Genomic DNA, 113,642 nt, shown 5'->3' on the forward strand with positions numbered 1-113,642 from the left:
GGTCAGGCCCTCGCGCACGACCCAGCCGAACAGTTCCTGGTGGGCGGCGCCGACCATGTCGGCGGCCAGGGGCAGGTCGGCGACGACGCCCGAGGCCCGCAGCAGCTCCCTGCCGCGCGCGAGCTCCCCGGCGAGGGTCACCTCGCGGTAGCCCGACACCGCGGCGCGCACGTCGGCGAGCGCCTGCCGGGACAGGGCCTCGACCTCGGTGATCTCTTCGAGGGACCGGCGGGAGTCGGTCGCGGCGAGGCGGCGGGCGAGATTGCTCTTGACCGTGACGACGGTGAGCGAATGGCCGAGCAGGTCGTGCAGGTCGCGCGCGATCCGGGCCCGCTCGGCCTCCGACGCCAGCCGGGCGACCTCGGCGCGCGCCTCCAGCAGCGCCCGATTGGCGTCCGCGAGTTCGGCGTACGAGAACAGCATCAGGGCGGTGAAGACGATCGCGATCGCCTGGATCCAGCCGAGCCCGGCGTGCCACGGGCGCACCGCACAGGGCACGAGCAGGGCGGAGACCGCCCCGGCCGCCACGATCGGCACGGCCTGGCGCCTCAGCCTGATGGCCGCGAGCGAGACGACGACGGCGCACAGGAAGAACGCCTGCGTCCTGGCGAAGGGGAGCGCGGCCAGGAACAGCACGGTCATGGCCCCGAGCAGTGGCCGGACGGGGGGCCAGGAGCGGTAGCGCGTGACGATGGTGAGCAGGTAGCAGACACAGAAGGCGGCCACGATCAGCAGCCCGGCGACGGTTCCGGCGCCGGACGAGTACTGCGCCACGCCGGCCGCGGTCACGAACGGGTACGCGAGCATCCCGGTGGCCATGAGCGCGTGGCGCCAGCCCTGAGTCCACCGCTGCGGATCGGTGCCCGATCCGCCGTCCACCGGCCCCTCGTGCATGGCAGGCACGCTAACACCGTCTCCCTGATCAGAGCGGCCGGGACGGCGCGGCGAACAGCGCGCGCAGCCGCCCGCCGTTGACGATCACGGCGACGCCGGCCAGGAGCAGCGCGCAGACGCCCTGTTCGATCTTCATCCAGAGCGGGATCAGGCCGGGCAGCGAGACGATGACGATGATGGCCACGACCATGACGGCCGAGATGATCCGCAGTCGGCGGAACGCCCTGCGGGAGCCGCGGGCGGCGCGGGCGGCGAAGGCGAAGGTCGGCAGCGCGCTGATGACGACGATGGTCCCCCGCACCCAGACGGTGTCGTTCACTTCGTCCGCGTTGCCGCGGAGGAGGAAGGCCGCCACGAGGGTGAGCACGCTGATGGCGAGGTAGGCGCCGATGAGCAGCTTCACCGTGCGAAATGCTCGATGGGTGCGCGGATGGTCCAGGTCTTCGTCGCGAACTGCGAGGTCGTTCTTGCCGGTTGCCTTCATACTGCTCATGCTGATCGGCGGCCCCGGTGCCCATGCAGTGAGATCGCCCATCAATCGTCCATGACATTTGTCATGGCCGGCGGGCCATCGGAGGCCGCGAGGTGGTCAGGCACCCGGCTCGCGGCCGGGGGCGCCCGTTCGGCGGAGGGCCCGCTCGTAGCGCGTCCGGGAGAACGTGAAAGGGCCCACGCCGGAGAGGTCCCAGTCGCGGTACGGGTTGTGGAATTCCGACCAGCGGACGAGCGAGCCCGTCACCTGAACCCGGGCCATCAGCGGCCAGCATTCGTCGATGCCGCAGGTACAGGTGAGGAGCATGGTCTCCGGCGAGTCGGTCAGCAGGTGCCGGTCAGGCCAGCCGTAGCCGCGGGACAGGCACGTGTAGTCGCCGGCCAGCAACGGTGCGGGATCGGGCGCGAACTCGGCCGCCCGCTCCCGCTGTTCTTGCCGCGCGTGGGGGAGCTCGGCCTCGCGCACCAGGTCGAGCAGGTGGGCGCCGTCCACGACGATGTCGATGACGTCCACGCCCTGATGAGGAACCACCCGGAACTCGATCGTGTTCACCCGCGCATGCTACGGCCCGACGATCTTCATGCTCATGGGCTGATGGGACGCCGAAGCCCGGGCGCCGCTGAGCGCCGCCCCGGAGGCGGGTGCGGGGACGGCGCTCAGCGGGTGGGGGTCAGTTGCCGGACGAGGGGTTCTTCGAGCGGTTGAGGAGGGAGTGGCGGCGGCTGTAGGCGAAGTACACCAGCGTGCCCAGGAGGAACCAGAGCGCGAAGCGGAGCCAGGTCTGCCACTGGAGGAAGGTGATCAGCCAGACCGAGAAGACGACGCCGATGATCGGGACGACCGGCATGCCGGGGGTGCGGAACTCGCGCGGCAGGTCGGGCTGCTTGTAGCGCAGGACGATCACGGCGACGCAGACCACGATGAACGCCAGGAGGATGCCGATGTTGGTCAGCTCGGCGGCCTCGGCGATGGGGAGGAAGCCGGCGATCAGGGCGGAGCCGGCGCCGAGGATCCAGGTGATCCGGGTGGGGACGTGGCGGGTGGCGTGGGTCTTGGCGAACCAGCCGGGCAGCAGGCCGTCGCGGCTCATCGAGAACCACACCCGGGTGGCGCCCATCATGAAGGTGAACAGCACGGTGAGCACGCCGAGGATCGCGCCCACGGCGATGATGGCGCCGATGGTCTTCAGGCCGACGTCGGCGAACGCGGAGGAGAAGGCGGCCTCGGGGTTGATGTCCTTGTAGTCGACCATGCCGGTGAGCACCAGGCAGGCGAGCACGTAGAGGACCATCGAGATGGCCAGCGAGTAGATGATGGCCTTCGGCATGTGCTTGCGCGCGTCCTTGGACTCCTCGGCGGCGGTGCTCATCGCGTCGTAGCCGAAGACCGCGAAGAAGACCGTCGCGGCCCCGGTGAAGGCGCCGGAGAGGCCGAACGGGAGGAACGGCGAGTAGTTGCCCGCGTTGATCTTGAAGACGCCGACCACGATGACCAGCAGGACGATGCCGACCTTGAGGTAGACCAGTGCGGTCTCGAACCGGGCGGCGTTCTTCATGCCGAGGTTGAGCACGTAGGCAATGAGCAGGCAGAGCAGGGCGGCGAACAGGTTGACCTTGTAGCTGCCGTCGGCGAGGCCGGAGCCCTTGGGCTCGGTGCCGGGCGCGCCCATCATCCAGACCGGCAGGTCGACGTTCATGAAGCCGAGCAGATCGTTGAAGTAGCCCGAGATGCCGATGGCGACCACCGCCACGATCGCGGTGTACTCCAGCAGCAGGTCCCAGCCGATCGCCCAGCCGGTGAACTCGCCGAGGACCGCGTATCCGTAGGTGTAGGCCGAGCCGGCGCGCGGGATGAGGCCGGCGAACTCGGCGTAGGAGAACGCGGCGGCGGCGCTGGCGATGCCGGCGATCAGGAACGAGATCAGGACGCCGGGACCGGCCTTCTCGTTGGCGACCGCGCCGGCCAGCGAGAAGATCCCGGCGCCGATGATGCCGCCGACACCGATCGCGGTGAGCTGCCACAGGCCGAGGGTGCGGGCCAGCTTGCCGGACTCGGGGGCGTCCTCGATCTGGTCGATGGGCTTGCGGCGGATCATCTGTTGCAGCGTTCGGTTCGCCATGGTGGCCTTACCTCCTTCAGCGGCCCGCTCCGCGGGGCCGTCGGGCCAGTTGTGCCCAAACGGGGCGGCCGGACGAGGCATCGGTGATCACGATTTCAGCAAGATCGTTTCAGCTCTGGATGTGCTCGGTGAGGAGCCGTTCGAATCCGCTCTCGAAACGCTCGTAGTGGTCGCGCAGGGCCGGGCCGGGCCAGCCGGACGGCAGCAGCTCCGGGGGCAGCAGCGGGTCGTCCAGGAGATGGCGCAGGACGGCGGCGGACACGGTGAACTGCTCGGCGAGCGTGCCCGCGCGGTCGAGCGCGGCGCGCAGGGCGAGTGCGTCGGCGGCCCAGCCCGTCAGGTTCCAGAGGGTCGCGGCCAGGGCGACGGGGTCGTCCTCGGGACCGCCCTCCAGGAACGTGCACTGCCGGACGAGGATGTCGGGCCGGGGGCGGCTGAGGTTGGCCGGACGGAGCCAGGTGCCCTCGCGGAGTTCGGCGAGGCGGAGCTCGGACATCGCCTGGCGCAGCGCGGCCCGATCGGCGGCGGAGCGGCGTTCGGCGGTGATGACGGCGATCTCCCAGACGCCGTTCCAGGGCCGGGCCCGGGGGGAGCGGCTCTCGTCCTGCCGGGCCTGCCGGCTCAGCAGCCGCTCGGTCAGTTCGTACTCGCCGCCCGCCTGGGCCAGGTCGCCGGAGGCGACCATCCGCGACAGGGCCACCCGGATCGTGCCCTCGGCGATGCCGAACAGCTCGCCGACACGGACGAGGTAGCGCGCGGGGAGGCGGGGCGGGTGCAGCCCGAGGAGCGTGCTCAGCACGACCGAGCGCGCGGTGAGCGGCCGGATTCCGAGGGTGTTGGTCGCCATGTCTCCGCAGGACCCTACCCGGTCCGGCATCGCCCCAGCGCACGGGCGATTTATCCCGAATCAAGATCATTAATCCCGGACAGCCGGTAATCTCTCGCGCGGCAAAAGAGCGCCACAAGCGTTTGCCTGACCGTCCGCCATCGCCGCTTAGCACGGCGGGGGCGGTGGCCGGTCCGGCAGCACAACACGATCGGAGCTGCCCGTGCGAACGGGATCCACCACGGAGACGAGCCCGTCCGGCGACCCGCGCGCTTCCCGCGCGTCCTGGCGGCGCGGGCTGACCCGCGTCGCGCTGGCCGCGGGCGTGACCGCCGGCGCGCTGACCGGCCTCGGCACGGCGGCGCAGGCCGACGACCCGACCCCGAAGATCATCGGCGGCCAGCCCGCGGACCAGACCTACTCGTTCATGGCCTCGTTGCAGTACCTGCGCAACGGCAACCCCGACTCGCACCGCTGCGGCGGCGCGCTGATCAAGAAGGACTGGATCGTCCTGGCCGCGCACTGCGTGACCACGGCGGGCACCGGCGGCGCGCCCTACACGATCATGGACCCGGCGCTGTTCCACGTCCGGGTGGGGTCCAAGGACCGCACCACCGGCGGCAGCGTCGCCCAGGTCAAGGACATCAAGGTGCACCCCGACTACCAGGCGCTGGACGAGCGGGCCTCCGGGTACGACGTCGCGCTGCTGCACCTGGACACCGCGCTGAAGCAGGCCCCGGCGCCGATCCCCAACAAGATCACCGCACCGGGCACCAAGGTCCGCGCGACCGGCTGGGGCTACACCTCCACCACCGACAACGACCCGAGCCAGCTTCCGAAGGAGCTGCGCCAGCTCGACACCACGATCATCCCGCCGAGCACCGAGAAGTGCCGGGTGGACGCCGACGGGGACGACGCCTGGGGCATCCGCCGGGGCGACGTCTGCACCGACAACCCCGAGGGCGTCCGCGGCCCGTGCAACGGCGACTCCGGTTCGCCGCTGCTGACCAAGGTCGCGGGCCGCTGGCAGGTCGTCGGCGTGGACAGCCGCGGCGTCGGCAGCGTCTGCGGTGAGACGCCCGACATCTACACCAGCCTCGGCTACTACCACGGCTGGCTGGCCGGCGCCACCGCCTGAGTCAACCGTGAGCCGCTTCTGAGTCCCGGGCGGCGGGCCCGCGCGGACGTCCCGTCCAGGTGGCTCGCCGCCCGGATTACAGCATTCCATCACGCGACCATGAAGTGTAACGTCCGGGTGATGGGCAACTATCTCATCGAGCCGGCCGACCGGCTGCCGTTCGGCGGTCCCGAGAAGGCGCGCCGCTACGCGACCGAGCGCTACCAAGGGGCCGCCGGCCTGAACTGGTACGACAGCGATCCCGGCCTGCGGTTCCTGATGCGCCGGCACCTCGGCGCGGCCGGGCTCGACTGGGCCGAGCCCCGGCTCCGCGAACTGGGCGCGCTGATGGGCGGGCCGATCGCCGAACGCGCCGAGCAGAGCGACCGCAACCCGCCGCGGCTGGAGAAGTACGACCGGTGGGGACGCGACGTCAGCCGGGTCGTCCAGTCGCCGTCCTTCGAGGACGCCCGCCGCGACCTGGTGGCCACCTCCTTTACCCGTCCCGAGTTCCGCGCCGAGGCGAAGGCGGCCGGGGTGGACGCGGCGCCGCTGGAGGTCGCCTGGAGCTACCTGCTCGACCAGGCCGACATCGGGATGGCGTGCGCGCTCGGCACCGGCGGCGACATGGTGGTCGGGCTCGCCGAGGCGTTCGCCCCCGCCGACGTCCGGGACCGGGTCCGGGAGATCTTCGCCGCCGGGGAGTTCTCCGGCGAGGCCGCGCAGATGCTCACCGAGCGGTCCGGCGGGTCCGACCTCGGCGCGCTGGAGGCCACCGCCACCCCGGACGGCGGCGACGCCTGGCGGCTGGACGGGCTCAAGTGGTTCGCCTCCAACGCGGGCGGCTCGGCGTTCGTCGTGCTGGCCAAGCCCGAGGGCGCGGTCGACGGCGTGCGCGGCATCGCGCCGTTCCTGGTGCTGACCGAGCGCCGCGACGGCGGGCGCAACGGCGTCCGGATCCGCCGGCTGAAGGACAAGCTCGGCACCCGCTCGGTCGCGTCCGGCGAGATCGAGTTCACCGGCGCCGAGGCGTTCCTGCTGGCCCCCGCGTCCAGCGCGCCGGTGGAGGGGCAGGCGGGCGACGGCAAGGGCCTGGCCCGGATGATGGAGCTGACCAACGGCGCCCGGCTCGGCATCTCGATGATGGGCGTCGGCATCGCGCGCCGCGCGCTGGTCGAGTCGCTCTGCTACGCCCGCGCCCGTGAGGCGTTCGGCGCGCCGCTGGCCGAGCAGCCGCTGATGCGGCGCAAGCTCGCCGAGCTGATCGTGGAGACCGAGGCGGCGCAGGCCCTGGTCTTCGACGGCTATCTGGGCCGCCCGCGGCTGCGCCTCGGCGCCACGCTGATCAAGCTCCGCACCGCCCGGCTCGGCGTGACCGCCGCCAGCGACGCGATCGAGATCCACGGCGGCAACGGCTACATCGAGCAGTGGCCGGTCGCCCGCCTCCTGCGGGACGCGCAGGTGAACCCGATCTGGGAGGGCGGCGACAACGTGCTCTGCCTGGACGTCCGCCGCGCGATGGTGCGGGAGTCGGCGCACGAGCCGTTCCTGGACCGGCTGTCGGAGGCGGTCGCGCAGGCCCCGTCCGGCGACGACGCCACCGCCGGCCTGGTGACCGAGCGCATCGGGCACCTGCGCCAGGCCGTCACCCGCTGGCGGGACCTGGACGGCGCGGTCGCCGAGGCGCGGCTGTACCCGCTCGCGCAGTACATGGCGGACGTGTACGCCGCGGCGCTGCTGCTGGAGCAGGCCGGGTGGGAGCGCGCCGAGACCGGCGGGGACCGCAAGGCCCTGGTCGCCCGCCTCTACGCCCGCAGCCACCTCGCCGACCCCGGCCCGCTCCGCGGCCTCGACGCCCCCGCCGAGGACCTGGACCGCTTCAAGGACCTCGCCGACGGCGCCCTCCTCGACCCCCGCTGATCCGCCCCGGTTCCGTCGACCCCGCTTCTGCCTTCCGCTGATCCGCGCCGGGATTCTGATTGTTTCCGGCCGTTTCGATGGCGCACCATCGGGAATCTTCCAGGCTCTTCCGGCTGCTTCCGGGCCCATCCTGGCTGTTCCGGGCCTCTCCGGCCTCTTGCGGCGTGCCGTTCTTTCCGCTCCCCTGGAAGGGCGGCACGCCGCGCGTCCGTCAGGGCCGAGGGGAACGCCGGTTGACCGAATGGAATTCGGAGTCCTAGGTTCCCTAGCGGGCGGCCGGGAGCGAAGGAGCTTGAATGACCCTCACGGTGGACGAGGCGGGCCGTGCGCTCGCCGATCCGCGCGCGTACGCCGACGACCGGAGGCTGCACGAGTCGCTCGCTCTGCTGCGCCGCGAGTCGCCGGTGCACTGGGTCGAGCGGGACGGCTACAACCCGTTCTGGGGGATCACCCGGCACGCCGACGTGATGGAGATCGAGCGCGACCACGCCAAGTTCCGCAACGTGCCGCGCCCGATGCTCGGCACCGCCGAGTTCGACGCGTTCAACCGGGATCGGCAGGAGCAGGGCATCGCGCTGCGCACCCTGATCCACATGGACGACCCCGACCACCGGGTGATCCGCGCAGTCGGCGCCGACTGGTTCCGGCCGAAGGCGATGCGCGCCCTGGAGCCGCGGATCCGCGAGCTGGCCCGCCGGTATGTCGACCGGATGGTCGAGCACGGCGGCGAGTGCGACTTCGCGCAGCAGGTCGCGGTGCACTTCCCGCTGTATGTGATCCTCTCGCTGCTCGGGCTGCCCGAGAGCGACTTCGACCGGATGCTCAAGCTCACCCAGGAGCTGTTCGGCGGCGACGACTCCGAGCTTCAGCGCGGCGCGACCAACGAGGAGAAGCTCGCCGTCCTGCTCGACTTCTTCAGCTACTTCCAGAAGCTCACCGAGGCCCGCCGGGCGCAGCCGACCGACGACCTGGCGTCGGCGATCGCCAATGCGAAGATCGACGGGACCCCGTTGAACGACTTCGACACGGCCTCGTACTATGTGATCATCGCGACCGCGGGGCACGACACCACCAGCTCCACCATCGCGGGCGGGCTCCATGCGCTGATGGAGCACCCGGACCAGCTCGACCGGCTGCGCGGCGATCCCGCGCTGATGCCGCTCGCGGTGGACGAGATGATCCGCTGGGTGACTCCGGTCAAGGAGTTCATGCGCACCGCGGCCGAGGACCACGACCTGAACGGCACCCGGATCCGCGCGGGCGACTCGGTGCTGCTGTCCTACCCGTCGGCCAACCGCGACGAGGCGGTCTTCGACGACCCGTTCCGCTTCGACGTGGGCCGCGATCCGAACAGGCACCTGGCGTTCGGGTTCGGCGTGCACTACTGCCTCGGTGCCGCGCTCGCCCGGATCGAGGTCCGCGCGTTCTTCGAGGAGCTGCTGCCGCGGCTGGAATCGATCGAGCTCGCCGGGACGCCGGAGAGCATCGCCACCACGTTCGTCGGCGGGCTCAAGCGGCTGCCCGTGCGATACACCTTGACCTCCTAGCCGCCCGTTTCACCCGAAGGGACCTGTTTCATGCGGATCGAGGCCGCCGTACTGCGCGCCGCCGACGCCCCCTACACCATCGAGCGGCTGGAGCTGGCCGATCCCGGACCCGGCGAGGTGGTCGTCCGGATCGCCGGGGTCGGCATGTGCCACACCGACCTGCTCGGCCGGTCGCCCGGCGACCCGGTGGCCAAACCGGTGATCCTCGGGCACGAGGGCGCCGGCGTGGTGGAGGCGGTCGGGCCCGGTGTCACCGGGTTCGGGGTCGGCGCGCACGTGGTCCTGTCCATCGACTCGTGCGGCGAGTGCGGCGAGTGTCACGCGGCGCGGCCCGGGAACTGCGTGCAGATGGCCTCGCTCAACATGGTCTCGGTGCCCCTGGACGGCCGGCCGCGGGTCACCACGGCCGAGGACGAGGTGGTGCACAACCGCTGGTTCGGGCAGTCGTCGTTCGCGACGCACGCGCTCGCCACCGTCCGCAACGTGGTGCCGGTCGACCAGGACCTCCCGCTCGAGCTGCTCGGGCCGCTCGGGTGCAGCATGCAGACCGGCGCGGGCTCGGTGCTGATCTCGCTCGGCGTCAGCGCCGGGGACAGCATCGCGATCTTCGGGACCGGCGCGGTCGGGCTGGCCGCGGTGCTGGCCGCCCAGGTCGCCGGCGCCACCACGATCATCGCGGTGGACCTGCACGACTCGCGGCTGGAGCTGGCCCGCGAGCTCGGCGCCACGCACACGCTGAACGGCGGGGACGAGGACCTGGCCGGGCAGATCCGGGCCATCGGCGGCGAGGGCGTCCAGTTCTCGCTCGACACGACCGCCGAGCCGGAGGTGGTCTCGACGGCGCTCGCCTGCCTGCGCACCACCGGCGTCTGCGGGCTGGTCGGCGTCGGCGGCGAGGAGTACCGGCTCGACCCGACGCTGCTGCTGATGGGCCGCACGGTCAAGGGCATCATCGAGGGCGACGCGGTCCCCCAGCTGTTCATCCCCAGGCTGATCGAGCTGTGGCGGCAGGACCGGTTCCCGTTCGACCGGCTGATCAAGACCTACCCGCTCAGCGAGATCAACCAGGCCGAGGCGGACGCGGCGTCCGGGGCGGTGGTCAAGCCCGTCCTGCTGCCCAAGGCGCTGCCGTGGTGACCGGCGCGTCCCCGGCCGGAGCGGCGCGGGTGCTCGAACTCGTCCGGGGCGCGGCGCCCGCGGGCCCCGGCGAGCTGGACAAGCTCTTCGGGGAGCTGGAGCCGGTCCCGGCGGAGTTCATGCTCGGCACCTGGGCGGGCGGCGTGTTCGACCAGGCCGACGCGATGGCCGCCATGCTGGTCCGGATGCGCTGGTACGGCAAGCGGTTCCACGACGCCGAGCACGTCGAGCCGCTGCTGTGCCGGGGCGAGGACGGCGCGCTCACCTCGTTCACCGGCATGGGCCTGGCCCGGCTCCGCGAGATGGCGCACCGCGGCGTGGTGTCGGCGGCCATGGTGTACGACACCCAGCCGATCATCGACCACTTCCGCCGGGTCTCCGGCGACGTGGTGCTCGGCGCGATGGACGCCAAGGACGCGCCGGACGTCCTCTACTTCCACCTCACCCGGGCGGCGGAGGGGTGAACGCCGGGCCCGCGCCGGAGTGGGCGCCCGCGATCCCCGTCGTCCAGGCGCCGATGGCGGGCGGGGCGTCCACGCCGGAGCTGGCCGCGGCGGTCTCGGAGGCCGGCGGGCTCGGATTCCTCGCCGCCGGCTACCGGACGGCCGGGCGGATGCGCGCGGACATCGAACGGACGCGTGAGCTGACGTCCAGGCCGTTCGGCGTGAACCTGTTCATGCCGTCCTCCGACGCCGTCGACGACGCCGCGGTGGCCGCCTACCGGGCGCGGCTCGGGGCCGAGGGCGGCCGGCTCGGCGTCGAACCGGGCACGCCGCAGGCCCGCGACGACGGCTGGGACGCCAAGGCCGCGGATCTGCTCGCCGACCCGCCGGCGTTCGTCAGCGTCACGTTCGGGTGCCCGGGGGCCGGGCTGGTCCGGGCGTTCCGGCGCGCGGGCGCGGTCGTGATCGTCACGGTGACCACGGCGGACGAGGCGCGCGAGGCGGCCGGCGCCGGCGCCGACGCGCTCTGCGTGCAGGGCATGGAGGCCGGCGCGCATCGCGGGTCGTTCACCAATACGGGCGAGGGCGCGCTGCCGCTGCGCGCGCTCCTGGCCGCCGTCCGGGAGGTCGTGGGCGGCCTGCCGCTGATCGCCGCCGGTGGGCTCGGCACGGCCGCGCAGGTCGCGGACGTGCTGGCGCTCGGCGCGGTCGCGGCCCAGTGCGGCACCGCGTTCCTGCGGTGTCCGGAGAGCGGCGCGAGCGCCGTGCACAAGGCGGCGCTGGCCGATCCCCGCTTCACCGAGACGGCGATGACGCGGGCGTTCAGCGGACGTCCGGCGCGGGGACTGGTCAACCGGTTCCTCGTCGAGCACTCGCCGCATGCGCCCGCCGCCTATCCGGACGTCCACTACGTGACCTCGCCGCTCCGCAAGGCCGCTGCCGCGCAGGGCGATCCCGACGCGGTGAACCTGTGGGCGGGCGAGGCGTTCCGCTCGGCCGCCGACGCCCCCGCCGCCGAGATCGTCGCGGCTCTGGCGGCGGGGACGGCCTGACCGGCGCCACCGGCACGCCGGCGGCGACGGGTCAGTGGGGCCGATGTGGGTAAAGAAAAGGGATGATCGAGCTGTCTCCCGGCCAAGGGCTGGTACAGATCGGGGAACTCCTGCTGGCCCTGGTCCTGTCGGCCTGCATCGGCCTGGAGCGCGGGCTCCGCAACAAGAGCGCCGGGTTGCGCACGCACACCCTCGTCGGGGTCGGCGCCGCACTGTTCATGCTGGTCAGCAAGTACGGCTTCGCGCATGTGCCGGGTGACAACGTCGCCTTCGACCCGTCCCGGGTGGCCGCGCAGATCGTGACCGGCATCGGCTTCATCGGCGGCGGACTGATCTTCGTGCGGCGGGACGCCGTGCGCGGCCTCACCACCGCCGCGGTCGTCTGGCTCACCGCTGCCGTCGGCATGGCCGCCGCCGGCGGGCTGTGGGTGCTCGCGGTGGCCGTGACCGCGGGCCACTTCCTGGTGGTGTACGGGCTGAGCGGGCTCGCCGCGCGGCTGCCGCTCGACCGGTTCCGGCGCCCCGACCAGTCCCGGGTCCGGCTGGTCTACCACGACGGCAAGGGCGCGCTGCGCCGCGCGCTGATGGAGTGCACCGGACGCGGGTTCGTGGTCTCGGAGGTCGCGGTCGAACGGCAGTACCTGCCCGACGACTCCGATCTCGGCCGCGACGAGCGCCGGGCCCGCGAGAAGGAGGACGACCAGGGGCCGCGCGGGAACGCGGTGGTGTCGCTGGTGCTGGAGGGCACCGGCTCGGTGCCCGACCTGACCGCGGCGCTCAGTGAACTGCCCGACCTCGTCGGCGTCACGGTCGGCGCCGCCCCCGAGGACGACCAGGCCTGACGCCCGTCCGCGGCACCGAGATCCCTTGACCGGCGCCCCGTTCGCGGCGCCGGTCAAGGGATCTCGGTGACCAGCTCGTCCAGCGATAGGCGGCCGGACGGGAGCGCGGACCGTCCGGGGAGGGGCGCCGGGGCGGTGGCCGGGTGGCCGAGGGAGATCGCGGTCCGGATCCGCCACGGCTCGTCCAGGCCCACGAGCGGGGCGACCCGGTCGGCGTTGGCGGCCGGGAAGAACGAGGCGGGGCAGGATCCGAGACCTTGCGCGGCGGCGGCCAGCATGATGTTCTGAGCGCAGCGTCCCGCGTCGAACTCGGCGTCGTCCCGGCTGAGGGTCGCGTCCACCGCGAGCAGGATCGCGACGGGCGCCCCGGCCAGGTGGCCGGCATAGCCGCCGAGGCGGGACAGCCGGCCCAGCAGGTCGCGGTCGTGGACGACCACGAACCGCCAGGGTTGCCGGTTGCGCGCCGACCCGGTCCAGCGGGCGGCCTCCAGCACGTGCCGGATCTCGGCGCGTCCCACCGGCTCGGGGGCGAACCGCCGCGTCGCGCGGAGCCCCTTCACGGCACACGCCAATTCATGATCGTCAACGGGGTCCGGCATCGGGCCTCCCTGCGGTCGTGTCCGGAAACGAAGGACGGAGATGCGGATCCATGGTGACGGAACGGTTCGTGGTGGTGACCGGCGGACCGGGATCGGGCAAGAGCACGCTGGTCGGCGTGCTCGAACGGGCCGGGTTCGCGCGGGCGGCAGAGTCCGGGCGCGAGATCATCCAGGACCAGGTGGCGATCGGCGGACGGGCGCTGCCGTGGCGCGACCGGGGCCTGTTCGCCGAGCTGATGCTGAGCTGGGATCTGCGCGCCCACCGGCTGGCCCGATCCGCGGCCGGGACCGTCTTCTTCGATCGCGGCATCACCGACACCGTCGGCTACCTGCGGCTCGAGGGCCTGCCCGTGCCCGGCCACCTGGACGAGGCGGCGCGGCGGTTCCGCTACCACCGCCGCGTGTTCATCGCGCCGCCCTGGCCGGAGATCTACGAGCACGACACCGAGCGCAAGCAGTCGCCGGACGAGGCCGAACGCACCTACGAGGCGATGGTGGCGGCCTACGGCGACTACGGCTACGAGCTGGTGACCCTGCCCCGGTCGCCGGTGGAGGACCGCGCCAGGTTCGTCCTGGAACGTCTCGGCTGACCCTCCGACCGGTCGGATGACAGATGCCCCCTGGACCCCTCCCCGATGGGGCCGCCCGCTTCACCTCGGCGGCCTCAGGAGGCGTGGCCGGTCACGCCGCTTTCCCCGGATGGTTCCTGAGGGCGAAGTCGAGGGTGTCCAGAGCCCAGGCCCAGGAGGCGTCGGCCTCGCGCGGGGTGTGGCGGAAGCCGCCCGCCATCTCCAGGCTCACGTACCCGTGGAAGGTGCCGCCCAGGAAGCGCACCGCGTCGGTCTCGTCGGGCTCCGGCAGGTGGTAGCCGCGCAGGATCGCCCGCATCATCTCCGTGTGCCGGGGCGCCGCGCTCTTGGTCGCGGTGTCCAGGTCGAGCTCGAACCGGGACGCGGCGTACCGGCCCGGGTGCTCCTTGGCGTAGTCGCGGTAGACGTTGGCGAACGCCACCAGCGCGTCCCTGCCCGCGCGTCCGGCCAGCGCGGCGGCGGCCCTGTCGGCCATCTCCTCCAGGGCCAGCAGCGCCACCCGGACCTTCAGCTCTCGCGCGTTCTCGATGTGCGCGTACAGGCTCGGGTCCTTGACGCCGAGCCTGCGCGCGACCGCCGAGACGGTCACCTTGGCGAAGCCGATCTCGTCGGCCAGCTCCGCCGCCGTCTGGGCGAGGCGTTCGCCGGTGATGCCCGCGCGTGCCATCGGACCTCCCTCGGTTAGACGAATAAAGCATTTGCCTAATGGTATTAGGAAAGCTAGCCTCGTCGAACATGAGACCCCTCTCCGAGAGCGACATCCGCAGGTCGTTCGTCAACTGCTCCAAGGGCGAGGCCAAGCGCGTCAACGTCCCCAGGGACCTCGAAGAGCGGCCGTGGGACGACCTCGACTTCCTCGGATGGCGAGATCCCGGCGCGCCCGAACGCGGCTACCTGGTCGCCGAGCGCGACGACGGCGGCCTCGTCGGGGTCGTCCTCCGCGCGGCCCCCGGGACCTCCCGAGGCTTCACCGCGCGCAGCATGTGCTCGCTGTGCCTGACCACCCACTCCGGCGGCGGCGTCGCGCTGATGACCGCGCGCCGCACCGGCGAGGCCGGCCGCCAGGGCAACACGGTCGGACGGTACCTGTGCACCGAGCTGGCCTGCTCCCTCTACACCCGGGGCAAGAAGCAGACCGCCGTCGGCGGCGACCTCGAGGAGACCCTCACGGTGGACGAGAAGATCGTCCGCACCCGGGCCAACCTGGCCGCCTTCATCGGCACACTGTCCGAGTAGCCGACCCGCCTACACCCGGGCGCCACCCGGTCCGGCGGTGCGGACCAGCCGGAAGAACGCGCGGACATCGGCGACCAGCACGTCCGGTGCCTCCATCGCGGCGAAGTGGCCGCCCCGGTCGAACTCCGACCAGTGGACCACGTTGTGCTCGCGTTCGGCGATGCGGCGGACGCCGGGGTCGCCCGGGAAGACCGCCACCCCGGTCGGGACATCGGACTTCTCGACGGCCTGGCCCCAGTCGCTCGCGCCCTCCTTGTAGAGGCGGGCGGACGACCCCGCGGTGCCGGTGAACCAGTAGATGGCGATATCGGTGAGCATCTGGTCGCGGTCCACGGCCTCTTCGGGAAGGTCGTGGGCGGGGTCGGTCCACTCCTTGAACTTCTCCACGATCCAGGCGAGCTGACCGGCGGGGGAGTCGTGCAGGCCGAAGGCGAGCGTCTGCGGGCGGGTGGACTGGATCATGGCGTAGCCCGCGCGGTCCTGGTCCGAGTAGACGGCCAGCCGGGCCAGCTCGGCCTCGGTGAGCCCCGCCATCTCGTCGGGCTGGAAGGTCGGGAAGCCCAGAGCGCCGTTGACGTGGACGCCGATGACGTTGTCCGGGGCGACGCGGCCGAGCTCGGGAGAGACCACCGAACCGGTGTCGCCTCCCTGGGCGCCGTACCGGTCGTAGCCGAGGCGGCTCATCAGCTCGGCCCACGCGCGGGCCACCCGGCGCAGGTTCCAGCCGGTCTCGCGGGTGGGGCCGGAGAACCCGAAGCCGGGCAGGGACGGCGCCACCACATGGAAGGCGTCGGCCGGGTCGCCGCCGTGGGCGCGGGGGTCGGTGAGCGGGCCGATGACCTTCATGAACTCGGCGATCGAACCGGGCCAGCCGTGCGTGAGGATCAGCGGGAGCGCGTCCGGCTCGGGGGAGCGGACGTGCAGGAAGTGGATGTTCTGGCCGTCGATCTCGGTGGTGAACTGCGGGTACTCGTTGAGCGCCGCCTCCTGCGCCCGCCAGTCGTACGCCGTCCGCCAGTACTCGGCCAGCTCCCTCGCGTACGAGGACGGGACGCCGTACGACCAGCCGGTGCCGGGTAGCTCGTCCGGCCAGCGGGTGCCGGCCAGACGGTCGCGGAGGTCGTCCAGGTCGGCCTGCGGGATGTCGATGCGGAACGGCTTGATCTTCGTCATGTCCACAACACTATGTGCCGGTTAGGACGAGTTAGGTCCTAGGTGGCGGGCAAGATGGAACGCATGTTGGAGACCTCGGCTCGACTCCTCAGAATGCTGTCCCTCCTCCAGGCCCACCGGGACTGGTCCGGCGCTGAGCTGGCGGAACGGCTCGGCGTCACGATGCGGACCGTCCGGCGGGACGTGGACCGGCTGCGGGAGCTGGGCTATCCCGTGCACGCCACGGCGGGCTCACCCGGCTACCGGCTGGGCGCCGGGTCCGACCTGCCCCCGCTGCTGCTCGACGACGACGAGGCGGTCGCGGTCGCGGTGGGGCTGAGGACGGCCGCCGGGGGCACGGTCGCCGGGATCGAGGAGACGTCCGTACGGGCGCTCGCGAAGCTCGAACGGGTGCTGCCCGCACGGCTGCGGCATCGCGTGCACGCGCTCCAGTCGATGACCGTGCCCATGACGGGGGCCGGGACGCCGGTGGATCCCGACGTGCTGACCGCCATCGCCGCGGCCTGCCGAGACCATGAGGGACTGCGGTTCGACTACCGGTCGCACGGGGGTGAGCAGAGTAGTCGTTCGGCCGAGCCCCACCGGCTCGTGCATTCGGGGCGCCGGTGGTATCTCGTGGGCTGGGACGTCGACAGGGAGGACTGGCGGACGTACCGGGTCGACCGGCTGAGCCTGCGGAGGCCGAACGGGCCGCGCTTCGTCCCCCGGGACCCGCCCGCCGAGGACCTCGCCGCCTACACGTCCCGGGCGATCTCCAGTGCCCCGTACCGCTACCAGGCGCGCTTGACCATGCACGCCCCGGCGGAGGTCGTGACCGGGCACATGCCGCCGACGGTGGGGGCGGTGGAACCCGTCGACGCGGAGACCTGCGTCCTCCTGTGCGGCGCGAACAACCTCGACGAGATCGTCGTGTGGGTCGCCCTGATGGACATCGGGTTCGAGGTGCACGACCCGCCGGAGCTGGTCGAGCGGATAGCCGCCATGGCGAGCCGCCTCCACACGGCATCGAGAACCACGGACCGCTGATCACCACCGGAGGCCGCCACCTTCAGCACTGCCGGGTGCGTTATTCGCCGTGGTCATGCACGGTCTCGTTCACGCCGTCAAACGGTGCCGAGGCCCGGGATCGGCCTGCCGCCGTTCCATAGCTCGGCGACGTGGAAGGCGAACCGGTCGAAGAGACCGTCCTCCTGGCAGCGCCGCAGGTGCAGCATCGGGGAGTCATGACCGACGAGGTTGGCCAGGTGCGGGGTCACCAGCATCTCGTCGTCGAAGACGAAGACGCTCATCGCGACGTGGTCGTCTCCGTAGCGGGCGTCGATCCCGGAGGTCGCGGCGATCTTGGACAGCTCGTCCAAGGTGATCCGGATGCGCGTGCTCACGGTCAGCGGAACCGACTCCAGCTCCTCGCGGTGCCGCGTGACCTCGCTCTCGGGATCGCCGACGAGGAACCGCACGCTGCACCCGCGTTCCGCCTTGCGCCGGAGCGCGGCGCGCAGGTTCGGGATCTCCAGCCACAGGAAGTAGTTCGTATAGCCGGCGAAGGTCAGCTCCTTGTGGGCCCCGCTGATGAGGCGGCGCCACACGGACTTGGGACACGCCGACCGGTACGGGTACACCGCTATGACCTCACGGTCCGGCCCGGTCTTGACGTTCTTCCGGATGGCATCGGGCCACAACACGGCCTCATCAACTCCCAAGACATCCGACGCGGCCCAGCGGTGCCGAGGGTGCGGTACACGACCTTCATCGGCCACCCATCGGGCCACTGTCTTAACGTCCACGCGACACGCTTCCGCGAGTCCCTGCTCCGTCAGTCTCGCACCGTCCCGACGAACAGAGTGAACGTCGTATGTTTTATGGCACGTACCTATGAGTGGAGGGCTTTGGACATTCGGGTGAGCTGATCTGAGCCGATCCGGTGACCGATCACGCCGATCTCGTCAGCGCCGATGCCGAGCACCAGGGTCCGAATGTCTGCGCGAGCTGGGCTTTGACCGGCGCCAAGAGAGGGCTTCGGATCCGATCATGTCCGCCAAACGCCGTTGCCCGGCCAGGACGGACGCCAGCGTTTCCAACACGGCGCTATCGAGCCGTGCGGGCCGTTTGAGGGTGAAGTTGAGTCTGTCCGCATCGTCCGGCGAAAGCACGCCGTTCGCGCCGGCCGGGTGTGCGGGCGGGTTCTCGCCGAACAAGTCGTCCTCCGATATGCAGGGGGTGATGACGGGCGTGTTCGCGACGATGCCGGGATCAGACGCCAGTGGTCAGCGCCTGCAATTCCCGGGCGGCTGGGAGCTTGCGAGCCTGCTCGGGGACGGCGTTGAGGACGTGGCGGGCGGTGAGCACCACGCGCTTGATCCGCCGGTCCGGTGGGACGGTGCCGATGATGTCCAATGCCCGCCTACTGGCCTCGTCCGGATCTGAGCGTGCGTGGAGGGCGGCGCCGTAGAGGCTCAGTTGGGCTGACGAGTAGAGGTGGGTGTCCGGACCATAAAAGCTGTGGGCGGCCCGTTGCGCTTCGTCGGCATCGCGATGACGTCCAGCGAGGGAGTACACGCAGCTTTGATCGAAACGGAGTAGTTCCTCGCGGCTGGGTTCACTGGACGGAAGGCGGTCGAAGGTCTCTTCGGCGCGACGGATGGTGCCCACTGCCGCGTCATGGCGGCCCATGAACGCCAATACCTCCGCCTCCACGGTGGTCGCGTACATGAGCGTGGTACTCGGCCGCCGCCCCGCGCGCCGACGTGCGTCGCGGGCGAGTGTCAACAACTCGGTGAGGTTCTCGCGGGGCTCCGCGATGCGGTTGGTCACTTCCCAGCTACGGGTGTAGGCGGAGAGGAGACCGTCTCCGGACCTGTCGGCCAGATCACGCGCAGTAAGCCACCAACGGCCGGCCAGACGCTGATCGCCGAGTTGAACCGCGGTGCCCGCGATGAGGTAGGCGTGCTTGGCGGCGGCATGGGCGAGGTCGCGTTCCACATCCTGTGGTTGGCCCTTGGACAGGTGGGGGGCCATTTCCGCCCAGTCGCGGGTCAGTCCGGCCAGGACGATCTGCGGGGCGTCGATGACATAGCTGCGCATGTGGACGGCATAGCCGGCCGTCCAGTCGTCGATCATGGCCTGCGACACGCTCGCACCCGGTAGCCGCGGTTGGCTCTCCTGCCATGCCCGCGTCAACGTTGTGAGGATCGGGGCCACGGTCGCGCCGGCAGCCAGAGCAGCACCGTCGTGAAGTAGGTCTCTGCGTCGCACGGGGCCTTCCTCCTGACCGGAGGGTCGCGGATCTTTCTCCAGAGTAGGCGGCGGGACGCTCTGCGCGTCGAGTGCGGCCGTCCCGAACAATTCGTCCGCGGGGATACCGAACGCGGTGGCATAGACCAAGCGGTATCGCTCGCTGATGCCGACCTTGTCCGCTTCCCAGCGCTTGACGTAGGAGATCAGTGTGTCAATCTCTGGACGCTGTCGATCGATCATGGCGTCGTGAAGATGTCGGGCCATTTCGGGCTTTAACCAACCGCGTCGCTTGCGTTCGGAGCGGAGTCGTGCGCCATGTGTACGGCGTTGCGTCGCGCTCGCGCGGAGATCCTCGGCCTCTGTGGTCATCGCTACCTCTTGGCCCGGAGGGTCGTGTGCTCCGGATTGCTCCCTGTGGCTTTCGGGTGCTCCCCATTGTGCCCCTGCCGGTGCGATGCGTGACGCGGTTTCACTGTCGGTAGGCAGGATGCTCGTCGGCCATCGGGGTTCCGTGTGGTTCGAGCGAAACAGGCGGCCCCGGGCCGGTGCGGTAACACCGGCGGTTCCGGGGCCTTGATCCGACAATGGAGGTCGGACCCATGGCAGATCGTAGGACTCGGGACGCCCGGCTTGCGGCTTTGGGCGCGCATTTGGGTGCGAGGCGGTTCGAGGTGGAGTTGGTCGAGGCTGGGCTTCGGGTGGTCGATCCTCAGGCGGAGGGGTGCTGCGAGAAGGTCCGGATGGCTGGGGACGTGATCATGTGTGCGCCGCGGTCGAGTGATGGTGGGCGGTGGTGGTTCTTCACGTCGTGGCGGGAGCCGATCGCGCCTGCGGACGAGATCATCAACGCGGCCGTGTTCATCCTGGGCTACCTGGGCAAGCGGTCCGAGGCGGGACGGTGACCGTCGCGGCGCCCTGGGCGGTACTGGAGTTGGACCCCGACCAGGTGATGGCGGAGCTGCACCGCCGTTTCCCGCGAGTGCGTGCGGCGTGGCTGGGGGAGTTCACCGGACGCTGGTGGGCGGTGACACGCGACCAGGCAGGACGTGACCTCCTGGTGGAGGCGGCGAACCCCGTCGCGCTGGCGCGGAGCCTGGACGAGCTGGGTGCCGGGCGGTCCGTCCCTCACCGCGCGCGAGCCGTACAGACCGGCGCGGCGGTGCGGCGCACACCTCCCCGGCGCCGCACCGCCGCGCCTCCAGGGTGGTGGCGGCTGCTCGGGCGCCTGGTGCGGTGAGATCCGCGCGGGCGTGCCGGAGCTGCTGGCCGAGATCGAGCGCTTGGCCGCTCTGCGGCAATCTCCGCCCGCGTCCCGGGGTCATAGCCAACACTGGAGATGAGAGCACGGGGAGGCGTTGGCAGTGACGGTTGTCGCGGACGCCTTTCGGGTCGTTGATCGGCGCGCTTTCATCCCGGACGTGGTCTGGGTCAGGCGGGACGATGGGTGCGCCGTCCCGCTTCGCCGGCAGGACGACCCCGACGCCTGGGAGGCCCTGTGCGCCTCTGGCGAATCGATCACCACGCAGGTGGACGACGGGGCCGCCGAAAAGGGGACCTGGTCGACCAGTTCCAGCAGCGCGGTCCACATCATGACCACGATGCTGGAGGCGCTCGATCTGGCGGCGGGCATGCGCGTCCTGGAGGTCGGGACGGGGACCGGGTACAACGCCGCGCTGCTCGCCGAGATCGTGGGCGCTGAGAACGTCGTCAGCGTCGAGATCGATCCGGGCCTCGCCGAGCAGGCACGCGGCTCGCTACGGCGGAGCGGCCATGCGGAGGCGGTCGTCACTGCGGACGGCGGGTCCGGCTACCCGGCAGGCGCTCCGTACGACCGGGTCGTCGCCACCGCCGCGGCCACCGAGGTCCCCTATGCCTGGGTGGCGCAGACGCGTCCCGGGGGGAGACTCCTCGTTCCTTGGGGGCCTGGGGTCCATCCCGACAATCCGCTGGCGCTGCTGACGGTGCAGGACGATGGCACCGCGGTGGGACGGTTCATCGCCCCGGCCTGGTTCATGCCGCTGCGCGGCCAGCGGTGCTCGGCGCGGGTCACTGCGGAGGCCGAAGAGCGATGGGCACGGGCGGGGCGGCCCGACCGCTCCCGGTACGGGATCAGCGTGTCCGCGGGGGGACAGCGGGTTTGGCTTGATTCTCCAGACACGCCGATCAGCCCTTGACGGCGGTGTGCGTGACGATCGCGCTGGCGAGTTTCTCGTGCGCCCGCGGGTGGCGGGAGCGCCACAGGTGGACTCGCCTTGCCCGCCGCTCCGCCGGGGTGGGAGCCTGAGTGAGAGCCACGGCCGACCCCGCATCGCTCCCCGGCCACTGCCGCTGACTCCCATTACAGGACAAGCAGATCGATGACGTCACAAAACACCGAGGGCTGGTCCACCGCCGCCTCGAACGTCCGTCCGCTCGAACCCGACGACCCCACGTCCGTCGGAGAGCAGCGGCTCTTGGGCCGGCTCGGCGAGGGCGGCATGGGCGTGGTCTATCTGGGCCTGGGCCTCTCCGGGCGGAAGGTCGCCGTCAAGGTGATCCACCGCGAGCTGGCCCGCGACCGGGAGTTCCGCGCGAGGTTCGACACCGAGGTGGCCAGCGCTCAGAGCGTCGCGTCCTTCTGCACGGCGCAGGTGCTCGACCACGGCGAGGAGGACGGGCTTCCCTACCTGGTCACCGAGTACATCGACGGGCCGTCCCTCAACGAGTACGTCGAGGCGCACGGCGGCTTCCCGCCCGGCGCGCTGCGCAGCCTCGCGGTGGGGGTGGCGACCGCCCTGACCGCGATCCACGCCCTCCGGCTGGTGCACCGCGATCTCAAGCCGCACAACGTGCTGCTCGCGGCCGACGGGCCCCGCGTGATCGACTTCGGCATCGCGCGCGCTCTGGACTCCGAGAATCCGCACACCCGGACCGGCGTCGTCATGGGCAGTCCCGGCTACATCGCTCCGGAGATGGCGTTCGAGGGACAGGTCGGCACCGCCGCCGACGTCTTCGCCTGGGGGACCCTCGTCGCGTACGCGGCGACCGGACGCCACCCGTTCGGCACCGGGACGCTGCCCGTCCTGGCCAACCGCGCGCAGCAGGCCGAGTACGACCTGTCGGGCGTGCCGCAGGACCTCCTACCGATGATCCAGGTCGCCCTTGACCCCGACCCGGCGCGGCGGCCGGCCGCCGAGGCCCTGCTCGTCCGGCTCGTGGGCGATAAGGATCAGGAGGGGGCGGCCAGCGACCTCATTCACAACGAGTGGCGCCCAGGACCGGTCACACCAGCGGCCGAGTCGCGGACGATTCCGCGTCCGTCGAAGCGCCGGACGTGGGGTGTGGCGGGTGCCGCGGCCGGAGTGACCGCGCTGGTCATGCTGGGGGCGGCGAGCGCGGTGGTCTACACCCTCGGCCGCGGATCGGACGGCGACCGGTCCCAGGAGCCGCTCGCGGCGGTCTCCTCCCCGACCGCCACGCCGACTCCCCGGCCCAGTTTGCCGACACCGAGCACGACGCCCAGGACGTCCAAGAAGAGCGGCAAAGCCAGCGCGAAGCCCGCCAGGAAGCCCAGTGCGAAGCCCAGCGCGACGCCCACGATCACGGTCACGCGCCCCACCAAGCGCTGGCGCGAGCTCGGCGGTCTGCACCGCATGGCGACCTACTGCAAGGGACTCGGGTACAAGGAGACGGTCACCTTCTCCGAAGGAGGCCGCAACTGGTGGTGCACAGACTCCGGGGGCGGTCCGCACCGCATCGATATGCAGGCGAACTGCCGGTGGCACTACCAGCGCTTCAGCAAGGTCCGCGCCGGACAGCGTCCCACCTCCGGCCGCTACGAGGTCGACTGGTTCTGCGAGGCCCTGGTCTGAAACCGGACGGCGGTGTGCGTGAGGATCGCGGTGGCGAGTTCCTCGTGCACCTGCGGGGGCAGCGTGTGGCCCATCCCCTCGATCATCAGCAGCTCCGCGCCCGGGACGGCGGCGGCGATGAGGGCGCCGTGGCCGGGCTTGACGGGCTCGCGCGTCCCCTCGACGACCAGTGTGGGCGCGGTGATCCGTTCGAGCAGGCCCGCCGGTTCCCAGTCGGGTGCGGCGGCGAACGCCCTCGGGTGGTTGGCCACCGTCGCGGGGTCGCGGTCCCGGTCGTGGATCCGCTCCTCCTGCCGGCGCTGCTCGTCCTCGTCGAACGGGAGGCCCGGGCCGTGCAGCATCCGGGCCAGCTCGATCTGGAACGCGACCTGCGACCGCCGGTCCGCGCCCGGCGGGTTCGCCGCCGCGTCCGCGAAGAAGCGGGTGAAGGAGGGCAGCGGGTAGGGCAGGTCGTCCGGACGCGGCGGCTCGCCCGTCAGCGCCCGGGTGACCGTGCGTCCCTCGCCGCCGCCGAGGGGGGACGAGCCGATGGTCGTCAGTGTCAGGACCCGGTCCGGGTGCTCGGCCGCGATCCACTGGGAGAGGATCCCGCCGGCCGAATGCCCCACCAGGTGTGCGGCGCCGATCCCGTACGCGTCGAGCACGCCGAGTACGTCGTCCTTGATGTCGGCCCACGTGTAGGGGCGGGCGGCGAAGTCGATCGCGCTGGACCGCCCCGTGTCGCGGTGGTCATAGCGGATGACCCGCCTGCCCGCGGCGGCGAGCCGTCCGACGAACGCGTCCGGCCAGACCACGCCCTGCGACATCGACCCCATCACCAGCAGTACCGGTGGGTGCGCCGGGTCCCCGAACTCCTCGGTCCACAGCTCGATGTCCCCGACGGTCACCATGCGTCCAGCGGCCATGTGCACTCTCCCTTGTCTCGGTGGCATCAGCCTCGCCGACGCGGGCGCGCGCGCCATCCGTAGGACTACTGGGCGTGGACCGTCCAGTAGCGGGACAACTCGGTGCGGGAGGTCACGCCGAGCTTCGGATAGACCTTGTACAGGTGGTATTCGACCGTCCGGGGGCTGAGGAACAGTCGTGCGGCGACCTCGCGGTTGGTGGCGCCTTCGGCGACCAGCCGGACGATGCGCAGCTCCTGAGGGGTCAGTCCGTTCAGCGCACCGGACGCGGGGGCGGCGCCCGCTTCACCGGCCGCCCGCAGCTCGCTCAGCGCCCGCTCCGTCCAGGGGGCGGCACCGGCTCGCTGGAACGACTCGGCCGCAGTACGCAGCGGTGTCCGTGCGTCTGCGGGACGGTGCGCCCTCCGGAGCCGTTCGCCATAGAGCAACGCAGTACGGGCTTCCTCGAACGGGGCGCCGCTGTGCAGCGGCAGCGCCTCCTCGTAGAGGCGGAGGGACTTGTCACCGTCCTCCAGCAGAGCGCGGCAGCGCAGGAGCAGAGCACGCGCCTGCGCGGTCTCCGCGTTCACCGCCCACCGTTCGTACGCCGCGACGGCCTCGCGTGCCGCGTCCAGCTCCCCACAGCCGACGGCGGCTTCCACGCGGTCCGGCGTCGAGCGCCATACGGTCGCGGGGTGCCCTAGTCCCGGTCCGGCGGTCACCATGCCTGCGAATCGTGCGTGCGCGGTGGCGAACCGGCCCTTCCCTAGGGCGAGAAGCCCCAGGGCGTACGTCGCGACGCTCACCCGTAGACCGGCCCTGTGCGGGATCGCGATGGCGAGGGCCTCGTGCGCGTGGCGTTCGCAGTCGGCCTCTTCTCCCTGTATGGCCGCCACTGCGGCGAGGTTGGCCAGGTGTGCCGCGGCGGAGTTCGCGTACCCGGCCTCCTGAGCGAGCGACAGTCCCTCCTCAGAGAGCGCGGCGCTCAGCGCGAACCGGCCCTTGACGCGCTCGGCGGTGGCGACGTACTCCAGGACGACCGGCAACTGCCCGACCATCCCGGAGACCCGTGCCACCTGCCCTGCCCGGATGATGAACTCACTACTGGCGTCCGCCTCGCCCAGATAGGTCGCCGCCGCTGCCGACCACAGCAGCTCGGCCGCCTGCTTCGGCTCGTCCGCCCGGCGCAGCCACGTGCGCAGCAGCGGCGCGCCCCGTTCGGGGTCGCCGCCGAGCAGCGCACCGGTGCCGACCAGCATTCCTTGCAGGAAGGACTCGGGCAGCGCCTCGGCCTGGCGGCCGATGTCGACGATCGCGGCGACATCGCCGACATAGCTCGCGGCCTCGGCGGCGTCGGACAGCATCTCCAGCGTCCGGGCGGGATCGACGCCGGCGTTCTCCAGGAAGATCCGCTGTGCCTCGGACGCGTCGCCCGAGCACAGCTCGAACCGTCCGCGAAGCTGGGCCAGCTCCGCGCGCCGCCGCGGGTCGCCGGTCAGCTCCCGCGCCTCCGCCAGGCAGGTCTCGGCCAGCCCCGGCCGCCCTCCGAGCCACGCGGCCGTGGTGGCGTCGATCAACCGGCGCGCCCGCAGCTCCCGGCCGGGGGTCAGCTCGGCCGACTTCACCAGTGCGGACGCGGCGTCGGCGTACCCGCCCCGCGCGCTCGCCCGCGCCGCCGACTCGGCCAGCTCGTCCGCGACCCCGGCCTGCCGTCCCACCGCGGCCTCCGCCCGGTGCCAGGCCCGCCGCTCCGGGTCGTCGACCGTCTCGGCGAGGGCCGCGTGCGCCCGCCGCCGGTCCGGTGCCCGGTAGGCCGCCGAGCGGATCAGCGGGTGCCGGAAGCGCAGCACCGGGCCGTCCACCGTGATCAGTCCGCTCGCCTCGGCCGGCTGGAGCGCCTCCGCCCCGGCCTCCAGCCGCCCGGCCGCCCGCAGCACCACGTCGAGGTCTCCCTGGCCCTCGGCCGCCGCGACGAGCAGCAGCAGCCGGGTCGCGGCGGGCAGCCGTCCGACCTGGTGGGCGAAGAGGTCCGCGCCGGCGGGCAGCGGATCGGGGAGCGGGCTCCGGCCGCCGAGCTGCCCGGGGGTCAGGATCCGGGCGGCCTCCTGGAGCGCCAGCGGGTTGCCGCCGGTGAGCGCGACGAGCCGTTCGGCGATCGGCCGGATCGCGCCGTCCCCCAGCAGCGGAACCGCCTCCTCCACCGCCAGACCGGTGATCTTCGCGACGGGGAGGTCCCGGATGTCGCCGCCCTCGCGGGCGGCGATCAGCATCCCCACCCGCTCGCCGCCGAGGCGCCGCGCCGCGAAGAGCAGCGCGTCGGCGGACGCCTGGTCGAACCACTGGAAGTCGTCCACGAGGCAGAGCAGCCCGCCGTCGCCCGCCGCCTCGACCAGCAGGGACAGCACCCCGGCCGACACCAGGAACCGGGCGTCGCCGCCGGCGGACGCGGCCAGTCCGAGCGCTCCGCGCAGCGCGTCGCGCTGGGGCTCGGGCAGCGCGCCGGCCAGGCCCGACACCGGACGCAGGAGCTGGTGCAGCGCGGCGAACGCCAGCCCCTGATCGGGCTCGGCCCCGGTCGCCCGCAGGACCGGTGTCCCCGCCCCGGCGGCGTACTCCAGCAGCGCGGACTTCCCGATCCCCGCCTGCCCGCGCAGCACCAGCGCCCGGCCCCGCCCGGCGCGCACATCGTCCACGAGGGCGTCGATCGCCGCCCGTTCCGTCCCCCGGCCATGCAACATGCGTCAATTGTGCGGGATGCGGCGGAGTGGTCTCCGGTCGTCGGGGGCGGCTACAGGTGGAGCTTCATCCCCATGTGGGACGGGCGGAAGCCGATCTTCTGGTAGAAGCGCACCGATTCGGGACGCTGGCGGTCGGTGGTGAGCTGGATCAGGCGGCAGCCGCGCTCGCGGGCCCGTTCGATGGCCCAGCCGATCATGGACTGGCCGATGCCCCGGCCGCGCTGCTCGGCGGCCACCCGGACGCCCTCGATCTGGGCGCGCAGGCCGCCGGTGTAGGTGAGTCCGGGGATGTAGGTGAGCTGCATCGTGCCGGCGAGGGCGCCGCCGACCTCGGCCACGACGAGGATGTTGTCGGCGCTCTGGGTGATCGCGGCGAAGGCGGCGAGGTAGGTCTCGGGGACGGTCCCGGCGGGGGTCTCGCGGGTGGCGCCGAGCGGATCGTCGGCCAGGAGTCGGACGATTCCGGGCAGATCGTCCGGCGTTGCCTCGCGAAAGGTCACTTCTTGATCACGCTGCACGTCAACAGGCTATCCGGACGCTACGTTGCATTGCTCACCATGACTTGTAGTACTACCGCTCGTAGTACTACGTTGAGTGGAAACCACACCGATCCGTGAACTGCCGGTGTCCGGCACCCCGGAGCGCCGCAGGGAGAAGCCATGTCGAAGACGACTCACGAGGAACACTGGACCGACCACGCCATCTGCCGCGGCGCCGATCCCGACCTCTTCTTCCCGATCGGCTACGCCGCCGAGGTGCTCCAGGAACAGCAGCGTGCGGCCAAGGCCATCTGCGCCAACTGCCCGGTATCGGCCGCCTGCCTCACCTGGGCGCTGCGCGTGGGCGAGCCCGACGGGATCTGGGGCGGGACGACCCCCGAGGAGCGGCGGCACCTGCGCCGCGCCGCCGAGGCCCCGATCCGGCACCGGCTGCCCGTCATCGCCGTCCGCGGCGACGTCGAAGAGGCCGAGCAGGCCGCCTGACCGTAGTGCCGGGCCGCATGGCCCGAGGCCGGGCGGGACGTCACGGGATCAGCGCCACCTTGCCGACCACCCGGCGGCCCAGCAGGTCGTCCAGCACCGTCCCGGCCGCTTCCAGGGGCTCGGTGCGGGGCGCGACCGGGACGAGCCGTCCGCCCGCGACCAGCGTGAGCAGCTCGCCGAGCAGGGCCTGCTGGTCGAGCGGACGCGACATCGCCCACGCGCCCCAGTCGACCCCGACCACGGTGTTGTTGCGGAGCAGCACCTGATTGAGCGGCAGCGCCGGGATCCCGCCCGACGCGAACCCGATCACCGCGTACCGGCCGCCCTCGCGCAGCGCGCGCAGCGCGGGGTCCGCCAGCGCCCCGCCGACCGGGTCGTACACCACGTCGACCCCGCCGTCCGACCAGGTCCGGACAGCGGCCTTGACATCCTCGGCCGTGTCGATCGCCGCCTCCGCGCCCGCGGCGAGCGCCGCCTCCCGCTTCGCGGCGGACGAGGCGCCGGCCAGGACCCGGGCGCCGAGCGCGGTGGCCACCTGGACGGCCGCCAGCCCGACCCCGCCGCCCGCGCCGAGCACGAACACGGTCTCCCCGGCGCGCAGCCCGGCCCGGTCGCGCAGCCCGAACAGCGCCGTGCAGTGGCTCTGCGTAAACGTGGCCGCCCGCGCCGCGTCCAGCATGGCCGGAATCGGCACCGCGGCGGCGGCCGGCACCGCGACCCGCTCGGCGAACCCGCCGAGGCCGCACATCGCCAGGACCCGCGTCCCGGCGGCGGGCGGGCACCATCGGGGGACCGGGATCGTTGGGCACGATGACGGCACGGTCATCCAGATCTACGGTGGCGTACATGAGCTATCCCCCGGTCCCCGAACAGCAGCGCTCAGCAGGACTGGCCACGCAAGGCGCCCGCGCGGTGTCGGCGGTGGTCCTGATCGGCCTGGTCACGGCCGTGATGTGGGTCCTGGAGGCGATCGACTGGGCGGTGGACGGCCGGCTCGACCAGTTCGGCATCCAGCCGCGCGACGTGAACGACCTCCCCGACATCTTCACCGCGCCCTTCATGCACGCCGGCTTCGGGCACCTCATCGGCAACACCGTGCCGTTCGTGATCCTGGGCTTCCTCGCGGCGGTGCGCGGCATCGCCAAGTTCCTCGGCGCCAGCCTGATCGTCATCGTGGTCGGCGGGATGGGCGTCTGGTTCACCAGCTCGGCCAACACGCTCGGGTCCAGCATCCTGATCTTCGGATTCTTCGGCTACCTGCTCGGCCGGGGCGTGTTCGAACGCCGCCTGCTCGACATCGCGATCGCCGTCGGCGTCGTCGCGGTGTACGGCACGATGCTGGTCGGCGTGCTCCCGAGTGACCCCGGCATCTCCTGGCAGGGCCACCTGTTCGGGCTGATCGGCGGCGTGCTCGGCGCCTGGGCCCTCCGCCACCGCCGGGCCACCGCCGCGCCGGCGGTCGACTGACGTCCCGTCCCGCATCGGACCGCGCGGCCGGACCTGGCCCGCGGCGGCCCGGCGCCCCGTCCGACGATCCGCCCGGCCCCGGAAGCCGGAGCCGGACGGACGCCCTGCCGGCGTTCAGGCCGGGCGGACGGTGACATCGGAGACCACCGCGTCGCGCGGCGTCTCGATGGCCGCGACCAGCACCCGCGCCACGGTGGCCGGCGCCGCGAAGTCGTCGGCCGCGTACGGCTGGCCCTCCTGCGCGCGGACCCGCTGCTGCATCTCGGTCGCGGTACGGCCCGGGTAGACCGTCGTGACCCGCAGCTCGGGCTCCTCGGCGCGCAGCGAGTCGGCCAGCGCCCGCAGCCCGAACTTGCTCGCCGCGTACGCCGCCCACTCGGGGTTGGCGCGCAGCCCGGCGGTGGAGTTGACGAACACCACGTGCCCCTTGGCCAGGCGCAGCGACGGCAGCAGCAGCCGGGTCAGCTCGGCCGCCGACACGAGGTTGACGTTGAGGTGGTCGATCCACTCGTCGGCCTCGAGCTCGGCCACCGGCGACAGGCGCACCATGCCCGCGGCGTGGACGACGCCGTCGAGGCGTTCGGGCAGCCCGTCGACGGCGAGCGCCGCCTCCAGTCGCCGCGGCTCGTTCAGGTCGAGCGGGGCGGTCCGGATCGACGCCCGCACCGCCGTGCCGCCCGCGCCGGCCACGGCTCCGCCCGCGCCGCCCGCTCCGCCCGTGCCCGCGACGCTGCCCGTGCCGGGGACGGCCGCCGGGCCGTCCGGGGTGGTCATGATGACCTGCGTGGCCGCATGCGAGCCGGTGCGCAGCGAGCTCGCCAGCCGGTCCAGGCGGTCGGGGGAGCGGGCGACCAGGATCAGGTCGTGCCCGCGTCCCGACAGCAGCTCGGCGACCGCCGCGCCGATGCCGCCGGTCGCCCCCGTGATCAGATACGTGCCCATGAGGCCCCATTCTCGTCGATCGTGTACACCTCGCACCCTGGTCGATGCGCGTGGCGGCGGGTCAGTTCGGGCGGAGCACCCGGGTGACGCCCGCGATGAGCGCGGTCGCCAGCACCCAGCCGGTCGCGACCAGACTGTAGGCCACCCAGCGGGACCAGCCGTGCGGATCGAAGGACGACTGCTGCCCGAAGGTGTCGATCGGGATCAACAGGTCGAGCGAGTACACCAGCGCGTGGAACAGCGGGCGCTCCTCCGGCGGCTTGATCGAGGCGGGCCGCTCGAGGGTGAAGACCGTGGTGCCGATCGCCAGCAGCACCGCGAACCACATGAACGCCAGCCACGGCCGGTACCCGTACCCGACCGTCCAGTCGAGCAGGTGGTTCCAGCCCCGCGCGACCGGGTTGAGCCTGCGGCGGCGGGCCCGCAGCTTGGCGAGCTGCACCTTGCGGGCCAGGTCGTCGTGGCCGATCCCGTGGTACCAGTTGGCGAGCTGCTCGTAGGGCTGGAGGTGGAACTGCTCGTCCCGCGCGACCCAGCGCAGCCGGTCCTGGAACATGCCGCCGCGCAGCGTCTCGTAGGTGAGCCCGTTCAGCCACAGCTCGTCCGGCCAGATGTCGGGATGATCCATGATCACCGCGATCCGGGAGTACGACAGCGACACCCGGCCTTTGATCTTCTCCTGCGGCCAGAGGATCAGCTCGTCCGCCTGGATGTGGCTGGCGTGCAGCGCCATCCGGCCCGGGTCGCAGGAGTCGAGGGTCGCCTTGGAGAAGGACAGGATGCCGTCGAAGCGCGCGTTCCGCAGCCGGACGGTGCCCTCACCGCGGAACCCGTTGCTGAACTCGGCGGCGTCCTCGACCACCATGTTCTCGGCGTCCAGCGCGAGGCGGCCCGGGTTGCGCAGCGTGGTGCCGTCCATGAACAGGCCGCCGTTCATCCGGGCGCCGACCAGCCGCACCCCGCCGGTGAACTCGGCGTTCCGGATGAACGCGCCGACGTCGACGACCAGGCCGCCGGAGAACAGCGCCCACCGCGCCGGGTCGGTCACGGTGACCTTGGTGCCGTTCATCCGGAGCCCGCCGGCGAGCTGGGCGCGCGGCATCCGGACCTCCCCGTCGATCACCGACCCGGACAGGCTGAGGTAGCCGTCCGCGCGCAGCCCGCCGCCGTCGAAGCCGGGCATCGTGCAGTCGGACAGCCGGAGCTGCCGGGTCTGCGCGTTGGAGAAGTCGGGCGCCTCGACCAGGCGGCAGTTCTCCAGCCGCAGCTCGTGCGCGACGCTCCCGCCGGAGATGTCGAGCCTGCCGATGATGTAGGCGCCGTGCAGCCGGACGGCGGCGACGAACCCGGGCCGGGTCTCGACCGCGCCGAGCAGCAGCCGGCAGATCACCTCGGCGCGCACCATCCGGTCGGGGTGCGGGCCGGCGGGCCGTTCGTCGCCCAGGACGACCGCCGTCCCGGTCGGGAAGGCGGTCCAGAGGCGTCGTTCGGCGTCGTTCAGTCCTGGGGGCTCTGCCACCGGCTCGCTTTCTGTGGGGGGTCCCCTCTGCGATCAGGCCCGATCGCAGAGGGGGACGGTCGAGAGGCGGTCCCCCCGGGGGTTAGAAGAACCCCCGCCGCCGTCCGGCCTCCTGGAGGAAGCCGTCGAGCCGGCTCTCCCAGTCGGTGTGGTCGACGCTCGCGTAGTCGACGGTGAAGCGGCCGAACGCGTCGTGCCCCTCGGTGAACGCGCCGCCGCGCTTGTCGAGCTCGAGGACGACCTCCATCGACCCGGCACCGGACACGAAGGTGACCTCGAGCTGGTTGATGCCGCCCGCGTACTGGCCGGGCGGGTGGAACTCGATCTCCTGGTAGAAGGGCAGCTCCTGGTGCACGCCCCAGATGCGGCCCTGCTCGCAGTCGGCGTTGCGGAAATGGAAGCCGAGGTTGCCGAACGCGCCGAGGATCCGCTCCTGGGCGGGCAGCGGGTGCACGGCGATCGGGTCCAGGTCGCCCGGGTCGAGCGCCCCGGCGACCTCCAGCTCGGTCGCGAGCCCGACGGTGGTGCCGCGCAGCGGCTGCCCGTAGAAGTGCGTCAGCGGCGCCTCCCACGGCACCTGGAACTGGAACGGGACGGTGTGCCCCGCGCCCTCCTCCAGGGCGAACCCGCCCGCGACGGGCATCTTGGCGTACTCCAGGTTCGAGGTGTACTCGTTGTCGCCCGACTCCACCTCGACCCGGGTGCGCAGGGCCAGGTTCACGGCCTTGATGTCGGAGTTGTACCTGCCGCCGATGATGGTGATCTCACCGGTGACGATGCCGCCCGGTGTGGTGCCGGCGCTGCGCAGCACCGTTTCGATGGACGGTCCCCCGACGCCCATCGCCTGCTTCAGCTTCTTGAAGACCAAGGCCCTGTTCCTCCCGTGTGCGGGCGTGGCGTTCGCCCTAGGTCCAATAGACGCCCGTCAAGGGCGATACGTTCCACCTCGGCGGCGGGCTGCCGGGGACGGCGCGGAGCGGCTCGGTCCGCGCGGCCGGGGACGGTCAGGAGCGGCCCAGCGCGCGGTACTCCCAGCCCGCGGCGCGCCACTGCCCCGCGTCCAGGGCGTGCCGGCCGTCCACGATCCGCTTGTGCTTGACCACCTCGGCGAGCGCGCCCGGGTCGATCTCGCGGAAGTCCGACCACTCGGTCAGCAGGACGACGACGTCGGCGTCCTGCGCGACGTCCAGCGCGTTGTCGCCGTACCGCAGCTCGGGGAACGCGCGGCGGGCGTTGTCGAGCGCGGCCGGGTCGTAGACCCGTACGTGGCCGCCGAGCCCGTGCATGGTGCGCGCCACGTCCAGCGCGGGCGCGTCGCGGATGTCGTCGGAGTTGGGCTTGAACGCCGCGCCCCACGCCGCGATCCGCTTGCCGGAGATCTGCCCGCCGAGCAGCTCGCGGACCAGGTCCACGGTGCGGGCGCGGCGCCGCCGGTTGATGTCGTCGACCTCGCGCAGGAACGACACCGCCTGGCCGACACCGATCTCCTCGGCGCGGTGCGCGAACGCGCGGATGTCCTTGGGCAGGCAGCCGCCGCCGAAGCCGAGGCCGGGCTTGAGGAACTTGCCGCCGATCCGGTCGTCCAGCGCGAGCGAGTCGGCCAGGTCCTTGATGTCGGCGCCGACCGCCTCGCAGACCTCGGCCATCGCGTTGATGTAGGAGATCTTGGTGGCCAGGAACGAGTTGGCCGCCACCTTGACCAGCTCGGCGGTGGCGAGATCGGTGCGCACCACCGGGGTGCCGAGGTCCAGCACCGGCTTGAACGCGGCGCGGAGCCGCTCCTCGGCCCAGTCGGAGGCGACGCCGAACACCATCCGGTCGGGCCGCATGGTGTCGTCGACGGCGAAGCCCTCGCGCAGGAACTCGGGGTTCCAGGCCAGCTCGACGCCGGTGCCCGCGGGCGCCAGCTCCTGGACGAGCCCGGTGAGCCGCTTGGCGGTGCCGACCGGCACGGTCGACTTGCCGACCACCAGCGCGCGCCGGTCGAGATGCGGCGCCAGGGTGCGCACGGCCGCGTCGATGTAGGTGAGGTCGGCGGCGTCCGAGCCCGGCTGCTGCGGCGTGCCCACGCACAGGTAGTGCACGTCGCCGAACTGGCCCGCCTCGGCGAACGAGCTGGTGAACCGCAGCCGGCCCGACTCCAGGGCCTTGGCGAGCAGCTCGGGGAGGCCGGGCTCGAAGAACGGGACCTCGCCGGCCGCGAGTTTGGCGATCTTCCCCTCGTCGACGTCCACACCGAGCACCTCGAAGCCCAGCACGGCCATGCAGATCGCGTGGGTGGCGCCGAGGTAGCCGGTGCCGATGACGGTGAGCCTCGGGGACTCCGTCGCGTTCATTGCCTTCTCCTTGTGCTGATGACGGATGTGGCCGGGCTCCCGCAGGCCCTCAGGAGCACGTGCCCTTGTTGATCAGTCTGCCGCCCTTGACCCGGTTGTCGCAGGCGACCCTGTTGCCACCGGAGTTCAGGTTCACGCCGAAGCCCTTGGCGCCACCGAGATCGATGACGTTGCGGCGGAAGACGTTGCCGGTTCCCCAGCCCTGGTACTCCTCGTGCGTCTGGAATCCGTCGGCGACGGTCCGGGCGCCGCGGTTCCCCTCGATGACGTAGTCGTTGCCCTTGGCGTCGACCCACGAATCGTTCACCTTGTCACCCGACAGCTCGGAACCGTCGAAGACATTCCCGGTGAGCTTGCCGCCCGTGGTGCCCTCCTTGATGTCGACCGCCTCGGCGGTCGCCCGGATCCGGTTGGCGGCCACCAGGTTGTTGTCGCTCCGGTCCGGCCGCCCCTGTGTCAAGGTGCCCCAATTGTTGTGCGAGGAGCCGAGGTAGACGCCCTCGCCGAAGCGGGGGTTGCGCCGTCCGGTACCGGAGATGCTGTTGTACTGCACGGCGTTGCCGGAGCTGAAACGGCGCAGGTGGATCGCCTCGTCGCCGGTGTCGCGGACGGTCAGCCCCTGCACGACCGAGCCGCTGGAGCCGTCCAGCATGACGCCCTTCTGGCTGTTGCGGACGGTGAAGCCGAGGAGCCGCCAATGGCTCGCGCCGTCGAGGTGGAGGCCGTAGCCCTTGCCGGCGTCGCCGCCGTCCAGGATCGTCCGGGGCCCGCCGCAGAGGAAGACGGGCTTGTCCGGCGTGCCCGACTTCTGTGTCGCGAACCGCCCCCGGTAGGTGCCCGGGGCGAGCCGGATCACCTGGCCGGGCTCGGCGACGTTCAGCCGGTTCTGGAGGTCGCCGCCGTTCTTCACCGTGATGGACGCGTCCGGGCAGCCGATCCGCTTCTGCGATCCGGGCAGCGGCAGGTTCTGCGGCTGCCGGGACGTGCCCGCCCCGTTCCCCGCGGCGCCCGCCGCGCCGGCGCCCCCGGCACCGGCCCCCGCGCCTCCGGCGGACGGCGCCGCCGTGCCGGGCGCCGCGAAGGGGTCGGCGCCCGGCCCGGTCCCGTCCGGCTCGCCGCCGCCGTCCGTGGCCACCAGCACCAGGGCGCTGGTGGCCACGGCGCCGACGACCAGCACCCCGGCGAACCTCAGATCGATCTTCACAGTGCACCCCCGTGGGCGAACCGCGCCGCCCGCGGGGGCGACGGGGCCGTGTCAGCCGCACTTGCCCTTCGTGGTCAGCGGGCCGCCGGTCACCTTGTTGTCGCAGGCGATGGTGTTGCCGCCCTTGGTGTCGTTGATGCCGACGCCCTTGCCCCCGGCCAGGTCGATGGTGTTGCCGCGGAAGACGTTGCCCTTGCCCATGCCCGGCCGGATCTCGTGCGTCTGGAAGCCGTCCACGGGGGTCTTGGTGCCCTTGTTGCCCTGGATCAGGTAGTTGTTCCCCTTGACGTCCACCCAGGAGTCGTTGTGCTTGTCGCCGCCGGTGGCCGACCCGTCGAACACGTTGTTGAGGATCTTGCCCCCGGTGGTGCCCTCCTTGACGTCGATCGCCTCGGCGGTCGCCCGGATCACGTTGCCGCGCACCACGTTGTTGTCGCTCTTGTCGGGCTTGCCGCCGGAGTTCTCCGTCCAGTTCGACTCGGCGCTGCCCAGGTAGACGCCCTCGCCGAACTTCTCCCGCCGCAGCCCGGTGTTGTAGAGCTTGTTGTACTGGACGGTGTTGCCGGTGGAGAAGTTGCGCAGGTGGACGGCCTCGTCACCGATGTCGTGCACCTCCAGGCCCTGGATGATCGACCCGTTGGTGGTGTCGCCCATCACGCCCTTCTGGGAGTTCTGCACCGTGAAGCCGATGAGCCGCCAGTAGTCGGCCTTGTTGAGGTGGAAGGCGTAGCCCTTCTTCGGGCCGCCGCCGTCGATCACCGCGTCCTTGTCGCCGCACAGGAAGATCGGCTGCTGCTCGGTGCCGGAGGTCTGCGCGACGAACTTGCCCTCGTACCTGCCCGCGTTCATCTTGATCACGTCGCCCGGCTGGGCGCCCTTGACCGCGGCCTCCAGCGAGGCCGCGTCGGTCACCGTCCTGGTCGGCTTGGGGCACTCGATCTTGCCCTCGCCCGCGGGCACCGGCAGGGTGAGCGCGGCGCCCGGCTGGGCGCCCCCGCCCTTGCCGTCGTCGCCGTCGTCGCCGTCCGCCGAACCGCCGCCGGGGGCGGTGCCGGCACCGGCCGGTCCGGTGCTCCCGGTGTGTTTCGGATCGCCGCCGCCGTCGTCCCCGCCGACGAGCAGGAACACCAGCCCGCCGACGACCACGGCGCCGACCAGCAGGCCCACGAGGAACTTCACGTCGATCTTGATCGTCATTGCTGAACTACTCCTTGGATGACCGCTGTGCGACTCACTGCCCGCCTGCCCGCCCGCCGTTCGTCCGCTCGTCCGCCCGCTCGCCGTCCGGCCACCGCCGCCGGGCTACCGGCGGGCCGGTCTGCCGGCCCGCGCTCCGGCCGGCGCTCCGGCCCGTTCCGCGGCGCCTTCGGCGTTCTGCTCAGGGCCGGTGGTGGCGCGGCGCAGCAGCCGTACGGGGCGTTCCTCAAGCTTGTCCTGTTCCTCGTAGGGGTGGGCGCCGCGCCGTCCGATCCGCAGCCCGGCGCCGCGCGAGCGCAGCATTGAGATCGCCACGAGCAGGAAGACGCCGGCCCAGATCACGTTCATCGGCTTGAAGATCCGCTTGATCCAGGTCCAGAACCCGGCGGTCTTGTGCCAGCCCTTGGCGTTGTTGCGCACGTTCTGGTACTTGCCGGTCGCGCCGTCGACGTCCATCGCGCTGGTCCCCGCGCCGCTCAGCGTGTTGCCGGTGAGCGAGGTGCCGGTGACGTCGCCGCGCAGCGTGAGGCCGTGCCGCTTGGCCGACTGCACCGTGTTGCCGCTGAGGGTGCCGTTGGAGCCGCGCAGGTAGAGCGCGGTCTCGGTCCCGGTGACGACGTTGCCCGAGACCGACGCCCCGGTGACGCCGTCGCGCAGCACCACGCCCTGCCGGGCGGGCCGGTTGATCTGGTTGCCGGCGATCTGCACCCGGGTCGCCTTCTCGCGGACCACGATGCCCATGTCGCCGCCGGAGATCCGGTTGTTCTGCACCGCGACGTTGTCGCCGCCGAGCAGCTCCACCCCGTACCGCCGGTTGTTCTTGGCGATGCTGCTGCTCACCAGGTTGCCGCCGAAGCTGGTGACCGACTCGCCGGACGCCGACGGGCCCTCGGCGAGCGCCTGCCCGTTGAGGGTGAAGCCGTTGCCGCCGTTGCCCTCGGACGTGCAGTTGGTGACCCGCACGCCCTCGGTCCCGCGGGACAGCACGAACCCGTCGCCGCGGCTGCCGGTGACCGTGGTGTTCTCGATCGTGGCGTTCTTGGCGAACCGGTGCAGCAGCACCCCGTGCACCAGGCTGTTCCTGATCGTGTTGTTGGTGAGCTGCGTCTGGTTGGACGCGGTGACGAACAGCCCGTAGGCGCTGCCGTCGAAGGTGGAGTGGTCGATCGACCCGCTCACCAGGTTGCCCGCCGGCACGTGGAAGGTGACGCCCTTGCCGCCCCCGCCGGCCGCATTGACCTCGACCTCCTCCCGGTTGCCCCGGGTGGGCTCGCGGGAGCCGTTCGGCAGCGTCACCGCCTGCGGCGGGGCGCCGGTGGACCGCTCGGCGGACGAGTCGGGGCGGTCCGAGCCGGTCAGCGCCACGCCGCCGGTCCGGCCGCTCCAGAACCCCAGGTCGGAGACCTGGGTGTACTTCATGCCGAAGTCGCCGCCGATCGCCCGGATGTAGGAGCGCCCGTCGGCGACCTGCCGGTCGGGCTTGCGGGTGTCGTCGTTCCAGCTGGTGAAGCGGACCGGGTTCTGCGCCGACCCGTTGATCTTCACGGTGCCGCCGGCGCTGACGATCGAGGCGAACGACCCCGGGACGCTGCGCATCCGGATCGTCAGCGGCCCGGTGGAGCTCTGGAGGATCAGCTTGCCGCCCGCGGCGACCATGATGTTGACGCCGAGCAGGTAGGACCCGTCGCCCTGCTTCTGGAAGTCCTGCCCGGCCAGCTTCTCCAGCTCGGCGACGTAGTAGGGCTGGCGCCGCTGCGGCAGCATCAGCGTCCGCCCGTTCGCCGAGGTGAGCAGCCGCGGCACGCGCGCCTGCTGCGCGGCCGGCCCGCCGCCCGCCAGATCCGACTCGTGCTTGGCGCGGATCTGCATGACCCGCAGGTCCTCCTGGTCGACCAGCGTCGCCTGCTGCCGCGCGGCCTCGGCCGTCACCTCGTTGACGTCCGGCATGCCGGGCGTCCGGTCGGCGACGTAGGTCCGGTAGACGTAGGTGCCGCCGCCCGCGAGGCCGAGCACGAGCACGGTCGTCACGATCCTGCCGAGGCCCGACTTCTTCCGGGGCGGCGGCTCGGCCTGCTCCGGCCCGGCGCTCGCGGCCTTCCTGCCGTCGGCCATGTCAGACCCCCCCTCGGTCGGGCTGCGGGACGCCGTGCCGCGGCGTCGGATGCGGCGGGGTCTGCGGTGGCGGTACGGGCCGCGGCCCCGTCTGCTGCGGCGAGTGCGGCGCGGACGGCTGCGGACCCCGCGGCTGCGGCATCTGCGGCGGGACCGGCGCGGCGGCCATCCCGTGCGCGCCGGCCGGCCGCTGCCCGTGCTGCGGTCCCGCCGCGCGCCGGCCGCCGCCGGACGGCATCGGCTGCGGAGCCCCCGGCCCACCGGGCGGCGGAGCCGCGTACCGTCCGGCCGCCTGCTGCCCAGGGCCCTGCCCGCCCGGTACGGGACGTCCGGGCGCCATGCCCGCCCCGCCCTGCCCGACGGGCCTGCCGGGCGCGCCCGGCGCGCCTGGGGCGCCCGCCATGGCCGGCTGCCCGGGCCGTCCGGGTGCCGGGCGGCCGGGACCGCCCTGGCTGCGCGGCAGGCTCCACACCTGCCGCTTCGCCATCGGCTGCTGGAGCGAGTACGGGTGCACGCCGCTCCTGCCGATGCGCAGCCCGCCGTTGCGGGACCGGAACATCGAGAAGAGGACCACGGTGAACACCCCGGCCCAGATGAGGTTCAGCGGCGTCATGTAGCGCTGCGCCTTCATCCACAGCGACGCGGTGTCGGTCCAGCCCTCGGTGTTGTTGTCCTCCTTGGCGACCGTGCCGTGCGCCCGCGAGGTGCTCACCGCGCTGGTGCCCCGTCCGTTGAGCGTGTTGTCGCGCACCTCCGAGCCGCCGGACGCGCCCTTGAGCGTGATGCCGTGCGCGGTCGCGCCCTGCACCACGTTGCCCACCAGCTTGGCGCTGGCGTTGCGCAGGTAGATGCCGGTCTTCGCACCGGTCACCGTGTTGCCGGCCAGGCTGGCGCCCTTGACCCCGTCGCGCAGCGCGATGCCCTGCCGGACCTGCTGGGAGAGCTGGTTCCCCGAGATCTGCACCTCGGTCGCCGCCGCGCGGACCACGATGCCCATGTCGCCGCCGATGACCTTGCTGTTCTGCACCGAGAGCTTGTCGCCGCCCATCAGCTCGATGCCGTAGTGCCCGTTGCCCTGGGCCACGCTGTTGTTGATCGAGCTGTCGCCGAAGCTCTCCAGCGACTCGCCCGACGCGGACGGCCCGCCGGCGAGCGCCTGCCCGTTGACGGTGAAGCCGTTGTGCCCGTTGCGCTCGGACGTGCAGTTGGTGACGCGGACCTTCTCGGTGGCCCGGGACAGCACGAACCCGTCGCCGCGGCTGCCGGTGACCAGGGTGCCGGAGATGTTGGCGTTCTTGGCGAAGCGGTGCATCACCAGCCCGTTCACCAGGCTGTTCTCGATCCTGTTGTTGGTGACCTGGGTCTGGTTGGAGCCGGACACGAACAGCCCGAACGCGTCGCCGCTGATCGTGCTGTTGTCGATCGAGCCGGTGACCAGGTCGGCCGCGGGCACGTGCGTGGCGGTGCCGCCGGGCTTCTCGATCTCGATGTCGCCGGGGCCCCCGCCGCCCCCGCTCTGGCCCGGCTGGTTCTGCTGCTGCCGCTTCTTCTTGGCGGCGTGCCGCTGCTCCTTGTTGAGGTGCTTGGCGGCGCTCGCCGGACGGTCGGTGCCGGTCAGCGCGATCCCGCCGGTCCGTCCGCTCCAGAAGCCGAGGTCGGACACCTTGGCGTACTTCATCCGCAGGTCGCCGCCGACGGCGCGGATGTAGGCGCGGCCGTCGGCGACCTGGGTGTCGGGCCGCCTGGTCCGCGGGTCCCAGCTGGTGATCCGCACCGGCTGCCGCCGGGTGCCCTCGATCTTGATGCTGCCGCCGAAGCTGACGATCGACCCGAACGCGCCCGGCATGCTGCCCATCCGCAGGGTGAGCGGCCCGGACGGGTTCTGGAGCACCAGCTTGGCGCCGTCGGCGAGGAACACGTGGATGCCGAGCAGGTACCCGCCGTCCGCCTGCCGCTGGACGTACCTGCCTCCGTACTTGGCCAGGTCCGCCACCGTGTAGGGCCTGCCGCTGTTGACCGCGGGCAGCACCAGCGTCTTGCCCTGGGCGGAGCCGAAGATCTGCGGGCGCTTCCACTGCGCGGTGGCGTCCCCGCCGATCTGGAGGATCGCGGCCAGCACCGACCGCACCTGCATGATCCGCTGGTCCTCCTGATCGACCAGGGCGGCCTGCCGGGTCGCGTCGGCCAGGGGGGCGGCGTGCGCGGACGGCGGCGCGGCGCCGCCGGGGGACAGTCCCAGGGGCAGCGCGGCCAGCGCGAACGCCAGCGCCGGCCCGGCGGACGCGATGCGGCGCCCGAGCGGACGAACCGTCACCTCAGCCCACTCCCTGGAGCGATCCGGCGCTCTGCCCGGCGCCGCCGACCTGGTCGGAGGTGCGGGTCAGCCAGCCCTGCTTGTTCATCGTCACGAACGCGTACAGCTTGATCGGCAGCGAGATCATGATGATCACCAGCGCGGTCAGCGGCAGCAGCAGGATCTCGGCGGGATGCCGCTTGATGTGCGAGTAGCCGCGCACGCCCCGGCCGAGCAGCACCCAGCCGACGGCGAGGGTGATGCCGAGCGGGTGCAGGTTGTCCATCATCCGGCTGAAGATCAGGTAGCCTAGGGTCACGCCCATCGTGACCGGGGTGAGCAGGATCTGGAGCACCGTGACCTTGGTGACGAACGGCGTCTTCCACAGCCAGCCCTTCCACAGGGCGGTCAGGTAGCAGCGGTAGGAGTTGCGGCTCCACCGCACCCGCTGCTTGACGAAGGCGCTGAACTTGTCCGGGAACATCGAGATCGCGCGCGCCGACGACTGGTGCACGGTCTTGTAGCCCTGGGAGAGGGTCAGCCAGGTGAGCCGGCCGTCGTCGCCGGCGATGCAGCGGCGGCCCATGAAGAACTCGTTCTCCAGGTTCTCCACCACGGGCAGGATCACCGAGCGCCGGTAGGCGGCCGTCCGGCCGGATAAGCAGGCGACGCCCCCCTTGGAGCCCATCGCCGGGACGTAGTCGTAGTAGCGGAGGTTGACCAGCCAGTCGGCGATCCGGCGCCACACGCTGCTGGTGCGCTGGTACACGTTCTGCTGCGTTCCCACCCCGCCGACCTGCGGGTCCTCGAACGGCATCTGCACCGCGTCTAACAGGCCCGGCTGCCATAAGGTGTCGGAGTCGGCGAACACCACGATCTCGCCGCGGGCGGCGCGGATCCCGACGCCGAGCGCCGAGCGCTTGCCGGAGTGCTCGTAGACCAGCACGTGCAGCCGCGGGTCGGTGACCTGCGCGAGCCGGCGGTGCCCCTCGGTGTCGCCGACGTCGATCACGATGATGATTTCGCTGGGGTTCTGGACGAGCCAGCTCTCCAGGCAGCGGATCAGGATCTCGGGGTCCTCCCGGTACGACGGGACGACGGCCGAGACCGTGGTGCGGAAGTTGTTGACCACGGGCTTGTCCATCCGGGACAAGATCACTCGGTAGAGCCAGAGCGACCAGACCAGCAGTCCCGCGAAGCCCAGCGGAACGAACTTCCGCCAGTCGCCGCCGGCCGTCGCCCCCGCGATCGCTCCCCAGGCGTCATTGAGCCACCCAGTGACAGACGACAAGGCGTTCTCCCTCCATCTGGTGGCCGCGGGAAGAGGGGCTGACCCTTGTGACCCGCGACACCACCAGTAAGAGTGAGTATCCAGCCGAATGGTTCACGATTGCCGGATCCGGTCACCGGCAAGAACAGAGCCCTGCCGAATATCGGTTCAGTGAGGGCGTCGTCAAGCGATTCGAGGCAGAGAGTCTACATATTGTGGCGTCCGTCGCGGTTCGGAGTGTCGGCGACATCCTTATAGAACATCCGACTGGGAGTTGATGTAGCTGTATAGGGATTTGAGTCCTATTTATCGCTTGTTGAGCCATTTTCGGGGTGTCGTTAGGTGATCATGTGGTGGCTTGATGTGAGTTGCGTCACTTTCCCTGAATGAGGACAACCGGTCACGGTGCAATCCACACAAATCGGGCGCTCCGATGGGTTGCCACTGGTTACCAGCGGGTAGCATGGTGTCGAGTTACCGACCAGTACGTTGTGCGGGGCCGCGAGCGCCGCCGGACCCGACGGGGTGTTCATGGGGCACTACAAGAGCAACCTCCGCGACCTGGAGTTCAACCTCTTCGAGGTGTTCGGCCGCCAGGAGCTCCTCGGCAGCGGCCCCTACGCGGAGCTGGACGAGGACACGGTGCGCAGCATCCTGGACGAGGTGAACCGGCTGGCCGAGGGCCCGATCGCCGCCTCCTTCGAGGACGCCGACCGCAACCCGCCGACCTTCGACCCGGCCACCGGCTCGGTCGCCATGCCGGAGAGCTTCAAGAAGTCGTTCAAGGCGTGGATGGACGCCGAGTGGTTCCGTCTCGACCTGACGCCCGACTTCGGCGGCAGCGGCGCCCCGCGCTCGCTCACCTGGGCCGTCGCCGAGCAGGTGCTGGGCGCCAACCCGGCCGTCTACATGTTCTCCTCGGGCCCCGGCTTCGCCCAGATCCTGTGGCAGATCGGCACGCCCGAGCAGAAGCGGTTCGCCGAGCTGGCCCGCGACCGGCAGTGGGGCGCCACCATGGTGCTGACCGAGCCGGACGCCGGCTCCGACGTCGGCGCCGGCCGCAGCAAGGCCGTCCAGCAGCCCGACGGCACCTGGCACATCGAGGGCGTCAAGCGCTTCATCACCTCGGCCGAGCACGACATGGCCGAGAACATCTTCCACCTGGTGCTGGCCCGTCCCGAGGGCGCCGGCCCCGGCACCAAGGGGCTGTCGATGTTCCTGGTGCCCAAGTACCTGGTCGACACCGAGACCGGTGAGCTCGGCGAGCGCAACGGCGCCTACGTCACCAACGTCGAGAAGAAGATGGGCCTCAAGGTCTCCACTACCTGCGAGCTCACCTTCGGTGAGAAGCACCCCGCGATCGGCTACCTGGTCGGCGACGTGCACGAGGGCATCAAGCAGATGTTCCTGGTGATCGAGTACGCCCGGATGATGGTCGGCACCAAGGCCATCGCCACCCTGTCCACCGGCTATCTCAACGCGCTGGAGTACGCCAAGGAGCGGGTGCAGGGCGCCGACCTCACCAGGATGACCGACAAGACCGCGCCCCGCGTCACCATCACCCACCACCCCGACGTCCGGCGCAGCCTGCTGACCCAGAAGGCCTACGCCGAGGGGATGCGCGCGCTGGTCCTGCTCACCGCCACCTATCAGGACGCGGTGCAGATCGCCGAGCACGAGGGGCGCAGGGACGAGGAGGCCGAGAAGGTCAACGACCTGCTGCTGCCGATCGTCAAGGGCTTCGGATCCGAGCGGGCGTACGCGCTGCTCGGCGCCGAGTCGCTCCAGACCCTGGGCGGCTCGGGCTTCCTCCAGGAGTACCCGGTCGAGCAGTACATCCGGGACTCCAAGATCGACACCCTGTACGAGGGCACCACCGCCATCCAGGGCCAGGACCTGTTCTTCCGCAAGATCCTGCGGGACAACGGCGAGGCCCTCAAGGTGCTGGCCGGCCAGGTCAGGGCGTTCGCCGAGAGCGACGCCGGCAACGGCCGCCTCAAGAACGAGCGGGCGCTGCTCGGCCGGGCCCTGGACGACGTGCAGGGCATGATCACCCCGATGACCGGCTGGGCGCTGGCGTCCCTGGAGGACCCCCGGGAGCTCTACAAGATCGGCCTCAACTCCTCGCGGCTGCTGCTCGGCCTCGGCGACCTCATCGTCGGCTGGCTGCTGTGCCGGCAGGCCGAGGTCGCGCTGGCCAAGCTCGGCGGCGACGCCGTCTCGGACGCCGACAAGGCCTTCTACACCGGCAAGGTCACCTCGGCGCAGTTCTTCTGCCAGACCGTCCTGCCGCGCCTCGCGTCCGACCGGGCCGTCACCGAGTCGACCACGCTCGACGCGATGGACCTGCCCGAAGAGGCGTTCTGACCCGACCCGCCCCCGGCCCCTGACCCCGCCTCCCGCGGACCCGTGAAACGGCCCCCGCCGCGCCCCGCCGCGCGACGGGGGCCGCCGCGTTCCGGCCGGGCGCGTTCCCTCAGGTCCGGTGGGCACCGCTGCGCGGGACGGTCCGGATGACTTACGCTCGGCCGGGTCCGTCCGCGCCCCGCACCCCCCGAACGAACCGGAGAGCCGATGCCGGCCCGCAGACTGCACGCCCCCCTCGCCACCTCCCTCGCCGGGCTGCTGCTCGCCGCCGGCTGCTCCGACTCCGGCGGGCCGGAGAAGAGCGACCCGCCCAAGGTCACGGCCGGGGCGGCCTCGTCCGCGCGCGCGCAGACCGGGGGGCAGCCGGTCAAGGAGGGCTGGTTCGGCGCTGCCGACGGCCTGCACGCCCGCGTCGAGGTCAAGGGCGTCGAGCGGCAGGGCGCCAAGTCGGTGCTCCGCTACACCGTCACCTCCCTGGACGCCGCCGCCAAGTCGGTGCCGTTCGCCGTCCGGCTGCTCGACCCGGTCGGCCGCAAGCTCTACAAGCCGCTGGTCCCGGGCGCGGCGAGCGAGCAGTTCCCGCCGAACGCGCCGCGCGAGATGACCGCCGAGTACCCGCCGATCCCGGCCGCCGTCGAGAAGATCACCGTGATCACGCCGGGCACCGCCGGGGAGTTCACCGGCGTCCCGGTCACCGGCACCGGCGACGCCCCGGCCCCCACCAGCGGCGAGGCCGCTCCCACGGACAACCCGGCCGAGCTGTACGACATCACCGAGGGCGAGATCAAGGACGTCACCTCCAGCGGGTCCGACGTCACGATAAACCTCCGCACCGACGTGCTGTTCGCGTTCGACTCCGCCAAGCCGTCCGGCCGCGCCGCGTCGGTGCTCGACCAGGCGGCCAAGGAGATCAAGGAGAAGGCCGACCCGGGCAAGCGGCCGCTCACCTTCAACGGGCACACCGACAGCAAGGGCGGCGACGGCTACAACCTCAAGCTGTCGCGCGAGCGCGCCGAAGCGGTGATGAAGGAGCTGAAGAACCGGCTCGGCGGCTCGTTCAAGTACTCCGCGCACGGCAAGGGCGAGGCCGAGCCGATCGCCAAGGAGGGCGGCGCCGACGACGCCAAGGCCCGCGCCCGCAACCGCCGCGTCGAGATCTCCTACTCGGTGCGGCAGCAGGCCGATGGCGCCACCAACGCCTCCACCGCCGCCGCCGACGGCCGCGGCGGCACCGTCCGCCCCGCGGGCTTCCGCGCCCAGGACGGCGCGACCGTGGCCAGCCGCTTCGGCCGGTTCGGCGGCGCCAAGCGGCGGCTGGACGTCAAGCCGTTCTACCGCGACGGCGCCTACATCGTCGCGGTGTTCGACCTGGTCGACGAGGGTCCGGGCAGCACCCCGCCGGACGCCGCCTACCCGCACAAGGACTACCCGGGCGGCGCGTTCACCTCGTTCTCCGTGCTGGCCCCCGGCGGCACCGACGTCTACCGCGCCGTCCGCGTCGGCCCCGCGCCCGCCGGCGGGTCCGCCGCCTACGTCGACCCGGGCCGCGCCACGTTCCGCACCGCGATCGACCAGCCGGTGCGCGGCTTCGCCTACATTCCGGCCCCGCCAGGCCCGATCTCCTCGGTGGTCTTCGACGGCGGCCCCTTCGGCAAGGTGAACAACGTGCCCGTCTCCTGACCACGTCCAGCCGCGCACGTGTGACCGGACAGCCCAGCGGATAGTTAAAGAGCACGGCTGTAGAACGTCTGGCGGAGGTCACGCATGGGTGTCGGCGTCAGCATTTTCACGATCACCCTCGGGTTGATCCTCAAGTTCGCCATCCGGGCGGACGCGATGAACGACCCGGTGGACATCCACGTGATCGGAGTCATTCTGATCATCGTCGGCGGCGTCTCGTTCGCCCTCCAGCTCGTGCTGATGACCCGGACGCAGCAGCGCCGCTCCAGGCCGGACGACCGCGACCACCTCTACGACGGCGACAACCCGCCGCCCCGCTGACCCGGACGGCCCGGACCGCGCACGCAAAGCCGTGTGCGCGGTCCGGGCCGGGCCGGGCGGACGAGGTCAGCTCCAGGCGAGCATCCGGATCGGGTCCTCCAGCATGTCCCCGACATCGCGCAGCACCCGCGACCCCAGCTCGCCGTCGATGACCCGGTGGTCGAACGAGAGCGACAGCGTGGTGACCTTCCGGATCGCCAGCTCCCCCTCGTGCACCCACGGCATGTCCCGGATCTGGCCGACCGCCAGGATCGCCGACTCGCCCGGCGTGATGATCGGCGTGCCGGTGTCGATCCCGAAGACGCCCACGTTGGTGATCGTGATCGTCCCGTCGGTCAGGTCGGCGGGGGTCGACTTCCCCGTCCGCGCCGTCTCGACCAGCGCGTTCAGCGCGCGGGCCAGGTCCGGCAGCGACAGCGCCTGCGCGTCCTTGACCTTCGGCACGATCAGCCCCCGCTCGGTGGCCGCCGCGATGCCGAGGTTGACGTAGTGCTTGACCACGATCTCGGCGCCGGACGGGCCGTCCGCCCAGACGGCGTTCACCATCGGGGTGCGGGCCACGGCGGTGAGCAGCGCCCGCGCGATCAGCAGCAGCGGCGAGACCTTCACCTCGGCGAAGTCCGGTAGCTCGCGCAGCCGCCGGACGGCCTCCATCGTGCGCGTCACGTCGATCTGGAGGAACTCGGTGACGTGCGGTGCGGTGAACGCCGATCCGCTCATCGCCGCCGCGATCGACTTCCGCACCCCCTTGACCGGGATCCGCTCCTCCCGCACCCCCTGAGCCGGCACCGGGGCGGAGACCGGCGCGGCCTGCGCGGCGCGGACGTCGTCGCGGGTGACGGACCCCTGCGGCCCCGTCCCGGCGATCGTGGCGAGGTCCACCCCGAGGTCCTTGGCCATCTTCCGCACGGGCGGCTTGGCCAGCGGCAATCCGTTGTCCACAGCCTGTGGACGAACGACCGCGGGCGTCACCGGCGCCACGGGCTCGGGCGCGGGCGGCTCGGGCGCGGGCGCGGGCGCGGGCACGGGCTCGGCCGCACCGTTCGACTGCTTACGCGGACGCCGCTTGGTGGCGCCCGGCAGCACGCCGTACCCCACCAGGACGGGCTCCCGCTTGGGCGTGTCCGGCGTGACGGCCCCGGGCTCGTCCGCCTTGGGAACCTGCGCCTCAGCGCCGTCGCCGTCGCCGTCGCCGTCGCCGTCGCCGTCACCGGCGACGTCCACGGAGATGATCGGCACCCCCACGTCCACCGTCTCGCCCTCGGTGACCAGCAGCCCGGTCACCACGCCCTCGAACGGGCAGGGCAGCTCGACGATCGCCTTGGCGGTCTCGATCTCCACGATGGTCTGGTTGACCTCGACCTGGTCGCCGGGCGCGACATGCCACTTGACGATCTCGGCCTCGGTCAGCCCCTCGCCCACGTCGGGCAGCTTGAACTGCTTCGTCTCCGTCATCGGCGTCACCATCCGAAGGTCTGGTCGACGGCGTCGAGGATCCGGTCGAGATCGGGCAGGTAGTGCTCCTCGACGCGCGAGGGCGGGTACGGGGTGGAGAAGCCGCCGACCCGCAGGACGGGGGCCTCCAGCCGGTAGAAGCACTTCTCGGTGATCCGCGCGGCCAGCTCGGCGCCGTAGCCGCTGAACACGGGGGCCTCGTGCACCACCACGCAGCGTCCGGTCCGGTTGACCGACGCGACCACCGTGCCGATGTCGAGCGGGTTCAGCGACCGCAGGTCGATGACCTCCAGCGAGCGGCCCTCCTCGGACGCCGCCGCGGCGGCCTCGATGCAGGTCTTCACCGACGGCCCGTACGCGAGCACGGTCACGTGCTCGCCGGGGGTCACCACCCGGGCGCTGTGCAGCGGCGTCCAGCCGCCCTCCTCGACCTCGATCGCGGCCTTCTCCCAGTAGCGCCGCTTCGGCTCGAAGAAGATCACCGGATCGTCCGAGCGGATCGACTGCTGGATCATCGAGTACGCGTCCGCCGGGTTGGAGCAGGCCACCACCCGCAGCCCCGCCGTGTGCGTGAAGTACGCCTCGGGCGACTCGCTGTGGTGCTCCACCGCGCCGATGCCGCCGCCGCACGGGATCCGGATCACCACCGGGAGCGTCACCTTGCCGAGCGACCGCATCCGCATCTTGGCGAGCTGGGTGATGATCTGGTCGACCGCCGGGAACACGAACCCGTCGAACTGGATCTCGCACACCGGCCGGTACCCGCGCAGCGCGAGCCCGATCGCCGTCCCGATGATGCCGGACTCGGCGAGCGGCGTGTCGATGACGCGCTCCTCGCCGAAGTCCTTCTGGAGCCCGTCGGTCACTCGGAACACGCCGCCGAGCCGGCCCACGTCCTCGCCCATGATCAGGACCTTGGGATCGTCCTCCAAGGCCTTGCGCATGCCCATGTTCAGGCTCTTGTTCAGCGTCTGCTTCTCGCTCACGGCCGCGCGCTCCCCTCAAAGGACTCCAGGTAGGCGGCGAACCGCTCCTGCTCCTCGGTCATCAGCGGATGGTCCTCGGCGTACACGTTCTCGAAGATCGACAGAGGCGTCGGGTCGGGCAGCGCCAGGCACGCCTTGCGCAGGTCGGTCGCGATCCGCTTCGCCTCGGCCTCGACGTCCTCGAAGAACGCCACGTCCGCCAGGTCGCCGCGCACCAGGTACGCCTTGACCCGCTCGATCGGGTCCTTGAGCTTCCACGCCTCTTCATCGGACTTGAGCCGGTAGCGCATGGGGTCGTCGTTCGTCGTGTGCGCGCCCATCCGGTACGTGAACGCCTCGATCAGCGTCGGGCCCTGCCCGGTGCGCGCGTTCTCCAGAGCCTTGCGGGTCACCGCCAGGCAGGCGAGGACGTCGTTCCCGTCCACCCGCAGCCCGGGGAACCCGAATCCCTGCGCCCGCTTGAACAGCGGGATCCGCGACTGCTTCTCCAGCGGCTCGGAGATCGCCCACTGGTTGTTCTGGCAGAAGAACACCACGGGCGCGTTGAACACCGAGGCGAACACGAACGCCTCGTTCACGTCCCCCTGGGACGTGGCGCCGTCGCCGAAGTAGGCGATCGTGGCGCCGGCCGAGTCGGTCCCCAGCACCCCGTCCCGCTGGATGCCCATCGCGTAGCCGGCCGCGTGCAGCGTCTGGCTGCCGATCACGATCGTGTACAGGTGGAACCCGTGCTCGGCGGGGTCCCACCCGCCGTGGTGCACCCCCCTGAACAGCCCCAGCAGCTTCACCGGCTCGACGTTCCGGCACCAGGCCACGGCGTGCTCGCGGTACGTCGGGAACACCATGTCGTGCTCGGCCAGCGCCCGTCCGGACCCGATCTGCGCGGCCTCCTGCCCCAGCAGCGAGGCCCAGAGGCCGAGCTCGCCCTGCCGGGTCAGCGCCACCGCCTCCCGGTCGATCCGCCGGACGATCACCAGGTCGCGGTAGAGCCCGCGGATCTCCTCGGTGGTCAGGTCGAGCGGGTAGTCGGGATGCTCGACGCGCTCCCCCTCGGGGGTGAGCAGCTGCACGAGCTCGGGCTCGGCGTGCACCGGGGTGTCTGGCGCGCCGCGCACGGAGTCGATCGTCATCGATGACACTCCTCGTTCGGGGCCGGAACGCGGGATCGCCGCACGCCGGCCGACAACAGTGGCACCGCCCCAGGTAAGGGACGGATAGCCGCTAAAGCCATCGTGGCAGACATCACACCCAACGGCGCAAGACCCCGCCACCGACATCCCTACCCCGACCCACCCCCGCCACCCCGCGCCAACGGCCTCCAGACCACCCCAAGGTGACGCACATCACCGTCCACGGCGCCAGACCTCAGCCCGCGTCCAGCTCCTCGTTGCACCACACGACGACCTCGGAGACCTCGACAACCTCAGCGAGCGGATATCGGACCGTCCCGGTGAGCGGAGTGGTCAGCGAGAAGCCACCCTGCCGGGCGAACACGGTGATCTCTGGCCGTACCGACAGAACGGCCATGCCCAAGCCTTCACACCGGTGCACCGGCCTCAGCCCCCGAGCCATGAGTGCCGCCTCCAGCATCTGCCCGGCCGTCCGGCAATCCGGCGCGGAACGGACGACGGGATGGGGTTCGGGGATCGGCAGGGCGAAGTAGGCGACTTGCCGGAGACCGCAGCGGCGCTGAGCCGTGACCGCGTCCGGTGAACGCCCCAAGATGGTCCATCGCCAAGCTGTCGCGTATCGAGACCGCCTCACAGCGTGTTCAGGTCACCGACCTGGGTCAGCTCGCAGACCTCTATCGAGTCACCGGTGAGCGACGTGATCAACTGCTCGCACTCGCCCGGACCGCGAGACAATGCGGTTGGTGGGATGCCTACGCCGACACGATCCAGACCGATTACGCGGCCTACATCGAGCTTGAGGTCGAAGCGAAGTCGCTGCGCTGCTTTGACGGGCTCGTCATCAATGGCCTGCTTCAGACCGAGCGGTACGCACAAGAGATCATCCGTGTCGGCCTGATGCAGTTTGCTCCGCCGTCCGAGATCGACCGCCGGGTGGATGTCAGGAGAACCCGCCAGGCCGTCCTGACCGAACGGGAGCCCGAGCCGCTCCGGCTCTGGTCGATCATCGACGAGGCGGCGCTTCGCCGCATGACCGGTGGGCCGGAGGTGATGAGCCGGCAGTTCGAGAGGTTGCTGGAGTTCGCCGGTCTCCCCAACGTGATGTTGCAGGTCCTCCCCTTCCAAGCAGGGGCGCATCCCGCCGTGACCGGCACCTTCGCCCTCATGGACTTCCCCGGGAAGCACATGGCGGACGTCGTCTACCTGGACGGGCTGACCGGTGCCCTGTACGTGGAGGACGATGTCCAGGTCCACACTTACGGCCTTGCGTTCAATCAGCTCGCTATGAACGCCCTGGGTGTCGACGACAGCCTTGCCCTGATCGCGGAGCTCGCCAAACGCGTGTGAAGCAGGCAGAATTGGGGCAAATGAGCATTGAATCACTCGTCTGGCGTACCGGCTCCCGATCGGCCCAAGGGGCCAACTGCGTCGAGGTTGCCGGGGCCAGGGCATTCCGCTTCCTGCGCGATTCGAAGGATCCAGACGGTGCTGTGGTGATCTTGGGCTTGGACGGGTGGACCTCGCTGGTCGAGGAGATCAGGTCCGGGGCGCACGACCTCGCCTGAGGCGACCGCGGCCGGATGTGCATTCCCCCGACTGCCCCTTCCTGGCATCATCGACCCGTGCGTTACAACCGGGTCATCGCTGGTGTGGTCGTGCTCGCGGCATTGGGCGGGTGCACCGAGAAGCCCAAGTCCGCATTCGACCCCACCCCGAAGCCGGTCCGCCCCGGCCAGGCGGTCATCATCGCGGGTGACACGAATCTCAATCGAGATCCGCGTGACGGTGAATATGGCCTGCGCAGCAGCGCTTATGGTGGTGGCGGGATCGCGATGTCAGCCGGTGGCGACATTTACTACCGCGTCTATTATGACAGCGAAGGACGCGTTGCACGCTTGGGAAGAGATGGCAAGGTGTCGCTTTATGGAGTGGACATCGTGCCTGATCAGATGGTCATCTATGGTGATGATCTCTGGCTGATTGCAGCGGGTTTCGGGATCAAGGTTCTTCGAGTTTCCGTAGCCGGCTGGCGGCAGGCGGAAGTTATTAAATGGATGGACTTGAAGGATTCGAAGAACATTGAAGTGAGAGATTCGGCGGGAGGGTCGCTGTCAGCTTCAGTGAAGCTTCAGCTCTATCCGAATTGGAAGGGGGCGAAGCTTGTTGTTCGTGCTGATGGTGTCCCGATCGTTATCTCTAAGACGGGAATGCTGTTTGAGGTTCGCGGGCCGGGGAGGCTTGATGAATGGCGCCCTCTCGGTTATGGCGATGCCCTTGACAAGGTGGTCGAAGAAGGAGAATTTCAGCCCTCGGACGCGGTGCTCGACGACCAGGGTGGATTGGTTCTGCTAGGGCATCGCGGAATTATTCGACTACCGCGCACTGGTCCGGCGACTTCGGTTCGATTTCCGAAGTCAGTATCCCGCCTGCCTTCGTGGTCCACTGTTGTTCCCGCAGGTCAGGGGGCTGTGGTGCTGCTAGGGGGAATGAAAGCGAGCACAATCACGCCCCGGCCGACCCTGGTGCGACGAGATGGAAGGATGGAGCGGTTGTCGTGGGGTGGATTTGTCAGGTGTGACAAATTCGATGGGTCCCTTGGTTCCGTCGCATCCGCCATGTCGAGTGGTAGTGTCCGTGCGGCTGATGGCAGTATCTTGCTGAATGATAAGGGTTGCGGTCGGGTCTACTCGTTCAAGCTTCCCGATCGGCTGGCCGGTTCTGCCTTTGAAAAGTGAGTGCAGTACGCCCTGGATCGAGGCTCAAGAAGGTGGGATGTTGTGGTCCGACGCACTCTCGGCTTTCCGGAGTACCTCTAGGCCGGTGACCTCGTCAGTCTGTGGTGTCCGTTCTTTGAAGGGGTGCTGCTTCGTCCACTGGATGACGCGGGCCTTGTCTTCCGTAGATAGATCCTCCTTCTTGAGAAGTGAATTGATCGTGGGATCGCCGGTGTTCCCGTGGTGGGCGAGTGCGTAGCCGCGAGCCAGGTCCAGATAGATCTGGTCCGAGTAGGTGGAATTTTCCGCTTTGATCTGCTCGATCTTCTTGTCGAAATCCTTGTACTGGATCTTGTCCAGGGCGAGATTCGTGCCGATGCCGTAGACATCGGTGACTCCGGGGACGGCACCGGCCGGTGATGCTCCGATGATCCCGCCGGTGATGTCGCGCAAGACGCCGAGACGCTTCTGGGCGTCTTCGTACTGCTTCTTCGTGATCTCCTCGCTGCTGGTCCGCTCCTTCGCGTAGGCGGCGATGAGGTTCCCCTCCAGGTATCCGGCGCGCACGATGGCGTCGCCCAAGCTGTGGGTGCGCAGGCCCCAGGCGAAGAGTCGCTGCCGATAGTTCTGGGTATCGGCGGCGAGCTGCGCCCAGGCCCTGTCGTCGGCGGCGAAGGTGCGAAGGAAGGACTGCATGTCCGAGCCGCTGATGTCCACGTAGGCGCGATGGGTCACCGGATCAGTGCTGGGCAGTTCGGTGCCGCTGGCGGTGCGGTTGGCGTCGGCGATGGCAGGGATGTGCATGCGGGTCATCTGCAACAGGCCGGAGACCAGACCCGAGCCGAGTTCGGCCTCGTACTGCTTGGTGTGGCCCATCCAGCGCGGGCCGCTTCCCTGAGGGGGGACCACGTCGAACCAGGGGAACAGGTCCGGCGGGCTTTCCTTCTTCAGCAGCTTGTCGACCTTCTCCCGGCCTTTGTCGTTCCACCAGGCGACGGTCTTCATGATCTCGGCGGCATTGCTCGCGGCCTCCTCCTCGTGCCCCTTCTCCGGGGTGGTCGCCAGTTTGATGACGGCCCCCGCGGCGGCACCGGAGTCAGGCCAGTCGGGAGCGACCAGCAGGGACGCGTAGGTTCCGCCATTGCCGCGGCTCAGCCACGTCAGCGCGTCGGCCTTCTCGGCGTCCTTGATGGTGAAGCCGTTCTCGAGGTCTGTGGCGACCAGCGTCCGAGCTGCCGCGCGGTCGTTCTGCCGGGAGATGCGGCCCAGGATGGTGAGGGCCGGGTCGTACTCGTTCAGCACCTTCGGATCACCGTTGCGGGCCGAGGTCCCCAGGCCCCAGGCATCCCACCAGCGTCCGTTCGGCTGGTTGGTGGCGTAGGTGTACTGGTCTCCGGCCTTGCCGCCGACCGTTTCGGTGATGGCGTAGGAGGGGTGTTTCTGGCGCCAGCGGAGGGCGGCCTTGCCCATGTCGACCAGGACGGACGAGCTCCACTTGACGTCCGGGGCGCTGAGCTTGACCAGGAGGGCCTGGCCGGGGAGGTCGGCGCCGATGGGGCCCAGGGCGTTGGCCAGGGCGCCCTGGCCGTCCTTCTTGCGGGAGAGGGCGGCCAGGGCGGTTCCGACGGCGCCCAAGAGGGCCTTGTCGTCCTTGGAGAGGGGGGCGCCGCTTCGTCTGTGGAGGGTGTAGGCGAGCTTTCCGATGGAGCCGGCCGGGACGTTGCCGAAGAAGGTGCCGAGGTACGCCTGGTTCTTGGCGTTCTCGCGGAGGGTGCGGCCGATCTCGTTGAGCAGGGGGCCGTCGGGGTCCTTGAGGTTCTTGGCGAAGGCGAGGGCCTGGAGGCGGCCGAGATCGGACATCTCCCTGTCGCCGAAGCGTTCGAGGTCGGGGATCGCGGGCATCGGGCCGCGGGGCGTGACCTGGTTCTCGGCCAGGGCGTACATGACGCGGGTGCGCATCCGCCTGGCCTGGTCGCGGCACCAGTCGGACGTGCGGGCGCACTGGGCGGTGCCGGCGATGCCGGGGCCCTGGACGGCCAGCAGGCGGCGGACGCGGTTGCCGTGCCCCGGAAGGCCGTCGGCGGCGCGGTTCAGGGCGGTCTCGAGGCGTTCCAGGCCGCTGGGGGACACCGAGGCCACGCCGGGACGGCCGGACGCGGGGGTGACCCGGGGGATCTCCGGGACGGTCAGCACCATCGGCATGTGGTCGAGTTCCGACACCATCTTCATGATCTGGACCATCATCCGGTCGAGTGACCGGTTGTGGCCTTGCAGATCGGCGGTGAACGCGCCCGCCGAGCCGCCCTGCCAGACCTGCGGGCCCATCATGCGGACGATCTCGGACATGAGCGTCGAAATGGCCTGGAGTTCCGCCTGGACGGCCGGCACATCGATCTTTCCTGTGACCATTCGCGGCGTCCCCCTGATTCCCGTCCCGCCACAAGTAGCGCACGGGTACGACAGGGTCAACGGGCGCGTTGACCCGCCTTGACAAAGGGGGCGCCGCCCTACTCCCGGGACAGGGCCCGGGTGGCGCCGGCGGCCACGGTCAGGCCGAGGACGAAGCCCGCGGCCACCAGGAGGTTGGCGATCCACTGGTAGATCCCCGCCGGGGCGAAGACGCCCTCTTGGCCGAGCGATCCGACCGGCAGGAGCAGGTCGAGGGTGTAGAAGAACGCGTTGAAATGCGGGCTGTCGTCGGCGTTCAGGACGCCGGGCTTGTGCAGCGAGAAGACGACGGTGCCGAACGCCAGCAGGCCGATCAGCCAGCTCGCCGCGCGGAACGGACGGTAGCCGTAGCCGACCAGGGCGTCCTGTAAGTAGCCGATGGTCTTGAGGGGGAGGCCCTGGGTGCTCCGGCGGTCGCGGGCCTTCGCCAGGAGGATGGAGCGGCCGTCGGCGTCCAGTCCGAGGCTGCGGTAGGTCTGTGCGAGCCGCTCGTACGGCTGGGGCTGGTAGCCGTCGGTGTCGCGGCGCAGCCAGCCGAGGCGCTCGCGTGCGGTGAGGGGCGGCTCCAGGTTCTCGTACTGGAGGCCGTCCAATTGGAGGCGGGACGGCCATGTGCCGGCGTCGTCGCGCAGGAGGTTGACCCGGGCGTAGGAGAGGTCCGCTATGCCCTTGATGGCCTCGGTGGGCCTCAGAAGGAGCTCCTCGGCCTGGAGGCGCTGGAGGCCGAGGGCAGTCCCGGACTCGTGGCTGAGGCGCGCACCGCTCAGGCTGAGCTGCCCGGCCACGCGCGCGCCCGCGAAGCTGACGCCGCCGTCGGCGCTGAATCCGTCTGTGCAGTAGACGTCGGTCTCCACGGCGAGGTCGTCGGCGTTCAGGGCGGTGCGCTCGGGATGGACGAGCTTGGCGCCGACGAACGAGAGGTAGCCGCCGACGCGGGCGCCGCGGAGCCGGATCTCGCCTTCGGCGCTGAACCCGCCGTCGCAGAACACGTTGGCCGCCGCGTCGAGGCGGCTGGCGTACAGGGCGACGCCCGGCGGGTTGTGCAGCCGGGCTCCGCGGAAGATGAGCTGGCCGCCGATCCGGGCACCCGGCAGGCGGACCTCGCCGTCGGCGGTGAAGCCCTGGTCGCAGTAGACGTTGGCGTTCACGGTGAGGCGGTCGGCGAGCAGCGCGTCGTCCCCGGGATTGACCAGGTGGACGCCCGACATGTTGAGAATGCCGGTGATGTGCGCACCGTCCAGCCAGAGGCCGCCGGAGATGCGGCTGCCCTCCAGCCACATGTGCCCGTCCACCCGGGCGCCCGAGGCGATCAGACCGGGCAGGCCGCACCGCATCAGGTGGACGCTGCTCATCTTCGCCCAGTAGAGCTGCGGGGGCTCGTCGAACGCGCAGCCGGTGAGCGCCAGCGGGGCGGCCACCTCGGCGTGCCCCAGGTTCAGCGGGCCGACGACGCGGGCGCCGCTGAGACGGACCGCGGCGACCTGGCCGGGCTCGGCGGCGACGGCGCCGACGAGCAGCGCGACCAGCACCTCGGCCCGGACGGTCCGCTCGGGCCCCCACCGGTCGGCGCCGCCCGGGTCGTTCAGGCCCTGGTCGGCGGACGCCAGATCGACCGACTCGCCGCGCGGGAACGCCTCCCAGAGACGGCGTTCCGGAGAGGACAGTTCGTCGATGTTCATCCTCGGCTCCGGGGGACGGGTGCGTTCAGTGAGGCAATGGTGCCGTACGCTTCAGGTTCGTCAGCAAAAGCGCAGATCAATGAGGGGGCTGTCGTGGCGCGTGTCGTCGTCGACGTCATGCTCAAGCCGGAGATCCTCGACCCGCAGGGGCAGGCGATCTCCCGGAAACTGCCGCAGCTCGGGTACGAGGGCGTCGCGGCGGTCCGGCAGGGCAAGCGGTTCGAACTGGAGCTCGACGGGCCCGCGGACGACGCGGCGCTCGACCGGGCCCGCAAGATCGCCGAGACCCTGCTGGCCAACCCGGTCATCGAGAACTTCGAGGTGCGCGTCCTCTGAGCCTGGGCGCGGTTCGTCCGGGCGTTGTCGGTCCCGGTCGCCGTCCACTTCGGATCGGCCAGTGGGCCGGGGCGTTCGCGGTGCACGGAATAGGCCCCTGGCGTAACGATTATCCGAGTTTTCGCCGGGGAAGCCTAGGTGCGTCGAGCCGCGGAGCGTCCCTTCGGGGCGGTGGCCCGGCAGGGGGCTAGGCGACCACAGGGGTGACCGGTGGATATGAGGTTCTCGCTCGCATTGCCACGCGAAGCGCCGAGTATCCCGGTGGTCCGGCGGGTGATCGGCGACGCCCTGCGCGCGCTCGGCGTGGCCGACGACTGCGTCGCCGACCTGCTCCTCGCCGCGTCCGAGGCGTGCACCAACGTGGTCCAGCACGCCCGTGCCACGGGCGACTACGAGGTGGTCGGGCACATCGACCAGGGTGCCTGCACCCTCAAGATCATGGACTGGGGCCGGGGGCTGCGCGGGGCCGAGGAGGACCGCGGGATGTTGAGCGAATCCGGCCGCGGGATTAGGATCATGCGGGCGCTGGTGGACGACCTGAGCATCGACTCCTCGCCCGAACGGGGCACCGTCGTCCACCTACAGAAGCGACTGACCTGGAGCGACGAGGCCCTGGTTCGCCGCCTCGACCGCCGGCTCATGCCCAGCGCCGGGTAGATTGGACGCGCGCGGGGGGATCGTTGCGCGCAAGCGGTGATCGGCGGAGAGAGTACCCGCCCGCCCCGGCCGCACCTCATTTCGGAGGAACAGAACAGATGGACGCTGCCCGGGTTGGGGTCATCACCTTCCCCGGCTCCCTGGACGATCGTGACGCCGCACGAGCCGTACGGCTCGCCGGCGCCGAGCCGGTCACACTGTGGCACGGTGACCACGACCTCCAGGGAGTCGACGCCGTGGTGCTGCCAGGTGGTTTCTCATACGGGGACTACCTGCGGGCCGGGGCGATCGCACGGTTCGCGCCGCTGATGGCCGAGTTGGTGGCCGCCGCCAAGAAGGGGCTGCCGGTGCTCGGCATCTGCAACGGGTTCCAGGTGCTGTGCGAGTCGCACCTGCTGCCCGGCGCGCTGCTGCCGAACGCCGGCCTGCACTTCGTCTGCCGCGACCAGCGGCTCCGCGTCGAGCACGCGGAGACCGCCTGGACCGCCGACTACAGCCAGGGCCAGGAGCTGCTCGTCCCGATCAAGAACGCGGACGGGCGGTACGTCGCCGATCAGGAGACCCTCGACGAGCTGTCGTCCAGCGGCCGGATCGTGGCCCGCTACCTCGACCTGAACCCCAACGGCTCCCTCGACGACATCGCCGGGATCTGCAACGAGGCCGGCAACGTGGTCGGGCTGATGCCCCACCCCGAGCACGCCGTGGAGTCGCTGACCGGGCCGTCCACCGACGGGCTCGGCTTCTTCACCTCGATCGTCAAGAGACTGGTCAACGCATGAGCGAGCAGCCGCCCAACACCCCCGGCCCCCCGGACGGTCCCCGCCGCAGGGACCGCTCCGACGAGACGTCGATGGAATGGCTCGCCGGGCTCAAGTCCGACGCCGACGACCCCGAGCTCCAGCCGGTCGACCCGGCCGTGACGCAGGCGTTCGAGGCCATCGTCGACGAGGACGACCCCGCCGCCGGCGAGGAGTCCGGCCTGATCTTCGGCCCGTCGGACGACCCGTCCGGACCGTCCGGCGGACAGACCCCGCCCGCCGCCGCACCCGCACCCGCCCCCGCCGACCCCGGCCCCGCTCAGAGCGGCTCGCGGCGCGGCGGCCGGCGCCGGGCCACCGGGCCGATCCCGAGGACGTCCGGCGAGCGGGCCGTCCCGGCGGCCGGGCGGTCGTCGTCCGGTATCGGCCATCCGGTGCCCGAGGAGACCTCGGGGCCGCTGACCGGTCCCATCCCGCCGCTGAACGAGGTCCAGGCGACCGATCCGGCCGAGGCGCCGGCCAACGCGGGCGACCCCGCGCGCGATTTCGTCAAGGCGCTGGCCGCCGAGGGCACCGGCATCGCGCAGGCGTCGGCCTCGGACCCGTCCGCCCCCGGCTTCCCTGACCCCGGCTTCCCTGACCCCGGCTTCCCTGACCCCGGCCTCACCAACCCGGATGTCGCCGCCGCTGCCGCCGCCGCCCGCCGCGAGCCCCAGGGATCCCAGGGATCGGGGAGTTTCGAGAACCCCCGGTCCTCCCAGTCCCCCCGGAGCCCCGAGGGGCCCGGCGAGAGCAGCGGCCCGTTCGCCCTGCCCGAGCTCCGCGACCAGCAGGAGCCGCCCGCGCGGCCCGAGCGTCCGGCCGAGGGCTCGTCCGACCCCGTCGCGGGCCTCGCCGCGCTCGCCGCCGCCTCAGGCCCGGCGGGCGAGTCCGGCGAGCCCGGCCGGCCGGACAGGCCCGTGGCGTCCGGCGAACGGCCGCCGACGGGCCCGCAGCCCGTGATCACCGCGGTGGGCGTCCCGTCGCCCGCCGCCGACCCGGCCACCGACACGGTCGCGGTCGCCGCGGCCTCGCCCGACCGGCCCCAGCCGTTCGCCGAGCTGGGCATGAAGGACGAGGAGTACCAGCGGGTCCGCGACATCCTGGGACGCCGCCCCACCGCCGCCGAGCTGGCGATCTACTCGGTGATGTGGAGCGAGCACTGCTCGTACAAGAGCTCCAAGGTGCACCTGCGCCAGTTCGGCGACAAGGCCCCGCAGACCGACGCGCTGCTGGTCGGGATGGGGGAGAACGCCGGTGTCGTCGACATCGGCCAGGGCTGGGCGGTGACCTTCAAGGTCGAGTCGCACAACCACCCGTCCTACGTGGAGCCCTACCAGGGCGCGGCCACCGGCGTGGGCGGCATCGTCCGCGACATCATGTCGATGGGCGCCCGCCCGATCGCGGTCATGGACTCCCTCCGCTTCGGCCCGGCCGACGCCCCCGACACCCAGCGGGTGCTGCCCGGCGTGGTCGCCGGAGTCGGCGGCTACGGCAACTCGCTCGGCCTGCCCAACATCGGCGGCGAGACCGTCTTCGACGCCTGCTACGCACAGAACCCGCTGGTCAACGCGCTGTGCGTGGGCGTGATGAAGCACGGCGACATCCAGCGGGCGATCGCCCCCGGACCTGGCAACCGGGTGATCCTCTTCGGCGCCGGCACCGGCCCCGACGGGATCGGCGGCGCCTCGGTGCTCGCCTCGGCCACCTTCGACGACGAGTCGCAGCAGAAGCGGCCTGCCGTCCAGGTCGGCGACCCGTTCATGGAGAAGCTGCTCATCGAGTGCTGCCTGGAGCTGTTCGCCGAGGACCTCGTCGTCGGCATCCAGGACCTCGGCGCCGCCGGTGTGTCGTGCGCCACGACGGAGCTGGCCGCGGCCGGCACCGGCGGCATGCACGTCGAGCTCGACTCCGTCCCGCTGCGCGACGCGACCCTGCGCCCTGAGGAGATCCTCATGAGCGAGTCGCAGGAGCGGATGATGGCCGTGGTCGAGCCCGGCAAGGTCGACCGGTTCATGGAGATCTGCGACCGCTGGGAGATCCCGGCGACGGTGATCGGCGCGGTCACCGGCACCGGCCGCCTGGTGATGACCTGGCGCGGCGAGACGATCGTCGACATCCCGCCGGGCACCGCCGTCGACGAGGGCCCGGTCTACGAGCGTCCGATCGCGGTGCCCGCCGACCTCGGCGCGCTCCAGTCCGACACCCCGGGACGGCTGACCCGCCCGTCCAACGGCGACGAGCTGCGCCGCACCGTGCTGTGGCTGGCCGGTTCGCCCAACCTCGCCAGTAAGACGTGGGTGACCTCGCAGTACGACCGGTACGTACTGGGCGACACGGTGATGGCCATGCCCGAGAACGCGGGCGTGGTGCGGATCGACGACGAGTCGGGCCTCGGCATCGCGCTGTCCCTCGACGGCAACGGCCGTTACACCCGCCTCGACCCGTACGCCGGCGCCCAGCTCGCGCTGTCGGAGGCGTACCGCAACGTCGCCGCCACCGGCGCGCGTCCCCTCGCGGTCACCAACTGCCTCAACTTCGGCTCGCCGGAGGACCCGGGCGTCATGTGGCAGTTCGCCCGCGCGGTCGAGGGCCTCGCCGACGCCTGCCGCTACCTCGGCGTCCCCGTCACCGGCGGGAACGTGTCGTTCTACAACCAGACCGGCAGCACGCCGATCAACCCGACGCCGGTCATCGGGGTCCTCGGGGTGCACGACGACGTGCGCAGGCACGTCAACATGTCGTTCACCTCCGACGGCGCCACCCTGGCGCTGCTCGGTGAGACCCGCGAGGAGTTCGGCGGCTCCGAATGGGCGCACGTGGTCTACGGCCACCTGGGCGGCCTGCCCCCGCTGGTCGACCTGGCCGCCGAGGCGGCGCTGGCGTCGGTGCTGGTCCAGGCCGGTCGCGAGGGCCTGCTCACCGCCGCGCACGACCTGTCGGACGGCGGCCTGTCGCAGGTCCTGGTCGAGTCGTGCCTGCGCGGCAGCATGGGCGCCCGAATCATGCTGCCCGGCGACCCGTTCGTGTCGCTGTTCAGCGAGTCGGTGGCCCGCGCCGTGGTCGCGGTGCGTCCCGGCGCCGAGTCCAAGCTGGCGGCGCTCTGCGAGGCCAAGGGCGTTCCGGTCACGCAGATCGGCAACGCCGGCGGCGACTCGCTGACGGTCTCGGGCCGCGGCCCGGAGGGCGACCAGCAGGAGATGTTCTCGATCCCGCTGGCCGAGCTCCGCGAGTCGCACGAGCGCACCCTGCCGAGCTACGCCGGCTGATCCGGCACGCCCCACGGGCGCCCGTCCACCCACGTGGCCGGGCGCCCGTCCGCGTCACGGGCCGTCACTTGCCCGCCCTGCCGTCCCCGATACCGGGGCCGCCACGGTCGTCCTGGGCCGTCTGGACGGGCGCTGGAGGCGCTTCCAGGGGCCGCCTTGCGGCACTCCACCTGATCCGGCGAAGCGTGCGATACTCCCGCGCATGCTCGTCACCCGAGAGAACGTCACCTACGCCGCCGAGCCGATCCCGCACCTGGTGGTCGTCGCGCCGCCGCACATGGACGCGCTCCCGCCGCTGACCGTGCGGGACGGCGTCGTGTCGAACTGCGCGGGCTGGAACCTCGCCGCCCGCCTCGCGTTCAGCGTCGTCGACGGCCCCGGAGAGGCCGGTTTCATGGTCCAGGGCGCCAACGGCCAGCGGGACGCGAAGGTGATGCTCCAGTGGCTCGAAGCCGTCGACAAGGCGGGCGGCGCCCTGGTGATCGCCCTGGAGTCCCAGCCCCAGGACCTGTCGCTCGAACACCTGGTGGCCATTCCCAACGCACGTGGCGGCTCGGTCCCGTTCCTCCCACCGGAGTCAATGGCCGACTAGTATTTGGGATGAATCCCCTGGTAGGGACCCCTGCCGCGATGCACCCTCGCGCACCCCCATGGGCCGGACCATCGCTGAGCAACAGGATGTGACGTGGCGATGATGGCGACGAGCGGGGAGCAGGACGGGCAGAGAGGGCGGCGGCTCACCTGGCCGTGGTTCATCGTGGTGGTCCTGGTCTATCTGGCCGTCATCCAGGGGCTCGGCCTGCTCATCGGGGTGGATACCCACGACTCCAAGAGCGAGTTCCCGACCACCGAGTCGATGATCCGTAACGCGCTGGTCCCGATCGGCGCCTCGATCGTGTTCGCCGCGGCCCTGACGACCTGGCTCGGCTGGTGGCCGGACGTCGTGCGCTGCCGGGTGCCGGTCCGGCGCTGGGTGTGGTTCGTGCCGGTCTCGATGCTGGTCGTCTCGGTCGCCGGCCTCGACTACGGGAACCTGGCCGACCAGCGCGTGACCCTGGTGCTGTGCCTGCTGGCGCTCGGCGTGTTCGTCGGCGTCGGCGAGGAACTGATGTTCCGGGGGATCGGCGTCAACGTCTTCCGCCGGGCCGGGCTCAGTGAGGGCAGGGTCGCCCTCTACTCTTCGCTGGTCTTCGGCGCGGCGCACGTCAGCAACGCCATCGGCCAGGGCACCCAGGCCGTTCTCCAGGCAGTGATCGTGTCCACCTCCGGCTATTTCTTCTACCTGTGCCTCCGCGTCGGCGGCACGATCCTGCTGCCGATGCTCGTGCACGGTCTCTGGGACACCGGCCTGATCTCCAACCTTGTCGGCTCCGATCCCGCCCCCTCGATCGGGATGATCCTGCCGATCGTGCTCCAGGTCGTCCTCGTCATCGTGCTGATCGTCCGCCGACGCGCGATCGCCCCGGTTCCGACCACGGCACGGCGGCGGCGCGACCCGGTGAGCTGAGCCGGCCGGACGGGGCGCTCGTTCGGGCGAGCCCACCGCTGGAGCATCAGGCGTCCTTTCCGGACAGACGAACTGGCGGGTCCTCCCTCGTCGCAGGGCGGTCCGGTTCACGCCGGGTGAGCACGAGGGGGCCGTCCTCGGTGATGGCCACCGTGTGCTCGGAGTGGGCCGTGCGCGAGCCGTCGGCCGACCGGATGGTCCAGCCGTCGGCGTCGTAGACGATCCGGTCGGTCGTGCGGGCGAACCAGGGTTCGAGCGCGAGGGTCAGACCCGGACGGAGCGTGAGGCCGCGCCCCGCCCGGCCCTTGTTCGAGACGTGGGGCTCCTCGTGCATGGTGCGGCCGAGGCCGTGGCCGCCGAACTCGTTGTTGACCGGATAGCCGTAGTCGCGGGCCACCGCCCAGATCGCCGCCGAGATGTCGCCCAGGCGGTTGCCCGGACGCGCCGTCTCGATCGCCGCCTCCAGCGCTTCCTCGGTGGCGCGGATGATCCGCAGGTCCTCCTCGGCGGCGGTCCCGACGACGACCGTGCACGCCGAGTCCGCCACCCAGCCGTCGATGCCGACCGCGAGGTCCGCGCTGAGGACGTCCCCGTCACGCAGCGCGTAGTCGTGGGGCAGGCCGTGCAGGACGGCGTCGTTGACCGACAGGCAGATGACGTTGCGGAACGGACCGCGGCCGAAGGACGGCGCGTAGTCCCAGTAGCACGACTTCGCACCGCGTCGTTCGATCATGGCGCGCACGTGGTGTTCCAGGTCCAGGAGGTTGACGCCCACTGTGGCGAGCCGGCGGACTTCGGAGAGCGCGTCGGCGACGAAACGCCCGGCCACGTGCATCCGCTGGATCTCCGCGGGCGTCTTCAGTTCGATCACGAGTACCTCACGTACAGGGAGTGCCGGTATTTCTATACCGGCACTCTAGTGCTTGACGGTATAGAAATACCAGTCCTACCCTGGGGACATGGTCCGCCAACCGCTCACGCCCGAACAGATCGAAGCCGGCAGGCGCCTCGGCGCCCTGCTGCGCCACGCGCGGGCAGAACGCGACCTCGCGGAGGTCGCGCACGCGGCCGGCATGTCGCCGGAGACCCTGCGCAAGATCGAGACCGGCCGCCTGCCCTCCCCCGGGTTCGGCACGATCGTCCGCCTCGGCGAGGCGCTCAACGTGCCGGTGCAGGAGCTGGCAGCCACCTGGCGAGGCGGCGACCTACCGCTGAAAGCCGTCTCGTAGCCGGTCCAGCGCTCGCTAGAAGACCGAGTTCTGATCACGGGGTGCTCGTGACCTACGGAGCGTGGCCAGAAACCGACTCTGACCTGGTGTTCTGCCCTCACCGACTCGCGCCAACTCTTAGGTGATCTCAGGTCCATGTGCCCTGGATGTGCCCTCGGCGTCTGGGGCCGTGACCCACCATGTTGAGTGAACAGGACGACGAGTAGGAGCCGCTGACCTGTGAACAGGCTGCCCCCTTCAGTCAGGGGGTCGCCCGTTCCGTGATTGATCCGCGCTGTCAGCTTGGGAAAGTCTCATCCACCGCCCGCCGGTCACCTGCACAACCGCTGACCTGCCCCTATGTGCGCCCCTCCCGTTGACGACCGTCCACGACCATGATCGTTTGCTCTGGCTGGCGCGCAACGGGCACGCCGACGAAATCAGTTCGATCACGGTCAAGGTCGCTGACTGCCGTCCCCGCGATGACCTGGTGGCGACAGCTGATCACGTGCGGCGGTGTGCGCAGTCGTCGTCCCATTACGATGATCATGGACCATATTGCTTGGTGGGCGGGCGTTCGTAGTCACGGACGCAACGGGGCGACGCCTTGGGGGGCGTCGTTGTCACCGCGTCCAGCTCGGCAGGTACTCCACATGCACCAACTGCTGGTCCGCCTCTGGCAGGTCATCGTCGAAGACCGTGCAGTAGTGGTAGTTGCACCCGCCAGGAAAGTACGGGTAGCCGCGGGCAGCCACTTTGGGACCGGTCTTCGCCGCGTCGAAGAAGTGCCGTGCCTGCCTCCTGAATGCAGAGGTGCTGCCCGTCATAAACAGCGTCTCCCCGTACACGTGCTGCCGAAGCAGGTCCCTGTTCTCCGCGTGGTCCAGGGCGTCGAAATCGATGTCCTCCTCGACGAGGACGTCGCTGGCGGGCAACCGTGCCGTACGAAGGTCGCGAGGGGGGTTCCCCCGGCTGATCCGCTGCCGGATCCGCTTCCACTGAGCCGGGCGCAGCTGAAGCGAGTGGTGGCTCATTACAAGGTCCACTGCTACACCGTCGTCTTCCAGGCCCGGCGGGCACGGGGCCGTCCGAGTCGGGAGGTAGACGACCGAACGCTGCGACCGTGCCGCCAACAGCCAGAGCGCGCCCATCAGGCGCCCTTCCGGACGGTCCACGGTGAAGCTGAAGTATCTGTCCATCTGGCGCAATGACGCATTCTTCAAAGGGCGGGCGGGGCTGATAACGCGGTACTCCCGGCCCCCCAGCCGCACTCGCTGAACAACGATCCTCACCCGCCGGTCGCCCGGCCACATCCCGTTCACCGCCATCCGGCAACGGTAAAGATGATTTGGCCGCGCGGCCATTCATTTGTCCGGAAGGCCGATGCCTCACCCGTGGGAATTCGAGTCCGGGCACGAGTGCCCTGGATGTGCCCTCTCGGGAGATCTCGTGAGCTGCGGCCCTGGTCAGAAGGCGATACGTCTAGAAGACCGAGATGTGGACATGGTCGTAGTGGTTGGCGGTGGTACCGCCGCGGTTGGACATGGGGTCCCAGCCGGGGCTGCGCATGTCGTAGATGCGCTGGCGCCAGATGATGTACTTGATGCCGAGCGCGCTGGCGTGGGCGATGGCGTAGGCGGCGGTGCGGTCGCCCAGGGCCTGGGCGCTGCCGGCGGCCATCTGGCCGCCGGTGGTGACCATGAAGTCGCAGGCGTGGCCGGTGCCGTGGTCCTGCGGGTCGCCGGTCGAGCGGACGCAGCCGATCGTCGGGAACGGGCCCTGCTCCTGGTCGAGGGTGTCCTTGACCTTGCGCATGCGGGGGGTCACGCCGCCCATGCCGACGCTCGGCGACTCGGGCTTGTACTTCTTGACCAGCGTCCTGATCCGGTTCTTCTGCCGGGTGAGGTCCCGGATGTGCTTCTCGAGGTCGCCGATCTTCTGCTCCGCCTCCCGGCGGGCCTTGTCCTGGTCGGTGACCAGCTTCTTGATCTGCTGGACCTTCGCCGACTTCTTCTGCGCGAGGTGGCTGGCGAGGCTGAGGTTGCCGAGGAACGCGGCGGGGTCGTCCGAGCCCAGCACCGCGGCGGTGGGGTCGGCGCCGCCGGTCATGTACTGGGTGGCGGCGAGCTCGGCGACCAGGTCGCGGGCCGAGGCCAGGTCGGTCTTGAGGTCCTTGGACCGGGCCACCGCCTGCTTGGCGTCGTGCTCGGCGTCCTTGAGCTTGGCCAGGTCGCCGCCGTAGGCCTTGTCGAGCTTCTCGATCTGGCCGTTCAGCTTCGCGAAGCGCCCGCTGTCGCCCGGGTCGGCCCGGGCCATGGTCCCGCCCGCGCACAGCGGCAGGACGGCCGCGGCGGCCACGAGGGCCGCGGTGGCGCGCCGAAGGGTGGAGGTGGGGGTCTCCACGTCCTCTCCTCTCCTCGATGGCCTACCGGGTTAGCTGACGGATTCGGGCCGGAGTCTGCCCTATCACCGGCGTGCGGTGAATTCACCCCGGCCGGGACGGTGTGAGCGCCCCGGCTAGTGGGTCCCCGGTTCCCGGGCGGTGCGCCGCGGGATTCGGCCGGTCCGGCCAGCCTGCCCCGGGTCTCGGGGCGAGTCACCGACCGAATGCCAATGAACGGTAATGAACCATCTGTATCGCCGCCAAGGTTAAACCCTGTGGCGTGGAGGCGGTTCGGAGTACAGGAAGCCCGGCCCCCCGCAGCGGGGGAGCCGGGCCAGACTACGTGACCGGCCTCACAGCCCTCCCTTGAAGAGGAGCTTGTTCGTCGTTCCCTTGGGGAGACGCTTGACCTGCCCGCGGGTGGAGCTGTCGGTCATCCACTTCTGCACCTGCGAGAAGCCCGCGCCGCGGTGGGTGGTGAGGTAGAGCGCCGCCACACCGCTCACGTACGGGGTGGCCATGGAGGTGCCGCTGAGGGCGCGCTTGCCGTTGCCCGGCCAGGTGGACCAGATGCCGTAGCCCGGCGCGTGGATGTCGACGCAGGAGCCGTAGTTGGACCAGTCGGCCCGGTTGTCGTAGGACGTGGTCGCGCCGACCGCCATGACCCAGCCCGCGCTGGCGGGCGAGGTCTTGCAGGCGTTCTGGCCCTCGTTGCCGGCGGCGACCGAGACGAACACCCCCGACTTGGACAGGTTGGTGACCGCGGTGTTGAGCGCGGCCGACTTGGGGCCGCCGACGGACATGTTGGCCACGGCCGGCTTGGCGGCGTGCGTGCGGAGCCACTGGGCCGCGGCGACGAGGTTGGACATCGGGCCGCTGCCGTCACAGCCGAGCACCCGGACCGAGCGGAGCTTGGCCTCCTTGGCGACGCCGTAGGTCTTGGAGCCGATGATCCCGGTGACGTGCGTGCCGTGGCCGTTGCAGTCGCGGCCGTCGCCACCGAACTGCGGGGCGGTCCAGGCGGACGCGGCCCGGCCGCCGAACTCGCGGTGGCCGGCGTCGACGCCGGTGTCGATCACGTACGCGGTGACGCCGCGACCGCGGGCGCCGTAGGAGTAGGACTTGGACAAGGGCCGCTTGCGCTGGTCGATCCGGTCCAGGCCCCAGGGCAGCGGCGCGCGCTGGGTGCCGGACGCCTTGACGATCTGGTCCTGTTCGATGGCCGCCACCCGATGGTCACGGCGGAGTTGGTCGAGCTGGGTGCGGTTCAGCCGGGCGGCGAACCCGTTGAGGACGCCGTCGAAGCGCTGCACCGCCGCGGCCCGGACCTTCTTGGCGGCCGAGTCGGAGGAGGCGCCGTCCTTGAGGGTGACGATGTACTGGCCGGGCACCGGGGTGCCCTCGGCCGCCGCCACCTTCACGAGCGCGGCGTCGGGGTCGGCGGCGAGCGAGGGGAGCGTCGCCGCGGCCCCCACGCATGTCGCGACGGCGCCGACCGTCAGCAGCCTTCGGTGCACAGTCCGCACGTGGGTCTCCTTCGGTCGGGCGGGACCGCCCGGGGGACGGTCCCTGCCCAAGATCGTGGTCTTCGACCGACCGGTACCCTAATGGATCCTGGCTGCAATATGCCGCTAAAGCCGACATGTACGCAGGTCGCGGATCAGTTGCGGCTGAGCTTCCCCGCGTAGCCGCGCTGGTTCTGCGGCGAGCTCCACGCGTACTGCAACGTCCCGTCCGGCTGCCGGGTCACCTGGACGTTCCCGCTGGTGCACGGCCGCGGGACGGTCAGCGACATCTCCAACTGCTTCCCGGTGCCGCGGGTCAGCTTGAGCGTCCCGTTGCACTTCTCCTTCGGGTAGACGGCGTGCGCGGTCGTGGACCCCTCCTGGAACGTCACCTCGATCGGGAAGCTGACGTTGTTGATCGCGTTGACCGCCGTCCCCTTCCAGGTCCCCGAGAACGACTCGGGGATCGAGGTCACCGGCTGGTCGTCGGCGACGGCAGGGCCGGACGGGGGCTTGTCGTCGCCGCCCTTGAGCGGCCACAGCACCAGGCTGATGATCGCGATACCGACCCCGACCCCGATGATCAGGGACAGCGCCACGCCGAGCACGTGGTTGCTCGGCCGGCTGAACTTCGTCGGCATCGCCAGGATCGCCGTCGAGTGCCGCCCGTCGTCGCCCTGGCCGGGCTCCAGCCCCGGGATCAGGTGCGGCGTCGGCTCCGTGCGGTCGGCGGGACTCGCGGGCGGCTCGTACAGCGGCGCCGGCCCGTTCGGGTCGATCGCCTGGAACGCGGCCGTCGGATCGGCCGCTCCCGCGTCCGGATCATGAGAGGGGACGGCACCGTTCCGTAGCGCCGCCGGTGCGAGCGCCGGCTGGTTGGGCCTCGCCTGACTCTGCGGAGCGGGAATCGGGGCAGGGATGGGGGTGGGCGCGGTGACGGGGGCCGGCAACATCGGGCCTGAGATGGCCGGGGCCTGAAGCGCAGGCACCGGAGCCGCCGCTGGGGGAGCGGGCTGCGCGGAGGGTGCGGACGGCGCGGGCTGCGAGGAGGGTGCGGGCGTTGGGGGAACGGGCGGCGGTGCAGGGGGGTCGGGCTGCGGGGTTGAGCTCTTGGCGAGGGCCCTGCCCTCGGTCAGCATCGTCGGAGGTATCCGGGGCGCCAGCTCGCCGTCCTCGTCCAGCAGCCGCTCCAGGACGAGCTTCGCGGTCGGACGTTCGGCAGGGTCCTTGGCCAGCGCGTCCGTGACCACCTCGCGCAGCGACTCGGGGAGTGTCGACAGGTCGGCGTCGTCGTAGACGATCCGCTGCATCACCTCGGACGGCGAGTCCTGCCCGAAGGGCGGCTTCCCGGCGGCGGCGAACAGCATGGTGGCCGCCCACGCGAAGACGTCTGCGGCGGGGCCGACGCCCATACCGCTGAGCTGCTCAGGAGCCTTGTAGGCGGGGTCGTCGGTCACGTTCCCTGAAGGACCGGCGTTCACCGCGTCCAGCGCGGGTGCGATACCGAAGTCGCACACGCGGGGCCCGTCGCGCCCTAGCAGGACGTTGCCCGGCTTGAAGTCATGGTGCACCGCGCCGGCCCGGTGGACGGCGGCCAGAGCGATCGCCGTACCGACCGCCAGACGTTCCACTACGGCGCCGCCGCGCGGACCCTCGTCGTCTACGAGTTGCTGAAGGGAGGGGCCATCGACGCACTCGCTCACCACATAGGCACGGTCGCCCTCGACCTCGGCTTCCAGGATCGCCGCGGTGCAGAACCCGGAGACCCTTCGCGCAGGGGCGAACGCTCCGGTGAACCGTGACCGGGCCACCGGTTCGCCGCTGAGCCGGACGTGCAGGAGCTTCACCGCGACGTCGCGTCCGGCGGGACCGCGGCCGAGGAAGACCGCGCCCTGCTCACCCACGCCGAGCCGGCCCGCGATCTCGTAGGAGCCGAGTCTTCGCGGGTCGCCGGGCTGCAACGGCAGCGCCTCGGGCATCTGACGAACCTCCGTGTCCTCCCGCCGGAGGGCCTCCCCCCGGCGCCCCCCGAACCTCTTGGATCCCCGTGCCGGCACCGGACCCTTTCTACCGGGTGACGGCCGGTTCCGGCGCCACCGGCGGCGGGCGGCCGTCGGACGGGACTCGGGTAGCGTCGGTCCCGATGTCCCGCACACCTCTCACCCGCGCCGTCCTGGACGAGCAGCGGACCGCGCTCGGCCTGCCGCCGTCGGCCGGCGCCGACGAGCCCGCCGCGCTGCGCCGCGCCGCGCTCGACACCGTGCTCGCCGCCTACGACGCGGGCGCCGAGCCGTCCCGGCCGGTCGTCAAGGGGGCGGTGCGGTTCCTCCTCGACCGGCTGGCCGAGCTCGCGCCGGGCCGTTCGGTGGAGGTCCGCGTCCCCCCGTACGCCGCCGTTCAGTGCGTCGACGGCCCGCACCATACCCGGGGAACCCCGCCGAATGTGGTGGAGATGGACGCGGCGACCTGGATCGCGCTGGCCACCGGGCGCCTCGCCTGGACCGACGCGCTGGACGACGGACGCGTCCGGGCCAGCGGGGCGCGCGCCGACCTGTCCGGCCATCTCCCGCTCCCTCAGGGCCCGCCGCAGGGCTGACGCCGGCCGCCGGGGCCCGTGCCCGCCCGGGGCTTGTGCGGGCGGCCCGGCGCTGCGAGCGTGGAGGCGATCGGTCGGTCGGGGCATGGCAGGAGAGGCGGCGTGGCCGAGCCCCTGGAACACGCGGTGGTGGCGCCCGCAGGCCCGATCCTCCTGGGCAGCGAGCCCACCAAGCCCGCCTTCTCCGGCCTCCTGGACGACTTCCGCGTTTACACGTCCGCGCTGGACGTTGAGGCCGTCCGCGCCCTGGCCGCTGGGAACGCCCCCTCCTGACCGCCGGTCTGGTCCTCCGGTCGTCCGTTCAGGGGGTCGCGGTCTCCTTGGCGAACGGGAACTCGCGCTCTACGCACTGCTGCCGGGCCGCGTCGTCCGGATACAGGGATTCGTCCCCGCACTGCGCCGCCTTGTCCAGCAGCCAGAAGAGCGCGACCGCGCCGAGTACCAGCGCCACCGCGGAGACGGCGATGCCCGCCCCCGCCGTGCGGCGCCCGCCCTCGCCGCGCCTCACCGAGACGATCCCCAGCACCACCCCCACGGCGGCGGGGACGATCCCCAGCAGGCACAGCGCCAGCCCGATGAGCCCGATGATCCCCAGGACCAGCGAGGCCTTGGCCAGACCGCCGCGCTCGGGCGGCGCGGACGGCGTGTGCGTTCGGTACCCCGGCATGGTCATGCGTTCCTCCCTCATGTCGCCGACCACATTTCCGTGCCCGGCCGCGGGCCTGTGATTCCGGGGAGTAAAGGTCGGTTAAGGAGATGCGCCGATCGGAGCAGGTGAAGGGGGCATCTACACTGGCGAGCGTGCCTCTCCGTGACGGACGTCTGAGCCACGACCTCGACCCCTCCGACCGCCCACCGCAGGACGCCTGCGGTGTCTTCGGCGTCTGGGTCCCCCCGGACCCGGCCGACCCGGCGGAGGTGAGCAAGCTCACCTACTACGGGCTCTACGCGCTCCAGCACCGGGGCCAGGAGTCGGCGGGCATCGCGGTCAGTGACGGTTCCCGCATCGTCGTCTTCAAGGACATGGGCCTGGTGGCCCAGGTCTTCGACGAGTCGGTGCTCAATACGCTGCGCGGCCATATCGCCGTGGGCCATTGCCGCTATTCCACCACCGGGTCCCCGACCTGGGAGAACGCCCAGCCCACCTTCCGGTCCACCGAGGACGGCGGGATGGCGCTGGCGCACAACGGAAACCTGATCAACACCCTGGAGCTCGCCGACCGGCTCGACCCCCGCGAGCTGACCGCGACCACCGACACCGAGGTGCTGACCGCGCTGCTCGCCACCCGGGCCCGCGCCGTCCGCGTCGAGGCCGCCGCGCGCGCCGCCGCCGCGGAGGCGGGCGGCACGGCGCCGGCCGCCCCGATCAAGTGGCAGGACGGGCCGCTCCAGGCCGCGCGGGAGATCCTCCCCGTCGCCCAGGGCGCCTACTCCCTGGTCTTCATGGACGAGGGCACCCTGTACGCGGCCCGCGATCCCGAGGGGATCCGGCCGCTGGTGCTGGGCAACCTGGAGGACCGCGGCTGGGTCGTCGCGTCCGAGACCGCGGGGCTCGACATCGTGGGCGCCCGCTTCGTCCGCGAGATCGAGCCGGGCGAGCTGATCGCGATCGACGCGGGCGGCGTCCGGTCCGAGCGGTTCGCCGAGGCGCGCCCCAAGGGCTGCCTGTTCGAGTACGTCTACCTGGCCCGTCCCGACACCTCGATCGCCGGGCGCAGCGTCCAGGCGACCCGGGTGGAGGTCGGCCGCCGGCTGGCCCGCGAGCACCCGGTCGAGGCCGACATGGTGATCCCGACGCCCGAGTCGGGCACCCCGGCGGCGATCGGCTACGCCGAGGCGTCGGGCATCCCGTACGGGCAGGGCCTGGTCAAGAACTCCTACGTCGGCCGGACCTTCATCCAGCCGTCCCAGACCATCCGCCAGCTCGGCATCCGGCTCAAGCTCAACCCGCTCCGCGAGGCGATCGAGGGCAAGCGCCTGGTCGTGGTGGACGACTCGATCGTGCGCGGCAACACGCAGCGCCAGGTCGTGGCGCTGCTGCGCGAGGCCGGGGCGGCCGAGGTGCACGTGCGCATCTCCAGCCCGCCGGTCTCCTGGCCGTGCTTCTACGGCATCGACTTCGCCACCAAGGCCGAGCTGATCGCCGGCAACCTCGACGTCGCGGGCATCCGGGACTGGATCGGCGCCGACTCCCTCGGCTTCATCGCGCTGGACGAGCTGATCGCCGCCTCCCAGATCGCCAAGGACAGCCTCTGCCGGGCCTGCTTCGACGGGGTCTACCCGATCGAGGTGGAGGCCGCCGCCAGGGGCAAGCACCTGCTGGAGCCGTCCCGATCGTGAGCGGGATCGTTCCAGCGCAGGCCTTCCCGATCACCACCGAGAGGACCAGAGCATGAGCGGCACCTCGTACGAGGCCGCCGGGGTCGACATCGCGGCGGGCGAACGCGCCGTCGAGCTGATGAAGTCCCGCGTCGCGCGGTCGTGGCGGCCCGAGGTGGTCGACGACGCCAGCGGCTTCGCGGGGCTCTTCGACGCCTCGGCCTTCCTGCGCTACCGGCGCCCGCTGCTGGCCACCTCCACCGACGGCGTCGGCACCAAGGTCGACCTCGCCCGCCGCCTCGGGATCTACGACACCGTGGGGCACGACCTGGTCGGCATGGTGGTCGACGATCTGGCCGTCTGCGGCGCCGAGCCGCTGTTCATGACCGACTACATCGCCTGCGGCAAGGTCATCCCCGAGCGGATCGCCGACCTGGTGGGCGGTATCGCCGACGGCTGCGCCCTCGCCGGCTGCGCCCTGGTGGGCGGCGAGACCGCCGAGCACCCGGGACTCCTCGGGCCGGACGAGTTCGACATCGCCGGCGCCGGGACGGGCGTCGTCGAGGCCGACGAGCTGCTCGGGCCGGGCCGGGTCCGGCCCGGCGACGCGGTCCTGGCGATGGCCTCGTCCGGCATCCACTCCAACGGCTACTCGCTGGTCAGGCACATCCTGGCCCGCACCGGCCTGACCCTGGAGGCGCAGCCGGGCGACCTTTCCCGTCCCCTGGGTGAGGAACTCCTCACTCCGACGCGGATCTATGCCCAGGACTGCCTCGCGCTCACCCGGGCCGGCGGGGTCCGGGCGTTCGCGCACATCACCGGCGGCGGGCTGACCGCCAACCTGGCCCGCTCCCTGCCGCCCACGGCGGACGCCGTCCTGCGGCGCTCCTCCTGGACGATCCCGCCGCTCTTCGCGGTGCTCGCCGCGCACGGCGAGGTGCCGGCGGCCGAGATGGACAAGACCTTCAACCTGGGCGTCGGCATGGCCGCCATCGTCGCGCCCGACGAGGCCGACGCGGCGCTCCGCCTGCTGGCCTCCCGGGGCGTGCCCGCCTGGACGCTCGGCGAGATCGTCCCCGGCACCGGAACCGCCGTCTTCGGCTGACCGCCGACCGCCGTCTTCTGCTGACCGCCGAGCCGCCGCCCGCCAGGAATCCCGGGGCGGCGCTCGGCGGTCACATGAGTGTGACCGCTGAGAGACAGGACCAGAGCGTCCCGGCCCGTCCGGACGGCCTGGCACGGGCGATTCGTGCGGCTGAGGGGGCTTCTGAGGCGTTGGGCCGGTCCGCTGGTGGTTCTGGTCGGCCTCGGCGCGTACAGGACGCTGGCGCCCATGGGATGGGCGCATGCGGACACCGTCCGCTATCGGCTGCCGGTCACGGGCGTGCCCGCCACGCCCGTACCCCAGTCTGCGGTCACGCCAGGTGCACGAATGCCACTGCCCGGCTCGAATGGCCGGGCAGTGGCATGATGCCTGTGCCGATCAACGACTGGAGGGGCCGTCCTTGGGCTCCTCGGTGCCGTAGTCGTCGGCGTAGTCGGCGTATTTCTCGGCGAGCTCGTCGTAGTCTTCGCCGGAGGAGTCGTTGACTCCCAGCTCGCTCTTCAGGCGGTCGAGGTCTGTGCCGCCGCTGTTGTACTTAAGCTGGCGGGCAACTTTTACCTGCTTGGCCTTGGCTCGGCCGCGACCCATTGGCTCGACCCCCTCGATGGTCAGGGCTTTCGTGGGCCCATCAACGCGCGCGTGTACCACACGAACCGGTGCCTGATGAGCCATGCGTCAGTCACGGAACCAACCGTACCCGTTTTGCGCCCGGCTCGATACATCGTCGGTACGTGGCGGCACGCTCGTTGCGGAGATCCCCAGTGTATCGGGTGATTGCGAGTTCACCGACTTGGGTCGGGCTGCCCCGCCGGAGCGTGTGTTCAAGCGGAAACAGTCACTCACTGTAACTGCAAGGACACACGTCCCGGCGGGGCGTGCGCGGGCGAGCGGGCGGCCGGGCGCGGTGCTCGCCGGCTAGAGCAGGATTCCGCGCAGGCGGCCGATCTCGGACATCCTCCGCTCGGCGAGGCGGTCCGCCGCGACCGCCGGGGGGACGCCCTCGTCGGCCGCGAGGGCGAAGATCCGCCGGGTGGTCTCGAAGATCCCGGACGCCCTGGCCCTGGCGCGGTCGAAGTCGAAGCCGTCGATCTCGTCGGCGACCTGGATCACGCCACCGGAGTTGACCGTGTAGTCGGGGGCGTACAGCACGCCGCGGTCGGCGAGCTGCTTCTCGATGCCGGTGTGGGCGAGCTGGTTGTTCGCGGCGCCGCACACGATCCGGGCGGTCAGCTCGGGCACCGTGGCGTCGTTGAGCGACCCGCCGAGCGCGCACGGCGCGTACACGTCCAGGCCGCTGTGGATCAGTGCGTCGTTGTCGGCGACGACCTCGACCTCCGGATGCCGCTCCCGCACCCGGGCGACCGCGTGCTCGCTCACGTCGCAGACCACCACCTCGGCGCCGTCCTCGCGCAGGTGGTCGACCAGCCGGTGGCCGACCTTGCCGACGCCCTCGACACCGACCCGCCGGCCGCGCAGGGTCGGGCCGCCCCAGACGGTCTCGGCGGCGGCGCGCATGCCCTGGAACACGCCGAAGGCGGTCAGGATGGACGAGTCGCCCGCGCCGCCGTGCTCGGCCGTCCGGCCGGTCACGAAGCGCGACTCGCGCGCCACGACGTCCATGTCCTCGCTGAAGGTGCCGACGTCGCACGCGGTGTAGTAGCGGCCGTTCAGCGACTGGACGAACCGCCCGTACGCCCGTAGCAGCGCCTCGGACTTGTCGGTGGCGGGGTCGCCGATGATGACCGCCTTGCCGCCGCCGAGATCGAGTCCGGCGAGGGCGTTCTTGTACGCCATCCCGCGGGACAGGTTCAGCACGTCGGCGAGCGCGTCCTCCTCCGACCCGTAGGGGTAGAAGCGGGTGCCGCCCAGCGCGGGGCCGAGCGCGGTGGAGTAGATCGCGATGATCGCGCGCAGGCCGCTGGCCTCGTCCTGGCAGAAGACGACCTGCTCGTGTCGGGGTTCGGTGCCCTTGTGGGGCGCCCCGAAGACATTAGGCACGGTAGTGCCCTCCTCTCTGTCTCTGGATCAGACTAAAGGCGGCCGGGGCCGTCCCGTCCGGTCCCCCGCCGCCGCGGCGGAGGTGTGATCATCTCCTTGAAGGACGCCGTGCGGCTCCGGCTCGTGTCACGATGCGATGGTGCTTCCGTACGCCGCGTACCTACGGGTATATGAGCCGGTGACCGCCTTCCCGGAACCGGCACGGACGCTGTGGACGGCCTATGCCGACTCCCGGCGGCGCCCGCGGCGGATGCACGCGCTCGGCGTCGAGCACCGGCAGGCCGCCCGCCGGCTGATCGCCGCGCCGCCCGAGGTGGTGCCGGAGCGGGAGAGCCCGGACGCCTACGTACGCCGCTCGGACGACATGATCTTCATCTGTCCGTGGGAGACCCGGCTGCGCTCCTGGCTGGCGTTCGCGCGGTTCCGGCAGGAGACGCCGGCGGTGGCGGCGGCCTCGTTCGTCCCGCCGATGGTGGCCGAGCGGGCGATGGGCGAGTTCGGGCGGTGGAAGCGGTCGGGCCGTCCGCTGCACCCGTACATCCTGACCAGCAACTGGCACGTGCCGGTGGCCTGGTTCGTTCCGTTCGCCGGCACCGAGCGCTGCCTGCTGCTGGGCGCGGCGGGCACCGGCTACCGCGGATCGGCGGACGGTTCGCGTGAATCCGCAGGTCGTGGCCCTGTGACGGCCGCTCCGGCGCGTACGCTGATCTACGTCACCTCGATGTATGAGGCGCGCCGCCGCGTCGGGACCGCGATCCCGGTCGTGCGGGCCCGCCCCGGCACCGGGGAGGGCGGCCTGCTCGCGGCGGGACGGCTCGAGGCGCTCGAGCGCTGGCTGGACGGGTTCCATCCGCGCGCCCTGGTGGAGCTCGACTACGGCGGGCTGGTGCATCTGCTCGACGACGCGGCGCTCCGGGCCGACCAGTCGGTGGCCGAGACGGGCGTCGCCCTCGCCGCGATGGCGCGGGGCGAGGTGGAACTCACCGTCGCGATGTACAAGCGTCTCCTCGCTCGCTGGCGGCCCGTACGGGCCCTGGAGAGTGCGAACTGAACAAATTTCCCGAATCCGCGCGCGATACGACTATACGTGTCGCTAGAATCACGCAGCGTGACCCAGTGGCCATGTAACACGCAGGCAGGGTGCCGCGTTCATGGATGTTCCTACGCACCTGATGCCAGGTACTTGCTTGTTGCGTTGAGTGGTGGCAAGGTTACACGTTGTGATGTCATAGTGGCTCTTTCGGGCCATAGGGGACATCGTGACCGCGCGAGGATCAATCGCAGGATCGCTGTCATCGGTCCACGGAGGAGAGGCCGCACACATGTCAGCACGTACGCCAGAGGCCGAGCCCCTGCTGACGCCGGCAGAGGTGGCGACGATGTTCCGCGTCGACCCCAAGACCGTCACTCGGTGGGCGAAGGCTGGAAAGTTGACGTCCATCCGCACCTTGGGGGGACACCGGCGCTACCGCGAGGCTGAGGTGCGGGCGCTGCTGGCGGGAATCCCGCAGCAGCGATCGGAGTAGCGCACTCCGACCGGCGGGCGCCGTCAGGTCCCGCCGGACGCACGCCGCGCAAGTATTGGGGGGCGCCCAGGAGGCCGCTGAACAACCTCGCACGACATTCGGGCGAGGACGCGTTCAGGGGCCTCCTGGACGACGGTCCAGGACCACGATCATCCGAGAATCGCGGTCCTGGGCCACTCACCGTTCGACCGGATGTCCCGTTCGTGACAGCGGACGGGACATTCGCATGCCCGCAGACCGTCCAGAACGCTCAGAACACCGGGACGCCCCGGCCGGGACCGGCGGCGGGTCAGTGCTCGGTGCTCAGCTCCTGCTTGGAGAGGCGGTCGAAGAGGGCGCCGGTGCCCGGGTCGTGCTGCCCGGCGACGTGCAGCAGGACGATCAGCTGATCGACCAGGAGGCGCTCCAGTTCGGAGCGGGTCAGGTCGCGGTTCTCCAGCCAGTCGAGGCCGGCCGTCTCCACCGAGGCCATCCAGGAGCGCAGCGTGATGCGCAGGATCGGCTGCGGCGACTCGACGCCGACGGCCTGGAGGATCCGGCCCAGCAGGAGCTGCCGGATGCCGTCCACGATCTCGCCGACCTCGCCCGAACGATCGGCCGGGCCGCCGCGCAGTAGCGCGGTGAAGCCGGCGGCGTGGCTCTCGACGAAGTCGAAGTAGCGTTCCAGCGAGATCTGGAGCCGTTCGAGCGGCCGGCCCTCGGTCGGCGGTTCGAGCAGGACCGAGAGCTGCTTGGCCGCGCTGGCCAGAGCCGCGATGTAGAGCTCGTACTTCCCGCCGAAGTAGTGGTAGACCAGCGCGCGCGAGGCGCCCGCCGCGGCGGCCACGTCATCGATCGAGATGTCCTCGGGCGACCGGGTGCTGAACAGTTGCAGCGCGGCCTTGATCAGCTCGTCCCGCCGCTCGTCGACGCTGAGCCTGCGGCGGCTCCGTCCACTGCCGCCGCGCCCGCTCTGCCCGCTCTGTGCCTTACCTCCGGCCACCGCACGATCTCCCACCCGGGCAGCGTATCCGAGCATGCGTGAAGGCACGTCACGCCCGGTGAGCCGGGCCTCTTCCCGGCCGCCCGGGTGGCGCGCGCAGGAGTGTGATCCAGAACACCACAGGCCCGAACTCCCATTGGCGACGGCCCGTTACTCACTGTTGCGACGGTTTGGGGTGAAGGAGAGGCATCATGGCATCTCCTCGCGAGAGAGGAAGGTGCGCCGACCCCCGGAGCGGGCTCGGAGCGCCGCGGCGGCAGGTCCTACAGGCCCCCTGGACGGAGTGCCATGTCAGCTGGTGAAGGAACCCCCCCGCGCAACGAGAGGACGGCGCCGGGAGAGGGCGCGGTCCCCGCGCCGCGCAGCAGCACCGAGGGGAGAACCGTGCCCGCGCCCGCGCCGAAGCCCACCATCCGCAACGTCGCCGAGCGCGCGGGCGTGTCGAAGTCGCTGGTGTCCCTGGTGATGCGCGGGTCGCCGCATGTCAGCGAGCGGCGCAGGCAGGCGGTGCTGCAGGCCGCGCGGGAGCTCGGATACCGGCCGAACGCCGTCGCGCGCAGCCTGGTGGAGGGGCGCACCAGGCTGATCGGCGCGATCGTGGCCGACCTGCACAACCCGTTCTTCGCCGAGTTCCTCGACGGGTTGCAGGAGAGCCTGCACGGTGCCGGGCTGCGGATGCTGGTGGGCAGCGGGCGGTGGGATCCGCTGTTCGAGGCCGAGGCGGTCGAGGCGTTCCTGGAGATGCGGGTGGACGGGCTGGTGCTGCTCAGCGTCGTGCCCGAGTCGCTCAAGGAGGCGGCGGCCAGCGTCCCGGTGGTGGTGGTCGGCGAGCGCGACGTCGTCGGGGTCGACATCGTGGTCGACGACGACGAACTCGGCGCCAGCCTGGCCGTCGACCATCTCGTCGACCTCGGGCACCGGCGCATCGCGCACATCGAGGGGGCCCGCTCGACGACCGCGCGCTACCGGCGCGCGGGGTACGAGAAGGCGATGCGGCGGCACGGGCTGACCGACGAGATCGTGGTGGAGGCGGGTGACTTCACCGAGGAGGGCGGCTACCGGGCCACCCGCGCGCTGCTGACCCGGGACCCGCGGCCCACCGCGATCTTCGCGCCGAACGACCTGGTGGCGACGGGCGCGCTGTCGGCGGCCGACGAGCTGGGGCTGGAGGTGCCGGACGGGCTGTCGATCGTCGGGTACGACAACACGCACCTGGCGGCGATCCGGCACATCTCGCTGACCAGCGTCGACCAGCCGCGCCGCGACATGGGGCGGGTGGCCGCCGAGCTGCTCACCGCGCGGATCGGCGACCCCGGGCGGGTGCCCCGGCAGAACCTGGTCGTGCCGCACCTGGTCGTCCGCTCGACGACGGGCCCCGTTCCCAAGACGGGACCCGTCCTCGTGACCTGACCTGCCCTGACAGGTCTGCCCCGGCCCGCCTCTGCGGCCTGATCCGGTGGCCCGGCCTTCTCGGTGACCTGACCGTCCCGGTGCCGTGACGGTCCGGTGCCGCGACGGTCAGGTGGCCGGTGCACGCGAGGTCGATCGCCGTCCCGAACCGGTGGCCTGAAGGTAAGGGACGGGCCAAGCCTGCTTCGATCGTCCGGCCGGGGAAGGCCCGCGGGGGGTTAATGGGGGAGACCGCCGCAGGGCGGGGCGCAGGGAAGGGCCGAGGTCACCCAGGGGGGGTCGGAACGTGCGCGATCCGGAATTGGTGTCGTCCGCGCAACGCGCGGCGAGCGAGTTGGAGCGCGCGTGGGCCGAGTGGCGGTACGCGCGCGGGCTGACCGACCGGCTCTCGGAGTCCGTCGCCAGCTACGTGACCCACTCGATCGACCATCCGTGGGGGCGGCCCCGCGTGGTGCTGGGGCTGGACGCCGACGAGGCGCGCGCCCTCGCCGCGCTGCTGGGCCGTGAGGCCCCGCCCGGCTGACCGGTCGTTCGGGCGCCGGGTGATTTCGGCGACTTCGTTTGACGTACGCACGGCGGTGTGCAGACTGTCAGGGTCGATAACGAACTCATCACGGGGGGAACGGGCTGTGCGCATCCTTCAAGGCGGCTCCGCGGTCGCCGGTATCGCGCTGTGCCTCGGCGCGCTCGCCGCGTGCGGCGATTCCTCCAAGGCGTCCGGGGGGCCGGATGAGACCGTCGCGCCGCCGACCGCCGGGGCGACCGCGCCCGCGGGCGCGCGCGGCCCGGACGGCGCTTCGCCGCAGCCGGGGCAGGGCGGGGAGCCGCTGCACGGGAAGGTGATCGTTCTCGACCCGGGGCACAACGGCGGCAACACCTCGCACCCGGCCGAGATCGCCAAGCAGGTCGACATCGGCAACGGGCACAAGGAGTGCGACACCACCGGCACGAGCACCAACGCCGGGTACGACGAGCACGCCTTCACCTGGGACGTGTCCAACCGGCTGGCCAAGCTGCTGCGCGCGGACGGCGCCAAGGTGCTGCTGACCCGTCCGAACGACACCGGGGTGGGGCCCTGCGTCACCGAGCGCGCCGCGGTCGGCAACAAGGCCCACGCGGACGCGGCGCTGTCGATCCACGCCGACGGCGCCGCCGCGTCCGGGCACGGGTTCCACATCATCGAGCCGATCGCGGTGAAGGGCGGCGGCAACACCAAGGCGGTGCCCGCCTCGCTGAAGCTGGGCCGGTCGCTGCGCGACGCGTACCACTCGGGCACCGGCATCGCCTATTCGACCTACCTCGGCAAGAAGGCGCTCGACCCGCGCTCCGACCTCGGTGGGCTCAACACCTCCACGGTGCCGAAGGTCTTCATCGAGTGCGGGAACATGCGCAACAAGTCGGACGCGGCCAAGTTGTCGAGCGCGCCGTTCCGGCAGCGCATCGCCGAGTCCCTGGCCAAGGGCTTCGGGGCGTACCTGGCCTGATCCGGAGGCGCGGCCCGTTCCCGGCTCCGCCCTCGGTGGCGCCGCCGGGCCCGGTCAGGTCCACAGCCGGGCCTTCTCCATCAGGTGGTCGTGGAGCAGCGCCAGATCGGGGCGGTTCAGGTCCCCCTCGCGGGTGGCGAGGTAGAAGGTGTCGACCGGCGGGAGCTCGGGCCGCAGCAGCCTGACCACCTCGCCGCGGGCGAGCGCGCCCGCCGCGAGGTAGGTGGGGAGCACCGAGATCCCGGCGGAGGCGCGGACGGCGGCCAGCACGCCGCGCAGGTCCGGGACGACGAGGGCGAGCGCGGCGGCCGGACGCACCCCGAAGACGGTGAGCCAGTAGCGGCGGATGATCGGCAGTGTCTCGGCGTAGGCGATCAGCGGGCAGCCGGCGAGGACGGCCGCGCCCTCCTCCTCGGTGATCCGGCCGAGCGGGAGGCGCCCGGCCAGCTCGGGGGAGGCCAGCAGCGCGAACTCCTCGTCGCCGAGGGTCTTGGCGGTGATCCCGCGCAGCCGGGGCCGGATGGTCGACAGGACCAGGTCGTGGTCGCCGGCCACCAGGTCGCGCAGGAGGTCGTCGGCGAGGCCGAGGCCGAAGCTCAGCCGCAGCCCGCCGGCGACCAGCTCGCCGACGGCCGGGACCACCCAGGAGGTGATCAGCTCCACCGGCCCGCCGACGTACAGCCGGTGGCCGCCGGGACCGTCGCCGAAGTGCCGGTCCACCACGGAGTCGAGCGCGTCGACCGGGCCCTGCACGTCGCGGACCAGGGCCTCCGCGGCGGCGGTGGGGACCGCGCCCTGCGGGAGGCGTTCGAAGAGCGCGGTGCCGAGCTCGCGTTCGAGGGTGCGGATCTGGTGGGTGACGGCCGGCTGGGAGAGCTCCAGCCGGTGCGCCGCCTTGGTGAAGGAGCCGAGGCGGTAGACGGTCACGAACGTCCGCAGCCAGCTCAGCTGTACAGCCATGGTCAACGCCGTCCCCCCGTGCGCTCGCGTCCATGATGCTGGACAGGGCGCGGTGGCGGGACGCTGGGGCGGTCGCGGCGCCTGGGGCCGACTCGCCGTGCGGGGTTGGGCGGACGGCGGCGCGGGGAGCGGGCAGGATTGGCGGATGCCTGATCATCATGAGCCCCTCCCGCTCCTGCGTCCCGTCCGTGCCGCCTTCGACGAGGCGGGGTACACCGTCGCGGGGGTGCGGGAGCTGCTCGGCCCGGTCGCCGGCGGGGCGCTGGCGCGCGACGAGATCGTCCCGGCCCTGCGCGCGACGGGCGGCGGGACGGAGCTGGAGGCGCTGACCCGGCTGTTCTGGCTCCAGGTGCCCGTGCCCGCGGACGTTCCGGGGATGAAGGGCCTCGCGGACGTCCTGGTCGCCGCGGGCCTGGCCGGGGTGTCCGCCGGGGAGGTGCGGGCGGTTCTGCACGTCGAGCCGCTGGAGTCGGTGAACGGCGGCCATGCCGGGTATGCCGTGTCGGACCTGAAGGTCCGGCCGGGGGACGGCGCCGTCCTGGGGGCCGATCATGTGGTCGGTGTGGGCGGCGCGTCCGGGAATCTTGCCCGGCTGGTCGTCCACAGCCCTGTGGATAACTTTCTGGATCTGGGCACCGGATGCGGCGTGCAGGCGCTGCACGTCGCGGACCGGGCGGTGCGGCCACGGCCCGCCCGGATCACCGCGACCGACGTCAACCCGCGCGCCCTGCGGCTGGCCGCGATGAGCTTCGCGCTCTCCGGGCTGGACGGGGTGGAGCTGCTGGAGGGCTCGTTGCTGGAGCCGGTGCGCGACCGCCGGTTCGACCTGATCGTGTCCAATCCGCCCTTCGTCGTCGGGCCCTCGGGGCGGCTGGTCTACCGGGAGTCGGGATTGCCGGGGGACGAGTTCTGCCGGCGCCTGGTGACCGGGGCGCCGGGCCTGCTGAACGACGGCGGGCACTGCCAGTTCCTGGCGAATTGGCTGCATATCGAGGGTGTTTCCTGGGAGGAACGCGTCGGCGGATGGGCCCGGGAGTCCGGGTGCGACGGCTGGATCGTGCAGCGCGACGTCCAGGATCCGGCCGAGTACGCCGAGCTGTGGCTGCGCGATTCCTGCGAGTCCGGCACGGCCGAGTACCGGTCCCGCTACGACGCGTGGCTGGACGATTTCGAGCGGCAGGGCGTGACCGGGATCGGCTTCGGCTGGATCACGTTGCGGTGCACCGGTGCCGCCGCGCCGACCGTCCGTGTCGAGGAGCTTCGGCACGCCGTCGAGCAGCCGGTCGGGGGGTATGTGGGACACGTTCTCGACGGGGTCTCCGGTTCCCGGGAGTTTTCCACAGTCTGTGGACAGTCGGGCGGGCTCGACCGGGTCCGACTGCGCACCGCGGCGGGGGTCGTCCAGGAACAGGTCGGCCCGCCGGGGGCCGAGGACCCCGAGCGCATCCTGCTGCGGCAGTCCGGGCGGCTGCGCCGCGCGGCCGGGGTCGGCACCGTGGAGGCGGGTCTCGCGGGGGTCTGCGACGGCACGCTGCCGCTCGGGCCCTTGCTGGACGCCATCGCCCAGCTCACCGGGATCGACCCGGGGGAGGCGCGGGCGCACGCGGCGGCCGTGCTGCCCGAACTCGTCGCCGACGGCTTCTTCGAGATCGCCTCGCTGAGCTGAGCTGAGCCAGAGCGGACCGGTGTTAGCGGCGGGCCTCGTCGAGGGTGGCGAAGGCGCTGCCGCGCAGCCGCCGGGACAGGTCGCGCTGGACGCGGTGCGCCCAGAGCGGGCCGCCGTAGATCATCGCGGTGTAGCCCTGGACCAGGGTCGCGCCCGCGCGGATCCGTTCCCAGACGTCGTCGGCGTTCTCGACGCCGCCGACCGAGATGAGCACGAGCCGGTCTCCGGCGCGGGCGCGCAGGCGGCGCAGCACCTCCAGCGAGCGCTCCTTGAGCGGGGCGCCGGACAGCCCGCCGGTCTCCTTCACCAGGGCGGCGGCGGACGCCAGGCCGTCCCGCGCGATCGTGGTGTTGGTCGCGATGACGCCGTCGAGCCCGAGTTCGACGGCGAGGTCGGCGACCGCGTCCACGTCGGCGTCGGCCAGGTCGGGGGCGATCTTGACCAGCAGCGGGACGCGGCGCGCGGTGACCCGGTCGGCGGCCTCGCGGACGGCGGCCAGCAGCGGGCGCAGGTGCTCGACGGCCTGGAGGTTCCGCAGGCCGGGGGTGTTGGGCGAGCTGACGTTCACCACGAGGTAGTCGGCGTACGGGGCGAGCCGCTCGGCGCTCGCCACGTAGTCGGCGGCGGCCTCGGCCTCGGGGACGACCTTGGTCTTGCCGATGTTGACGCCGACGATCGTGCCGGGCCCCCGGCCGCGCAGCCGCTCGGCGGCGGCCTCGGAGCCCTGGTTGTTGAAGCCCATCCGGTTCACGACGGCCCGGTCGGGGACCAGGCGGAACAGCCGCGGCTTCGGGTTGCCCGGCTGCGGGCGGCCGGTGACCGTCCCGATCTCGACGTGCCCGAACCCGAACGCGCCCAGCGCGTCGTAGGCCACGGCGTCCTTGTCGAAGCCGGCGGCGAGGCCGAGCGGGCTGGGGAACTCCAGCCCGAGCGCCCGCACGGCGAGCGCCGGATCGCGGCGGGCCAGCACGCGGCGCAGCAGCGCGGCGGCGCCGGGGACGGCCTGGACCGCGCGGAGCGCCCGCAGCGTCAGGTGGTGGACGGTCTCCGCGGAGACCCTGGCGATGAGCAGTGAGAACACGAGTCGGTACATCGGGATCGAGTATCCCAGCCGCCCGCCGCGAAATGGGATTGAGGGGCGGGTCGGGCGCGGCCTACCGTGGACCCATGCTGACCAATGTCTGGGCCACCGCTTGGTGGCCCGCCCTGCAACGCCTGATCCGCCACCGTCCGGCCCCCGGGTCCGGACGCGTCGCGATCGGCGCTTGACGCTCGCTCCCGAGCGGCCGGACCTGGTGCGCGCACGTCCTGAGCACACCAGCCCGAACGGGAGATCCACATGTCCAAGAGCCGCGGCCGTAACGGCCTGCTGGGCGTCGGCGGCCAGCGCAGGTCCATCCCGCGCAAGGCGCTGCGAGGCGGCGCCGGAGCGGGGCCTGGAGGCGGCGATCCGCTCGCCGAGAAGAAGGAGCTGCTCCGCAGGATGCGCGAGCGTTCGCGCGAGCAGGCCGCCGACCAGCTGAACGACCAGTCCGTCGAGCAGGCGGCGGACCAGGTCGACGAACAGGAATGACACCTCGGTGAACGCGCCGGTCCCGTACCTTGCGGGGCCGGCGCCTTCCGGTCAGCGACGAAAGGCGCGGCGTAGTTGCAGCCGGACGTCGCGTCCGGCGTCGCGCATCGTGGTCCGGACGCTCTGCCGGGCGACGGCAAGGCTGCGCCGCGCCGCGCGGGCGGGGTCGCCGACCGTGCGCCGCCAGGCATGGGCGAGACCCGTCCGCATCGGGTGCAGGACGCCTGACCGGACCCGGTGGGCCGGAGCGACCACGAGGGTGCGCCAGAGCCACCGCACGACCCGGGCGGCGAGCCGCCAGGTCGCCGCGCCGGCCCGTCCGGTCGGTGCCAGCACGTAGCGCCACAGGGCCAGCGCCGGGAGGACGAACACGACGCGGCACAGCGCCGCGAGGGCCCGTCCGAGCAGCCGCCACGCCCACACCAGCGCGGTGCCGACGGCGCTCGCCGCGCCCGCCACCGCGTGCACGATGTGGCGTCCGAGCCATCCGAGCATGGCCAGCGGGGGACGCAGGAGGTACTGCCACAGCAGCGCCAGCGGCACCACGATCAGCAACGCGAACAGCGCGGCCACACCGGCCGCGATGCCCTTCACGATCAGCAGGAGCACCCGGCCCGTCCGGACGGCGAACCAGGCCAGGCCCGCGCCGATGGCGCCGAAGACCAGGGTGGCGGCCCGGCCGATGGCGCTGAGCACGGCGGCGATGCTCGCGCCGAGGAAGGCCAGCCCGGCGCCGAACGCGCGCAGGACGGCGCGGGCCCCGCGGTCCAGGGCGCGCAGCGGGCGGAGCAGGACGAGGTCGAGGAGGCGGCCGACCGGTGCGAGGAGCGTGGAGAGGATCCAGCCCAGCGGCCGGATCAGGAGGATCGTGAAGAGCAGGGCCGCGCCGGACGCGAGCCACGCGAGGAGGGTCGCGAGCCCGGACCCGAGCCGCGCGAGGACGGCCGCGACGGCGCGTCCGGCCGCCGCCAGGCCGCGCCCGATCGGGCCGAGCAGCCATGCGTGCAGGGCCCGGCCGATCGCCCGCAGCGTCCACGCGATCCCGGTGGGCACGCGCATCAGGCCGCGCCATCCGGTCCGGACGCCCCGCCTGCACAGCAGGACCAGGTCGTACACCAGGCGGATCGGGACGATGACGATCAGCGCGACCACGCGCAGCGGAACGACCAGCCAGGCCGGTCCGGCCGGCGGGACGACCGGCGGGACGACCGGCGGGACGACCGGCGGGACGACCGGCGGGACGACCGGCGGGACGACCGGCGGCGTGGCCGGATCGGATCGCTCCGAAGGTGGGGGCGAGGGGCGCTTGATCAGGTCCGGACGGAGGGCTCGCCCGTGCGGGCCGTCGGCCTTGGGGTCGGGGGTGGTCACTGCTTCGTACCTCGCAGAACTCAGAGGCGGGCAGCCGCGACCCGTCTGGCGCTATGTGGGCGTTGTCTGATTCTGACCCGGCCGGCCAGAGGACGGTTCCTCCCGAAGGGGGATCTTCTGGGGTGAACCCGTTCCGGGCCGGTCACCGTACCGCTCCGCGATCCGGGGGGGCTTCCGCACCTTTTGGTGACAGAAGAATTACCTCGAAAGAAGGCCGCGAATACCTCGTGTTCTGCCGGGTGGCGGCGTGCCGGCTGGCCCGCCTGGGGAGATCGCATGCAGGGCGATCTACAATCCGATGCCGCATATCCGGCATTCCCCAACGTATCGGTTCGCTCCGTGTCGACTTGCCATAGGTCACCTCGCCACTCGTCGCGGCATCGGGGGCTTCTCGGCGCCGGAGCGCCGCGCGAAATCGGGGTGTGATCACGGATATCGCAGGTGACGGCCCAGTAGGGGGTGAGGGCATCATGTCGATCATTTCAGTGTCGTTGGCTGCGCAGAGGCGCCCATGGGGGCGCACGATGTCCGATCGATTCGTCTGGTATTTGAGCTTTTCGACGTAGCGTCCGATCGCTCTGGTCACGTTTGTCAGTCGGTCCGATGACACATCTCGACAGTTCCGGGACCCGGTGTTTGAGTGGAGATCGTCCCGCCACGGGAATGCGGCCCGGCACGGGGGCGGCCGAGAAATGCGGCCGGCTCGCGCACCGGGTCGCCGAGGCGTTGAGAGGCAGTGCCCGCGACGTGGTGGGAAGGCGTCGGGAGGCCCGATGGTCGAGCGAGTCGGACGAGCCGCACGAACGGCACGAGGCACACCAGCGGCACGAGCGAGACGGACGGCGGGGCGCGCGCGGAGACGACGGACCGGGCGGCCGGCCGGCCGCGCGGGGCGGGGCGCGGCGGTGGCGGCGGTGGCGGTGGTGCTCGCAGGCGGGCTCGCCGCATGCGCCGGCGGGGGCGGCACGCCGACCCTCACCTGGTACATCAACCCCGATGACGGCGGGCAGGCCAGGCTGGCCGCGGCGTGCACGCGGGAGTCCGGCGGCCGGTACCGGATCAGGACCTCGGTGCTGCCGAACGACGCGACCCAGCAGCGCGAGCAGTTGGTCCGGCGGCTGGCGGCCAAGGACGCGGGGCTCGACATCATGAGCCTCGACCCGGTGTTCGTCGCCGAGGCCGCCAACGCCGGGTTCCTCCGCCCGTTCCCCGCGCGCGAGGCGGCGCGCCTCACCCGGGGCGTGTTCGCGCCGGCGGTGCGCAACTCCACCTGGGAGGGCCGGCTCTACGCGGCGCCGTTCTGGGCCAACACCCAGCTCCTCTGGTACCGCAAGTCCGCCGCGGAGAAGGCCGGGGTCGACCCGGAGGCGCCCGGCTTCACCTGGGACGCGCTGATCGACGCGGCGGTGCGGAGCGGCACCACGGTCGGCGTGCAGGGCAACAAGTACGAGGGCTACATGGCGTGGGTGAACGCGCTCGTCGCGTCCGCCGGGGGTCAGATCATCGGTGACACCGAGAAGGGCGAGGACGCCAGCATCGGCATCGGCTCCCCGGCCGGCGAGCGGGCCGCGGCGGTCATCTCCCGGCTGGCCCGGTCGAAGGCGGCCAGCCCGACGCTGTCCACCGACATCGAGGAGCAGGCCAGGTCGCTGCTGAACGGCCCGCACGGCGGGTTCATGGTCAACTGGGGCTACATCTGGCGGGCCGAGAACGGGGACGCCCGGGACGGCGTGATCGACCAGGGCATCCCCGCCGACCTCGGCTGGGCCCCCTACCCGGCGGTCGACGCCGGGCGGCCGGCCAGGCCCCCGTTCGGCGGCATCGAGCTCGGCATCGGCGCGTACGGCCGGTACCGGAGCACCCTCGCGGTCGACGCGGTCGGGTGCGTCACCTCCACCGCCAACATGAAGAAGTACATGATCGACTCGGGCAACCCGGCGGCCCGCGCGGAGGTCTACGACGACCCCGAGGTCGTCGCGGAGTTCCCGATGGCGAGGCTGATCCGCGACTCGATCGGTGCCGCGGCGCCGCGGCCGATCACCCCGTACTACCCGGACGTGTCCGGGGCCGTGCAGAGCAGATGGCATCCGCCGGCCTCGGTGCGTCCCGAGACGACGCCGGGCCGGTCCAGCACGTTCATCCGCCGGGTCCTGTGCGGCCAGGTGCTGCTCTGAGGGGACGGATCATGACCGCAGTGCAACCGGCGCCGGTCGCCGGCCTCCGCCAGGGCCGCGCCGAGCGCTCGGACCGCAGCCGCGCCGAACGCCGCCTCGGGCTCCTGCTGTCGGCTCCCGCGGTGGCCATCATGCTGCTGGTGACCGCGTACCCGCTGGTCAACGCGGTGTACCTGTCGATGTTCAGCTACCGGATCACCGCGCCGGACGACCGCAGGTTCGTCGGATTCGGCAATTACACCACCGTGCTCGGCGACGCGCTGTTCTGGCAGGACGTGTTCACCACCTTCGTGGTCACGGTGGTCACCGTGGCGGTGGAGCTGGTGATCGGGTTCGGGCTGGCGATGGTGATGCACCGCGCGGTCTTCGCCCGGCGCACCGTCCGCACCGCGATCCTGCTGCCGTACGGGATCGTCACGGTGATCTCGGCGTTCGCCTGGAAGTACGCCTTCGACCTCCAGTCGGGGTTCGTCGACTCCTGGCTCGGGCTCGGCGACCGCGCCTGGTTCTCGGGCCGCTGGTCGTCGCTGTCGGTGGTGGTCCTGTCGGAGATCTGGAAGACCACCCCGTTCGTGTCGCTGCTGCTGCTCGCCGGGCTGGCGCAGGTGCCGGGCGACCTCGGCGAGGCCGCCACGGTCGACGGCGCCACCGCCTGGCAGCGGCTGTGGCGGGTGACGATCCCGAACATGAAGGCCGCGATCATGGTCGCGGCGCTGTTCCGCACGCTGGACGCGTGGCGGATCTTCGACAACGTCTACGTGATGACCTCGGGCCAGCAGCGGACCGAGACGCTGTCGTTCCTGGCCTACCGGCAGACCATCACCCGGACCGCGATCGGGCTGGGCGACGCCGTCGGGGTGCTGCTCTTCCTGTCGGTGGTGCTCATCGCCGCCGTGTTCATCAAGGGGTTCCGGGTGGACCTGTCCCAGGTGCGAGGTGATCGTTGATGGAGACGGCCCGTGCCAAGGCGATGTGGATCGCGGTCTCGCTGCTCATCCTGGTCTGGACGGTGTTCCCGATCCTGTGGATCGTGATGCTGTCCTTCAAGCGGCCCGGCGAGATCGGCAACCAGCGGGGGTTCCTCCCGCACACCTGGACCTGGGAGAACTACCGGACGGTCTTCGAGACCGATCTGTTCACCGCGGCGCTGGTCAACTCGATCGGCATCTCGCTGATCGCCACGGTGGTCGGGGTGGTGTTCGCGACGCTGGTCGCGTACGCGATCGCGCGGCTGGAGTTCCCCGGCAAGCGGCTCATCCTGTCGTTCGCGCTGGCCATCGCGATGTTCCCGGTGGTGTCGCTGGTCGGGCCGCTGTTCGACCTGTGGCGCGACGTCGGTCTGTACGACACCTGGCCGGGGCTGATCATCCCCTACATCTCGTTCGCGCTGCCGCTGGCGATCTGGACGCTGTCGGCGTTCTTCCGCGAGATCCCGTGGGAGATGGAGCAGGCCGCGCAGGTCGACGGCGCCACCACCTGGCAGGCGTTCCGCAAGGTGATCGTGCCGCTGGCGGCGCCCGGGGTGTTCACCGCCGCGATCCTCACCTTCTTCTTCTGCTGGAACGACTTCGTCTTCGGCATCTCGCTGACCTCGACCGACCGCGCCCGCCCGGTGCCGGCGGCGCTGGCGTTCTTCACCGGCGAGTCGCAGTTCGAGCAGCCCACCACGGCCATCTGCGCGGCGGCGGTCGTGGTGACCGTGCCCGTCGTCGTCATCGTCCTGCTGTTCCAGCGCCGCATCGTCGCCGGGCTCACGTCCGGCGCCGTCAAGGGCTAGAGGAGAACCATGGCCGCCATCACCATGAGCAACATCGTCAAGAGGTACGGCGACGGGTTCCCGGCCGTGAACGACGTGTCCCTGGACGTGCGGGACGGCGAGTTCATGATCCTGGTCGGGCCGTCCGGCTGCGGGAAGTCGACCCTGCTCCGCATGATCGTCGGGCTGGAGGACATCACCTCCGGGGAGATGCGGATCGGGGAGCGGGTCGTCAACACCGTCGCGCCCCAGCGGCGGAACCTGTCGATGGTCTTCCAGAACTACGCCCTCTACCCCCACCTCACCGTCTTCGAGAACATCGCGTTCCCGCTGCGGCTCGCCAAGCGGCCGGACGACGAGGTGCGCCGCCGCGTCACCGACACCGCCGGGCTGCTGGAGCTGACCGACCACCTGGAGCGCAAGCCCGCGAACCTGTCGGGCGGGCAGCGGCAGCGCGTCGCGATGGGCCGGGCGATCGTCCGGCAGGCCGACGCGTTCCTGTTCGACGAGCCGCTGTCCAACCTCGACGCCAAGCTGCGCGGCCAGATGCGCACCGAGATCGCCCGGCTCCAGCGGCGCCTCGGCGTCACCACCGTCTACGTCACGCACGACCAGACCGAGGCGATGACGCTCGGCGACCGGGTCGCGGTGCTGCGCAAGGGCGTCCTCCAGCAGGTGGGCAGCCCGCGCGAGCTGTACGAGCAGCCCGCGAACCTGTTCGTGGCCGGGTTCATCGGCTCGCCGTCGATGAACTTCCTGCCCGCGTCGGTCGAGGGGACGGTCCTGGCGACCCCGCTCGGCCGGTTCGAGCTGCGCGACGAGCGCAAGGCCGCCGCCGCCGCGGGCCGCCGGGTCGTCCTGGTCGGGCTCCGCCCGGAGAGCTTCGAGGACGCCGCGCTCGTCGGCGCCGCCAAGCGGGAGCGCGGCGCGGTCGTGCGGGTCCGGGTGGACGTGACCGAGTGGCTCGGCAACGAGCAGTACGCCTACGTCCCCTACGAGGCGCCGGAGGACCTCACCGCGCGGCTCCGCGAGCTGTCGCGCGAGCTCGACGGCGACCAGATGCGCACGCAGGCCGTGGTGGCGCTGGACGCGAGCAGCCCGATCGTCGCGGGCGAGGAGGCGGAGCTGTGGATCGACACCGCCGGGCTGCACATCTTCGACCCGGCGACCGGCGCCAACCTCACCCGCGACGAGGAGCGGGTCGCGGAGCTGGGCCGGCACTCCGAACGGGTCCGCGCGGCGAAGCGGGAGGCGCAGCGGGTCGGACCCCCGTCCTGACCGGAAGGTCAGGACGTCGTTGATCATTCATGGCAGTATCGGGAGGATGCCGAACGGATCCATGTACGAAGCATTCGCCGAGGAGTACGCCGTCCACGCCGAGGGCGGGGCCTACAACGCCCTCTACGATCGTCCGGCCGTGCTGGGGCTCGCCGGCGACGTCAGCGGGAAGACGGTCCTGGACGCCGCGTGCGGCCCCGGGTTCTACGCCGCGGAGCTGCTCCGGCGCGGCGCGCGGGTCATCGGATGCGACCAGAGCCCGACGTTCGTGGAGCTGGCCCGGGACCGTTCCGGCGGGCGGGCCGACCTCAGGGTGCACGACCTGTCCGAGCCCCTCGACTGGGTGCCGGACGGGTCGGTCGACCTGGTGCTGATGGCGCTGGCGGTGCACTACCTCGACGACCAGGTCGCGCTGCTCCGCGAACTGCGGCGCGTCCTGGCGCCCGGGGGCGCGCTGGTCCTGTCGACCGAGCACCCCATGACCGCGTGGCTGCGCCTCGGCGGCTCCTACTTCGCCGAGGAGCCGGTCGAGGAGTCGCTGAATGACGAGGCCGACTGGCCCGTCCGGATGTGGCGGCGGCCGTTGACGTCGATCGTCGCGCAGTTCCGCGAGGCCGGCTTCCTCATCGAGGAGCTGCTCGAACCGAGGCCCGTCCCGGCGATGGCCGAGCGGTTCCCCGCCGACTACGCCCGGCTGGAGGAGTGTCCGGCGTTCATCGCGTTCCGGCTGGTCCCCGCTCCGGCGCGCTGAGGGCGGAGCCCTCGCCGGCGGGCGGGGGCGAGCCCTCTCCCGGGGGCGGGGCGGTGCCCCCGGGAGAGGAGCCGGTCAGGCCAGGCCGTACGCCCGGATGACCGTCTGGGTCACCGCGTTGCCCGCCTTGTCGGTGGCGGTGGCGCGCAGCGAGACCGCCGTGGCGCCGGACGGCGGGGTGACCGAGGCGACGCCGGCGCCCGGGGTGCCCGCCGCCGGGACGCTCCGCCAGGTCGCGCCGTCATCGAAGGACGCCTCGACCTTGAGCGACGCGGGCGCGGAGGCGGGGGCGCCGGAGTTGCGCTCCACCCAGTAGGGGATGCGGGTGGGCTTCCCCTTGGCCGCCTGGTTGTTCTCGTTCAGGCCGGCGGGCATGAGGTTGACCACCTGGAGCGGCAGCCCGGTCTTCGCCGCGGTCTTGGCCGAACGGAACGTCCAGACGGTGTCGAGCCGCGTCGAGAGCGCGGCCAGCGGGCTTTTCTCGCGGGTGAGCGACTCGTGCAGCGTGTAGGCCGCGGCCTCGTCGGGGAGGTCGGCGGTGAGCTCGACCGCCCCGTACCCAGGACGGAGCTTCCCTTCTGAGACCACGGTGTCGCCGCGGCTGAGGCGGAGCGTCCCTTCCATGGTGCTGTCGGTGGTGCAGACCTCCCGCGCGCCGGTCACCGGGCAGGACGTCGACACTTTGGTCTGAGAGCCGTCGCGGAAGTTGCTCCAGTCGTTGAGGTTCTGGCCGAGGACGCCCGCGTTCCACGCGTCGGCCTGGGGTCCCGCCCGGTAGGAGCGGGGGTCGCGGAACGCGCGGACGATCTCGCTGTCGGGGTCGTCGCCGTAGAGGCGCAGCTCCGAGCTCCAGAAGACCTTCGGGTCGGCCCGCAGGTAGATCGCGACCGTGCCCGGGAACGGGCGCGTGACGCTCTGCCCGACGCTCTCGTACGCCCCGGTCTCGGAGTTGTAGCCGACCCAGCGCAGCAGGGCGGTGCCCGCCTTGCCGTGCGAGCGCACGGTGGTGTCGAGCCGCGCCATCTCGGCGCGGCGGGTGCGCAGCGCGGGATCCGCGGGGATCTGCTTCAGCGCGTACCCGTAGTCGCGGAAGATGTAGGGGCTCGGCGCCTCCGGCGTGGTGCCCTGCTTCTGCCAGGTGGAGGTGACCGCGTAGCGGAGCTGGTCGTGCTTGGCGGGCTGCACCGACATCCGCGCCGTGGAGTTCCCGTACAGGTACATGATCGAGGCGGCCTCGCCCACGGCGAACGTCATCGTGGCGGTCGCCTCGGTCAGCTCCGAGCCGGGCTGGTCGTTGGTCAGCTCGATCGGGGTGGTGCGGCGGGCGTCGAAGGGGATCTCGCGGGCGCCGGGGGCGAGGTCGTACACCTGCCGGAAGCCGCTCGTCCACGCCGAGCCGGTCTTCACCTGGGTGCCGATGACGTACCGGCCGGCCGGCACCCGCGCCCGGGCGATGCCGTCCGCACCCGCCAGCGCGTTGATGCTCTCGAAGGTGTCGACGTTCTGCACCATGACGTAGTTGTAGGCGGCGGGCTTCCCGTCGCGGTCGGTCGCGGGCATCGCGAGGTTGGTGGTCGGCGGCTCGACGAAGCCGGTCACCGGCGTCCGCACGACCGGGCCGGACGCGGTGGACGCGGTGATCTGGCCGGCGAACGTGTTGGTCTTGATCGCGTCCGTGCCGCGCATGGTGAGGGTCACGTCGGCCGTGCCGTTCGCGGGGACGGTGACGCGGTTCCGGTCGAGCGTCCCGGAGACGGGCTTGCCGTCGGCGGTGGCCAGCGCGACGGTGAGGTCGAGGTCGACGGGCGCGGCGCCGGAGTTGGTGTAGGTGACCTTCTTGGCGAGCTCGGAGGGGCCGGAGTCGGGCCACCTGAGGTCGCCGGCGACGCTGGGCGGCGAGGTCGACACCTCTTGCGTGACGGCCTTGCCGACGTCCACCCGCCCGGAGCCCTGGATGTTCGGCGACACCCCGTCGAGGGGCTTGGCCGAGGCCATCAGGGTCGACTTGAGGCGCGGCCCGGCCCAGTCGGGGTGCTGCTGCGCGAGGATCGCCGCGGCGCCCGCGACGTGCGGGGTGGCGGTCGACGTGCCGGACAGCCGGGTGTAGTTCGCGTCGACCGGGGAGCCGAGCCCGGTGTCCTTGGCGCGCGCGGCGGTGATCCCGACTCCGGGCGCCATGATCTCGGGCTTGAGCGAGAAGTCGCCGATCCGCGGGCCCTGCGTCTGCGTCGCCGGCCTGTCGTCGCGGTCCACGCTGGTGACGGCGAGGGCCTGCTCGGCGCCGGCCGGGAGCGAGGTGAACATCGGCATCGGGAAGGGGATGTCGCCCGCGGCGGCGACGAACAGCGTCCCGGTCTCCTTGGTCAGGTCGTTGACGGCCGCCTCCACCGGGTCGAGGTCGGGGCTGTCGCAGAAGCAGGTCATGCTCAGGTTGACGACCTTGGCCTTGGCCTCCCTGGCCGCCCACGTCATGCCGTCGATCAGCCAGGACTCCTGGCCCTCGCCGGCGTCGTCGAGCACCTTGCCGCTGACGAGCGTCGCGTCCGGGGCGACGCCCCGGTACCTGCCGCCGGACGCGGCGCCCGACCCGGCCACGACCGAGGCGACGTGGGTGCCGTGGCCGAAGCGGTCGTCGGCGGACGCCGCGGTGGTGAAGTTGCGGCTCTCGGCGACCTTCAGGTCGGGGTGCGAGCCGTCCACACCGGAGTCGAGCACGGCGACCTTGACGCCCTTGCCGGTCAGGCCCTTCTCCCAGGCGGCGGGGGCGCCGATCTGCGGGACGCTGCCGTCCAGGCTCGCCTTGAGCCTGGCGTCGAGCCAGAGCCGCGCCGAGGGGTCGGCGGTGAAGCCCTTCCAGAGCTGCGGCAGCGCGGACTTGGGTGCCTCGGCGGCGGTGAGGCCGGTGCCGGGGAGCGCCCGCGTCCGGCCGGACTTCAGCGCGGCGCCCGCGCCCTTCATGATGAGCGGCAGGCCGGCCCGGTTCGCGTCGTCGTAGCCGGCGGCGAGCAGCCGGTCGACCTCGAACAGCCGCCGGTCCAGCCGTCCCGCCGCGATCAGCGGCTGGGCGTCCACCGGCGTCACCGTGATCTTGTCCTTGGTGACGACGGCGTTGTAGCCGGCCGGCTTCCGGCCGGGGGCGGCGTTCAGCGTGACCCGGGGGCGGTGCCCGGGGGCGGGGGTGACCGTCACCCGGTCACCGGTGATCAGCGTGACCGTCCGCGCCGGGCCGCCCGCCCCGGCGGCGCCGGCGGGCCTGGCGGACGTGTCGGGGCCGGGCGCGGCGCCCGCCGCCGGGCCTGGCACGGCGGTGGCCGCCAGCACGGCGGTCAGGGACGCGATGGCCGCGATCCCCGCCCTCCGGCGTCGTCGGAACCTGCTCTGCACATCGGTCACACTGACCACTCCTCGGCGCGGGGAGACCCTCGGGACGGCGGTGGTGCCGGCCGTCCCAAACGATGCCACCATATGCTGGCATGATCGTTGTGACCAGACCCCGCCGCCCCGGTGGCCACTTCAGGCGGCCGTCGGCGGTCGGGCCGGGGGTCAGGCCGGGGGCGGCAGGATGCGCCCCCGGACCTCGCCGAAGCCGAGGCGTCCCCCGTCCGCGGCGGGCGCGGTGGCGGTGATGACGACCTCGTCGCCGTCCTCCAGGAACGCGCGCCGCTCGCCGTTCACCTCGATCGGCTCGGTGCCGCCCCAGGTCATCTCGATGATCGCGCCGACCTGGTCGCGGCCGGGGCCCGACACCGTCCCGGACGCGAAGAGGTCGCCGGTGCGCGACGACGCGCCGTTCACGGTCATGTGCGCGAGCATCTGCGCCGGCGACCAGTACATCTCCCGGTACGGCGGACGGGACACCTCCTGGCCGTTCCACTCGACGGCCAGGTCCAGGTCGAGGCCCCACGGCGCCGTCTCGCGCAGGTACGGGAGCGGCTCGGGGTCCTGGACGGGCGTGTCGACGCGCGCGGCCTCGAGGGCGAGGAGCGGGACGACCCAGGCCGAGACCGAGGTCGCGAAGCTCTTGCCGAGGAACGGGCCGAGCGGCGCGCCCTCCCACGCCTGGATGTCGCGCGCCGACCAGTCGTTGACCAGCACGGCGCCGAAGACCCGGTCGGCGAAGCCCTCGGTGGCGGAGCCGGGCGCGGCGGCGCCGAGCGGCGAGCCGGTGCCCACCACGAAGCCGACCTCGGCCTCGATGTCCAGCCGGCGGGACGGGCCGAACGTGGGCGCGGCCTCGTCCGGGGCCTTGCGCTGGCCGGACGGGCGCGCGATCGCGGTGCCCGACACCACGACCGTCCCGGCGCGGCCGTGGTACCCGACGGGCAGATGCCGCCAGTTCGGCAGCAGCGGCGCGGAGTCCGGGCGGAAGAGCCGCCCGAGGCTGGTCGCGTGGTGCGCGGAGGCGTAGAAGTCGACGTAGTCGGCGACCTCGAACGGCAGGTGCGGGGTGGTGGCGCCGAGCGGGTGGACGGCGTCGTCCGGCACCTCGCCCGACACCAGCTCGGTGATCCGCCGCCGTGCGTCCACCCAGCGGGCGCGGCCCTGCGCCATGAAGGGGTTCAGGGTGGGCCGGGCGAACACCTCGTCGCCGAGCGCGGCGGCGAGGTCGACGACCGAGCCGGCGACGCGGACGCCCACGCGGGGCGCGGTGCCGGGGGTGGAGAACACCCCGTACGGCAGGTTGGCGAGCCCGAACGGCGAGCCCTCGGGGATGTCGATCCTGGTCATGCGTCCTCTCCTCCGGCGGTGGCGGGAATCAGCCCCAGGCCCACGAGTTCGGTCAGCGGGTCGGTGACACTGCACGTACCGAACGATACGAACGCGGCCCGCGCGGCTGCCGCACCGGCGCCGTCCAGCGCGGCGACCCGGGCGGCCACGGCGGCGGCGTCGCGGTCCGCGAGCGTGCGCGCGACCTCGGCGGTGGGCCGGTGGCGGAGCGCGGTGTCGGCGGCGAGCAGCAGGTTGAGGAAGCCGTGCTGGTCGAAGCCGGTCTCCGGGTCGGTGCCGCGGACGGCGTGGTGCAGCCCGGCGGTGGCCTTGAACGCCACCCCCGCGTCCACCGCGGCGGTGATCGCGGCGGCCAGCTCGGCCGGGTCCGGGTACAGGTCGGCGGTCACCCCGCCGGTCCGGAACTTGGCGCGGTGCGAGGTGCGGGCGAGCGCGGCGACGAACCCGGGTCCGCGGCCGTCCCGGGGGACCTCGACGAAGACCGGCACGTCCTGGTGGACGCGGTCGAGGGCGGCGAGGAAGTCGGCCGCCCCCATCCCGGTCGGGACCGCGACCTCCAGCGCCCGCAGGTCGATGGGCAGCCCCGCGACCGCGGACAGCACGCCCGGGATCTGGGCGGGCCCGCCGGGCGCGGTGACCGACAGGTCGAGCGGCGGGGCGTCGCCCGCGAGCAGCGGGGCGAGCGCGTCGAGCGCGGGCGCGGCGAGGACGAGCGGGCCGACCAGCTCGGCGTACGACGCCGTCCGGTGCAGCCGGTGCGCGGCCACCGCGTCCGGCAGCGGCATCAGGCCGGGCGGGAACATCGCCGCGTCGTCGCACAGCCCGGCGGCGAAGGCGGGCAGGGCGGGCGCGGTCACCGGGCCGGGCCCCGTCCGGCCCAGCTCCAGGCGTAGCCGGGATCCTCGCAGGCCAGGCCGCCCTCGCCGAGCTCCAGCGGGCGGAAGGTGTCGACCATGACGGCCAGCTCCTGGACGGACCCGGCGCCGATGCTGCCCTCGTACGCGCCGGGCTGCGGGCCGTGGGCGTGCCCGCCGGGGTGCACCGACACCGAGCCCGGCCCGATCCCTGATCCCTTGCGCGCCGCGTAGTCGCCGCCGCAGTAGAACATGATCTCGTCGGAGTCGACGTTGGAGTGGTAGTACGGCGCCGGGATCGACAGCGGGTGGTAGTCGACCATCCGCGGCACGAAGTTGCAGACCACGAAGCCGCTGCCCTCGAAGACCTGGTGCGCGGGCGGCGGCTGGTGCACCCGGCCGGTGATCGGCTCGAAGTCGTGGACGCTGAAGGTGTAGGGATACAGGCAGCCGTCCCAGCCGACGACGTCGAACGGGTGCCGCGCGTAGGTGAGGCGGCTGCCGGCGGGTCCGCGCGAGCCGCGGTGCCTGACCAGCACCTCGACGTCGGTGCCCTCGAGCTGGAGGGGCGCGCCCGGCCCGTGCAGGTCGCGCTCGCAGTACGGCGCGTTCTCCAGGAGCTGCCCAAAGCGCGACAGGTAGCGCTTGGGCGGCGCGACGTGGCCGGTGGCCTCGATGACGTACGCGCGCAGCGGCCGGTCGCCGGACGGGAGCCAGCGGTGCGTGGTGGACGCGGGGAGCACGACGTAGTCGCCCTCGTCCGCGCGCAGCGAACCGAAGACGGTCTCGACGGTCGCGGCGCCGGACTCGACGTAGACGATCTCGTCGCCGGTCGCGTTGCGGTACAGCGGCGACGCGGCGGCCGAGACCACGTAGGACAGGCGGACCTCGGCGTTTCCGAGGATCAGGCGCCGGCCGGTGACCACATCGGTGCCGGCCCAGGTCTCCTCGGGGAACAGCTCGTGCAGCTTGAGGTGGCGCGGCTTGAGCGGATGGTTCGGCACGGTCGCCTGGTCCGGCGGCTCCCAGGCCCGCGCGTCGACGACGGCCGACGGGATCTCGCGGTGGTAGAGCAGCGAGGAGTCGGACGAGAAGCCCTCCTCGCCCATCAGCTCCTCGAAGTAGAGCCGTCCGGCCTCGTCGCGGTGCTGGGTGTGGCGCTTCGGGGGCACGTCGCCGATCCGGCGGTAGTACGCCATGCCTCTCCCTCCGGGTCCGTCCGGGATCTAGTACATGTGTGAATCACTTTGCCGTGACACTACGGCCCCGGGGCGCCGCTGAGAACCCCTGGCCGGCGCTCGCGGCGTCCGGTTCGGGCCGGGACCGGACGGAGCCCGCTCTCAGGTGCGCTCGCGGACGTCGAACTGGTCGCGGTTGGCGATGAGCTTGTCGAGCAGCAGGATCAGGATGTCCTGCTCGGCCTCGGTCAGCACCCCGGCCCACTGCCGCTCGCGGTCGTTCTGCGCCTGGAAGACCTCCAGCATCGCCCGCCGCCCCGCGCCGGTCAGCGACATCAGCACCGACCGGCCGTCGTGCTCGGCGGGCCCGCGCAGCAGCAGCCCGCCCGCGACCAGCGTCTTGGCGAGGTTGGACACCGCGGCCCGGCTCATCCCGGCCAGCGTGGCGGCCCGGCCCGGCTCCAGCGGCCCGGCCAGCCAGGTGACGAACAGCAGCCGGAACGCCGCCCACGAGTGGCCGCGCGGCCGGTGCACCGCGGACTCGAGGTCGTAGGTGACGATCATCGAGGCCCGGTTGAGGGTCAGCAGCAGCCGGGTCGCGCGCCGGTTCCCGAAGCCGTACTCCTCCGCCAGGCGCCGCCCGGCCAGCTCGACGAAGGACCAGAAGTCGAGCTCGGCGCCCTCGGTGCCATCGGCGCCGCCCGTGTCGTCGGCGCTGCCCGTTCCGTCCGCGTCGTCCGCGTCGGCACCGCTCTCCTCGGCCATGGCCGCAACCCTAGCCGCGCCGCGAGGCCGGGCCTAACTAGTACATGGATTGATTACTTGCCCGCCCCGGGTGATTCGGCTGGTCGCGTGGTTAGAGTGAAGATCACCGGGAATTCCCCCAGGGCACGGGGGCGGTGGCACCCGCCGTCCCGCCCGCGCGAGCCGGTGAGGTGGGGGAGAGCATGGGCACGGTCGCCGAGCAGTTCATCGAGGTGCTGCTCCAGGCGGGAGTGCGGCGGATCTACGGGGTCGTGGGCGACAGCCTCAACCCGGTCGTGGACGCCGTCCGCCGCACCGACGGCATCGAGTGGGTGCACGTGCGCAACGAGGAGGCCGGCGCGTTCGCCGCCGCCGCCGAGGCGCAGGTCACCGGGCGGCTCGCGGTCTGCGCCGGAAGCTGCGGCCCCGGCAACACCCACCTGGTCCAGGGCCTGTACGACGCGCACCGCACCGGCGCGCCGGTGCTCGCGCTGGCCTCGCAGATCCCCAGCACCCAGATCGGCAGCGGCTACTTCCAGGAGACCCATCCCGAGCGGCTGTTCGTCGATTGCAGCCACTACTGCGAGATGATCAACGGCCCGGAGCAGCTGCCGCGGATCGTGCGCACCGCGATCCAGCACGCGATCGGGCTGAACGGCGTGGCGGTGCTGACCCTGCCCGGGGACACCGCGAGCCAGGAGGCGACGCACCCGACCGGCCGGCACGACTTCCTCGTCCGGCCCGGGATCGTCCGGCCGCCCTCCGACCAGGTCGAGCAGCTCGCCCAGGCGCTCGACCGGGCGGGCAAGGTGATGCTGTTCTGCGGCGCGGGCACCCGGAACGCGCACGACGAGGTGATGGAGCTCGCCCACCGGGTGCTGTCCCCGGTCGGGCACGCGCTGCGCGGCAAGGAGTGGATCCAGTACGACAACCCCTTCGACGTGGGGATGAGCGGGCTGCTCGGGTACGGCGCCTGCTACGAGGCGATGCAGGCCGCCGACCTGGTCGTCCTGCTCGGCACCGACTTCCCGTACGAGCCGTTCCTGCCGGGCGCGCGCACCGTCCAGGTCGACCACGACGCGTCCCGGCTGGGCCGCCGCACTCCGCTGGAGCTCGCGGTGCACGGCGACGTGGGGGAGACGCTGCGGCTCGTCCTGGAGAAGGTCGAGCAGAAGACCGACCGGACGTACCTGAACGACATGCTGCGCCGGCACACGCGGGCGCTGGAGGGAGTGGTCTCCGCTTACACGCGCAACATCGAGAAGCACGTGCCGATCCACCCCGAGTACGTCGCGAGCGTGCTGGACGACCTCGCGGCGGACGACGCGGTGTTCACCGTCGACACCGGCATGTGCAACGTGTGGGCCGCCCGCTACATCACGCCGAACGGGCGGCGCCGCGTGATGGGGTCGTTCGTGCACGGCTCCATGGCCAACGCGCTGCCGCACGCGATCGGCGCGCAGTTCGCCGCGCCCGCCCGCCAGGTGGTCTCCCTCTCCGGCGACGGCGGCCTCGGGATGCTGCTCGGCGAGCTGCTCACCGTGAAGCTGCACCGGCTGCCGGTCAAGATCCTGGTCTTCAACAACGCCTCGCTCGGGATGGTGCGGCTGGAGATGCTGGTGGACGGCCTGCCCTCGTTCGAGACCGACCACGAGGCGGTCGACTTCGCCGCCATCGCGCGCGGCGCCGGGATCGCGGCGGTACGGGTGGAGAAGCCGGCCGACGTCCGCGCCGCCCTGGCCACCGCGCTCGCCGCCCCCGGCCCCTACCTCGTCGACCTGGTCACCGACCCGAACGCGCTGTCCCTCCCGCCGCGCATCACCCCGCAGCAGGTCAAGGGCTTCGCGCTGGCGGCGGGCAAGACCGTGCTGACCGGCGGCGTCGGCAAGATGGTCGACCTGGCGCGCAGCAACCTGCGCAACATCCCGCGGCCGTGAAGAAACGATCTACGGCGGGGGCGGCGGCGGGCTAGGCTGCCCTGACGGGCCGTAGCGCAGAGGTTGTCGCGCCCCTACTGCATGGGGGAGGACGCCGGTTCGAATCCGGTCGGCCCGACGTCACCCGAGTGCCCACCCCGGCCTGTGCCAAGGATCGGCCGGACGCGGCGGCCTCGGCCATGGAGAAGCGCCACCTCTGAAAGCCGGGCCGGGGGCGCGGGTGCCGGTCAGTTGAACGGGCGGGCCATCTCGTCCAGGGTCTCGGCGGTGACGGCGCTCAGCGGGCGCGGCGGCTGCTCCTCGATCCACAGGTGCGTCGCGAGGCGCAGTGAGGTGAGGAACGCCGCCGCCGTGACGCGCGAGCGCGGGTGCGCGCTGCTGATGCCGTCCCGCTCGCCGATGGCCGTGGCGAGCCGGCGCTCGTAGGTGGCGTAGTGCGCGAGCTGCCGGGCCAGCACCGAAGGGTGTGCGCGGGCGAGCCGCGCCTGGGCGGCCCACTGCGGGTCGGGCTCGCCGACTTCGGCGAAGGCCGTCAGGAGGGCGGCGCGCAGCGCGGTCCACGACGACTCGCCGGCCGGACGTGCCTCGAACGCCTCCAGCAGGCCGAGCATCCGCTGCTGATCGCCGTAGAGGAGCGCGTCCTCCTTGCCGGCGAAGTAGTTGGAGAAGGTGCGGCGCGAGACGCCCGCCGCGTCGGCGATGGCCTCCACGGTGACCTCGCCGAGACCGTGCTCGACCGCGAGGCGCATCGCGGCGTCGTGCAGGGCCCGGCGCGTCGCCTCCTTCTTGCGCTCGCGCAATCCGACGGTGCTGTCCATGGTCCGCCCAGCCTATCCACCGGTAATGATGCTTGGTGGGAAATTTTGCCCAGTGGGAATATACTTCCCCGGTTCCGGCCTTGTTCTCTACGTCCCGGCGTTTCCTCCGGGCCCGTCCCGGCGTCCCGCACGCCGCCGTGCCGCCGCCCGTCCGGGCCGCACTCCCCAACCCCATGGAGGCAATCACTTGAGCGAGCAAGCTCCGCCCAAGGCAGCCCCGATGTCGCAACGGCAGATCCTGGAGGCCCTCAGCGGGCTGCTCCTGGTGCTGTTCGTGGCGATGCTCAGCGGGACCGTGGTCTCCACCGCGCTGCCGCAGATCATCGGTTCGCTCAAGGGCACCCAGTCGCAGTACACCTGGGTCGTCACCGCGACCCTGCTGGTCTCCACCGCCTCCACCCCGATCTGGGGCAAGCTGGCCGACCTCTACGACAAGAAGCGGCTGCTCCAGATCGGCATCGTCATCTTCGTCGGCGCCTCGATGATCTCGGGGCTGGCGCAGAACACCGAGCAGCTCATCGCCGCCCGCGCCGTCCAGGGCCTCGGCATGGGCGCGCTCCAGATCCTGGCGCAGATCGTGATGGCCGCCATGATCAGCCCGCGCGACCGGGGCCGCTACTACGGCTACCTCGGCGCGGTGATGGCGCTCGCCACCGTCGGCGGTCCGCTGCTCGGCGGGCTCATCGTGGACACCTCCTGGCTCGGCTGGCGCTGGTGCTTCTTCATCGGCGTGCCGTTCGCGGTCGTGTCCTTCGTGCTGCTCCAGAAGACCCTGCGGCTGCCGGTGATCCGGCGCCCCGGAGTGAAGATCGACTACCTGGGCGCGGCGCTGCTGGCGGGCGGCGTCAGCCTGCTGCTCATCTGGGTCACCTTCGTCGGCACGAACTTCGACTGGCTGTCCTGGCAGACCCTGGTCATGGTCGGCGCGGGCGTGCTCGTCCTCGCCGCCGCGGTGTGGGTGGAGTCGCGCGCCGCCGAGCCGGTCGTCCCGCTGAACGTGATCCGCCGCCGCAACACCGCGCTCGCGATCGTCGCCAGCCTCGCGGTCGGCATGGCGATGTTCGGCGGCGCGGTCTTCCTCGGCCAGTACTTCCAGATCGGCCGCGGCTACAGTCCGACCGAGGCGGGCCTGCTCACCTTCCCGATGATGCTCGGGGTGCTCGGCTCGTCCACCGTCGTCGGGCGGTTCACCACCAAGACCGGCAAGGTCAAGCCGTTCATCGTCGCCGGGACGGTCGCGCTGACCGCCGGGTTCGCCCTGCTCGCCACCATCGACCATCAGACCTCGCTGTGGTTCGTCGGCGCCGGGATGTTCCTGGTCGGCGTCGGCGTCGGCATGTCGATGCAGAACCTGGTGCTGGTCGTGCAGAACTCGGTGCATCTGAACGAGGTGGGCGCGGCCAGCGGCTCGATCACCTTCTTCCGCTCGCTCGGCGGGACGATCGGGGTGTCGGTGCTCGGCGCCGTCCTGGCCAACCAGGTCACCGCCAACATCACCCACGGCCTGGCCCGCCTCGGCATGTCAGGCTCGGGGAGCAAGGCCGGCGGCGATCTCGACGTCGACGGGCTGCCCGCCCCGATCCGCGAGGTCGTGCGGGCCGCGTACGGCGACGCGACCAGCCGGATCTTCCTGATCTCCGCCGCCATCGCCGTCGTCGGCATCGTCGCGGCGGCGTTCCTCAAGCCGGTCATGCTGCGCGACAGCCTCGACATGCCCGCCGACGCCCCCGCAGGCCCCGCCGACGCCGCGGCGGCCGTGGACACCCTCCCCGCGGACGGCCTTCCGGGCGGCGGCGTGTCCGAGGACAGCGCGTCGAGGAGGCGCTGACCGGCGGTTCGACGCCGTTGCGGGACACCCGGTCCCGCGCCGCACCGCGCGTCGCGGTGCTGTGCCGCAACCACCGCGGCATGGTCGAATCGCTCGTCGCGTGTCAGATGGCGGCGGGACCGGCCTGGACGTCGACCTCGAACCACAGATGGGTCTGCCGGGGGGTCTGCTCCAGGCCCCATTCGGTGGAGAGGGCGTCGATGACGGCCAGGCCGCGGCCGTGGTCGATGCGGCCCCGCCCGAACAGGTCGGCGCGGCCGGGGCCGTCGTCGCGGACCTCCACCCGCACCCGGTGGCCGTCGGTGGAGACACTGACACGGGTGACGCCCGAGCCGTGCAGCACGGCGTTGGCGATGGCCTCGGCGGACATCAGCTCGATGTCGTCGAGGACGGTCGCGTCGGAGATGACCTTGGCGGCCCGCTCGCGGACGGTGCGCCGCGCGGCCTGGCCCTCGTCCCGCCCGCCGTGCAGGGCGACCTGCTCGCCCAGCTCTTCCATCGGAGCCGTCACGACCTGGGGCCCGGGGCCGCGGCGGTGGGCCGCCGGCGCGCGAGACCGCGCGGGACGGTGCCTGCCGTACCGACTTTCACTGCATCACCACACTGAGATTCGAGAGCGCACCGCAATCATTCACCTGCGATGGGTGATCGGGCAATGCACTGTGCAATTGATCTTGTCCATTTGTGGCCGAGGTCACTCGGACCGTCCCCTGGAACACTTAGCGTCATGGCGACAGTTAGACAGCGGCGGCTCGCCCGTGAACTCCGGCGGCTGCGCGAGGGCGCCGGGCTCCGGCCCGCCGCCGTCGCCCGCGAGCTCGGCTGGGATCGCTCCAAGATCAGCCGGATCGAGACCGGCCGCACCAGGCCCAGGGAGGACGACGTCGGCGCGCTGCTCGACCTGTACGGCTGCGCGGGCTCGGACCGCGAGGTCCTGTTGGACATCTCCAGGGAGACCCGGCGGCGCAACTGGTGGACGTCCTTCGGCGACGTCTTCGACGGGACGTTCGTCGCCCTGGAGGACGGCGCCGCCGAGATCCTGTCGTGGCAGCCGCAGGTCGTGCCGGGCCTGCTCCAGACCGAGGACTACGCGCGGGCGGTGATCTCGGCCGCGCGGCCCGGATGCGCGCCCGCCGAGGTGCACCGGCGGGTGCGGGCCCGGATGGCGCGCCGGCCGCTGCTGAGCCGCCCGGACGACGCCCCGCGCCTTCACGCCGTCCTCGACGAGGCCGTGGTGCGCCGCGCGATGGGCGGGGCTGACGTGATGCGGACGCAGGTCGCCGAGTTGTGGGCGGCGGCGCACCGGCCCAATGTCACGGTGCAGATCCTGCCGTTCGCGGCCGGGGAGCACGCGGGCGTGGACGGCCGGTTCGTGATCCTCGGCTTCGCCGGCGCGGACGACCCGGACGCGGTGTACGTCGAGTCGGCCGTGGGCGACGCGTATCCGGAGGCCCCCGACCAGGCGGCCCGGCTTAGGCTGGCCTGGGAGCGCCTGCGCGGCGCGGCCCTCTCGCCAGAGGACTCGGCGGCGCTGCTCGCCGAGCTGAGTAGGGAGTGATCTAGTGACAACGGATCTCTCGTCGGCCTCGTGGGTGAAGTCCACCAGGTGCGGTGGCGGACAGGACTGCGTGGAGGTGGCCCGGAACATGCCCGGTGTCGTGGCGGTCCGTGATTCCAGTGACCCGCACGGGCCGGCGCTGGTGTTCGACGCGGGCACCTGGCGGGTCTTCACCGAGCGGCTGAGAGGCGGCCGGTCCTGACCGTTCCCGGAGCGCGATGGGCGAGCCCCCGGGACCGGTCGCGGTTCCGGGGGCCTCTAATGTAGTGCCGCGCCCACGGTAGGACTTGACGCTTTGGTCGCACATGGGGAAAAAATCAAACTTCAGCGCCCGGAATGCTCACTCCGCGCCGGGGTGGATGTCACCCGCCGGGACTTCAGCGCAGCTTCCAGATCCAGCCCAGATGCCCGCCTCCGCCGAAGCGGTGTTCGACGCGGGCGAGAAGCAGATCGACACGGCCCGCAGGGTCGCGTCCCGCGGCCGGGCGGGCCCGCCGTCCGGGTCCGGGACGAGCCCGAAGATCGCATCGAGCTCCAGCGCCGGCAATCTCGCCTCGTCCGAGATCATGCCGAGAGGCTAACCGCGTTCTCGGCGGTCGGGGGGTGAGCCCGGCCCGGGGTGGAGCCCCGGGCCGGGGGCGGGTCAGCGGCCTCGCTGGAGGCGGCGGGCCGGCATCTGCCGGGCGTTGCGGTTGGCGAACGCCGCTCGGTTGAAGTCGGGCGTCTTGCGCCTGCCCTTCTTCTTGGCCTTCTCGAAGGGATTGACGCCTTCTTGGTTCTGGTTTATGGCGCGCATAAAGAGACCACCTCCGGGCATGCGTGAATTCGGCCGCGAAAGGACCGACGAAAGGTAGGGCGAGAAGGGCCACGCACGTCTTCGGCACGGTCCTGAGCAGGCAGGACGGGGTGCGGAAGAGTGGTGTGGCGCCGGGAGTGGGAGCAGTGCCGCAGCCTTGCTGCGGGCGGCTCGACCAATGAGGATCAGATCTCCATGGCTCAAATGGTGCCGGAGGGGTGGAGTGGTGTCAACCCATTAATCGCGGGAGGATCATCGGGGGGCAGGTGACCGCGCGCTGGAGGGATGTGCCGCATGGCCGAACGAGACGTCCGCCGGAGGGGCGCCGCCCTGCTCGACCGCCTCCTCGGGCTGCCCGCGGCCACGGCCCCGGGCGTGGACGTGCACCGTGGTCTGCGGGTGCCGATGCCGGACGGGGTGACGCTGCTGGCCGACCGATACGTCCCGCGCCGGGCGGACGGCCCGGCGCCGGTGGTCCTGCTGCGCACGCCGTATGGCAGGCACCGGCCCGAGATGCGGCTGTTCGCGGGGGTCCTCGCGCGGCGCGGCCTCCAGGTCGTGGTGCAGAACATGCGGGGGGTGTCCGGGTCGGGCGGGGAGTTCCGTCCGTTCCACGACGAGCGGGACGACGGGCTGGCGACGGTCGCGTGGCTGCGGGAGCGGCCGTGGTGCGACGGGCGGGTCGCGACGGCGGGGGCCAGCTACCTCGGGTTCGCCGAGTGGGCGATCGGGGCGTACCTCGATCCGCCGCTGGAGGCGATGGGGCTCGGGGTCACCGCGTCGGAGTTCGTCCACTCGTTCTACCCGGGCGGGGCGCTCGGCCTGCACAACCTGCTGCTGTGGTCGTCGTCGATCGGCACGCAGAAGGAGGCGCCGCTGGGCGGGCTGCTGCCGAGCCCGCTGCACGTCCGCCGGGTGCGGCGGGCGATGGGTCGGCTGCCGGTCGGCGAGGCCGACCTCGCGGCGATCGGCCGGCCGGAGCCGTTCCTGCGGGAGGTCGTCGGCCATATCGATGACCAGGAGTTCTGGGCAGAGACCGACCACAGTGCCGGTGTCGCGGGGACGACGGCACCGGTCAGCATGGTCACCGGGTGGTGGGATCTGTTCCTGCGCCGGCAGCTCAAGGACTTCGCGGCGCTGCGGGCCGCCGGGCGGGAGGCCCGGATCACCGTCGGGCCGTGGGGGCACGATCTCAGGGCGCTGCGCGCGACGCTCCTCGACCAGGTCTCATGGCTCAGCGCCCATCTGCTGGACGACACCGCGCAACTGCGCCGGGCGCCTGTGCGGGTCCATCTCCAGAACGCGAACCGCTGGCTGGACTTCGAGCACTGGCCGCCCCGCGAGTCGACCCCGACGCCGCTCTTCCTCGTGCGCGCGCGGGAGCTGGAGTGGGACGCGCCCCTGAAGGACGGGGCGGTGAAGTTCACCTACGACCCGTCCGATCCGACACCGACGACCGGTGGCCCGCTCCTGTCCCCGGCCAAGGGCAAGCAGCAGGAGAACGGCGCCATCGAGGTCCGCCCGGATGTGGTCGTCTTCACCGGCGCGCGGCTGGAACGCGACCTCGATCTCGTCGGTCCGGTGTCGGCGACGGTGTACGTGCGCACCGATCCCGGGTACGCGGACGTGTTCGTGCGGCTCTGCGACGTCGACGCCACGGGGGGCTCGCGGAACGTCACCGACGGCATCCTGCGCCTCCGTCCAGGGCGGGGCGGGCAGGACGGCGTCGTCCGGGCCGAGGTGGAGATGCATCCGACCGGTTACCGGTTCCGGCGGGGGCACCGGCTGCGGGTGCAGGTCGCGGGCGGCGCGTTCCCGCGTTTCGCGCGCAACCACGGACGGGCGAGCCGGTCGCCGCGGCCGTGCGGACGGTGCCGATCAGGTTCGAGGTGTTCACCGGACCGGACCGTCCCACGGCGGTGACGCTGCCCCTGCTGGACGGTCGGCCGCGCCCGGCGTAGAGCGTTTCGAGCCGCTTGGCCCTATTCGTCGCCGAGGACGATCCGAACGCGCACGAGGTCTCCGGCGGCGTCGCGGTCGGCATACACGGGGAACAGGCCGTCGCCCCAGCCCGTCATGAAGCACAGCGTCCAGGTGCCGCCGACCTCGATCCGTCCGGCCTCGTGCTCGGACGCGCGGACCTGCGCCATCACCTGCCAGTGGTGCGAGTGCGGCCGGAAGTCGAGGCCGAGGCGCCGGTCCGGGTCGGCGGCGATCCAGTCCTCGATGTCGATGGCGAGTTCGTCGGCCTCGTCGACGTCGAGGTCGGTCCAGCCGTGCACGCCGTCCTCGCCGGGCCGGCCGAGCAGGGGGGCGTCGAAGTGGGCCGCGGCCTCGCCCGCCGAAAGGCCCCAGAACGCCAGATCGGCGAGCCCGTCGAGCGGGTCGTCGTCGTGCCGCCAGGAGGCGAGCCCGTCGGCGTCGGTGAGGCTGAGCCGCGCCGCGTCCACCTTGACGGTGCCGAGCGGTGCGGACGACACCGGCTCGGTGTCGCCCACCTGTACCGACACGCTCTCCCAGCGGTCGCCGAACGGCGGCCCGTAGTCGGTGCGGACGCCGCTCGGCGTCCGGTCCGGTGATCGTCAGGTCGGCCGCCTCGTCGGCCCGCGGCGGCGCGCCGCCGGACCACAGGCCCAGATGACCCGTGTCGGCGATCACCAGCCGGCCGGACGGGCAGGTGATGCTTCCCAGCCTGACGGTCCGCTCGCGTCGGGAGATCATCGGCGCAGTATGCCGCGAATCGGACGCGATCTCAGCCGTCCGCCGCAGCGCCCTCCGCCTCCGCCGCGGCCTCGGCGCGGAGCTCGGCGTACTGCTTGAGCACCTTCTTGCGCGACCGGCCGGACAGGCGGTCGATGTAGAGCTTGCCCTGGAGGTGGTCGGTCTCGTGCTGGAGGCAGCGGGCGAGCTGGCCCGTCCCCTCGATCGTGACGGGGGCGCCCTGGAGGTCGAAGCCGTGGCAGGTCGCGCGGTCGGGACGGGCCAGCTTCGCGTACGGGCCGGGCACCGAGAGGCAGCCCTCCTCGCCCTCGTCGAGGCGCCGCTCGCCCAGCTCGGGCAGGTCGACGGTGGGGTTGACGACGGTGCCCTTGTGCTGCCGGCCGTCGGCGTCGTCGCAGTCGTAGACGAACACCCGCAGGTCGACGCCGATCTGGTTGGCGGCGAGCCCGACGCCCTCCGCCGCGTACATGCTGGCGAACATGTCGTCGGCCAGTTCGGCGAGCGCGGCGTCGAAGTTCTCGACCGTCCGGCAGGGCTGGTGCAGGACCGGCGTCCCCACCAGCGTGATCGGTCGTACCTGTCCGGACATCGCGTCCCTCCCTGGAGTCTCGCGCAAGCCTAACCACAGCCGACAGGGGCGGAGGATCGCGTGTCTATACTCGCGGCTGCGGATGGTTCACCCGTGCCGCCTCGGCGGGACGGGAACGACCGCCGTCATACGCACTGATCCGGTCAAGGGTTGGGAAGCGACGGCCAGTAGGACGTGCCGGTCCGGCACGGTGCCCGTCCAACACCTTCTCGCTGTACGACCAGGTGCTCGACACGACGGTGCTGGTCGACGCGGTCCCCGAGCGCTTCCGCGACCGCGGCGGGCTGGACGCCTACTTCGCCTCACCGACCACCGGGCACGCATCACCAGACCCGATGGAATCGAGGGCGACCGCACCCGCAACCACATCTACTCACGGCCGGTAATGTGAGTCTTCAAAAGAAGTTCACGCGAATCGGTGTCATTCTGATTGTGGCAGTAGTTGGGTGATCGTTGCCGAATTCGGCTTTCAGGGATCAAGGGCGGCGCCGGTCCAATCAACGGCCGGCACGTCGGGACGCTCGCCCAGATAGGAGCGGCGACTCTATGTCCCCGCATGGCGTCACGACGAGGAACGAGTCACCAACGCGAACCCGACAGCTCCAACCAGGAAAGCAGAGGAAAGTCCCACAAAGCCTGACCAGAGGGACCCCAAGGGCGACGCCGTTGATGTACCGACCGCAATACCCACGAGAGCACCGAAAAGAACAGCGACCAACAAGCCCAACCACCGCCGAGGCGGACGGTGCGCCAGCGCTCCGACCATGGGGAGCATGAGCGGAACCACCGCAACCGCCCATCCCACAACTGGAGGACCCCCAAACAGCAGAAGCTTCACGCCGAGTCCCGCTGCAGCAACAGCGACCGCAATGATCGTCCAGACGATCAGCTTGACCGGGCCGAACCGTTCATCCGACCGACCAGGCTCATAAGCGCTGCCCACCTCGAACCACCAGAACGCCAGCATGTCGGCCATCATGTCCGCCAGGCCCTGCCGCCACCCAGGAACCCGAGATGTGTCCGGGTCATCCGTAATTTGAATCCCCTCACTCATGTCGAAGGTGAATCGGCCGTTTGGTTTCAATCATTGCAGCGAGTCGCGTTAAATGACCTTATCATGTTGATTGGTGAAACATCCAACTTCGCTCCAGTGTCGACCTCACGCCGCGACCATCGCGCGCTCCTGGGGGCCCGGCCGGTCATGGGGTGCACGCACGTACGGCCGTCACGTTCAGGCCGCAGGTCAACGAGCCAGGTTCGCCCACGCCCGTTGTGGCCGCCTTGTCCGCGTTGAACTCCATCAACGCACTACTAACCAGGGTTAATTGGGTTCAGCGGAGTGCTCTACCCCAGACCGAGGTCGGCCCGGAGGCTCTACACCCATTGGAGACACTCATGGACAAGTCCATAACCGGGGCGATGATGTGCCCCGAATGGGCACGGCTCGGCAAGCCGTGCGGAACATGCTCCATATGTAAACCAACTACGTTCTGATCTCCCCCGCCGGCCTGGCCAACCACTGGAGTGGTGTCCGTTGCGCCCACGTCAGGCCAGCCGGGGGTTGCCACGCGCCCGGCCGACCCCGGGGACTGCCGGGGGAGGGGGAGAAGAGAGCCCCCGAAGCCGATGGGAGGGGTCACCGGCTTCGGGGCTCTCTGCCGTCAGTCGGTGCACCAGACCGGTTCGAGAAGCTCGGGGTTGAAGGTCACACGGCCCTTGCCCGCCGGATGGATGACTACTGCATGAAGCGCTGATCGAACATACGTCCGCTTGGTGGACACCGGAAGAAAGAAGGACTCCGACGTCATCTCTCCCGCAGCAAAGCGCCGGGAAAGCTTGACCCGATCTGGTTGGCGGCGAGCCCGACGCCCTCCGCCGCGTACATGCTGGCGAACATGTCGTCGGCCAGTTCGGCGAGCGCGGCGTCGAAGTTCTCGACCGTCCGGCAGGGCTGGTGCAGGACCGGCGTCCCCACCAGCGTGATCGGTCGTACCCGTCCGGACATCGCGTCCCTCCCTGGAGTCTCGCGCAAGCCTAACCACAGCCGACAGGGGCGGAGGGCCGCGTGTCTATACTCGCGGCTGCGGATGGTTCACCCGTGCCGCCTCGGTGGGACGGGTGTCGTAAGAGGGAACCCGGTGCGGCGACGTCGATCTGATCGGCCGAGCCAATTCCGGGACTGCCCCGCAGCGGTGAACGGGAACGACCGCCGTCATACGCACTGATCCGGTCAAGGGTTGGGAAGCGACGGCCAGTAGGACGTGCCGGTCCGGCACGGTGCCCGTGAGTCCGAAGACCTGCCTCCGCCCGCGCGCCGCCCGGCGCGCGGTGGTCCACGGCCTCGTGGGAAGGCCCGGAACGCCGCGGTGTGCATTCGCCGTGCGGCCCGTGCCCCTCCCCGCGTCGCCGTGGAACGGCCTGACGAGGGAGAGCCGGCATGACGATCGACACGACGGTCCTGGGATATCCGCGGATCGGACCG

The 113,642-nt window shown here is 71.7% G+C and carries 106 protein-coding genes, 1 tRNA gene and 2 riboswitches (2 of these 109 only partly in view); of the genes, 53 read left to right on the plus strand and 54 right to left on the minus strand.

The window, feature by feature from the left end:
- From QP090_RS16430 to QP090_RS16450, 5 genes are all read right to left on the minus strand, one after another.
- Nucleotides 1–894 carry the 5' portion of a sensor histidine kinase gene (locus QP090_RS16430; RefSeq protein ID WP_285939774.1) on the minus strand. It extends 225 nt beyond the left edge of the window, so only the first 894 of its 1,119 coding nucleotides appear in the window; the start codon lies at nt 892–894; its stop codon lies beyond the left edge, outside the window.
- A gap of 28 nt (nt 895–922) precedes the next feature.
- Complete coding sequence (locus QP090_RS16435) at nt 923–1,378, minus strand: hypothetical protein (protein ID WP_285939776.1); 456 nt, start codon at nt 1,376–1,378, stop codon at nt 923–925.
- Between the two features lie 105 nt (nt 1,379–1,483).
- Nucleotides 1,484–1,939: a hypothetical protein gene (locus QP090_RS16440; protein WP_285939778.1), complete on the minus strand. Its 456-nt coding sequence runs from the start codon at nt 1,937–1,939 to the stop codon at nt 1,484–1,486.
- A 118-nt stretch (nt 1,940–2,057) separates the two neighbouring features.
- Nucleotides 2,058–3,506, minus strand: coding sequence for an amino acid permease (locus QP090_RS16445; protein ID WP_285939779.1), 1,449 nt, complete (start codon nt 3,504–3,506; stop codon nt 2,058–2,060).
- A 109-nt stretch (nt 3,507–3,615) separates the two neighbouring features.
- Nucleotides 3,616–4,353: a PaaX family transcriptional regulator C-terminal domain-containing protein gene (locus QP090_RS16450; protein WP_285939780.1), complete on the minus strand. Its 738-nt coding sequence runs from the start codon at nt 4,351–4,353 to the stop codon at nt 3,616–3,618.
- A 202-nt stretch (nt 4,354–4,555) separates the two neighbouring features.
- Here QP090_RS16450 and QP090_RS16455 point away from each other — a divergent pair, with 202 nt between their 5' ends.
- From QP090_RS16455 to QP090_RS16485, 7 genes are all read left to right on the plus strand, one after another.
- On the plus strand, nt 4,556–5,470 hold the full coding sequence (locus QP090_RS16455) for a S1 family peptidase (protein WP_285939782.1): 915 nt from the start codon (nt 4,556–4,558) through the stop codon (nt 5,468–5,470).
- A 120-nt stretch (nt 5,471–5,590) separates the two neighbouring features.
- Nucleotides 5,591–7,369 carry an acyl-CoA dehydrogenase family protein gene (locus QP090_RS16460; RefSeq protein WP_285939783.1) on the plus strand — a complete coding sequence of 593 codons (1,779 nt, stop codon included), beginning with the start codon at nt 5,591–5,593 and terminating at the stop codon, nt 7,367–7,369.
- A gap of 296 nt (nt 7,370–7,665) precedes the next feature.
- Nucleotides 7,666–8,916: a cytochrome P450 gene (locus QP090_RS16465; RefSeq protein WP_285939784.1), complete on the plus strand. Its 1,251-nt coding sequence runs from the start codon at nt 7,666–7,668 to the stop codon at nt 8,914–8,916.
- A gap of 30 nt (nt 8,917–8,946) precedes the next feature.
- Nucleotides 8,947–10,053 (plus strand): NAD(P)-dependent alcohol dehydrogenase, encoded by a 1,107-nt coding sequence (locus QP090_RS16470; RefSeq protein ID WP_285939786.1) that lies wholly within the window; start codon nt 8,947–8,949, stop codon nt 10,051–10,053.
- The gene (locus QP090_RS16475; RefSeq protein ID WP_285939787.1) at nt 10,050–10,517 is read left to right on the plus strand and encodes a DUF4334 domain-containing protein; all 468 of its coding nucleotides are present in this window, start codon (nt 10,050–10,052) and stop codon (nt 10,515–10,517) included. The genes QP090_RS16470 and QP090_RS16475 overlap by 4 nt, the downstream gene beginning before the upstream one ends.
- Nucleotides 10,514–11,548 (plus strand): nitronate monooxygenase, encoded by a 1,035-nt coding sequence (locus QP090_RS16480; protein ID WP_285939789.1) that lies wholly within the window; start codon nt 10,514–10,516, stop codon nt 11,546–11,548. The genes QP090_RS16475 and QP090_RS16480 overlap by 4 nt, the downstream gene beginning before the upstream one ends.
- Before the next feature lie 62 nt (nt 11,549–11,610).
- Nucleotides 11,611–12,390 (plus strand): MgtC/SapB family protein, encoded by a 780-nt coding sequence (locus tag QP090_RS16485; protein ID WP_285939790.1) that lies wholly within the window; start codon nt 11,611–11,613, stop codon nt 12,388–12,390.
- Between the two features lie 53 nt (nt 12,391–12,443).
- On the opposite strand, the gene QP090_RS16490 is transcribed toward QP090_RS16485, so the two are convergent.
- Complete coding sequence (locus QP090_RS16490) at nt 12,444–12,989, minus strand: nitroreductase family protein (protein ID WP_285939791.1); 546 nt, start codon at nt 12,987–12,989, stop codon at nt 12,444–12,446.
- A gap of 50 nt (nt 12,990–13,039) precedes the next feature.
- On the opposite strand from QP090_RS16490, the gene QP090_RS16495 reads away from it, so the two are divergent.
- Nucleotides 13,040–13,579, plus strand: a complete 540-nt coding sequence (locus QP090_RS16495) for an AAA family ATPase (protein WP_285939792.1) — start codon at nt 13,040–13,042, stop codon at nt 13,577–13,579.
- A 91-nt stretch (nt 13,580–13,670) separates the two neighbouring features.
- Here the strand turns inward: QP090_RS16495 and QP090_RS16500 are convergent, their stop codons facing one another.
- Nucleotides 13,671–14,246, minus strand: a complete 576-nt coding sequence (locus QP090_RS16500) for a TetR/AcrR family transcriptional regulator (protein ID WP_285939794.1) — start codon at nt 14,244–14,246, stop codon at nt 13,671–13,673.
- Between the two features lie 68 nt (nt 14,247–14,314).
- On the opposite strand from QP090_RS16500, the gene QP090_RS16505 reads away from it, so the two are divergent.
- The gene (locus QP090_RS16505) at nt 14,315–14,815 is read left to right on the plus strand and encodes an FBP domain-containing protein (protein WP_285939795.1); all 501 of its coding nucleotides are present in this window, start codon (nt 14,315–14,317) and stop codon (nt 14,813–14,815) included.
- A 9-nt stretch (nt 14,816–14,824) separates the two neighbouring features.
- Here QP090_RS16505 and QP090_RS16510 read toward each other — a convergent pair whose 3' ends face one another.
- Nucleotides 14,825–15,988, minus strand: coding sequence for an epoxide hydrolase family protein (locus QP090_RS16510; RefSeq protein WP_285939796.1), 1,164 nt, complete (start codon nt 15,986–15,988; stop codon nt 14,825–14,827).
- Nucleotides 15,989–16,051: 63 nt separating this feature from the next.
- Between QP090_RS16510 and QP090_RS16515 the strand changes: the two genes are divergently transcribed.
- The gene (locus tag QP090_RS16515) at nt 16,052–17,014 is read left to right on the plus strand and encodes a helix-turn-helix transcriptional regulator (protein ID WP_285939797.1); all 963 of its coding nucleotides are present in this window, start codon (nt 16,052–16,054) and stop codon (nt 17,012–17,014) included.
- A 77-nt stretch (nt 17,015–17,091) separates the two neighbouring features.
- On the opposite strand, the gene QP090_RS16520 is transcribed toward QP090_RS16515, so the two are convergent.
- Nucleotides 17,092–17,670: a phospholipase D-like domain-containing protein gene (locus QP090_RS16520; RefSeq protein WP_285939798.1), complete on the minus strand. Its 579-nt coding sequence runs from the start codon at nt 17,668–17,670 to the stop codon at nt 17,092–17,094.
- Nucleotides 17,671–18,238: 568 nt separating this feature from the next.
- A complete protein-coding gene (locus tag QP090_RS16525) occupies nt 18,239–19,591 on the minus strand; it encodes a helix-turn-helix domain-containing protein (protein ID WP_285939800.1) in 1,353 nt (450 codons plus the stop codon).
- Between the two features lie 302 nt (nt 19,592–19,893).
- Here QP090_RS16525 and QP090_RS16530 point away from each other — a divergent pair, with 302 nt between their 5' ends.
- From QP090_RS16530 to QP090_RS16545, 4 genes are all read left to right on the plus strand, one after another.
- Complete coding sequence (locus QP090_RS16530; RefSeq protein WP_285939801.1) at nt 19,894–20,124, plus strand: hypothetical protein; 231 nt, start codon at nt 19,894–19,896, stop codon at nt 20,122–20,124.
- Nucleotides 20,121–20,459, plus strand: a complete 339-nt coding sequence (locus QP090_RS16535) for a hypothetical protein (RefSeq protein ID WP_285939803.1) — start codon at nt 20,121–20,123, stop codon at nt 20,457–20,459. The genes QP090_RS16530 and QP090_RS16535 overlap by 4 nt, the downstream gene beginning before the upstream one ends.
- 181 nt (nt 20,460–20,640) lie before the next feature.
- Nucleotides 20,641–21,396 (plus strand): methyltransferase domain-containing protein, encoded by a 756-nt coding sequence (locus QP090_RS16540; RefSeq protein WP_285939804.1) that lies wholly within the window; start codon nt 20,641–20,643, stop codon nt 21,394–21,396.
- A gap of 183 nt (nt 21,397–21,579) precedes the next feature.
- Nucleotides 21,580–23,073, plus strand: a complete 1,494-nt coding sequence (locus QP090_RS16545) for a serine/threonine-protein kinase (RefSeq protein WP_285939806.1) — start codon at nt 21,580–21,582, stop codon at nt 23,071–23,073.
- On the opposite strand, the gene QP090_RS16550 is transcribed toward QP090_RS16545, so the two are convergent.
- The 3 genes from QP090_RS16550 to QP090_RS16560 form a co-directional block, all read right to left on the minus strand.
- Entirely contained in the window at nt 23,037–23,978 is a 942-nt protein-coding gene (locus tag QP090_RS16550; RefSeq protein WP_285939807.1) for an alpha/beta fold hydrolase, read from the minus strand. The two genes, QP090_RS16545 and QP090_RS16550, sit on opposite strands and share 37 nt — an antisense overlap.
- 65 nt (nt 23,979–24,043) lie before the next feature.
- Nucleotides 24,044–26,695, minus strand: a complete 2,652-nt coding sequence (locus tag QP090_RS16555; protein ID WP_285939808.1) for a helix-turn-helix transcriptional regulator — start codon at nt 26,693–26,695, stop codon at nt 24,044–24,046.
- A gap of 50 nt (nt 26,696–26,745) precedes the next feature.
- Nucleotides 26,746–27,213: a GNAT family N-acetyltransferase gene (locus QP090_RS16560; protein ID WP_285939809.1), complete on the minus strand. Its 468-nt coding sequence runs from the start codon at nt 27,211–27,213 to the stop codon at nt 26,746–26,748.
- Between the two features lie 141 nt (nt 27,214–27,354).
- On the opposite strand from QP090_RS16560, the gene QP090_RS16565 reads away from it, so the two are divergent.
- Nucleotides 27,355–27,678, plus strand: a complete 324-nt coding sequence (locus QP090_RS16565) for a WhiB family transcriptional regulator (protein WP_285939810.1) — start codon at nt 27,355–27,357, stop codon at nt 27,676–27,678.
- Between the two features lie 40 nt (nt 27,679–27,718).
- Here the strand turns inward: QP090_RS16565 and QP090_RS16570 are convergent, their stop codons facing one another.
- Nucleotides 27,719–28,504, minus strand: a complete 786-nt coding sequence (locus QP090_RS16570; RefSeq protein ID WP_285939811.1) for a zinc-binding dehydrogenase — start codon at nt 28,502–28,504, stop codon at nt 27,719–27,721.
- Nucleotides 28,505–28,524: 20 nt separating this feature from the next.
- Here QP090_RS16570 and QP090_RS16575 point away from each other — a divergent pair, with 20 nt between their 5' ends.
- A complete protein-coding gene (locus tag QP090_RS16575; RefSeq protein WP_285939812.1) occupies nt 28,525–29,145 on the plus strand; it encodes a rhomboid family intramembrane serine protease in 621 nt (206 codons plus the stop codon).
- A gap of 114 nt (nt 29,146–29,259) precedes the next feature.
- Here QP090_RS16575 and QP090_RS16580 read toward each other — a convergent pair whose 3' ends face one another.
- The 9 genes from QP090_RS16580 to QP090_RS16620 form a co-directional block, all read right to left on the minus strand.
- The gene (locus tag QP090_RS16580; RefSeq protein WP_285939813.1) at nt 29,260–30,087 is read right to left on the minus strand and encodes an SDR family oxidoreductase; all 828 of its coding nucleotides are present in this window, start codon (nt 30,085–30,087) and stop codon (nt 29,260–29,262) included.
- 61 nt (nt 30,088–30,148) lie between these two features.
- Nucleotides 30,149–31,606 carry a translocation/assembly module TamB domain-containing protein gene (locus tag QP090_RS16585; RefSeq protein WP_285939814.1) on the minus strand — a complete coding sequence of 486 codons (1,458 nt, stop codon included), beginning with the start codon at nt 31,604–31,606 and terminating at the stop codon, nt 30,149–30,151.
- Between the two features lie 82 nt (nt 31,607–31,688).
- Nucleotides 31,689–32,474 (minus strand): sporulation protein, encoded by a 786-nt coding sequence (locus QP090_RS16590; protein WP_285939815.1) that lies wholly within the window; start codon nt 32,472–32,474, stop codon nt 31,689–31,691.
- Nucleotides 32,475–32,610: 136 nt separating this feature from the next.
- Nucleotides 32,611–33,942 (minus strand): UDP-glucose dehydrogenase family protein, encoded by a 1,332-nt coding sequence (locus tag QP090_RS16595; RefSeq protein ID WP_285939816.1) that lies wholly within the window; start codon nt 33,940–33,942, stop codon nt 32,611–32,613.
- Nucleotides 33,943–33,991: 49 nt separating this feature from the next.
- Nucleotides 33,992–35,146, minus strand: a complete 1,155-nt coding sequence (locus QP090_RS16600) for a right-handed parallel beta-helix repeat-containing protein (protein ID WP_285939817.1) — start codon at nt 35,144–35,146, stop codon at nt 33,992–33,994.
- Nucleotides 35,147–35,197: 51 nt separating this feature from the next.
- A complete protein-coding gene (locus QP090_RS16605; RefSeq protein WP_285939818.1) occupies nt 35,198–36,343 on the minus strand; it encodes a right-handed parallel beta-helix repeat-containing protein in 1,146 nt (381 codons plus the stop codon).
- A gap of 105 nt (nt 36,344–36,448) precedes the next feature.
- Entirely contained in the window at nt 36,449–38,455 is a 2,007-nt protein-coding gene (locus QP090_RS16610; RefSeq protein WP_285939819.1) for a right-handed parallel beta-helix repeat-containing protein, read from the minus strand.
- Nucleotide 38,456: 1 nt separating this feature from the next.
- Nucleotides 38,457–40,769: a right-handed parallel beta-helix repeat-containing protein gene (locus QP090_RS16615; RefSeq protein WP_285939820.1), complete on the minus strand. Its 2,313-nt coding sequence runs from the start codon at nt 40,767–40,769 to the stop codon at nt 38,457–38,459.
- A gap of 1 nt (nt 40,770) precedes the next feature.
- Entirely contained in the window at nt 40,771–42,039 is a 1,269-nt protein-coding gene (locus tag QP090_RS16620; RefSeq protein ID WP_285939821.1) for a glycosyltransferase family 2 protein, read from the minus strand.
- Between the two features lie 510 nt (nt 42,040–42,549).
- Here QP090_RS16620 and QP090_RS16625 point away from each other — a divergent pair.
- The 3 genes from QP090_RS16625 (at nt 42,550) to QP090_RS16635 (ending at nt 46,386) form a co-directional block, all read left to right on the plus strand.
- Nucleotides 42,550–44,385 (plus strand): acyl-CoA dehydrogenase, encoded by a 1,836-nt coding sequence (locus QP090_RS16625; RefSeq protein WP_285939822.1) that lies wholly within the window; start codon nt 42,550–42,552, stop codon nt 44,383–44,385.
- A gap of 207 nt (nt 44,386–44,592) precedes the next feature.
- Nucleotides 44,593–46,065 carry an OmpA family protein gene (locus QP090_RS16630; protein WP_285939823.1) on the plus strand — a complete coding sequence of 491 codons (1,473 nt, stop codon included), beginning with the start codon at nt 44,593–44,595 and terminating at the stop codon, nt 46,063–46,065.
- Nucleotides 46,066–46,149: 84 nt separating this feature from the next.
- Complete coding sequence (locus QP090_RS16635; RefSeq protein ID WP_285939824.1) at nt 46,150–46,386, plus strand: DUF6458 family protein; 237 nt, start codon at nt 46,150–46,152, stop codon at nt 46,384–46,386.
- Nucleotides 46,387–46,452: 66 nt separating this feature from the next.
- Here the strand turns inward: QP090_RS16635 and QP090_RS16640 are convergent, their stop codons facing one another.
- The 4 genes from QP090_RS16640 to QP090_RS16655 all read right to left on the minus strand — a co-directional run bounded on the left by QP090_RS16640 (nt 46,453) and on the right by QP090_RS16655 (nt 50,354).
- Nucleotides 46,453–47,841, minus strand: coding sequence for a dihydrolipoamide acetyltransferase family protein (locus QP090_RS16640; RefSeq protein ID WP_285939825.1), 1,389 nt, complete (start codon nt 47,839–47,841; stop codon nt 46,453–46,455).
- Between the two features lie 5 nt (nt 47,842–47,846).
- Nucleotides 47,847–48,827, minus strand: coding sequence for an alpha-ketoacid dehydrogenase subunit beta (locus QP090_RS16645; RefSeq protein WP_285939826.1), 981 nt, complete (start codon nt 48,825–48,827; stop codon nt 47,847–47,849).
- A complete protein-coding gene (gene pdhA / locus QP090_RS16650) occupies nt 48,824–49,957 on the minus strand; it encodes a pyruvate dehydrogenase (acetyl-transferring) E1 component subunit alpha (RefSeq protein WP_285939827.1) in 1,134 nt (377 codons plus the stop codon). The genes QP090_RS16645 and pdhA overlap by 4 nt, the downstream gene beginning before the upstream one ends.
- Nucleotides 49,958–50,192: 235 nt before the next feature.
- Complete coding sequence (locus QP090_RS16655; protein WP_285939828.1) at nt 50,193–50,354, minus strand: hypothetical protein; 162 nt, start codon at nt 50,352–50,354, stop codon at nt 50,193–50,195.
- 182 nt (nt 50,355–50,536) lie between these two features.
- On the opposite strand from QP090_RS16655, the gene QP090_RS16660 reads away from it, so the two are divergent.
- Genes QP090_RS16660 through QP090_RS16670 form a run of 3 tightly spaced genes read left to right on the plus strand, consistent with a single transcriptional unit; the run spans nt 50,537 to nt 52,692 of the window.
- Entirely contained in the window at nt 50,537–51,304 is a 768-nt protein-coding gene (locus QP090_RS16660; RefSeq protein ID WP_285939829.1) for a helix-turn-helix domain-containing protein, read from the plus strand.
- A 20-nt stretch (nt 51,305–51,324) separates the two neighbouring features.
- Nucleotides 51,325–51,522 carry a DUF397 domain-containing protein gene (locus tag QP090_RS16665; RefSeq protein WP_285939830.1) on the plus strand — a complete coding sequence of 66 codons (198 nt, stop codon included), beginning with the start codon at nt 51,325–51,327 and terminating at the stop codon, nt 51,520–51,522.
- A gap of 57 nt (nt 51,523–51,579) precedes the next feature.
- Nucleotides 51,580–52,692 (plus strand): hypothetical protein, encoded by a 1,113-nt coding sequence (locus QP090_RS16670; RefSeq protein WP_285939831.1) that lies wholly within the window; start codon nt 51,580–51,582, stop codon nt 52,690–52,692.
- 24 nt (nt 52,693–52,716) lie between these two features.
- Here the strand turns inward: QP090_RS16670 and QP090_RS16675 are convergent, their stop codons facing one another.
- Nucleotides 52,717–55,080: a hypothetical protein gene (locus tag QP090_RS16675; RefSeq protein ID WP_285939832.1), complete on the minus strand. Its 2,364-nt coding sequence runs from the start codon at nt 55,078–55,080 to the stop codon at nt 52,717–52,719.
- A 98-nt stretch (nt 55,081–55,178) separates the two neighbouring features.
- On the minus strand, nt 55,179–56,798 hold the full coding sequence (locus QP090_RS16680; RefSeq protein ID WP_285939833.1) for a hypothetical protein: 1,620 nt from the start codon (nt 56,796–56,798) through the stop codon (nt 55,179–55,181).
- A gap of 93 nt (nt 56,799–56,891) precedes the next feature.
- Here QP090_RS16680 and purS point away from each other — a divergent pair, with 93 nt between their 5' ends.
- From purS to QP090_RS16710, 6 genes are all read left to right on the plus strand, one after another.
- Nucleotides 56,892–57,134 (plus strand): phosphoribosylformylglycinamidine synthase subunit PurS, encoded by a 243-nt coding sequence (gene purS, locus QP090_RS16685; protein WP_285939834.1) that lies wholly within the window; start codon nt 56,892–56,894, stop codon nt 57,132–57,134.
- A gap of 216 nt (nt 57,135–57,350) precedes the next feature.
- Complete coding sequence (locus tag QP090_RS16690; RefSeq protein ID WP_285939835.1) at nt 57,351–57,791, plus strand: ATP-binding protein; 441 nt, start codon at nt 57,351–57,353, stop codon at nt 57,789–57,791.
- Nucleotides 57,792–57,889: 98 nt separating this feature from the next.
- Nucleotides 57,890–58,570 carry a phosphoribosylformylglycinamidine synthase subunit PurQ gene (gene purQ, locus QP090_RS16695; protein WP_285939836.1) on the plus strand — a complete coding sequence of 227 codons (681 nt, stop codon included), beginning with the start codon at nt 57,890–57,892 and terminating at the stop codon, nt 58,568–58,570.
- 1,085 nt (nt 58,571–59,655) lie between these two features.
- Entirely contained in the window at nt 59,656–61,857 is a 2,202-nt protein-coding gene (purL, locus tag QP090_RS16700; protein WP_285940098.1) for a phosphoribosylformylglycinamidine synthase subunit PurL, read from the plus strand.
- A gap of 202 nt (nt 61,858–62,059) precedes the next feature.
- Nucleotides 62,060–62,449 carry a hypothetical protein gene (locus tag QP090_RS16705; protein ID WP_285939837.1) on the plus strand — a complete coding sequence of 130 codons (390 nt, stop codon included), beginning with the start codon at nt 62,060–62,062 and terminating at the stop codon, nt 62,447–62,449.
- A gap of 99 nt (nt 62,450–62,548) precedes the next feature.
- The gene (locus QP090_RS16710; RefSeq protein ID WP_285940099.1) at nt 62,549–63,364 is read left to right on the plus strand and encodes a CPBP family intramembrane glutamic endopeptidase; all 816 of its coding nucleotides are present in this window, start codon (nt 62,549–62,551) and stop codon (nt 63,362–63,364) included.
- A 46-nt stretch (nt 63,365–63,410) separates the two neighbouring features.
- Here the strand turns inward: QP090_RS16710 and map are convergent, their stop codons facing one another.
- Nucleotides 63,411–64,235, minus strand: coding sequence for a type I methionyl aminopeptidase (gene map, locus QP090_RS16715; protein ID WP_285939838.1), 825 nt, complete (start codon nt 64,233–64,235; stop codon nt 63,411–63,413).
- 88 nt (nt 64,236–64,323) lie between these two features.
- On the opposite strand from map, the gene QP090_RS16720 reads away from it, so the two are divergent.
- Nucleotides 64,324–64,593 carry a helix-turn-helix domain-containing protein gene (locus QP090_RS16720; RefSeq protein WP_285939839.1) on the plus strand — a complete coding sequence of 90 codons (270 nt, stop codon included), beginning with the start codon at nt 64,324–64,326 and terminating at the stop codon, nt 64,591–64,593.
- Nucleotides 64,594–65,195: 602 nt separating this feature from the next.
- On the opposite strand, the gene QP090_RS16725 is transcribed toward QP090_RS16720, so the two are convergent.
- The 4 genes from QP090_RS16725 to QP090_RS16740 all read right to left on the minus strand — a co-directional run bounded on the left by QP090_RS16725 (nt 65,196) and on the right by QP090_RS16740 (nt 70,439).
- Nucleotides 65,196–65,900 (minus strand): hypothetical protein, encoded by a 705-nt coding sequence (locus tag QP090_RS16725; RefSeq protein WP_285939840.1) that lies wholly within the window; start codon nt 65,898–65,900, stop codon nt 65,196–65,198.
- Between the two features lie 154 nt (nt 65,901–66,054).
- Nucleotides 66,055–66,975 (minus strand): coiled-coil domain-containing protein, encoded by a 921-nt coding sequence (locus tag QP090_RS16730; RefSeq protein WP_285939841.1) that lies wholly within the window; start codon nt 66,973–66,975, stop codon nt 66,055–66,057.
- Between the two features lie 3 nt (nt 66,976–66,978).
- Nucleotides 66,979–67,144: riboswitch (cyclic di-AMP (ydaO/yuaA leader) on the minus strand.
- A 164-nt stretch (nt 67,145–67,308) separates the two neighbouring features.
- Nucleotides 67,309–68,481, minus strand: coding sequence for a S8 family peptidase (locus QP090_RS16735; protein ID WP_285939842.1), 1,173 nt, complete (start codon nt 68,479–68,481; stop codon nt 67,309–67,311).
- A 134-nt stretch (nt 68,482–68,615) separates the two neighbouring features.
- Nucleotides 68,616–70,439, minus strand: a complete 1,824-nt coding sequence (locus QP090_RS16740) for a serine/threonine protein kinase (RefSeq protein ID WP_285939843.1) — start codon at nt 70,437–70,439, stop codon at nt 68,616–68,618.
- A gap of 164 nt (nt 70,440–70,603) precedes the next feature.
- Between QP090_RS16740 and QP090_RS16745 the strand changes: the two genes are divergently transcribed.
- Entirely contained in the window at nt 70,604–71,056 is a 453-nt protein-coding gene (locus QP090_RS16745; RefSeq protein WP_285939844.1) for a sterol carrier family protein, read from the plus strand.
- A gap of 102 nt (nt 71,057–71,158) precedes the next feature.
- Nucleotides 71,159–71,329 carry a LamG domain-containing protein gene (locus tag QP090_RS16750; protein ID WP_285939845.1) on the plus strand — a complete coding sequence of 57 codons (171 nt, stop codon included), beginning with the start codon at nt 71,159–71,161 and terminating at the stop codon, nt 71,327–71,329.
- A 28-nt stretch (nt 71,330–71,357) separates the two neighbouring features.
- Here the strand turns inward: QP090_RS16750 and QP090_RS16755 are convergent, their stop codons facing one another.
- Nucleotides 71,358–71,729, minus strand: a complete 372-nt coding sequence (locus tag QP090_RS16755) for a DUF4190 domain-containing protein (RefSeq protein WP_285939846.1) — start codon at nt 71,727–71,729, stop codon at nt 71,358–71,360.
- Nucleotides 71,730–71,857: 128 nt separating this feature from the next.
- On the opposite strand from QP090_RS16755, the gene purF reads away from it, so the two are divergent.
- Both purF and purM read left to right on the plus strand, forming a co-directional pair.
- A complete protein-coding gene (gene purF / locus QP090_RS16760) occupies nt 71,858–73,396 on the plus strand; it encodes an amidophosphoribosyltransferase (protein WP_285939847.1) in 1,539 nt (512 codons plus the stop codon).
- 52 nt (nt 73,397–73,448) lie between these two features.
- Nucleotides 73,449–74,480 carry a phosphoribosylformylglycinamidine cyclo-ligase gene (gene purM, locus QP090_RS16765; RefSeq protein ID WP_285939848.1) on the plus strand — a complete coding sequence of 344 codons (1,032 nt, stop codon included), beginning with the start codon at nt 73,449–73,451 and terminating at the stop codon, nt 74,478–74,480.
- Nucleotides 74,481–74,858: 378 nt separating this feature from the next.
- Here the strand turns inward: purM and QP090_RS16770 are convergent, their stop codons facing one another.
- Together QP090_RS16770 and QP090_RS16775 are read right to left on the minus strand one after the other, a co-directional pair.
- Nucleotides 74,859–75,068, minus strand: a complete 210-nt coding sequence (locus QP090_RS16770; protein WP_285940100.1) for a DUF3073 domain-containing protein — start codon at nt 75,066–75,068, stop codon at nt 74,859–74,861.
- A 327-nt stretch (nt 75,069–75,395) separates the two neighbouring features.
- Entirely contained in the window at nt 75,396–76,478 is a 1,083-nt protein-coding gene (locus tag QP090_RS16775; RefSeq protein ID WP_285939849.1) for a Glu/Leu/Phe/Val family dehydrogenase, read from the minus strand.
- A gap of 136 nt (nt 76,479–76,614) precedes the next feature.
- On the opposite strand from QP090_RS16775, the gene QP090_RS16780 reads away from it, so the two are divergent.
- Complete coding sequence (locus tag QP090_RS16780) at nt 76,615–77,529, plus strand: DUF8083 family protein (RefSeq protein ID WP_490393318.1); 915 nt, start codon at nt 76,615–76,617, stop codon at nt 77,527–77,529.
- 271 nt (nt 77,530–77,800) lie between these two features.
- Nucleotides 77,801–78,004, plus strand: a complete 204-nt coding sequence (gene bldC / locus QP090_RS16785; protein WP_012850682.1) for a developmental transcriptional regulator BldC — start codon at nt 77,801–77,803, stop codon at nt 78,002–78,004.
- Between the two features lie 289 nt (nt 78,005–78,293).
- On the opposite strand, the gene QP090_RS16790 is transcribed toward bldC, so the two are convergent.
- On the minus strand, nt 78,294–79,001 hold the full coding sequence (locus tag QP090_RS16790; protein ID WP_285939850.1) for a TetR/AcrR family transcriptional regulator: 708 nt from the start codon (nt 78,999–79,001) through the stop codon (nt 78,294–78,296).
- 273 nt (nt 79,002–79,274) lie between these two features.
- Here QP090_RS16790 and QP090_RS16795 point away from each other — a divergent pair, with 273 nt between their 5' ends.
- The 3 genes from QP090_RS16795 (at nt 79,275) to QP090_RS16805 (ending at nt 81,880) form a co-directional block, all read left to right on the plus strand.
- Nucleotides 79,275–80,396, plus strand: a complete 1,122-nt coding sequence (locus QP090_RS16795; protein WP_285939851.1) for a LacI family DNA-binding transcriptional regulator — start codon at nt 79,275–79,277, stop codon at nt 80,394–80,396.
- A gap of 286 nt (nt 80,397–80,682) precedes the next feature.
- On the plus strand, nt 80,683–80,919 hold the full coding sequence (locus QP090_RS16800; RefSeq protein WP_285939852.1) for a hypothetical protein: 237 nt from the start codon (nt 80,683–80,685) through the stop codon (nt 80,917–80,919).
- Between the two features lie 106 nt (nt 80,920–81,025).
- Nucleotides 81,026–81,880, plus strand: a complete 855-nt coding sequence (locus QP090_RS16805) for an N-acetylmuramoyl-L-alanine amidase (protein WP_349666493.1) — start codon at nt 81,026–81,028, stop codon at nt 81,878–81,880.
- 54 nt (nt 81,881–81,934) lie between these two features.
- On the opposite strand, the gene QP090_RS16810 is transcribed toward QP090_RS16805, so the two are convergent.
- The gene (locus QP090_RS16810; RefSeq protein ID WP_285939853.1) at nt 81,935–82,840 is read right to left on the minus strand and encodes a LysR family transcriptional regulator; all 906 of its coding nucleotides are present in this window, start codon (nt 82,838–82,840) and stop codon (nt 81,935–81,937) included.
- Nucleotides 82,841–82,985: 145 nt separating this feature from the next.
- Between QP090_RS16810 and QP090_RS16815 the strand changes: the two genes are divergently transcribed.
- Nucleotides 82,986–84,506: a DUF7059 domain-containing protein gene (locus QP090_RS16815; RefSeq protein WP_285939854.1), complete on the plus strand. Its 1,521-nt coding sequence runs from the start codon at nt 82,986–82,988 to the stop codon at nt 84,504–84,506.
- A 22-nt stretch (nt 84,507–84,528) separates the two neighbouring features.
- On the opposite strand, the gene QP090_RS16820 is transcribed toward QP090_RS16815, so the two are convergent.
- On the minus strand, nt 84,529–85,599 hold the full coding sequence (locus QP090_RS16820) for a quinone-dependent dihydroorotate dehydrogenase (protein ID WP_285939855.1): 1,071 nt from the start codon (nt 85,597–85,599) through the stop codon (nt 84,529–84,531).
- A gap of 246 nt (nt 85,600–85,845) precedes the next feature.
- Between QP090_RS16820 and QP090_RS16825 the strand changes: the two genes are divergently transcribed.
- Nucleotides 85,846–86,079, plus strand: coding sequence for a DUF6243 family protein (locus tag QP090_RS16825; RefSeq protein ID WP_285939856.1), 234 nt, complete (start codon nt 85,846–85,848; stop codon nt 86,077–86,079).
- Nucleotides 86,080–86,130: 51 nt separating this feature from the next.
- Here the strand turns inward: QP090_RS16825 and QP090_RS16830 are convergent, their stop codons facing one another.
- A complete protein-coding gene (locus QP090_RS16830) occupies nt 86,131–87,450 on the minus strand; it encodes a hypothetical protein (RefSeq protein ID WP_285939857.1) in 1,320 nt (439 codons plus the stop codon).
- Between the two features lie 905 nt (nt 87,451–88,355).
- On the opposite strand from QP090_RS16830, the gene QP090_RS16835 reads away from it, so the two are divergent.
- From QP090_RS16835 to QP090_RS16855, 5 genes are all read left to right on the plus strand, one after another.
- The gene (locus tag QP090_RS16835; RefSeq protein WP_285939858.1) at nt 88,356–89,624 is read left to right on the plus strand and encodes an extracellular solute-binding protein; all 1,269 of its coding nucleotides are present in this window, start codon (nt 88,356–88,358) and stop codon (nt 89,622–89,624) included.
- An 11-nt stretch (nt 89,625–89,635) separates the two neighbouring features.
- Complete coding sequence (locus QP090_RS16840; protein ID WP_285939859.1) at nt 89,636–90,571, plus strand: carbohydrate ABC transporter permease; 936 nt, start codon at nt 89,636–89,638, stop codon at nt 90,569–90,571.
- The gene (locus tag QP090_RS16845; protein ID WP_285939860.1) at nt 90,571–91,401 is read left to right on the plus strand and encodes a carbohydrate ABC transporter permease; all 831 of its coding nucleotides are present in this window, start codon (nt 90,571–90,573) and stop codon (nt 91,399–91,401) included. Before QP090_RS16840 ends, QP090_RS16845 begins: the two co-directional genes overlap by 1 nt.
- Before the next feature lie 9 nt (nt 91,402–91,410).
- Nucleotides 91,411–92,658 (plus strand): ABC transporter ATP-binding protein, encoded by a 1,248-nt coding sequence (locus QP090_RS16850; protein ID WP_285939861.1) that lies wholly within the window; start codon nt 91,411–91,413, stop codon nt 92,656–92,658.
- 61 nt (nt 92,659–92,719) lie between these two features.
- Nucleotides 92,720–93,409, plus strand: a complete 690-nt coding sequence (locus tag QP090_RS16855; RefSeq protein ID WP_285939862.1) for a class I SAM-dependent methyltransferase — start codon at nt 92,720–92,722, stop codon at nt 93,407–93,409.
- 75 nt (nt 93,410–93,484) lie between these two features.
- On the opposite strand, the gene QP090_RS16860 is transcribed toward QP090_RS16855, so the two are convergent.
- The 5 genes from QP090_RS16860 to QP090_RS16880 form a co-directional block, all read right to left on the minus strand.
- On the minus strand, nt 93,485–96,802 hold the full coding sequence (locus QP090_RS16860) for a S8 family serine peptidase (protein ID WP_285939863.1): 3,318 nt from the start codon (nt 96,800–96,802) through the stop codon (nt 93,485–93,487).
- Nucleotides 96,803–96,952: 150 nt separating this feature from the next.
- The gene (gene fahA / locus QP090_RS16865) at nt 96,953–98,137 is read right to left on the minus strand and encodes a fumarylacetoacetase (protein WP_285939864.1); all 1,185 of its coding nucleotides are present in this window, start codon (nt 98,135–98,137) and stop codon (nt 96,953–96,955) included.
- Nucleotides 98,134–98,994 (minus strand): hypothetical protein, encoded by an 861-nt coding sequence (locus QP090_RS16870; protein ID WP_285939865.1) that lies wholly within the window; start codon nt 98,992–98,994, stop codon nt 98,134–98,136. Before QP090_RS16870 ends, fahA begins: the two co-directional genes overlap by 4 nt.
- Nucleotides 98,991–100,190, minus strand: coding sequence for a homogentisate 1,2-dioxygenase (locus QP090_RS16875; RefSeq protein WP_285939866.1), 1,200 nt, complete (start codon nt 100,188–100,190; stop codon nt 98,991–98,993). Before QP090_RS16875 ends, QP090_RS16870 begins: the two co-directional genes overlap by 4 nt.
- A 141-nt stretch (nt 100,191–100,331) precedes the next feature.
- Nucleotides 100,332–100,934, minus strand: a complete 603-nt coding sequence (locus QP090_RS16880) for a MarR family winged helix-turn-helix transcriptional regulator (protein WP_285939867.1) — start codon at nt 100,932–100,934, stop codon at nt 100,332–100,334.
- A gap of 182 nt (nt 100,935–101,116) precedes the next feature.
- Between QP090_RS16880 and QP090_RS16885 the strand changes: the two genes are divergently transcribed.
- Nucleotides 101,117–102,850, plus strand: a complete 1,734-nt coding sequence (locus QP090_RS16885; RefSeq protein ID WP_285939868.1) for a pyruvate dehydrogenase — start codon at nt 101,117–101,119, stop codon at nt 102,848–102,850.
- Nucleotides 102,851–102,895: 45 nt separating this feature from the next.
- Nucleotides 102,896–102,968: transfer RNA gene (locus tag QP090_RS16890), tRNA-Ala, on the plus strand.
- A 109-nt stretch (nt 102,969–103,077) separates the two neighbouring features.
- Here the strand turns inward: QP090_RS16890 and QP090_RS16895 are convergent.
- A complete protein-coding gene (locus QP090_RS16895; protein ID WP_285939869.1) occupies nt 103,078–103,668 on the minus strand; it encodes a TetR/AcrR family transcriptional regulator in 591 nt (196 codons plus the stop codon).
- 187 nt (nt 103,669–103,855) lie between these two features.
- Between QP090_RS16895 and QP090_RS16900 the strand changes: the two genes are divergently transcribed.
- Nucleotides 103,856–105,496 (plus strand): MDR family MFS transporter, encoded by a 1,641-nt coding sequence (locus QP090_RS16900; protein ID WP_490393319.1) that lies wholly within the window; start codon nt 103,856–103,858, stop codon nt 105,494–105,496.
- A gap of 103 nt (nt 105,497–105,599) precedes the next feature.
- Here QP090_RS16900 and QP090_RS16905 read toward each other — a convergent pair whose 3' ends face one another.
- On the minus strand, nt 105,600–105,995 hold the full coding sequence (locus QP090_RS16905) for an ATP-binding protein (RefSeq protein ID WP_285939870.1): 396 nt from the start codon (nt 105,993–105,995) through the stop codon (nt 105,600–105,602).
- 228 nt (nt 105,996–106,223) lie between these two features.
- Between QP090_RS16905 and QP090_RS16910 the strand changes: the two genes are divergently transcribed.
- On the plus strand, nt 106,224–107,054 hold the full coding sequence (locus tag QP090_RS16910) for a helix-turn-helix domain-containing protein (RefSeq protein WP_285939871.1): 831 nt from the start codon (nt 106,224–106,226) through the stop codon (nt 107,052–107,054).
- 34 nt (nt 107,055–107,088) lie between these two features.
- A complete protein-coding gene (locus tag QP090_RS16915; RefSeq protein WP_349666498.1) occupies nt 107,089–107,256 on the plus strand; it encodes a DUF397 domain-containing protein in 168 nt (55 codons plus the stop codon).
- Between the two features lie 138 nt (nt 107,257–107,394).
- Here QP090_RS16915 and QP090_RS16920 read toward each other — a convergent pair whose 3' ends face one another.
- Complete coding sequence (locus QP090_RS16920; protein WP_285939873.1) at nt 107,395–107,622, minus strand: hypothetical protein; 228 nt, start codon at nt 107,620–107,622, stop codon at nt 107,395–107,397.
- A 75-nt stretch (nt 107,623–107,697) separates the two neighbouring features.
- Nucleotides 107,698–107,850, minus strand: a complete 153-nt coding sequence (locus QP090_RS16925; protein ID WP_285939874.1) for a hypothetical protein — start codon at nt 107,848–107,850, stop codon at nt 107,698–107,700.
- Nucleotides 107,851–108,144: 294 nt separating this feature from the next.
- Here QP090_RS16925 and QP090_RS16930 point away from each other — a divergent pair, with 294 nt between their 5' ends.
- A complete protein-coding gene (locus tag QP090_RS16930) occupies nt 108,145–109,773 on the plus strand; it encodes a CocE/NonD family hydrolase (protein WP_285939875.1) in 1,629 nt (542 codons plus the stop codon).
- A 59-nt stretch (nt 109,774–109,832) separates the two neighbouring features.
- Here QP090_RS16930 and QP090_RS16935 read toward each other — a convergent pair whose 3' ends face one another.
- Both QP090_RS16935 and def read right to left on the minus strand, forming a co-directional pair.
- Nucleotides 109,833–110,360 (minus strand): DUF4241 domain-containing protein, encoded by a 528-nt coding sequence (locus QP090_RS16935; RefSeq protein ID WP_285939876.1) that lies wholly within the window; start codon nt 110,358–110,360, stop codon nt 109,833–109,835.
- 242 nt (nt 110,361–110,602) lie between these two features.
- Nucleotides 110,603–111,160 (minus strand): peptide deformylase, encoded by a 558-nt coding sequence (gene def, locus QP090_RS16940; RefSeq protein WP_285939877.1) that lies wholly within the window; start codon nt 111,158–111,160, stop codon nt 110,603–110,605.
- Nucleotides 111,161–111,297: 137 nt separating this feature from the next.
- On the opposite strand from def, the gene QP090_RS16945 reads away from it, so the two are divergent.
- The gene (locus QP090_RS16945) at nt 111,298–111,546 is read left to right on the plus strand and encodes a hypothetical protein (protein WP_285940104.1); all 249 of its coding nucleotides are present in this window, start codon (nt 111,298–111,300) and stop codon (nt 111,544–111,546) included.
- A gap of 176 nt (nt 111,547–111,722) precedes the next feature.
- Here QP090_RS16945 and QP090_RS16950 read toward each other — a convergent pair whose 3' ends face one another.
- Together QP090_RS16950 and QP090_RS16955 are read right to left on the minus strand one after the other, a co-directional pair.
- A complete protein-coding gene (locus QP090_RS16950; protein ID WP_285939878.1) occupies nt 111,723–112,127 on the minus strand; it encodes a hypothetical protein in 405 nt (134 codons plus the stop codon).
- Nucleotides 112,128–112,964: 837 nt separating this feature from the next.
- A complete protein-coding gene (locus tag QP090_RS16955) occupies nt 112,965–113,165 on the minus strand; it encodes a peptide deformylase (protein ID WP_432763045.1) in 201 nt (66 codons plus the stop codon).
- 65 nt (nt 113,166–113,230) lie between these two features.
- Nucleotides 113,231–113,479: riboswitch (cobalamin riboswitch) on the plus strand.
- A 118-nt stretch (nt 113,480–113,597) separates the two neighbouring features.
- Here QP090_RS16955 and metE point away from each other — a divergent pair.
- Nucleotides 113,598–113,642, plus strand: partial view of a 5-methyltetrahydropteroyltriglutamate--homocysteine S-methyltransferase gene (metE, locus tag QP090_RS16960; protein ID WP_285939879.1) — the beginning only. It continues 2,229 nt past the right edge of the window; 45 of the gene's 2,274 nt are visible here — the first part of the coding sequence; its start codon is at nt 113,598–113,600; the stop codon falls past the right edge of the window.

It is taken from the genome of Actinomadura xylanilytica, assembly GCF_030283145.1.
In the GTDB taxonomy this organism is placed as follows: Bacteria; Actinomycetota; Actinomycetes; order Streptosporangiales; family Streptosporangiaceae; genus Spirillospora; species Spirillospora xylanilytica.

Coding starts and splice junctions, on each gene's coding strand:
- bldC (WP_012850682.1), top strand. CDS start 77,801: ATGTCAGCACGTACGCCAGAGGCCGAGCCCCTGCTGACGCCGGCAGAG.
- QP090_RS16515 (WP_285939797.1), top strand. CDS start 16,052: ATGTTGGAGACCTCGGCTCGACTCCTCAGAATGCTGTCCCTCCTCCAG.
- QP090_RS16490 (WP_285939791.1), bottom strand. CDS start 12,989: ATGCCGGACCCCGTTGACGATCATGAATTGGCGTGTGCCGTGAAGGGG.
- QP090_RS16950 (WP_285939878.1), bottom strand. CDS start 112,127: ATGCTGGCGTTCTGGTGGTTCGAGGTGGGCAGCGCTTATGAGCCTGGT.
- QP090_RS16795 (WP_285939851.1), top strand. CDS start 79,275: ATGTCAGCTGGTGAAGGAACCCCCCCGCGCAACGAGAGGACGGCGCCG.
- QP090_RS16470 (WP_285939786.1), top strand. CDS start 8,947: ATGCGGATCGAGGCCGCCGTACTGCGCGCCGCCGACGCCCCCTACACC.
- QP090_RS16725 (WP_285939840.1), bottom strand. CDS start 65,900: ATGGCGGTGAACGGGATGTGGCCGGGCGACCGGCGGGTGAGGATCGTT.
- QP090_RS16485 (WP_285939790.1), top strand. CDS start 11,611: ATGATCGAGCTGTCTCCCGGCCAAGGGCTGGTACAGATCGGGGAACTC.
- QP090_RS16930 (WP_285939875.1), top strand. CDS start 108,145: ATGGCCGAACGAGACGTCCGCCGGAGGGGCGCCGCCCTGCTCGACCGC.
- QP090_RS16755 (WP_285939846.1), bottom strand. CDS start 71,729: ATGACCATGCCGGGGTACCGAACGCACACGCCGTCCGCGCCGCCCGAG.
- purQ (WP_285939836.1), top strand. CDS start 57,890: ATGGACGCTGCCCGGGTTGGGGTCATCACCTTCCCCGGCTCCCTGGAC.
- QP090_RS16705 (WP_285939837.1), top strand. CDS start 62,060: ATGCTCGTCACCCGAGAGAACGTCACCTACGCCGCCGAGCCGATCCCG.
- QP090_RS16595 (WP_285939816.1), bottom strand. CDS start 33,942: ATGAACGCGACGGAGTCCCCGAGGCTCACCGTCATCGGCACCGGCTAC.
- QP090_RS16555 (WP_285939808.1), bottom strand. CDS start 26,695: ATGTTGCATGGCCGGGGGACGGAACGGGCGGCGATCGACGCCCTCGTG.
- QP090_RS16710 (WP_285940099.1), top strand. CDS start 62,549: ATGATGGCGACGAGCGGGGAGCAGGACGGGCAGAGAGGGCGGCGGCTC.
- QP090_RS16550 (WP_285939807.1), bottom strand. CDS start 23,978: ATGGCCGCTGGACGCATGGTGACCGTCGGGGACATCGAGCTGTGGACC.
- QP090_RS16655 (WP_285939828.1), bottom strand. CDS start 50,354: ATGGCCGTTCTGTCGGTACGGCCAGAGATCACCGTGTTCGCCCGGCAG.
- purL (WP_285940098.1), top strand. CDS start 59,656: ATGAAGGACGAGGAGTACCAGCGGGTCCGCGACATCCTGGGACGCCGC.
- QP090_RS16920 (WP_285939873.1), bottom strand. CDS start 107,622: ATGATCTCGGACGAGGCGAGATTGCCGGCGCTGGAGCTCGATGCGATC.
- QP090_RS16510 (WP_285939796.1), bottom strand. CDS start 15,988: ATGACGAAGATCAAGCCGTTCCGCATCGACATCCCGCAGGCCGACCTG.
- QP090_RS16680 (WP_285939833.1), bottom strand. CDS start 56,798: ATGAACATCGACGAACTGTCCTCTCCGGAACGCCGTCTCTGGGAGGCG.
- QP090_RS16545 (WP_285939806.1), top strand. CDS start 21,580: ATGACGTCACAAAACACCGAGGGCTGGTCCACCGCCGCCTCGAACGTC.
- QP090_RS16925 (WP_285939874.1), bottom strand. CDS start 107,850: ATGCGCGCCATAAACCAGAACCAAGAAGGCGTCAATCCCTTCGAGAAG.
- QP090_RS16855 (WP_285939862.1), top strand. CDS start 92,720: ATGTACGAAGCATTCGCCGAGGAGTACGCCGTCCACGCCGAGGGCGGG.
- QP090_RS16875 (WP_285939866.1), bottom strand. CDS start 100,190: ATGGCGTACTACCGCCGGATCGGCGACGTGCCCCCGAAGCGCCACACC.
- QP090_RS16445 (WP_285939779.1), bottom strand. CDS start 3,506: ATGGCGAACCGAACGCTGCAACAGATGATCCGCCGCAAGCCCATCGAC.
- QP090_RS16465 (WP_285939784.1), top strand. CDS start 7,666: ATGACCCTCACGGTGGACGAGGCGGGCCGTGCGCTCGCCGATCCGCGC.
- pdhA (WP_285939827.1), bottom strand. CDS start 49,957: ATGACGATCGACTCCGTGCGCGGCGCGCCAGACACCCCGGTGCACGCC.
- QP090_RS16740 (WP_285939843.1), bottom strand. CDS start 70,439: ATGCCCGAGGCGCTGCCGTTGCAGCCCGGCGACCCGCGAAGACTCGGC.
- QP090_RS16565 (WP_285939810.1), top strand. CDS start 27,355: ATGTCGAAGACGACTCACGAGGAACACTGGACCGACCACGCCATCTGC.
- QP090_RS16675 (WP_285939832.1), bottom strand. CDS start 55,080: ATGGTCACAGGAAAGATCGATGTGCCGGCCGTCCAGGCGGAACTCCAG.
- QP090_RS16605 (WP_285939818.1), bottom strand. CDS start 36,343: ATGACGATCAAGATCGACGTGAAGTTCCTCGTGGGCCTGCTGGTCGGC.
- QP090_RS16845 (WP_285939860.1), top strand. CDS start 90,571: ATGGAGACGGCCCGTGCCAAGGCGATGTGGATCGCGGTCTCGCTGCTC.
- QP090_RS16880 (WP_285939867.1), bottom strand. CDS start 100,934: ATGGCCGAGGAGAGCGGTGCCGACGCGGACGACGCGGACGGAACGGGC.
- QP090_RS16690 (WP_285939835.1), top strand. CDS start 57,351: ATGAGGTTCTCGCTCGCATTGCCACGCGAAGCGCCGAGTATCCCGGTG.
- QP090_RS16630 (WP_285939823.1), top strand. CDS start 44,593: ATGCCGGCCCGCAGACTGCACGCCCCCCTCGCCACCTCCCTCGCCGGG.
- QP090_RS16460 (WP_285939783.1), top strand. CDS start 5,591: ATGGGCAACTATCTCATCGAGCCGGCCGACCGGCTGCCGTTCGGCGGT.
- QP090_RS16580 (WP_285939813.1), bottom strand. CDS start 30,087: ATGGGCACGTATCTGATCACGGGGGCGACCGGCGGCATCGGCGCGGCG.
- QP090_RS16815 (WP_285939854.1), top strand. CDS start 82,986: ATGCCTGATCATCATGAGCCCCTCCCGCTCCTGCGTCCCGTCCGTGCC.
- QP090_RS16610 (WP_285939819.1), bottom strand. CDS start 38,455: ATGGCCGACGGCAGGAAGGCCGCGAGCGCCGGGCCGGAGCAGGCCGAG.
- fahA (WP_285939864.1), bottom strand. CDS start 98,137: ATGACCAGGATCGACATCCCCGAGGGCTCGCCGTTCGGGCTCGCCAAC.
- QP090_RS16770 (WP_285940100.1), bottom strand. CDS start 75,068: ATGGGTCGCGGCCGAGCCAAGGCCAAGCAGGTAAAAGTTGCCCGCCAG.
- QP090_RS16820 (WP_285939855.1), bottom strand. CDS start 85,599: ATGTACCGACTCGTGTTCTCACTGCTCATCGCCAGGGTCTCCGCGGAG.
- QP090_RS16850 (WP_285939861.1), top strand. CDS start 91,411: ATGGCCGCCATCACCATGAGCAACATCGTCAAGAGGTACGGCGACGGG.
- def (WP_285939877.1), bottom strand. CDS start 111,160: ATGTCCGGACAGGTACGACCGATCACGCTGGTGGGGACGCCGGTCCTG.
- QP090_RS16840 (WP_285939859.1), top strand. CDS start 89,636: ATGACCGCAGTGCAACCGGCGCCGGTCGCCGGCCTCCGCCAGGGCCGC.
- QP090_RS16780 (WP_490393318.1), top strand. CDS start 76,615: ATGGTGCTTCCGTACGCCGCGTACCTACGGGTATATGAGCCGGTGACC.
- QP090_RS16885 (WP_285939868.1), top strand. CDS start 101,117: ATGGGCACGGTCGCCGAGCAGTTCATCGAGGTGCTGCTCCAGGCGGGA.
- QP090_RS16745 (WP_285939844.1), top strand. CDS start 70,604: ATGTCCCGCACACCTCTCACCCGCGCCGTCCTGGACGAGCAGCGGACC.
- QP090_RS16665 (WP_285939830.1), top strand. CDS start 51,325: ATGAGCATTGAATCACTCGTCTGGCGTACCGGCTCCCGATCGGCCCAA.
- QP090_RS16505 (WP_285939795.1), top strand. CDS start 14,315: ATGAGACCCCTCTCCGAGAGCGACATCCGCAGGTCGTTCGTCAACTGC.
- purM (WP_285939848.1), top strand. CDS start 73,449: ATGAGCGGCACCTCGTACGAGGCCGCCGGGGTCGACATCGCGGCGGGC.
- QP090_RS16500 (WP_285939794.1), bottom strand. CDS start 14,246: ATGGCACGCGCGGGCATCACCGGCGAACGCCTCGCCCAGACGGCGGCG.
- QP090_RS16720 (WP_285939839.1), top strand. CDS start 64,324: ATGGTCCGCCAACCGCTCACGCCCGAACAGATCGAAGCCGGCAGGCGC.
- QP090_RS16640 (WP_285939825.1), bottom strand. CDS start 47,841: ATGACGGAGACGAAGCAGTTCAAGCTGCCCGACGTGGGCGAGGGGCTG.
- QP090_RS16435 (WP_285939776.1), bottom strand. CDS start 1,378: ATGAAGGCAACCGGCAAGAACGACCTCGCAGTTCGCGACGAAGACCTG.
- QP090_RS16825 (WP_285939856.1), top strand. CDS start 85,846: ATGTCCAAGAGCCGCGGCCGTAACGGCCTGCTGGGCGTCGGCGGCCAG.
- QP090_RS16635 (WP_285939824.1), top strand. CDS start 46,150: ATGGGTGTCGGCGTCAGCATTTTCACGATCACCCTCGGGTTGATCCTC.
- QP090_RS16525 (WP_285939800.1), bottom strand. CDS start 19,591: ATGACCACAGAGGCCGAGGATCTCCGCGCGAGCGCGACGCAACGCCGT.
- QP090_RS16895 (WP_285939869.1), bottom strand. CDS start 103,668: ATGGACAGCACCGTCGGATTGCGCGAGCGCAAGAAGGAGGCGACGCGC.
- QP090_RS16450 (WP_285939780.1), bottom strand. CDS start 4,353: ATGGCGACCAACACCCTCGGAATCCGGCCGCTCACCGCGCGCTCGGTC.
- QP090_RS16955 (WP_432763045.1), bottom strand. CDS start 113,165: ATGTCCGGACGGGTACGACCGATCACGCTGGTGGGGACGCCGGTCCTG.
- QP090_RS16495 (WP_285939792.1), top strand. CDS start 13,040: ATGGTGACGGAACGGTTCGTGGTGGTGACCGGCGGACCGGGATCGGGC.
- QP090_RS16575 (WP_285939812.1), top strand. CDS start 28,525: ATGAGCTATCCCCCGGTCCCCGAACAGCAGCGCTCAGCAGGACTGGCC.
- QP090_RS16570 (WP_285939811.1), bottom strand. CDS start 28,504: ATGACCGTGCCGTCATCGTGCCCAACGATCCCGGTCCCCCGATGGTGC.
- QP090_RS16810 (WP_285939853.1), bottom strand. CDS start 82,840: ATGGCTGTACAGCTGAGCTGGCTGCGGACGTTCGTGACCGTCTACCGC.
- QP090_RS16910 (WP_285939871.1), top strand. CDS start 106,224: ATGGCGACAGTTAGACAGCGGCGGCTCGCCCGTGAACTCCGGCGGCTG.
- QP090_RS16625 (WP_285939822.1), top strand. CDS start 42,550: ATGGGGCACTACAAGAGCAACCTCCGCGACCTGGAGTTCAACCTCTTC.
- QP090_RS16905 (WP_285939870.1), bottom strand. CDS start 105,995: ATGGAAGAGCTGGGCGAGCAGGTCGCCCTGCACGGCGGGCGGGACGAG.